This window comes from Nonomuraea pusilla (genome assembly GCF_900109355.1).
GTDB lineage: Bacteria > Actinomycetota > Actinomycetes > Streptosporangiales > Streptosporangiaceae > Nonomuraea > Nonomuraea pusilla.
In genome coordinates, this window is sequence record NZ_FOBF01000015.1 from 110,762 (window position 1) to 221,344 (window position 110,583).

Below are 110,583 nucleotides of genomic sequence, written 5' to 3' on the forward strand. Positions count from 1 at the left end.
GCCTCCCGTGGTGTCGCGCCCGGTTCCGACCGTGCCCGCGACCTTCTCCGGACGCGCGGGACGCAGGTGGGGGGACGGCCGTTCTTCCGCCACGGCCGAGACGGGGATCGAGCGGACGGTGGGCCAGACCGTGTCATGTCGCTCAGCTTCAGTCATAGGGACACGGGTACCCGGGAGCGACGCCCCTTATCATCCCTGGCCCGGCCGTCAGGCCAGCCGGACCACCGCGCGGGCCTTGGACAGCACCCGGGCGTCGCCCGACGTCGCCGTCAGCCCGACCACCACCCGGTTGTCCTCCAGCTTCTCCTCCACCACGCCGCCGACCCTGATCGTCGCACCCTGGTCGTCGTCCGGCACCACCACCATCGACGAGAACCGCACCCCGAAGTCCACCACGGCCCCCGGGTCGCCCGCCCAGTCGGTGACGAACCTGCCGGCCTGCGCCATCGTGTACATGCCGTGCGCGATCACGTCAGGCAGCCCGACCATCCTGGCGAAGCGCTCGTTCCAGTGGATCTGGTTGAAGTCGCCCGACGCGCCGGCGTACATCACCAGGTTGAGCCTGCGGACGACGTAGTCGACGGCCGGGATCTCCTGCCCGACCTCCACCTCGTCGTACTTCACCGTGGCCGCCATCTCAGGCCGCCCCTCCGCGCTCGACGATCGTGTTGTAGGTGGTGCAGACGGGCTCGCCCGCCACCGTCGTGACGTCGCTGCGCACGGTCAGCAGCTCGTTCCTGCCCGCGCTGCGGATGTCGGTGATCGTGGCCGTGGTCACCAGCTCGTCGCCGGCGTGGACGGGGCGCACGTACTCGAAGCGCTGCTCGCCGTGGACCACCATGGCGAGGTTCAGGCCCAGGCCGGGGTCCATGAGAGCCTCGCCGCCGCTCTGCAGGCTGAAGACGATCGGGAACGTCGGCGGGGCGACGACGTCGGGGTGACCGGCCGCGCGGGCGGCCTCCCTGTCGCGGTAGATCGGGTTGGCGTCGCCGATCGCGGCCGCGAACTCCCTGATCTTCACCCTGCTGACCTCGTACGGGGCGCTGGGCGGGAAGCTCCTGCCCACGAAGTCACGGTTCAAGGCCATCGCTGCTCCCTCGCATGTCACCACCGGGCGCCGGTTGAGCCAGACGGTAACAGAACAACGTTCGGCTGTCGCCGGTGATGGCCGGCTTTTTGCCCCACCCAGCCGAGAGCAAGCCCACCCACACGAACAACCGCCGCCCACAGGGGCGGACGCCGGACCGCCCCACCCCGCCAGGCGCCCGACACCGGACGCCGGACATGACGAACGGCGCCCGCGGAACGCGGACGCCGGGGGGGTCAGACACGACGAACCGGCGCCCCTAGACGTGGACGCCGGTTGTGCGGTGCGGAGTGCTGCCCGGAGACTAGCGGGTCTCGCGGTGCGCGCGGTGGCAGCGGCAGTTGGGGCAGTACTTCTTCAGCTCAAGCCGATCCGGGTCGTTGCGCCGGTTCTTCCGCGTGATGTAGTTGCGGTGCTTGCACTCCTGGCAGGCCAGCGTGATCTTCGGCCTAACGTCGGTGGCAGCCACTTGGGAGTGCCTTTCTACGTTCGGGACATGGACACGCCCATACCCAGGTCGGCCGACCTGGGATTGGGCAGTAGCGGAGGCCGGACTTGAACCGGCGACACAACGATTATGAGCCGTTTGCTCTGCCAGACTGAGCTACTCCGCCTTGGGCCGGAAACAACCGGCCCCGTAGAGGATACCCGACCTCGGGAGCACATTCGTAACTCGCCTGATCGGCCAGGTGCACACAGTATGCCTCAGAAACCCCCGGCGAACGAAATCAATTGATCCGCCCGAGGAAGCATGGGTGCTCACGGCAGGGTACCAACGGATCGCCGGCCCGTCCGCCGATCAGCTCCCGGCCGGACGCCCCGGCACCAGGACGTACGCGAGCGTGACGGCGACCTGCACCACGACGGCGGCCAGCAGCGCGACGGCGGGACCCGCGCGCAGGGTGAGCAGCGCACCTGTCGCCGCACCCGCCAGCAGGAGGACGACGGCGCCGAGCCGCCGGCCCGCGCCGCCGCCCGCCGCGACGGACAGGTTCGCGCCGAGCCAGGCGAGCGTGCTCGTGATGACCGTGGTCGTGATGTCGGACACCCCGCCCAGCCTGACGCTCGCCGTCCGCATGCCCATCGCCAGCCCGAGGACGGCCACGGCCGGGTACGGCGTCCCTCCCTCCCGGGCGGCGACGGCGGCGGCCGCGGCCAGCAGCGCCGACTCCGCCGCCAGCGTGACGCCCCTGCGCGGACGGGGCCGGCCGTGCAGCCACCCGGCGGCCACCGTGCCGAGCGTGAAGGCGGCGAGCGCGACGAGGCAGCCCGCCGTCGTGAAGTCGGCCGCGCCGCCGAGCGCGAGACCCAGGATGACGACGTTGCCCGTCATGTTCACGACGAAGACGTGCCCGAGCCCCAGGTAGGCGGTGGCGTCGACCATGCCGCTGACGACGGTGAGCCCGAGGAGGAGCAGCGTCTGCCGAGACCGCCCGCGCACCGGCGCCCACCCCCCTTCCCCGTGCGTCACGCTACAGCGGGCGACCTGTTTCCCCAGGCAGGCGACCCGCTGCAACGCCTCGGCCGCCGCCGGACACTGACCTGGGTGTCCGGCGCCGTCCGCCAAGGAGACCCTGTGACACACCGAGATCGCTTCGAAGCGGTCTATGACGCCTGCCACCCGGCGATACACCAGTACGCCGTCCGCCGCCTGCTGTGGAGCCACCCCGGCGGCGGCTTCTCCGACGAGCGCGTCCCGGCGAGGCGGATCGAGGGCGACTGGCTCGTCGGCGGAACGCGGGCCCGCAGCTCCGACACGGTCGACCTCTACGTCGTCCCCGGTCCCGGCGCGGGGCCGGCCCCCGACCCGAAGACGATCAGCGAGCCCCGCTGGTACGACGACGTCACCGGATGAGCGCCGGCGGGCGGGTCTGTCTCATGCGGGTCTCGCCGCCGGGGCGTCGGCGCGGGCGGGGGCCGAGCGGGTGAGCGCGACGGCGGCGATCACCAGGACGCCGCCCGCCGCCGTGTTCCACCCGACGGGCTCCGCCAGCAGCAGGGCGCCCAGCGCCGTGGACCACAGCGGAGTCACGTAGGTGACGGCTGAGGCCACGCCGGTGCCCGCCGTGCGGACGATCCGCAGGTTCAGGATGTACGCCACGCCCGTGCCCAGCGCGCCCAGCGCCAGCAGGGCGAGGGCCGCCTGCGCGCCGGGCCAGCGGGGCCCGCCGCTCGTCAGTGGGGCGAACAGCGCCAGCTCCGCCGCCGCGCAGGTGATCTGCAGGGCGGCCAGGGAGGTGCTGCTGTGCGGCAGCCGCGACAGGTGCCGCCTGGTGTAGGCGAACCCGGCGCCGTAGCAGGCGGTCGCCGCCAGGCACGCCAGGCTGCCGCCCAGACCGCCCCCGCCGAGGCCGCCCCACGCGCCGAGCACCGCGGGCTCCCCCACGCTGAGGCCGTTCCATACGCCGAGCACCGTCAGCGCGCCGGCGAAGCCGAGCGCGAGCCCCGCCAGCCGGCGCGGCGTGGGCCGCTCGCCCTGCGCCGACAGCAGCACGAAGACCAGCGTGAACAGCGGCGTCGTCGCGTTCCAGACCCCGGCGAGCACCGAGCTGACCTTCGTCTCGCCGTACGAGAGGAGCACGAAGGGCGCGGAGTTCAGCAGGACCGCCACGACCGCCGAGTGGCCCCAGACGCGGGCCTCGCGCGGCACCCGCTCCCGCCGCGCCGCCACGATCAGCCACAGCGCCGCCGCGCCCAGCAGGCAGCGCCACAGCGCCACCCAGGCGGGAGGGACGCCGGCGTCCACCCCGATCTTGATGAACGCGAAACTGGCTCCCCAGATCGCCGACAGCGTCACGAACTCCGGCCACCACCGCGCACGCGCCACCCAGCACCGCCCCGCACTCAGTCCGCTCCGGCCCTGAGCGGCCGGTGGACACACGGTGCCGTCCGGCCCCAGCATGAGTCCAACAAGTGACACGAATGCCGAGATGAGGATCCCTCATGGCCACCGAGGTGAACCTGGCGCAGCTCAGGGCCCTGGTCGCGGTCGCCGAGGCGGGCGGCTTCGGGGCGGCGGGCGAGGAGCTGGGCATCAGCCAGTCGGCGGTCTCGCACGCCATCGCCGCCCTGGAGCGCGCGCTCGGCGGGCCCGTCCTGCACCGCGGCGGCGACGTACGGCCGACCCCGCTGGGGCGGGAGATCCTGCCGCACGCGCGCGCCGCGGTCACGTCGGCCGACGCCGTGGCCGCCGTCGCCGCCCGCCGCCGCGGCGCGCCGGCGGGGACGGTCCGCCTGGCCGCGCCGTCCACGGTCTGCCAGGGGCTGCTGCCCGGCCTGCTGCGGGAGTGGCAGGCGGCGCACCCCCGCGTACGGGTGCGCGTCTTCGAGGGCGAGGACGGCGAGCTGGGCGCCTGGCTGGAATCGGGCACCGTGGACGCCGCCGTCCTCGTCGACCCCGACGCCGCGCCGCCGGGGGCGCTGCCGCTCGCCGAGGACTCCATGCACGCGCTCCTGCGCGACGACCATCCGCTGGCCGCCGAGCCCGTGATCGACGTACGCGACCTGGACGACGACCCGTTCCTGCTCTCCGAAGGCGGGTGCGAGCGGCAGATCCGGGAGATCTACCGCCAGGCGGGGGCGCGGTTCAGGCCGGGTCACCGCATCCGCGAGCTCGCCACGGTGATCGGCATGGTGGGGGCGGGCATCGGGGTCTCGGTGATGCCGGGGCTGGCCCGCGCCATGCTTCCCGCGGGGTGCGTCCTCGTGCCGCTCGCGCCGCGCGTGCGCCGCCGCCTGGTGCTGACGGGGCCCGCCGGCCGTCCCTGGCATCCGGCCGTCACGGCCCTGCTGGAGACGGCGGCGCTTTACGGCGGGGTGCGGAGCGATTAGTTCTTGCGGTGACAGCGGTCTACATGACGACCACCTCCCGCCTCGAAGGAGACGACGATGACCAGCGACCCGGCTCTGCAGGCCCTGGACAGGCTCGTGGGCACCTGGAAGATCACCGGAGGGCACGAAGGGACCGTGACCTACCGGTGGCTGAACGACTTCTTCCTCCAGCAGGACGTCCACCTGGGCGACACGCACGGCATCGAGATCATCGGCAGGGAACGGACGCTGATGGCCGAGCCGAGCGCCGACATCAAGTCCCGTTACTACGGCGACGACGGCAGCACCCTCGACTACACCTACGAACTCGCGGGCGACACCCTCACCATCTGGGCGGGCGACCGCGGCTCCCCCGCCTACTTCAAGGGCGTCTTCAGCTCCGACGGCCGCCACCTCACGGGGGCCTGGGTCTACCCGGACGGAGGCGGCTACGAGTCCAACGCCGAACGGCTGGAACAGGGCTGAACCGGCCGTCCTCGCGAAGCCGCCGCGGCGCCGCTCGGGGGGTGGCCGGCGGTCAGCGGCGCCGGTGCCGCGGCAGCAGCAGGCTGACCGCCGCGATGGCCAGGCCAAGCCCGGCCGCGATGAGGAAGACCCGGTCGTAGCCAGCGGCGAGGGCGGCGGCCGGGGAGCCGCCGCCGGTCTGCTCCGGGGTCGTGGCACTGGCGACGGCGGCGAGCACCGCCAGGCCTACGGAGCCGCCTGCCTGGCCGGCGGTCTGGGCGAGGCCGCCGATGGTTCCCGCGTCGCTCTCGGGGACGTCGGCGGTCGTCGCGGCCATGAGAGTGGGGAAGGTCAGCCCGATGCCGGCCGCGACGAGCAGCGTGGGCGCGAGGACGCCGGTGACGTAGGCGCTGCCGGCGTCGGCCTGGGAGAGCCGGCCGAACCCGGCCAGGAAGCAGGCGCAGCCGGCCAGTATCAGGGTCCGCACGCCGGCGCGCGGCAGCAGCATGCCGCTGCCGACGGCCGCCGCGCGGATGCGCAGCACTACCCGGCCTCCGCAGGAACCTGAACGGCAACGTCGACACCAGACGCCCCCGCCGCCCCGACAACGGCTGACCCGCCGGGACGCGTCCGACCGAGCGCCCGTCCTTTCGTACGGGCGCGAACCTCCTGGTAGGACGCCCGAAACCGGCCTGCCGGTTATGGGGCGGGAGGAAACCCGCGGGCGACATCACCTCCACGGAAAAGCGGGGTCGGAAACCTTGTCAGGCGCGGCGGGCGGGCGGACAGTCGAGGCGCCGGAAGGCGTCCACCCCCCAAGGAGAAGCCATGAGCAGACCCGACCCCAGGGACCGCATCCGCAGCGACCCCTCCGGAACCGGCCCCCGGCGCGGCCCGCGCGGGAGCCGCGCGCCGCGCCGGGTGCTGTCCGCCGTCGTGGCCGTGCTGGCGATGGCGTTCCTCGCCCCGCCGGCCGCGTCCGCCCTCGCGCTCCCCACCCCGAAGGCGTTCACCTCGTACGTCGACCTGGAGTGCTTCGCCACCGACGCGTACGCGCCGCCCGCCGTCGGGCTCACGCTCAGGCACCTGAACCCGGTGCTCGGCGACCTGCCGGCGCACGCGGTGACCCTGGGCGCCCGCGAGCAGCTGTGCGTCCCCGTGGCCAAGAACCAGGTCATCCCGCCCGACGGGGTCGCCGAGTTCGTCAAGTACGTGGACCTGTCCTGCTACCGGGTCACCGGAGCCCCCGTGAACAAGCCGCTGGTCCTCAGCCACCTGAACCCGGTGCTCCAGGACCTGCCGCGCGAGTCCGTCACGCTGGGCGCGCCGCAGCAGCTCTGCGTCCCCGTCGCCAAGAACGGCCTGGTGCCGCCCGACGAGGTGCTGGCGCTCGTCTCGCACATCGACCTCGAGTGCTACGCCGTCACCCCGAACACCCTCATGAACAGGAAGCTGGCGCTCACCCAGCTCAACCCGGTGCTGACCGGCAAGATCCCGACGGCGTCGGTGCAGGTGACCAACGCCCGCAGGCTCTGCGTGCCGGTGCACAAGGCCGGCGACACCATCCCCTCCGAGGTGGCGCAGCTCGTGCGCTGGCTCGACCTGGACATGTTCGACGTGGTCGCCCCCGCGATCACGCCCGTGCCGCTGACGCTGAAGCACCTCAACCCGGTGCTGTCCGGCCTGCCCGCCGAGAAGGCCACACTCACCGCGGCCCGGCAGCTCGGCGTGCCCGTGGCCAAGAACGGCCAGTTCCCGCCCGGCTGACCGCCCCTGATCAGCCGCCTGACCGCCCGGCCCCCGCCCTGGGGGCCGGCGCCGTCAGGCGGCCGAGCGGCCGGGCGTCCGCCGGGCGGGAAGCCGTTGGAGTCGTCCTCGCCGGGGCCGCCGGGGGCAGGTAGGCGAACCACCGTCCCTCCAGCGGCCGCCGCTCCCACGACAGCAGGAACGGCGCGGGGACCGCGCCGCCCCGGTCCACGGCGACCACGCGCTTGCCCGCGGCCCGGGCGGCGAGCAGCGCGCCCGGCACCTCGCTCTGCGACGGCCAGCTCAGCACCGTGTGCCCCTCGCAGCCCGCCCGGTAGGCGATCATCACCGCCCGCTCGCCGTACACCAGGCAGGGGCCGCGCACCCCGAGGCCCGCCAGCGCCCGCGCGACCTCCGCGTCGGCGTCCCGTTCCGCCAGGCGGGGAGCGACCACCTTGTCCAGGGTGACGCCCTGCAGGGCGAGGTGCGCGAGCAGGCACCCGACGGCGACGGCGACGCCCGCCACGCGCGCCGCCCCCACCCGGCGGGTCCCGCCCCGCGCCTTCGCGAGCAGCCCGGCCGCTGCGTGCGCGACGGGCAGGGCCAGCAGCGCGTACGCGGGAAGCAGGAACCTGGGCGCCGCGTACCCGACCAGGAAGACGTACGGCGCGGCCATCGACAGCCCCGCCACGGCCGGCACCAGGCCCTCCGCCGGCCGCCCCCGGCGCCGGGCGGCGTGCAGGCCGAGCAGGACGAGCACCGGGATCGCGCTCCACCACGCCACCCACGGCGGCAGGGCGGAACCGCAGTCGGCGGGCGGGCGGCACAGGAGCGGGCCGTTCAGCGCCCTGGCGTGCTCGTACAGCGAGAAGTGCAGCCCGGTCTCGTTGGCCGCCTCGGCGTCCCGCCAGCGGGCGGCCAGGCCCCCGAACCGTACGTACGCCTCGACGACCCACTCGGCCCACCCGGCGGCGAGACCGGCGGCCAGCGCGACGGCCGGCCGCAGTGCCGCCCGCAGTGCCGCCCGCCGCAGTGCCGCCCAGCCGAGCGCGGGCGTGAGGCCGAGCACGAGCCACAGGCTGTCCGGGGGCCGCAGCAGCGCCACCGCGGCCACGCACAGCGCCAGCCCGACCAGCGGGCCGCGTCCGGGCACGACGGCGCCGCCCGGCCGCAGGCAGCGCAGAAGGAACCCGGCGGCGGCCACCGCGCCGAACGCCACCCACAGGTTCGGCATGGCCTCGCCGCCGTAGAACAGCGACAGCCACAGCGACGCGAACAGCAGCGCCGCCACGGGCGCCACCGGCCCGGGACGCACCCGCAGCCAGACCAGGAACGCCCCGTACAGCGCCAGGGCCGACGCCAGGCTCAGATAGACGCGCAGCGCCTCCGTCGAGGCCGTCAGCAGCACCACGGGCGCGACCAGCAGGGTGATGCCCCTGGCGCGCGGCGCGATGAAGTCGGTCGCGGGCACCCGCGGATCGACCTGGCTGACGTAGACCACCTCGTCCCAGCCGAGCCCCATCCCGGGGCCGACCGCGACCAACTGGACGACCGCGTAGCAGGCCGCCACCAGCGCCAGCAGCGCCCGCCACGGGTCGGCCCGCACCCACCCGACAATCGCCATGGCCAACTTCATAGCGCCGCCCGCGCCGACGTCGCGGACACGCCGACGAGACTTGCACCAACCGATGCGCCCCCATGACGCACCACCGGCGTAGCCGCGACGGTCGCAGCGACCGGCCGTGCGACGCCGCCCGCGTGCAGTGCTCGCCGCGGGCTGGAGAGGTACGAGCAGGCGCCGGCGGACCTGGCCGGGCGGCGTGTTCGCCGTGGACATCGACGGGAACCTGATCCGGGGCGAGTTCGTCGAGGTCGACCGGCCCCGCACGGTCGTCGTCACCTGGGGCCTGGAGGGCGACGACGTCCTCCCCGCCGGATCGACCAAGGTGGCGTTCCGCCTGACGCCGACGGCCACCGCCGCCGCCTGATCGACCAGATCGGCCGGGACGGTCAGTGGCACCGCTCCGGTGCGGCCGGCGGGCCGCCGATTCCAAGAGGGCGCCCGCCGCAGGGCCGCGGCGCCCGGCCACCGTGCGAGATCATCGCATGCTCACCGCACCCAACGGCGAACGCCCGGCTCCAAGAGATCTTGGACCGGGCGTCGTGGCTGTTCAGAGTGAGAGCCCCCAAACGGAATCGAACCGTTGACCTTCTCCTTACCATGGAGACGCTCTGCCGACTGAGCTATAGGGGCCTGCCGCTCGCTGCGGACAGGTGTAACCATACACGGCACTCAGCCATGATGCGAACTCGTTCCGGCCGCCGCCGCGCCCGCCGTGGCGCGGCCTGCGGGGAACTCGACGACCTCGCAGAGATCGGCCAGGTCGACGAGGGCCGCGACCTGCGCGACCGACGTGCAGTCGGCCACGACCTCACCGAACCTGCGGACGCGGAGCACCTGACGCCCCGCCCGGACGAGGCCCAGGACCTCGTATCCCTCGACGCCCACCCAACGCCTTTCCATAGCGGCACACCTTAGCCTCCCGGTCTCTCAATTTCCGGGGGTCACACAGGTCACGCGCCGCCAAGTCGCCGCCAAGAGGCGTCCAAGCGGCGCGGCGGACCCTGGTGGCGTACCGGAACGAAGGAGGAGTCATGGCGCCGAACCTGCTCGGATTTCGCATCGCGCACCGCATGATGCGCGGCGACAGCCGCCGGCTGGCGGCGGTGACGGGCGCGCTCGCCAGGGGCGGGCAGCGGGCCGACGCGGCGCGGCTGCGGGCGATCGGCGAGTTCGCCACCAAGCACTGCGCGGGCATCCACCACCATCATCAGGCTGAGGACGACGTCCTGTGGCCGGTGATCGTGCGTTCGGCGGGCGCGGAGGTGGACCTCAGCGACCTGACGGACGACCACAAGGCGCTCGACCCGCTGCTGGAGGAGATCACCGCGGCGGCGGCCGAGCTGCCCGGCTCGCCCTCGGCGGTCAGGCGGATGGCGGCGTCGCTCGCCACGCTCGCCGACCTGCTCGACGAGCACATCGAGGAGGAGGAGCGGCTGCTCTTCCCAGTGATCGAGAAGTACGTCCCGGAGGAGGAGTGGGAGCGGGTCGAGACCGAGGTGCGCAAGGGCGGCCAGGCGAGCTTCGACCTGCCGAGGATCGGCCAGTACGCGCTGCCCGAGGAGCTGGCGGCGCTGCGCAGGATGGCCGGCCCTGTGCTGACGGTGATGCTGGCGCTCATGGGCCCGGGGCACCGCCGCCGCCAGAAGCTCATCTTCGGCGACCTGTAGACGCCCCGGACCGCCCGGCGGCCGCGAGCCTGGCGCGGGCGGTCCGCGCCCAGTGCGGCGAGCCGACCAGCTCGGCCACCCGCACCGCCTGCGCGTAGTGCGCGGAAGGGTCGCGGCCGAGCAACCGCGCGAGGTCGCCCAGCACCAGCGCGACCGGCCCGAGCGTGACCGATCCGCAGTGCATGCCGCCCATCTCGCCGTCCCAGGGCAGGAGGTTCTCGTACGTGCGCCCGGCCACGGCGCGGTCGCCCAGGAGCACCGCGGTCCCGCCGCGCATCGTCTGCCAGAGCAGCCAGTAGTAGTCGAGTGGCAGGACGGCGTCTGGACGCCAGACGCGCCTGGCCCCCTCCAGGTCGCCGGTGGCGGCGAGCGCCGCCGCGTACAGCTCGGAGGTGCCGTTGTTGCCGAGCCGCCCATGGACCCCGGCCAGCTCGGCGAGCGAGCGGTGGGCGTCGCCGCGGGCCAGGCGCACCGTGAACCTGGCCAGCGCCGCCATCCCCTGCGCGTTGACGCCGCCGTGCTCGCCCATCTCGTCCAGCAGCCTCGTGTACGTGTCCTCGGCGCCGTCGAAGTCGCCCTCGACGAGCCGGCGCAGCGCGCCGAACAGCGTCAGCACCACCAGCGCCTGCCCGAGCTGCCCACTGGTGGACATCTCGACGCCGAGGTCGGCGTGGCGCTGGGCGGCGGCCAGGTCGCCTCGGCCGAGCGCGGCCATGAGGCGGCACAGGTGGCCCAGCGTGAGGTAGCCGACCAGCCGGTGCGCCGTGCCGAGCTCCAGGAGCTCCGCGCCGATGGCGTCCAGCTCGTCCCTGCGGTGCGGCGCGAGCACCGTGAAGTAGCGGGCGTTGAGCGCCAGGCAGAGCAGGTCGGGACGGCCGAGGCGGCGCGCGACGGCCACGGCCTCGGTGCCCGCGGCGGCGACCCGCTCGTCGTCGTGGCCCTCCAGCGCGAACACGAGCGCGGCCAGCAGGCGGCAGCGGGTGGCGTCGTCGTGGCCGGCGGCGAGCTCCGCCTCCACGGCCGCCACGAACGGCGCGTCGTAGCGCGTGTCGGGCTGGATCGTCCAGGTGACGGGGGCGTCGTACGAGGTGAGCGCCCTGGCGGTGCGTGAGGTGCGCAACCCGGTCCGCGCGGCCTCCTCCCTGGCGGTGCGTGAGGTGCGCAACCCGGTCCGCACGGCCTCCTCCCTGACGGCGAGCGCGCCCGCGACGTCGCCCGCGTGGCCGAGCGCGGACACCAGGCCGCACAGCAGGTCGAGCCGGGTCTCGTCGTCGGCGGCGTGCTCCAGGGCGGCCCGCAGGAGCGCGGCCGCCTCCCTGTGGGCGTGCAGCCCGGTGGCCTGCGCCGCGGCGGCGCTCGCGTACCTGACGGCGCTCGGCGCGGCGGCCTCCAGCGCGTGGCGGGCCAGCGCGGCCACGTCGCCGGGACGCAGCCGCTCCAGCGCGGCGAGGACGCGGCCGTGCAGGCGGGTGCGGCGGATGCGCGGGGTCTCCTCGTAGAGCGCCTGCCTGACGAGGACGTGCGTGAAGCGCACGCGGCCGGGTCCCGGCTCGGTGAGCAGCCCGGTCACGACGCCCGCCTCCAGGCCGTCGAGCACGGTGTCCTCGTCGCCGTCGTGCAGGGCGACGAGGACGTCCACGCGGGCGTCCCTGCCGACGACGGCGGCGTTGCGCAGCACGGTCTGGGCGGTGGCGGGCAGCCTGGTGATCCTGCGGCGGATGGTGTCGCGCACACCGGGCGGCAGCGTGCCCGCCGCTGCCGGGCCCTCGGAGGCGAGGAGCCTCGCGATCTCGCTGACGAACAGCGGGTTGCCCAGGGTGCGATCGAGGACGGTGCGGACGGTGGCGTCGTCCACGTCGTGCCCGGCGTGGCGGCGCAGCAGCGCGGCGACGGCCTCCTCGTCGAGGCCGCCCAGCTCCAGGTGGCGGCTTGAGCCGGCGAGGGCGGCGACGGTGGCGCGCAGCTCCTCGGTGGCCTCGGCGGGGCGGTGGGTGGCGACCACGAGGAGCCGTTCGGCGCGCGGCAGGTGCCGCAGCAGGTGCAGGGTCTCGCCGTCGGCGCGGTGCACGTCCTCCAGGACGACGAGCAGCGGCCCGCCCGCAGCGCCGGTTCCGCCGCCGGGACCGCCGCCGGGTCCGGCGACGTAGCCGGTGAGGTAGTCGGCGAGGGCCCTCGCGAGCTGGAACTGGCTGGGGATCGGCGTGCCGTCGCGCAGCAGGGGCGCCAACCGGCCCAGGCCGGCGGGCGGCTCGGCGGCGGACGGCTCGGTCACGGAGCACTGGGCCCCGGGCGGCTCGGTCACGGGCGGCTCGGTCCCGGACGGCTCGGTGGTGGTCAGGTGGCGGAGGATCTCGCTCCAGGCCCAGGCGGGCGGCGCGTCGCCGTCGATCTCCGGGCAGCGTCCGAACGCGACGCGCCAGCCGCGCGCGGCCAGGTCGGCGGCGAACGCCTCCGCGAGGGCGCTCTTGCCGGCGCCCGGCTCGCCGCCCAGCCACACGGTGGTGCCGGCGGCGCGTTCCGCCTCCTCCAGCAGCAGCGCCAGCTCCCGGGCGCGTCCGAGGATCCGGGGTTCGCGCGGGGGTGCGGTCCGTACGGGGGCGGGCTCGGCGACCTCGGGCGCCTGCGGCGGCGCGGCGGCGTCGGGCGCCTGCGGGGGCTCGGTGACCTCGGGCGCCTGCAGGGAGGCGGACTGGCGCAGGATGTCCTGTTCGAGGGCGCGCAGCGCGGGCCCTGGATCGACGCCCAGCTCGCGGGCGAGGTTCTCGCGGGCCTTGCGCAGCACGCCGAGCGCCGCCGCCTGGCTGCCCGTACGGTAGAGGGCGAGGGCCAGCAGACGGACGGCGTTCTCGCGCAGCGGGTGGGCGTTGGCGTGGCGGCGCAGCTCGGGTACGGCCTCGGCGTGGCGTCCCAGCAGGAGCGCGGCCTCGGCCCGGTACTCGACGGCGATGAGCTGGAGTTCGGCCAGCCTGGCGGCCTCGTCGGCGGCCCAGGGGCCGGAGAACCCGGCGTAGGCGGGCCCGCTCCACAGGCCGAGCGCCTCGTTGAGCAGGGCGTGCGCGGCGGCGCCTTCGCGGCGCTTGAGCGCGGCGCCCGCCGTGTCGATCAGGCGGGGCAGCCGCCAGGCGTCCACGGCGTCGTCGGGCAGGCGCAGGCGGTAGCCGGGCGGGGCGCTGACGAGCACGGTGGCGGGCGCGCGGGGCGGGCGGCCGGGTTCGAGGGCGCGGCGCAGGTTGGAGACGTACACCTGGAGCGCGGCCAGGGCCTTGGGCGGCGGCTGCCCCTGCCAGAGGTCCTCGATGAACCGGTCGGTGGACACGACCTGGCCGCCGGCGGCGACCAGCCGGGCGAGGACGGACCGCTGCCGGGCCGACCCGAGGTCCACGGGCGTGCCGTCCATCACCGCGTGGAGCGGTCCAAGGATGTGGATGCCGAGCATGGACCCTCCTTTTCAGTATCGGTAGAAGCCGGCGAAGTCGGTTTTTCGCCGGATATCGTCAATGCGCACCAGGGCGCCGGTCTCGGGCGCGTTCATCATCCTGCCGCCGCCGAGATAGATGCCTACATGGTGAGTTTTGATAGCTTCTTTTGTGATTTTTCCGAAGAAAACCAGGTCGCCGGGGAGCGCCCGGTCCACCCTGCGCAGCCGCCGTACGTGGTCGTCGGTGTTGCCTGGCCCCAGGACGTCGCGGCCGTGCGCGAGGGCGTAGACCCAGCGCGTGAGGCCCGAGCAGTCGAGGCCCCGGGTGTCGGCGGCCGGGCAGGGCGTGATGCGGCCCCGGTAGCCGGCGCAGGTGCCCTTGGACGGTCCGGGGTCCTCGGCGTGGCCGCCGCCCCACGAGTAGACGACGCCGAGCCGCTCGATCTCGTACGAGATGCGGACGATCCGCGGCTGCAGATACGTGATGGGCGCGGACGCCGCGGCGGCCAGCAGGACCAGCACCGCCACCCCGACCGGCCACCGCTTCACCCTCATGGCCCCGGTTGCTCCCTCGTTCACGGGAATGCCGGAACTGATCCTGCCTTACTGCGCTTTATCACGCTTTAAGAGTCAGTTTCACCGAGCCAACCGTGAAACGCATGCCCACGGCGCCCTTGCCCTTCGGCTTCGTGGTGAACGTGAACGTGACCTTCCTGCCGCGCGGCAGCTCGCCGATCCTGCACCGGACGGCCGTGCCGCTGAACGTGCAGCCCGGAGCCCTGACCACCCGCTGGCCGCCGAACGCCCGGCCCGAGACCGTGACGTCCGTGACCGGGTGCGGCCCGGTGTTGGAGACCGTGACGCGGTAGGTCGTCCTGCTCCTGGCCGCGCCCGCGACCGTGACCTCGGCCGGAGGGTTGGCCAGCTCCTTGAGCTGCGACTCGGAGCCGTTGAAGCTGTTCCCGCCGCCCACCAGGGGGCCCTTCTCCGCCGACTGCCAGAACGTGTGGGACGTCCAGCTCTTGGGGAGCTCGCCCGGTTCGCTCCCCCAGCGGGCCAGCCACAGCGGGTGCGCGGAGAAGGCGTCGGAGTCGCCCGTGCAGGTGCGCCACCAGCTCGTGGTCGTGTAGATGATCGCGTTCCTGCCGGTGCCCTGGCGGTACTTCTTCGTGAAGCCCTTGATCCAGGCGACCGTGTCCTCCGGGGACAGGTCGTAGCAGGTGTTCTTGCCGTTCTTGTCCTTGTACGGGTTGTCCTCCAGGTCGAGGACGCCCGGCAGGGTCTGCCCGTCGCGCAGCCAGGCGCCGCCGTTGCGCAGGAAGTGCTCCGCCTGCGCCGCGCCGTCGGACTCGTGCGGCTGGGCGAGGTGGTAGGCGCCGCGCAGCAGGCCCGCCCCCACGGCCCCGTCGAACTGGGAGGAGAAGCGCGGATTGACGTAGTCGGTGCCCTCGGTGGCGTGGACGAACGCGAACTTCCCACCCCCGGAGGCCACGGCCGCCCAGTCTATGTCGCCCGTCCAGTTGCTGACGTCCACGCCGGCGAGACCGGTGTCCGCGCCGGCCGCGCCGGCCCCCGCGTACGCCGCCCCGGACAGCCCGGCGAGCAGCACCGCGATCATCCCCAGTCGTTTCACGCCGGAGATCCTCGCGGATATTCCCGCAATTCCGCAAGCCGCGGAATTACCGCTATTCATCGGCGCCGGGACCGATTTCTCTTCGCTCACGCACCCTCACGGAGAGTTCTGCGGGAACGGCCCGTCACCGGCCGCGCCGAAATTCCCCCGCCGGCGGGCCGAAGGAGCATTTCAGAGCCCGGAAAACGATTCCGCGCAGCCACGCTCCCCACGTGATGTCCTCGCAGGTCAGAGCGTTTTGTGAAACGTGCGTTCGCGTTTGCCAAGCGGGCTTTCCCCTGCTCAGACTGGACCCGATCCTCATCCCGAACCGCCCCCGACCAGGGGCCATGTCGCCATGCCCAAGAGGAGTTCCACATGATCAGCACGCGGGGCCTGACCCGGGTGTTCACCGTCAAGAAGGAGACCGTCGAGGCCGTACGCGGCATCGACCTCGACGTCGAGGCCGGACAGCTCGTGGCCTTCCTCGGCCCGAACGGCGCGGGCAAGTCCACGACCCTGCGCATGCTCACGACCCTGCTCCCGCCCACCTCGGGCACCGCGACCGTCGCCGGCCACGACGTGGCGCGCGACCCCGGCGGCGTGCGCGCCCGCATCGGCTACGTCGGGCAGAAGAACAGCGCCGGCGAGAACCACCGCGTCCGCGACGAGCTCGTCACCCAGGGCCGCTGCTACGGCCTGTCGCACCGGGAGGCGGCCGGCCGCGCCGACGAGCTGCTCGACCTGCTCGACCTCGCCCCGCTCGCCACCCGCACCCCGGCGACGCTGTCCGGCGGCCAGCGCCGCCGCCTCGACATCGCGCTCGGCCTCGTCCACCGGCCCGCCCTGCTCTTCCTGGACGAGCCCTCCACCGGGCTCGACCCGAAGAGCCGCGCCGAGATCTGGGGCCACATCCTCGCCCTCAGGCAGGTGTACGGCACGACGCTCTTCCTCACCACCCACTACCTGGAGGAGGCCGACACCATGGCCGAACGGGTGGTGATCATCGACGGCGGCCGGATCATCGCCGACGGCACCGCCGGGGAGCTCAAGAACGACCTCGCCGGCGACCACATCACCATCACCACCGCCACCGAGCAGGACGCGCGGGCCGCCGTCCGCGTCGGCGGCGGCGCCGCCGAGGGCGTGACGGTCCGCCTGCGGGTGGCCAACGCCGCCGCCGCGCTCCCCGAGTACCTGCGGACGCTGGAGTCCGCCGGCGTCAAGGCCCTCACGGCCGAGACGTCCCGCCCCACCCTCGACGACGTGTTCCTCACCCTCACCGGGAGAAGCCTCACCGATGACGACCTTCCTGCGTGACACCGTCACCGTCTTCTCGCGCGAGCTCGCGCCCGTGCTGCGGCAGCCCGTCGGCCTGCTGATCGAGATGGGCCAGCCGCTGCTGTTCCTGTTCCTGTTCGGGGTGCTGCTCGACGGCGCCGTCGGCTCGTCGTGGCAGTGGTTCGTGCCCGGCATCCTGGTCATGATGTGCCTGACCGGCCCCATGAGCGCGGGCTACACGCTGCTGGTGGAGCTGATCGGCGGCTCGATGGAACGGCTGCTCGTCACCCCGCTGAACCGGACCGCGATGCTCGTCGGCAGGACCATGAAGGCCCTCGTGACGTTCCTCGTCCAGGCCGTGCTGATCATCGTGCTGGCGCTGCCGCTCGGCTTCGAGCTGCACGCCGCTGGCGTGCTCGCGGGGCTGGCCCAGCTCATGGCGCTCGGCGTCGGGCTCGGCGCGCTGTCGTTCGCGCTGGCGGTCAAGTCGGCGCCGGACGGCACGCTGTTCTACATCGTCAGCCAGTCCGTCCTGTTCCCCCTGCTGCTCCTGTCGGGCGTGCTGCTCCCCCTCGACTCGGCCCCCGGCTGGCTGGACGTCCTCGGCCACGTCAACCCCGTCACCTATGTCGTCGAGGCCCAGCGGGCCCTGTTCTCCGGCGACCTCACCGCCCCGTCCGTGCTGTACGGCACCGTCGCCGCCTGCCTGGTGGCCGCCGCCGGCCTGTACACCGGCAACGCCGCCATGCGCAGGGGAGTCACCGCCTGACCGCCGCCGCGCCCGCTAGAGCGTGCGGGCGTGCTCCAGGTCGGGGCCGCGGTAGAACCGCTCCGGGATCGTGGCCAGCGTGGACGGGTGCACCTGCGGGCCGAGCCCGTACAGCTTCTGGAAGCTCATGATCAGGGGACGCCAGGCGTCGGGGTCGATGTGGTCGTCCGTGCCGGGCGTGCGGACGGCCTCGTGCGCCCAGACGCGCTGCACCCGCACCTCGAACGCCTGCGTCCCGCCGTCGCCGATGGGGTGCACGGCCTCCACCACGGCCTCCATGGCCACCGGGCACTCCGCCGCGCGCGGCGGCTTCACCGTCTCGGACGGCGTCGGGGTGAGCCCCGCCCGTCCGAACTTGTCCTGGACGTACCGGTAGCCCCGCTCGTGCTTGCGCTCCGGCACCGGGTTCGACCCGGTGGTGAGCGCCAGGCGGTCCACGGCGGGGGCGAGCGCGTCCGACGGCAGGTTGAGCACGCACTCGCGGGTCCTGATCAGGTTCTGCGCCGTCTTCGACCGCGCGCCGAGCCCCAGCATCGCGCGCCAGCCCAGCCAGAACGCCGACGACATGGGCGCGAGGTTGGGCGTGCCGTCCTCGTTGAGCGTGGAGAGGAGGACGACGGGAGTGCCGAAGTAGAGGATGTTCGGTTGGATCCGGGTGTGCATGCCCCAACTGTGCCGCCTGCCCGCCCCCGGCCACCGGCGCCCATCGGACCTGTCATTCCACCAGGCCGGCCCGCCGGCGCCCACGCCGGAGACCCTGGACGTTCATGGCGACGATGCCGGTCCACCCCACCACCATCGCCAGCCGTCCCACCCACCAGGCCGACCCGAGCTCCCAGCCGAACAGCAGCTCGAACCCGCCCCACGGCGTCCCGGACAATAGCCCCAGCGTGTGCGTCAGGATGACGTACGCCCCGAAGACGATGAAGACCATGTTGAACCAGCGCGGTAAACGGGTGGTTCCCACCGTTCGCCCCCTCATGCCGTGACTATGACACAGCGCGCGCTTCGCACACAGCCCCCTGAGGTCAGCGGTTCTGGCCGACCGGGCGTAGCACCACGCCCAGCAGGCGGTCCGCGCGGAGGTAGCCGGACTGGCGGGAGTCGAACGGAGGTAGCCGGACTGGCGGGAGTCGAACGAGCGGGCTGGGTTGTCGCCCAGGACGACGAGGTGGCCGGGCGGCACGCTCATGCCGGGCGCGCCGCGCAGCGCGGGCACGGTGTCGCGCGGGATCGGGTCGCCCGGCGCGGCGGCGACCCGCTTGACGATCCACCGGGGCCCGCCGGGGTCTCGTCCGCGCCCATCCCGGTGAGCACGACGACCTGCCCGGCGCGCAGCGCGCCCGGCTCCGCCCGCCTGACGAGCAGGCGCTCGCCCGGCCGGTACGTCGGCAGCATGCTCTCCCCCCTGCACGGTCACCACCACGTACCGGCGGCGCAGCAGCAGGGAGACCACGAGCACGCCGGCGAGCAGGACGGCGAGCGCGGCGGTCATCCCGGCACCCCCGTGGCGGGCACGTCTGCGCGGCCGGCCTCCTGGCCCGGTCGGGCGGCAGCGCGGCCAGGCTCGCCGCCCAGCTCCTCGGCGAGCGTCCTGCGCACCCGGGCGAAGCGCGCCAGCGCCTCGGCGGTGCGTCCCCACGCGTCCTCCCTGTGCGGGCCGGCGCGCGCCTCCGCCGTCATCGGCTCACAGCTGCTCGCCGAGGCGACGTAGTCGCCTTACGGGAAGACCTCCGTGCGGAGGAGCTGAGGCCCCCGCCCCGGAGGTCTTACCGGGATCGAGGTTCACGCCTTGGCGACCGTGTGGACCTCCACCTCCCACAGCGAGTAGCCCCACGTCAGCGCTCGTTCGACGCCCTGCACCCGCAGGTGACGGGTGGAGTTGGCCTGGTCGATCCACACCTCGTCCACGCCGCCGTCGCCGTCGGCCACCACCGCCAGCGGAGCCCAGGTGCGGCCGTCGGCCGACGACTCCAGCCGGTAGGCCTTGCCGTACGCGGCCTCCCAGCGCAGCACCACCTTGCCCACGTCCACCGCGGAGCCGAGGTCCACCGTCAGCCACTCGGCGTCGGCGTAGCCTGACGACCACCGGGTGGCCAGGTCGCCGTCCACCGCGTTGCCCGCCGCGAACGCGGTGCCGCCCTCGACGCTGGAGGCCGTGACCGGCCGCCCCTTCGCGAGGTTGGCCTCGGCCACCGCCCGGTGGGCCTTGACCGCGACCGCGGCCGTCACGCCGGCGAAGGAGATCTCCAGCGTGCCGGAACCTGTAGGCGTGAAGGCGACGGGCACGTTGAGCTCGCCGCCGCGCGGCAGCGTCGCCTCGCGGTCGGCCGGGAGCTTCCACCCGGCCGGGCCCTTGACCGACAGCGTGCCGGTGACGGCGGCGGCCCGCGTGCTCGTGGCGCTGAGCGTGAGCGTCGCCTCCTCCCCGGCCGCGGTGTCCAGCGCGGCGGGATCGACCGAGAGCACCGCCGCCGGCACGTCGCCGTACCTGGGCACGATCTCGGTGATCTTCGGCGCGGCGCTCCCGGCCGTCCAGGCCAGCCTGATCGCGTCGGCGGTCACGTCGGCGACGTCGAGTTCCGTGTACGGCCCGGTCAGTCCGCCCACCGGCTGCCACTGGCCTGCGGTCCTGACCTGGACCTCGGCCTCGCCGGTTCCGACGACGATCACCCGGTCGATCAGGCGCTGCCTGGAGAGCGTCACCTGCAGGGCGTCGCCGGCGGCCGGAGCGCCGGAGGCGGTCCAGGCGGTGCCGAGGTCGCCGTCGGCCGCCGCCCGCGGGTTCGCGCCCGCCGGGCCGCCGCTGACGGTGAGCCGGGTGACGTCGTCACCGACGGCGGTCACCTGGAACTCCCGCACCACGAGCCAGTAGTCGTTGCCGCCGGTCGCGCGGTATCGGACGTAGCGGGCGCGCGTCCCGTCCGGGGCCGTGGCCTTGACCTCGGCGGTGGTGCCCGTGGCGAGCCTCGTCCAGGCGACGCCGTCGGCCGAGTACTCCAGGACTCCGGCGTGGATGAAGTCGTCGGGGCTGCTCGGCTTGCCCATGAGCACGGCCACGTCGCCGATGGGCGTCGTCGCACCGAGGTCGACGGTCACCGCGTCACCGGCCCCTGGGGCGGCGTTGCTCCAGTAGAAGGTGCCGGGGTCGCCGTCCACCATGCGGTCGGGGGTGTTGTCGGCGTAGGTCCCCAGCGTGCTGGAGGCGGCCGCCCGGCCGGCGACCACGCCGATCCAGCGGTCCAGCTCGCCGAGGGCCTGGGTGACGAAGCGGTCGAGGACGCCGTCGCCGACGCGGGGGAACGTCGTGGAGTGCGGGGCCCGCGCGTCGCGGATGGCCTTGGCCGCCGTGACGAGGTCGAGCGCGTCCCGCCGCGCCCCGACCGCGGCGGCGCCGTCGCCCGACCTGACCGCGTCCAGCACGTCGAGGGCCTTGAGCACGGCCTTGGCCCACAGGCCGGTGGCGTCCAGCCAGGACCGGGCCTCGTCCAGGAACGCCTGGTCCTTCACCCCGGCGGCGATGACGGCGGGGGCGGCGAGCAGGCGTTCGGCACGGGCGCGCAGCGTCGTGGGCTTCCCGGCACGCCAGGCGGGCCAGAACTCCTCGACCTCGGCGGCCAGCACCGGGGCCTGCTCGTGGTGGACGGTGCCGTCGTAGCTGCTCAGGTCGGCCACGTCGCGCAGCGCGGAGACGACCTCCTCCGAGCCGGAGGCCACCTCGTCCAGGGCGCGGAGCCAGGACGCCTCGGCGTCGTAGACCCGGTCGTTCCACCCGAAGTCGGCGAAGGAGTACAGCGCGATCTCGCTGACCGCGGCCTGGTTCATGGGGTTGGAGACGATCCCCGCCAGGTGCTCGGACAGTCCGGGCTCGCGCCCCGCGTAGTCGGCCAGGTGCAGGCGGCCCGGGTTGTAGTCGTTGACCGGGTAGTTGTCCCAGACGAGGATCTCGTGGCCGAAGACCTGCCTGGCCCTGGCCGCCTGAGCCTTGGTGATCGTCGCGGGGACGACGCCCATGCCGGTCCAGTGCACGACGACCTTCTGGTCGAGGACCTCGCGCAGCGCCTTCTTGTACGGCGACTCCGAGGCGTCGTAGTACTCGGTGGGCACCATCTGCAGCGGCGCCACGTCGCCCTTGGCCGTGGCCCACGCCTGGGCGGCGTTGATCACCTCGCTCTGGGCCCGCCCGGCTCCGGCCCCGCCCGGGCTGCCGTACCTGGCCCGGTCGCCCTCGCAGTTCCAGCGGCCGGCGTCGATGTCGTCCATCGGGATGGTGAACGAGCGCCCGCCGAGCGCGTACACGGCCTCGAACTTGGCCAGCAGCGCCTGCACGTCCTGCGGGCTGGTGTAGCAGATCGACAGGCCAGGCGACAGGGCGAAGGTGAAGTCGACGTGGTTCTCGCGAGCGCGGGCGATCAGCTCTCCGAGCTGCGCGAGCTTGTCCGGCGGATACGGTTCGCGCCACCTGTCCCGGTGGTAGGGGTCGTCCTTGGGCGCGTACTCGTAGGTGTTCATCTTGTGTCCGCCGAGGTAGTTCAGGTGGTCCAGGCGGTCCTGGTGCGACCAGGGGGTGCCGTAGAAGCCCTCGATGGAGCCGCGGTAGCGCATGGCGGGCCAGTCGCGCACCTCCACGCCCGGCATCCGGTCGGCGCCCTGGCGGTGCTCGACGAGCTGCCGCAGGGAGAGGGCGGCGTAGTAGGTGCCGTCGGCGTCGGCGCCGTCGAGCACGATGACCTTGTGCCCGCCGCTGTGCCCGGCCGCGAGGACGTATCCCTCGGGCGGCAGGCCGTCGGCGTTCTTCACGCCGAGGCCGTCGAGGGCGGCGTCACCGTCGCCCAGGTAGATCGTGACGGGAGTGCGCGGGTCGTCGCCGTCGGTGGCGACGACCCGAGTCACGCCCGCGTCGGCGAGCGTCCGCCGGACGTGGGCCTCGGCGTACCGGTCGCCGTCGCCGGTACGGACCAACCCGACGACAGGCGGGACGGGGAACCCGTCGGATCGGGCTTTCGCCTGCTGAGCGGCGGGGGTCACGGCGATGGGCGCGGTCTGGGCTTCGGCGGGCTCGGCGGCGGCGACGGGAGCGGTGAGCAGGAGGGAGGCGGCGAGGACCAGGGCTGAGGGACGGCTGGGGGGCACACGATCTCCTTTGAGTGCGCAAAACCGCCCGAATGCACATGAATGCACACCGGATTGCCCACATGAGATCACCGTCTCCGCAACCGGTCAATACCAGTTCCCCGGCCGGCTTCGACTGGTCCGTACCAGTGCCCGACACCGCCGGCACCGGCCCGGCCATCAGCCGGCAGGCCGGGTGACGAGCCGGAGGATCTCGGCGATGACCAGGTCGGGCTCGTCCTGGGGGACCATGTGCCCGGACCTCTCGGCCAGGACGTGACGGCCGTGGGGCTGCGCCTCGACGAGCCGCCGGTGGCTGGCGATGAGCTCAGGGCGGAGCCGCTTCTCCACCTTGCTGGGGGTGAGCGCGCCGCTGATGGCCGTGATGGGCACCGGCGGCAGCGCGCCTGTCGAGGATCGCAGGCGGGCGAAGCCCTCGGCGAGAGCGGCGTACTCGGCCCGGGCGGCGCGGAACTCGGACGGGCGGGTCATCTCGGCCAGCGCCTCGGCACGCATGTCCGGCGGGAACAGCGCGAGGACGCGGCGGACCTCTCCCGGGACGACCTTGACGCCGAACGTGGCGAGTCCGGCCATGACGGACTGGGCGCCCATCGCCACGGCCCGCATCCCCCGCTTGTAGTAGATGTCCAGATCCTCGGCGGCCTGATCGATCAGTACGAGCCCGGCGACGCGTTCCGGGTGCGCGGACGCGTAGGAACGGATGATCGGCCCGCCCAGGCTGTGCCCCGCCAGGATGTACCGGTCCTCACCCAGGCGGTCGAGAAGGTGTCCCAGGTCCTCCACGATGCGGTCCAGGTCGCGGCGGTGCGGATCACGATCGCTGCGGCCGAGTCCGGCCCGGTCGTAGGCGACCACCCGGGTGTGCTCGGCGATCGCGGGCATGACCAGCCCCCATTCGACGCGGGACGCCCCAAGCCCCGACTCGAGGACGACGACGGGCCGCCCCTCCCCCTGGCTGACGTGGTGCAGTCGTCGCCCGTCCGGCAGACGCGCGTATCCAGAATCGCCGAAGACGCTAGACATCGAGGATCTCCTCCCGGGCGGGAATCAGGTCGGTTCGGATGGTGCGGGCGGTCGAAGCGATGATGAGCCCGGCGGCCACACCGGGAAGGGCGATGACGGCGACCGCTCCCGCCGTGCCGTACGCCTTCTCCACGGTGCTGAGGAGCCCCGCTCCCGCCAGCCCGCCGACCGCCAGGCCGATGCCGAACAGGCTGGCCGTGTAGCTCCGCCCACCCGGCTCGGCCACCGCGATCATGATCAGCGTGATCATCGGCACGATCAAGGGGGTCAGCGTCAGGCCGACGAGGAACGCGGCCAGCGACAGCGACAGGGTCGGCGCCACCGCTCCCGCGGCGAAGGCCACGGCCGAGCAGGTCACGACCCAGGCGGTGGCGGTCGGCACCTTCCCCGGATCGGACTGGAAGATCGAGTCCAGCCGTCGCCCGAGCGTGGTCAGCACGACGATGGCCACGGCCGAACAGCACGCCGAGAACAGGCCGCGCACGTCGGCGTCCAGGCCCCAGCGCCCCTTGAGGTGCACCGACAGGAACGTCGCGGCCGGGACGAAGAGCATGCCGTACGCGACGAAGGCGGCGAAGACGCGGCGCAACGTCCTCGAACGCGACAGTCCTCGACCCGTCGCCACGTCGTCGTAGCGACCGATCCCGGGGTCGCGCAGCCGCGACGCCGAAAGGCAGCCGAGCAGGGACAGGACGCCGAGCACGGCATAGACCGCCCGCCAGTCCAGATCGAGCCACCCGGCCAGCGCCGACACCGTGAGCGGACTCAAGATCGCGCCGGCGGGCATCGCGGTGCCGTACAGGGCGAGGACCCGGCCGCGCGCGGCGGGCGGATAGATGTCGGCGAGCAGCGGCGAGTGCAGCGCGATCTGGCTGCCGTTGGCCAGGCCGCTGACCAGGAGCAACGCGCCCAGCGTCCAGATGTCGTGGACGCCGTGGAGACGCCGAGCGACCTGGTGATGTCCGGCGCGAGCACGCTGAGGGCCTGGTTCACGAACGCGTCGGTGATCGCCAGCATGCCGATCGCGATGACGGGATAGAGCCTCATGAGGGATCGAAGGTGGTCGGCTTGACCTCGCCGCGGCTGTACAGCTCGGCCTGACCTGGCATCGACACGCTCCACGACCGCATGCCGTGCTCGCCCAGCGCGACGATCCGCAGGCAGGGGCCTCCGGCGACCGCCATGCCCTGCGCGTAGTACGTCGCCCGCAGGGGCACGTCGAGATCCAGCGCGCCGGCGCGGCCGGGCACACCGGGGAGGAGCTGATGCTCCTCCCCGTAGGTCCCACGGGGCACGGCCTGCGCGGCCCGTTCCACGGCGTCCAAGAGATCGTCCGAGGAGATCTGCGCGCGCCAGGAGAGCCAGGCCATCGCGTCGGCCGACTCGGGGGAGGCATGGCCGTCGAAGGCGAGCAGCCGATGCAGGAGCCGCCGGTGCCCGTCGGGCCAGCCGTGGATCCGGCCCGGCTCCCCGGACGCGGCGTTCAGGAGCTTCGCCTGCCACAGAGCGGTGTCCGGCCAGAGGTCCTCCACCGCCCAGGCGGTCACCTCCGCGACATCGACGGAGAAGGCCCGGGACAGCAGCTCGACGCCGCGCCTTCCCCGGCTGGTGGTACGGCCGGGCTCGTCATGGAACACGTCCGGATGCCACCGGTCGGCCGCCAGCGCCGGATCAGGGGTGACGGTGTCGGGGGCGGTGTTGCAGTTCTGGAGATACCCGGACGCGGGATTGGAGATCTGCACCAGGTCGGCGGCCGGGCGGATGCCGAGCCAGGCGGTGGCGGAGGTGTTCCCGTCGAGCACTCCCCCGTCGCGTGCCGGCCTCCCCGGGACCCGCCCGGCGCGCAGGTAGAAGCAGTCGCCGGAGGAGTCGCCGGCCAGCACGTTCTGCGGTGGGAACGCGCAGGCGTCGAAGGCCGCGCGCAGCTCGGCGACGTCACGGGCGCGCAGCATGGCCATGAACTGCCGCTCGGTCTCCCCCGCCAGCCCCATGTACGGCGTGCACACCACGTAGATCGCGTCGTCGTCCCTCGCCAGCACGGGGGCGATCACGCCGTTGTGGATGACGTACTCGTGGCCGTCATGCCCAAGGACCTTCCTGATCTCGCCGTCGTACAGGTAGACGTCTCCGTCCACGGCGATCCGGTAGGCGTCGGACACACGCGGCCCCCCGGTGGTCAGACCCCAGGCGCAGGTGCGGTTGTGGGCCAGCGGGGGCAGCATGGCGCCGAGGAAGCCGAATCCTGAGTAGTGCAGGTCCCCTGCCCTGACGACGGCCTCGTACATGGCGAAGGTCCCGCCGAACGGGAGGTGCGGGTCGCTGACCAGGATCGTCTCGCCGGTCGCGGTGCGCCACGGCTGGATCACCCAGGCGTTCGAGCCTGGAGGGACGAGGCCGCCTTCCAGCTCGGAGGTGACACCGGCCGGGGTGACACCGGACGCGCGCAGCGCCTCGACCGCGTCGGTGATGATCCAGTACAGCGTGACCGTGCGGTTGACGCCGATCGGCAGGGCGGGCTCCAGGGGCGGCGCCCACGCGGGGACGTCCTCGGGATGCTCGTCCATCCACGCGCCGATCCCGGCGACGAACGCCTCGTAGCAGGCGCGCAGGTCCTCCGGGAGGGAGTCGAAGCCGCGGCGGGCTTCCTCCAGCACCTGCCAGCGTCGCTGGTTGGCGTCCCGCGCCGCGTCGCCGAACTCGCCGCGCACCAGCAGGTACTGCCTGAGCAGGCCGTGCAGGTCGTCCTGCGCCTGCGCGTGTCCGAGCCCGAAATAGGCGGCGGGTTCGGAGGTCCCTTCGACCAGCGGCACGCCGTACGCGTCGCGGTGGAGCCGGACCGAGCCCCAGCAATTCCTCATGCGCCAACCCTGGGCGAAGAGGGGACGCGATTCCTTGGCCGATCGGACGAAGAATCATCGGCGCCCTTGGCCGATACTGCACGGATGAACCAGGTCGAGTACCTAGAGCCGTCGCTCGCGCAGGTGATCGAGCGGATCGGAACCGACTATGTGACGGTCGTCGCCGCACCGAACGGAGTGGACGTCCCGATCTCGGGGCCCGCGATCCACGATCCGCTGAGCGCCGCGCCGCCCAAGCCGGGCGCCATGGTGCTGCTCGTCGGCCTGGCCCCCGAGACGCCCGGCGCGGCTCGGACGATCCGCCGGCTGACCGGCGCGGCGGCGGCCGTCATGAGATCCGACGCGGCGGATGCCGCGCCGCTGGCGGAGGCGGCGGCCGAGGCGGGTGTGGCCCTGATCGCGCTGCGGGTCGCGATGTCCTGGAGCCACCTGCACACGCTGCTGGAGGACGCGGTCCTGCTGGGCGACAGCCTGGTCGCGGCGCCGAGCCGCGACCTCGGCAGCGTCCCGGCCGGCGACCTGAACGCGCTGGTGAACGCCATCGCCGAGACGCTCGACCGGCCGGCGGCGATCGTGGACACGCAGTGGCGGCTGCTCGCCTACTCCGCCGTACCCGGCCAGGCCAACGACGATCTGCAGCGGGACGTCATCCTGAGCAGGACCGTGCCCGCGAGGAACGCGCCCCAGGAGACCCGGCGGCTGCTGCTGACCAGCCACCGCGCGCTGCGCTTCCGCACCGGCCCGCCGTACGACGATGACGAGCACCGGATCTGGCGGATCGGCGCGGGCATCCGCGGCGGACCCGAGCCCCTCGGCATGCTGTGGGTCCTGGAAGGGGATGAGCAGCTCTCCGCGGACAAGCTGGTGCTCGTGGAGGAGTTCGCCCGGCTGGCGGCCGCGCATCTGCTGCGGGTTCGGAGGGCTCGCACCCTCGATCGCGAGCGCCGCGGCGAGCTGGTCGGACAGGCGCTGGACGGCAGGGATCCGCGTACGGCCTGCCATCGCCTCGGTCTCGATCCTGGCGCGGGGATCGCGGTCCTGGCCGTGGCCGAGCTGGTCGCCGGGGACGTCCCGCTCGGCGAGCACCTCCTCGACGCCGTCGCCACCTACCTCGACGCCTACCGGCGGTCGAGCGCGTGCGTGCTGCGCGGTGACACCGTCTACTGCCTGATGCCGGCCCAGGACCTCGCGGCGCTACGGGAGGTCGCATCCGACCTCACCCGGCGGCTCGGCCTGCGGCGCCGCCTGGCGGCGGGCGTCGGCGGCCGGGTGGGCGCGGACGATCTACCGCGTTCCCGCCGTCAGGCCGATCTGGCCCTGGCCGTGCTCAGGGCTTCGGGTGCGACCGTCGCCACGATCGACGAGGTCCGCGCGGCGGCGACGCTCGTCGAGCTGCGCTCGCTGCTCGACGATCATCCCGATCTGCTCCTGCACGAGGCGGATCCGGCGCTGCGGGACGCCGAGGAGTCCGTGCTGGCGTGGATCGAATGTCACGGAGACGTCCGCGCCGCCGCCCGGAGGGTCGGCGTGCACCCCAACACGCTCCGCTACCGGATCCGCAGGCTCGCCGGCAACGGGCTCGACCTCACCGACCCCGGCACCCGCCTCGTGACCTGGCTGCGGCTCCGCCTCAGGGACGGGGAACCCGGCTCATCGGCTCAGGCGTGACGAGCGGCAGGAAACAGGAGAGCCGTGATCAGTTTTGACGTGATCACGGCTCCGACCGCTGCCGCGCGGTCGGGACGACAGGATTTGAACCTGCGACCCCTTGACCCCCAGTCAAGTGCGCTACCAAGCTGCGCTACGTCCCGGTCCTGCCGCGCGACGACGCGCGGCGAAGATCGGCACAACCTTAGCGCACCCGGCCGCCCCGTCCCCACCCGCGGGCGTGGAGCGCGCTCGCGGGCAGGGACGGTTCCGGGTCAGCCGCAGTGTTCGAAGGGGCTGGTGTACGAGCTGGTGCCGACCGAGCCGCCCCAGCGGACGCACTTGCCGGGCGCGGAGCGCTTGACCGGCCCGGCGTAGTAGCCGTAGCTGCCGGAGTCGGTCGTCCTGCTCTCGCCCTGCGGTTCGAGGAAGGCCGACACGGACGTCGCGGTGCCGAGGTTCGTGGTCTTCAGCGTCACCACGCAGTTGTAGCCGTTGCCCGCGTTGTAGAGCAGGTACGTCTGGCCGCCGGTGAGGGCGGCGGAGTCGATGACGTCGTAGCCGCTGCCGCAGACCTCCTCCGGCGTGTACGGGTTGCCGCTGCAGGCGTTCGTGCTGGTGACGGCCTTCTTCTCGCCGAGGGACACGGTCACGCCGTCCACGGTCGGGCTGGTGTCCACCGCGCCGCCCGAGGTGCGCTGCTCGTAGTGCAGGTGGGGGGCGGTGGAGCCGCCGGTCGAGCCGACGGTGCCGATCGTGGTGCCCTGGCCGACGCTCAGCGAGCCGCCGGCCGCCCTGACCATGGTGGCGAGGTGGGCGTAGCGGGTGCTGGTGCCGTCGCTGTGACGGACCTCCACCCACTTGCCGTAGCTCGTGCTTCCCGCGTCGTGGAAGTACGCGGTGCCGGAGGCGGTGGCGCGGACGGTCTCGCCGTCGATGGCGTCGCTCCCGTAGTTCTGCCAGTCGATCGCGCCGGACGGGCTGTGCCCGGGGTACCAGTTGTTGGCGTAGAAGGTCTTGCCGCAGTTGAACGGGCTCTTGTGCGTCACGGCCAGCTGGGCGGCCTGCGCGGAGGCGGGTTGGGTGACGAGCGCCGCCGCGAGGGCGACGAACAGGGCGGGGATGGCGCGTGCGAGGGTCTTCGGCCAGCTCGGCCTGCCGGTTGCGGGCATGTTCACCTCTCTGAACGGGTGGGGGGTGAAAGAGGGGTACGGTTGGGCGCCCGGTTTCTTCGCATGCCGAAGAGCCCTGTGGGGACGGGACTACGCGAACGGCATGCCGATCGACCTCTTGCGGGGGCATGGCCACCGGGAGGGATCTCTCGTCGTCTCACTGCCTGCGGGGAATTGACCGATCGATCAGGAACATAACCCCGAAACTTCTTTTCATCAATCACTATTGACCTGAAATTTTGCGGCTTTCCGGGGCGACGCGTGGAGCCTGCGCCGGCCCCGTCAGGGCCACCCGCACCGGCAGGACCGCCAGGCCCCACACCAGGGCGGCGCCCCCCCAGACCGGGCCGGGGCTCGCCGGGTGACCGGGGTGGGCGACGGCGAGGACGCCGAAGGCCACCGCCGCGATCCCGCCGGTCGCCGCGGGGACGGGGTGCCCCCAGGCGGCCAGCGCCACCAGCGCGAGCCCGAGGGCCGCCTGCATCGGCCAGTGGTCGAGCCCCATCGTGACGTCCACCGGTTCGCGGCCCTCCACGGCGGCTTCGATCATGTCGGCGGCGTACCAGGTCCAGGGCAGCGCCCCCACCGACCCGAGCACGAGCGGCCGCCACCGCCGCGGGGACGGGTCGGCGGGCAGGCGGCTGAGGACGACGGCGAGCGCCGCCACGGCGCCCACGACGCCCAGCCACGCCGCCGTCGGCGCCGCGCCGAGCACGAGTGCCGCACCGGCCCCGGCGAACGGGACGCTGGCGAGCGCGAGGTGCCAGGTCCGCGACGCACCCGCCCTCGCGCGGCGCGTCCGCGGCGCCCCCGGCCCCGTACGGCCCCGGAGCATCGCGGCGAGCAGCCCCGCGCCGAGCCCCAAGGCCGCGGTGACCACCAGGAACCCCGGCCGGCCCGCGAGCACCCCCGCGACGCCGATCACCGCCCCGACGACGGCCACCTGCCCGAGCGCCACCGCCCAGGCCGCCGGGTCGAGGAAGACGACGAGGAACGGCACGGCCACCAGCAGGGAGAGCACCAGCCCCCAGCCGCCCTCCAGCATCACCCCCTGGGCGAACGCGGGCGACGGCGCGGCCACGGGCACCGCGAGGTCGATCGTCCCGAAACCCGGGAAGACGGCGGCCGCGAGGGCGAAGCAGAGGGCGAGGGCCCGGCCCGGCCACACCGGACGGGACGCGTTCACGAGGCCCGCTTCGCGGTGAGGCGGCTGACGTAGAGGTCCCGGAACGCGTCCGGGTCCACCTCGCCGGGGACGTGGGCGACGGCGGTCCCCCCGACCGCCTTGCCCGTCCTGGCGTCGGCGGAGACCGGACGGTCGCCGGCGTCGGCCACGATCCCGGGCTGGAGGAAGACGGCCACCGCGATCGTGTCCCAGACGGGGACGGTGGAGCCGGGGTCGGCGGCGAAGGCGGGGCCGTGCAGGTCACGCAGCGGCTTGGAGAGCGGCGCCGCGGCGTCCGCGACCACCCGGTCGTGGAGCTCCTTGTCGTACAGGAGCCCCTGGCAGGCGTCGAGCGGGACGACGATCTTCTCCTTGAAGGGCGCGTCGAGCGCGACCTTCGCGGCCCGCGGGTCCCACCACCAGTTGAACTCGGCGTCCCCGGTGACGTTGCCCGGCACGTCGAACGCGCCGCCCATGAACACGACGCCCTTGACGAGAGGCACGATCTCGGGATGCTCCTCGACGGCCCTGGCCAGGTTGGTGGCCGGGCCCAGCGCGAGGATCGTCACCTGGCCAGGATGCCTCTTCACCTGGTCGGCGATGAACTCCGAGGGCGTCACGGCCATGGGCTCGGAGGCGGCGTAGCCGAGGCGCGGCGCCGGGTCCAGGCGGCGGGCGTCGCGGGGGCGCGGGCGGGCCAGCGCCCCGGAGTAGGGGAGGGTGCGGGGGTCCACCCCGCGGTCGCGCGGGTCCGCGGTGGCCCCCTGGACGACCGGCACGTCGGTACGGCCCAGCAACTCCAGGAGCCGCAGCGCGTGGGCGGCTCCCTCCTCCGGCCAGGTGTTGCCGCCGACGGTGGTGATGCCGAGCACCTCGACCTGAGCCGAGCCCAGCAGCATGGCCGTGGCCAGGGCGTCGTCGTTGAGCTCGCCGGGGTCCTCGTCGATGATGACCTTCCCCGAACCCGCCGGCAGGCGCAGCGGGTTGGGGGTCGAGCACGCCGACAGCGCGACCACGAGCAGGATGATGAGCGTTCTCACGTCCGTACTGTCGGGAGACGCGGTGAAAAGGGTTCGATGAACCGCTCACCACACCGGCCGCGACAGAGGGGCATGACATCGTTGAAGAGCATGGCCCGCGCGCTGGTCACAGCGGGCCTGACCCTGTCCGTGACCCTGTCCGTCACCGCCCTGTCCGTCACCGCCCCGTCCGTCACCGCCCCGTCCCTCACGGGCGTGGCCGCGGCCGACTCCCGCCCCGACCAGGGCCACCGGCGTGGCGTCCTCGCTCGCGGGACCTTCGCTCCCCCGGCGACCGCGCGCGACGCCTTCACCTACGACCAGGCCGCCGTGCCCGCGGGGGCGCGGGCGCAGGTCTCGGCGGCCTACCCGGCCAACGGCAGGACGATCGTCACGCTGGTCGTCCACGGCCTGCTCCCGAACCACGCGTACGGCGCGCACGCCCACGTCAACGCCTGCGGCGCCACAGGGGCCGCGGCGGGCGGCCACTTCCAGCGCGTGCCGAGCACGGACCCCGCGGCGGCGAACCCGGAGAACGAGATCTGGCTCGACTTCACCACCGACGAGCACGGCGACGGGGTCGCCCGTGCCGTGCAGGACTGGCGGTTCGGCTCCAGCCGCCCAGGGTCGGTCGTCGTCCACGAGCACCACACCAGCCACGGCGACCCGCCGCCCGCGGGGAGCGCGGGCCCGCGCCTGGCCTGCCTGACGGTTCCCTTCTGACCCGCTTCCGCACGAGATACGGCAAACGCGGACAAATAAGGCATAGCCCCCTATCGTTGGGCCAGCCTGTCGTGAACCATCCACGGCCCGCGGCGCGACAGAGGAACGAACACCTACCGGACACCGACCGTCAGGCAGAGGCGATGGACGACAAGACGGCGTGGAGCGACGCGCGGTTACTGACCGCGGTCGCGGACGGGGACCGGCGCGCCCTGGAGATCGTGTACGGGCGGCACGCGCCGTGGCTCGTCCTGCGGCTGGGTCGCCGCTGCGCCGACCCGGCCGTCGTGGACGAGGCCGTGCAGGACACCTTCGTGGCGGTCTGGCGCACCGCGGGCAAGTGGACAGGCAAGGGCGACCCGGCCGCGTGGATCTGGGGCATCGGCATCCGCCGGCTGCTGGACCTGCTGCGCAGGAGACCCGTCGCCGTGGCCCCGGCCTACGAGCAGGTCATGGTGTCGGCCGAGGAGCAGGTGCTGCTCGGCGTCGAGTACGGCGACCTGGGCAGGGCGCTCGGCGCCCTGTCGCCCGAACTGCGGGCCGTCGTCCAGGCCACCGTGCTCGACGGGCTGACCACCCGGGAGGCCGGCAAGCTGCTCGGCATCCCCACAGGAACCGTCAAGACCCGGATGATGCGCGCCAAAGCCCTGCTGAGGGAGGAACTCGCATGACGTGGCACATGGACGACGGCCTGGCGACCAGGTACGCCGACGGTGATCTCGACGCGACGCTGGCCTCGTCCGTGGAGGCCCACCTGCTGGCCTGCGCGCCGTGCAGGGAACTGCTGACCCCGCGGGTGCCCAGGGCCCGGCTCGACCGGGTGTGGGAGGAGATCGCCGAGGCCGTGGACAGCCCCGTCCCCGGGCCGTTCGAGCGCGCGCTGCGGCTGGTCGGCGTGCGGGAGCACACGGCGCGGCTGCTGGGCGCCGCCTCCTCGCTCCGCCTGTCGTGGATCTCCGCCGGGGCGCTCGCCCTGCTGTTCGCCGTGCTCGCGGCGGGGGAGACGACCAGGTGGGGCCTGGTGGGGTTCCTCGCGCTCGCGCCGATGCTGCCCGTCGCCGGTGTGGGCGTGGCCTACGGGCGCGGCGCGGACCCGGCGTACGAGATCGGGCTGGCGGCGCCGTACCCGGCCGTCAAGGTGATGCTGATGCGCGCGGCCGCGGTGCTGGCCACCTCCGCGCTGCCCGCGCTCGTCATCGGCCTGGCCGTGTTCGGCCGGAGCTGGGCCGTCGCCGCGTGGCTGCTCCCCGCGCTGGCGCTCACCTCCCTGTCCCTCGTCCTGTCCCGATGGTTCGAGCCTGCGCACTGCGCGCTCGCCGTGTCGGCGCTGTGGCTCGCCTGCGTCGCCGGCACGAACCTGGGCGAGCCGAGCCTCGCGATGTTCGGCGCCGCAGGGCAGCTCGCCTCGCTCGCCGTCACCGTCGTGTCGTGCGCGCTGCTCGCGGCGCGCGGGAAGAAGGCCTCATGAGCGTCGTCGTCGAAGGGCTGACGAAGACCTACGGCCGCCGCCACGCCCTGGACGGGCTCTCGTTCACGGCGGGAACCGGCGTGACCGGACTGCTCGGCCCCAACGGCGCGGGCAAGACCACGCTGATCCGCCTGCTGGCGACCGTGCTCGCACCCGACCGCGGGACGATGCGGCTGCTCGGCAGGGACCCCGCGACCGAGCGGCAGGCGATCCGGCGCAGGCTCGGGTACGTGCCGCAGGAGCCCGGCTACCACCGCGGCTTCACCGTGTTCGAGTTCGTCGACTACGTGGCGATACTGAAGGAGATGGCGGACCGCCGCACCAGGCACGACGAGGTGCGCAGGGTGATCGACGAGGTCGGCCTCGCGGACGTCAGCGGCAGGAGGATCCGCGCGCTGTCCGGAGGCATGCGCCGGCGCATCGGCATCGCGCAGGCCCTCCTGGGCGACCCCGAGCTGGTGCTCCTCGACGAACCCACCGCCGGGCTCGACTCCGAGCAGCGCCTGCGGTTCCGCGACCTGATCGCCCGGGCCGGCGAGGGCCGCACGGTGATCCTCTCCACCCACCAGATCGAGGACGTCGCCGCGCTGTGCGCGAAAGTCGTCGTGCTCAAGGACGGCGGCAGCGTGTTCGAGGGGACCCCGAAGGAGCTGCGCGGCCTCGCCGAGGGCCGGACCTGGGTCGGCGGGCGGAAGGAGGGGCCGCTCTGCCGGCACACCGGCGAAGGGGTCTTCAGGACCCTCGGCGACCCGCCTCCCGGCGCCCGGCCGGCCGAACCCACCGTCGAGGACGGCTACCTGCTGCTGCTCCACGAGGCCGCACCGGCGGCGACCCGATGACCGGCCCGACGCCCGGCGGGGCGACCAGCGGGGCTGCCGGCGGGGCGACCGACGGGTTCACGGGGGCCTCGACGGCTGTGGAACGGCTCGCCCACGGCGGGTCCCGCTCCGGTGTCCTGACGGCGATGGTGATCAGCGAAGCGGGGCGGCTGCTGCGCCATCCGCTCCACCTGCTGGGCGCGGCCTTGTGGGCGCTGGCGGTCGCCCCGGACGCCTGGGACGGCCCCCGGCCCGCGTTCAGCGCGCTGACCGCGCCGATGACGCTGTTCTGGGGCGTGCCCGTCTTCTTCGCGGCCGCCCTGGTCACCTCCGCCGCGCGCCGCGCCGGCGCCGAGGAGCTGCTGGGCGTCCTGCCCCGCGGGCGGGCCGACCGCACCGCCGCGCTGTGCCTGGCCGCGTCCGGCCCGTTCGCCGCCGGCGCCGCCGCGCAGGCCCTCCTGTCCGCCCTGTACGTCGCCACCGGCAACGAGCTGGAACGGTTTCCGACGGTCGCGGAGCTCGCGTGCGGGCCGCTCGCCCTGCTCGGCGCCGGCCTGCTCGGGATCGCGGTGGCCCGATGGGCGCCCGTGCCGGGAGCGCCGGCGCTGGCAGCGGTCGTCCTGACCAGCTTCAACCTCGTCGTGAACGCCGCCGGGTCCGGCGACGGGGCCGGCCCCTACTACCTGCTGGGCTTCTACGCCGACTTCGCGGTCTGGGGCCCCGCCCCCTCCCTGGCCGCCGCCGGGTTCAACCTCGGCTCGACCGGCTGGCACGCGGCGTACCTGCTCGGCCTGTGCGCGGGCGCGGGCGCGCTCGCGATGCTCGCCGACTCCCCCCGGCGCCTGCCCTGGCTGGCCGTCGGAGCCGCGGCGTCGCTGGCCACGCTCCTCACGGGAACCTGGCAACTCCCCTGACGGCTCGGGGTTGACGTAACGTCGGCGGTCGAGGTGATGACATGGCGAAGGTACTGATCACCGGGATGTCCGGGACGGGCAAGTCCACCGCGCTGCGGATGCTGGGCTCACGCGGCCACCGGGTGGTGGACACCGACTACGGCCACTGGAGCCACTGGGTCACCCTGCCGGACGGGTCCCCTGACTGGGTGTGGCGCGAGGACGCCATGACCGACCTGCTCACCGGCCACCGCGAAGGCCACCTGTTCGTGGCCGGCTGCAAGAGCAACCAGGGGAGGTTCTACCGGTGGTTCGACCACGTCGTGCTGTTCAGCGCGCCGGCGGAGGTGCTGCTGTCCCGCGTCGTGGCGCGTACGGACAACCCGTACGGCAAGCGGCCGGAGGAGCAGACGGACATCCTGGAGAACCTCCGCCTCGTCGAACCCCTGCTCCGCGCCACCGCCACCCTGGAGATCGACACCCGCGCCCCCCTCGACCAGATCATCCACCACCTGGAGAGCCTCGCCTGAACGCGAACCGCGGCCTGCGGACCCTGGCCCGGCGCCCGGCGCCTCGGTATCCTCCTGGCGCAGGAGCACCGCCGCCGAAGGGCTGTGATGGGTCTGCCGAGACTGCTCAGCAGGTGGTACTGGCGCGTCGACTCGTACCTCGGCGGCGACGCGCCGCCCGGCGCGGGGCAGCGGTTCTCCGCGGCTCATCCCGTATGGCTCGGGCTCATCGTGTCCGCCGCCTCCGCCGGCCTGTTCGGCGTCGTCAGCCTGGTCAGGATCGCCGCCACCGGTTCCCCCGCGCCGTCGCCGAGCCTGGTGATCGTCTGGCTCGCCGGGAGCGCGGCCGTGGGGCTGCTCTTCACCGCAGTGGGCCACCTCGAACGCCGCCGTCAGCAGCACTACGGGCACTACCCGCCCGGCGACGGCGGCGCCCCGTGACGGCGCACCACTGCCGCACCTGGCACGGCCGGTTGGCCGGCCCTCCCCTGCGGTGAGGGGTCATCCGGCTGAGGCGTTGCTCCTGAAGGAGGAGCGGTAGGTCTGCGGCGTGACGCCGACCACGCGCTTGAACCGTTCGCGGAAGGCGGTGGGCGAGCCGAACCCGGCCTGCGCGGCGATGCGCTCGACGCCGTGGTCGGTGGTCTCCAGCAGGAACTGGGCGCGGCGTACGCGGGCGCGCAGCAGCCACTGCAGCGGCGTGGTGCCGGTCTGCTCGCGGAAGCGGCGGCTGAAGGTGCGCTCGCTCAGCCCGCAGCGCGCGGCCATGTCGGGCAGCGTCACCTCGCGGGCGAGGTTGTCCTCGATCCACGACAGCACCGGCTCCAGCAGCGAGCCGCGCGGCACCGGCGGCTGGGCGTGCACGATGAACTGCGCCTGCCCGCCCTCCCGCTCCAATGGCATCACCAGCAGCCGGGCGGAGTCGGCGGCGACCGCCGAGCCGAAGTCGCGCCTGATCATGTGCAGGCACAGGTCGAGGCCGGCCGCGGCGCCGGCCGAGGTCAGGATCTGGCCGTTGTCGACGTACAGCACGTCGGGCCGCACGTCGACCAGCGGGAACCGCTCGGCCAGCAGACCGGCGGCGATCCAGTGCGTGGTCGCGCGCAGGCCGTCGAGCAGCCCCGCCGCGGCGAGCGTGAACGCGCCGACGCAGATCGAGGCGATCCTGGTGCCGGAGGCGGCCGCCTCGCGCAGGGCGTCCAGCACCTCGCCGCCGGGCGGCGGGGCCTGCTCCGAGCAGCCCGGCACCATGATCGTGTCGGCCTCGCGCAGCGCCTCCAGGCCGTACGGCGCGATGATCCTGAACGCCTCGCCGGCCACCTGCGGCGTCGCCGCGCAGACCCGGACGCGGTACGGACGCCGCCCGTCGGCCAGCCTGACACGCCCGAACACCTCGATCGGGGTCGCCAGGTCGGCCGCCACCACATGGTCCAGAGCCAGGACCGCCACCGTGTGCACGAGCCAACGGTAGACGAGAACGCGCCAACTGGAAACAGGCAGGTGGGAGCGCTGGTGCGCGCGGATCTGGCTGGTCGGCGGCGATGGCGGGAATCCGTTGGAAATTGTCGATCCAGCCCATGGGGCTCCGGCGGACGCCCGCTCTAGCCTTGCGCTGCGCAACGAAAGGCCTGCCGGACGGGAGGCCTGCCCGACGCAAGGGCTGCCCGGCGGAAGGGCTGCCCCATCGAAGGGCTGTGCGACGAAAGGAGCGCTACCGATGCACGCGCACGTGGTCCTGTTCGACGGTTTCGACCCACTGGACGCCATCGCACCGTACGAGGTCCTGCAGGCCGCGGGCCTGGCCACCGGCGGAGCGGTGAGTGCCGAGCTGGTCACCGCGGAGGGCGCCCGCGAGGTCCCCAGCGGGACGCCGCCCCTGACGCTACGCGCCACCGGCCTGCTCGATCCCGCCCGCGCGGACGTCGTCATCGTCCCGGGCGCCGCCGGCACCCTGCCGAGCGAGGACGGGGAGGAGCGGGAGGACAGCATCCCCGCGATCCTCGCCCGCACGCTGGGGACCGGCCTGCCCGGCCTGCTCAAGGAGGCCCTGGAGCGCGAGGACACGCTGGTGGCCACGGTGTGCGGCGGCTCCGCGATCCTCGCCATGGCGGGCCTGATCGTGGGCCGGCCCGCCACCACCCACCACCAGGGCATGGAGCTCCTGTCCGCCGGCGGCGCCCGGCCGGTGGCGGCCCGGGTGGTCGACGACGGCGACCTCGTCACCGGCGCCGGCGTCACCTCCGGCCTCGACCTCGCCCTGTACCTGCTGGAACGCGAGGTCGGGCCGCGGGTCGCGCACGCCGTCGAGACCCTCTTCGCCCACGAGCGGCGCGGCGTCGTCTGGTCGGATCGGGGCCCCGCCCCCGCCTTCTGACCGAGCCCGTCCCCGCCTTCTGACCGAGCCCGGCCCTCTGACCGAGCCCGTCCACGTCCCCTTCCATGAGAGAGACCATGTCCGCTGCCGAAGCCGTCCGGAACCCGCCGCCCTCCGGAGCCCGCAGGTGACGAAGTTCCTCCTGTCCGTTCACGTCCTGGCCGCCATCGTGGCCGTCGGCCCCGTGACGGTGGCCGCCAGCATGTTCCCCGCGGCGGTGCGCCGCGCGCACGCGGCCGGGGCGGACCCCGCCTCCGTCGCCGATGTCCGGCTCCTGCACCGGGTCTGCCGGGTCTACTCCGTCGTCGGGCTGGCCGTGCCGGTCTTCGGCTTCGCCACCGCCAGCAGCCTGCGCGTCCTCGGCGACGCGTGGCTGATCGTCTCGATCGTGCTCACCGCGGCGGCGGCCGGCGTGCTGGCGCTGCTCGTCCTCCCCGCGCAGGAGCGTCTGCTCGCCGGGCTCGACGGGGCCTCCACGTCCCGGGACGCCACGGCCCGCCTGGCCATGCTGACCGGCGTCTTCAACCTGCTGTGGGCCGTCGTGACCGTCCTGATGATCGTCCGGCCCGGCTCCACCACGGGGGTGTGAACGTGAGTGCTGCCAGAAGGCCCCTGCGCATCGCCGCCGCGGCCGAACTCGCCTCGCTCGTCGTCCTGCTGGGCAACCTCGTCACCGTGCACCTGCCCGAGATCTCCTCGCTCGCGGGGCCGGTCCACGGATGCGCGTACCTGTTCACCGTCGTCGCCGCCGCCCGCGACCCGCGGCGCACCTTCGCGTCCACCGCCCTGGCCTGGCTGCCGGGCATCGGCGGGCTGCTGGCCCTGCGGAGCCTGGACCGGGCGGCGCGGCGGGACGAGCAGGTCCCCGCCGGCTGAAGTACCCCTCACTCAGAACGGAACCCCACACCCCATGTCCACCATCATGCCGATCATCATGCCGGTCATCATCGGGCTGATCGCCGTCACCCTCGTCTCCCTGATCCCCGAGCCCCACCGGCGCCGGGTCAACGCCGTGCTGGTGGCCGGCGCGGGCGCCGCCTACCTGAGCGGTGGCGGGCTCGGGTACTGGGAGTTCGTGCTGCCGGTCGCCATGACGTACGTCGCCTACCGGGGGCTGGAGAGCTGGTCCTGGATCGGGGTCGGCTGGCTGCTCCACACCGCCTGGGACGTCATCCACCACCTCAAGGGCAGCCCCATCCTCCCCTTCGCGGAGCACTCGTCCTTCGGCTGCGCCATCTGCGACCCGGTGATCGCCCTGTGGTGCTTCGCCGGCGGCCCCCCGATCATCGAGCGCGTACGTGCCCTGTTCGCCCGCCGCACCGAGGCCCCCGCTAATCCGGTCCCTTGACGGCCTGGAGGCGGTCGGGCTTGTTCGTCATGATGCCGTCCACGCCGTACGAGAGGAGGCGGCGGATGAGCGCGGGCTTGTTCGCCGTCCACGTGTAGACGCTCATGCCCTGGTCGTGGACCTCCTGGACGTACTGCGCGGTCAGGCCGGCGTGCGGCGTGGTGATGCGGCCGGCGTAGCGGGCCAGCTCGGGCAGCTGGCCGACGGCGGGCTTGCCGAGCAGCGCTACCGGGACGTCCGGCACCATCAGGTGCAGGGCCCGCATCGACGGCCAGTCGAACGCCATCATGGTGAGCCGCCCGTCCTGCCACCAGAAGCGGGTGTCCTGCAGCTCGGCGGCCACGCGCCGGTCGATGCCCTGGCCGGGCACCGAGTGCTTGACCTCCAGCAGCAGCCTGGTCGTGCCGTCTTCGAGCTGGCGCAGGCCCTCGGCGAGCGTCGGCACCCTCTCGCCGCGGAAGCGCGAGGAGAACCAGGAGCCGGCGTCCAGCCGCCGGATCTCGGCGAGCGTGAAGTCGGCCACGTTCCAGGGGGACCGTCCCGGGAAAACCTCCTCGACGTTCGTGGTGCGGGCCAGGGTGGGGTCGTGGATCAGGACGAGCTGGTTGTCCTTGGTCTGCTGGATGTCGAACTCGCACACGTCGGCTCCCTGCGCGCGGGCGAGGGCGCAGGCGGCGAGGGTGTTCTCTGGCGCGTACGCCGCGCCGCCCCGGTGCGCGATGGTGTCGACCTGCGGCGGCGCGGCGGACACGGCCTGCGTCGTCGACGTGGGGGACGGAGTCGCGGCCTGCGTCCTGAACGTGAGGGACGCGATCGTGGCCTGCGTCACGAACGTGGCGGCGGCGACGGCCGCGCCGAGGACGAGGCCGACGAGGCTGAGCCGTCGGTACATCTGCCCTCCCCGGGTCCGGCCCACCGCTGCACCCAAACCCCGACAGATATGCCCTATGTCGAGTTACATCGGAAATGCCCACTACTCCCGACAATGCGATGCTTCCTCCGGCGCGTCGCCGAAACCGGCACCCAATCTTTGCCCTGCCGGAAGCCCACCTTGGCTCCCCGCGGCAGCGACCCGAAACGGCCGGGCACGCCGCGTCGGGCGCGGACATACTGCTGACATGCGACTCCCCCGAGAGCTACGCGGGCGTCTCGCCGAGATCCGCGGAGACCTCCTGCACGGACGGCTCACCGGATCCGTCACGGACGCGGGCTGGCTGGCCTGCGACCTGATCGCAGCGGGAGTCGACACCCCCACCCTGCTGGAGCTGGCCGGACACACCCTCTCGGTCGGCACGCTGCGGGAGGTCGAGCCCCTCGTACGCCGGATGCTGTCCGAATGCGGCATGCCGCCGATCGACACCTGTCAGGAGCCGTGGGCCGTCGCGCTCGACGTCGCGCAGGCCGTGCACGACGGCACGCTGCCCGTCTCCGCGGGGGCGGACCTGCTGATCGTGCGGCTGATGCCGGAGTGCGGCCATCCGCCCGAGATCATGGAGTTCATGCTCCTGATCGACGATTGGGAGGCCCTGCGGGGCGTGCCGCCGACCGGCGAGGAGCTCCGGAGCCTGGCCGGAAGGATCGCGGATGTGGCGCGGGCGCACCTGCCGGGGCGTCCGTGACGGGGACGGCCGGTCAGGTGCGCGGGCTTTCTTCTGGTTGGTTCAGGGTGTGGACGGTGCCTGTTGACCAGCGGTCGAGGAGTTCGGTGTCGTGGCTGATGGCGAGCACGCCGGCGCCGGTGCTCGCCCGGTAGTCCTCGATGCGGGCGACGAGGTGGGCCTGGGTGGAGGCGTCCAGCATGGTGGTCATCTCGTCGCAGATGAGGTAGCGCGGTTCGAGCGCGAGCGCTCGGGCCACGCAGGCGCGCTGGAGCTGCCCGTCCGACACCTCGTGGGGACGGCGGGTGAACAGCTCGGGCGTGAGCCCGAGCTCGGCGGCCAGGCGGTGGGCGCGCTCCAGCGGGCGGCGGGTGGCGCGCAGCGGTTCGGCGATGACGTCGAACAGGGTGAAGCGGGGATCCACGGCCAGACGCGGCTGCTGGAAGACCAGGCCGATCGAGGTGCGGTGCGGGGCCCGGTGCCGCCAGCGGCTCACCGGCCGCCCGTCGAGGGTGACGGCGCCGCCGGAGGGCCGCAGCAGCAGGGCGAGCACCCGGGCCAGCGTGGACTTGCCGCATCCGCTCGGCCCGGCCAGCCCGAGGACCTCGCCGGGGCGCACGCTCACCGACACCCGGTCGAGCACGGTGCGGCGGCCGTAGGACAGCGTGACGTCGACGGCTTCAAGCATGGTGGCAGGCCACTCCGTTCAGCGGCGGGAGCTCTTCGCATCGGGACGTGGCGCGGGAGCAGCGGGGCAGGAAGGCGCAGCCGTCCGGCAGGCAGGTCAGCTCGGGCGGGTCGCCGGGGATCGGGGTGAAGGCGCGTGACGGCAGCGCGTCCAGCAGGCCCTGCGCGTACGGGTGCCGGGGCCGGGCGAAGAACGTGCGCGCCTCGGCCAGTTCCACGACGCGGCCGGCGTACATGACGGCGACGTCGTCGGCGACCTGCTCGGCGGCCCGCAGGTCGTGCGTGATGATCAGCACCGCCCGCCCCTCGTCGCAGAGCCGCCGCAGCTCCGCCATGGTGGACTCGACCAGGGGACGGTCCAGGCCGGTGGTGGGCTCGTCGGCGATGACGAGCGGCGGGTCGCCGGCGAGGGCGAGCGCGTTCGCGACCCGCTGCGCCATGCCCCCGGACAGCTGGTGCGGATAGCGGTCCAGGTCGTCGGGCCGCAGGCCGGCGCGGCGGGCGAGCGCGTCGGGACTCTGGCCGCCGCCGAGCTCGCGCAGCGTCTCGGCGAGCTGGGCGCGGGCGGTGCGTACGGGGGTCAGGTGGGCGGCGGGGCTCTGCGGGATCAGCCCGACGCGCCGCCCGCGCACCTGCCCGGCGAGCACCCGTTCAGGGGCGGCGACCAGGTCGAGCGAGCCCAGCCAGGCGTGCCCGGTGACGACGGCGTTGCCGGGCAGCAGGCCGAGCAGCGCGTGCGCCATCACGGACTTGCCGCACCCCGATTCGCCGACCAGCGCCAGGCAGCGGCCTTCGCGCAGCTCGAAAGCGGCGTCGGTGACGGCGTGCACGACCGCGCCGGGAAGGTGGAAGCGGACCGACAGGCCCTCCACGCGCAACGTCACAGGGAGCACTCCGATCCACGCGGCCTCACCGCGCACTCCTGGCCGCGCGGCTTCACAGGGCGAGCTCCGATCTCCAGCGCGGGTTGGCGCGGTCGCGGACGTGCTGGGCGAGCGCGGAGATCGCCAGCGTGGGCAGCAGGATGAGCAGCCCGGGGAAGAGGCTGGACCACCAGTCGCCCGCCAGCAGGGAGCGCTGCCCGTCGTTGATCATGTTGCCGAGCGAGGCCAGGTGGGCGGGCAGGCCGAGCCCGAGGAAGCTGAGCGCGGTCTCGTGCCAGATCGCGTGCGGGATCATCAGCACGGTCGCGAGCAGCAGCTGCGGCGCCAGGTTGGGCAGGAGGTGCCGCCGGACGATCCGCGCCCTGCTCGATCCGCCGAGGATCGCGGCGTCGACGAACGGCCGTCCGCGTAGTGTCAGCACCTCCGAGCGGACGATCCTGGCGGCGGTCGTCCAGTGGGTGACCGCGACGGACGCCACGACCGCGCCCGCGCTGGGTGAGAACAACGCCACGACGAAGACGCCGAACAGCAGGTGCGGCAGCGCGTTGAAGCCGTCCACGACGCGCATGAGCAGCCGGTCCGCGACGCCTCCCGCGATGCCGGCGACCAGTCCGACGAGGCCGCCGACCACCGCGCTCACCAGCGCCGCGACCAGGCCGACCAGCAGCGACACGCGCAGCCCGTACACGGAGCGGAGCAGGACGTCCCTGCCGACCTCGTCCGTGCCGAACGGGTGGGCGGGCGACGGGGGCAGCCCGGCGGCGCCCAGGTCCACGAGCTGCTGGTCGAGCCGGGTGACCAGCGGCACGACGACGACGGCGGCGACCAGCACGGCGAGGGTGGTTGTGGCGAGGCGCGCCCGCCGGGGCCGCGGACGTGCGGGGCCGCCCCGCCGCGTCACGGCCGCCATCAGCTCACCCCCAGGACGCGTACCCGGGGGTCGGCCACCGTGTACGCCAGGTCGGCCAGCAGGTTGCCCAGCACGACCGCGACGGTGGCGAGCAGGGTGAGGGCGGCCAGCAGCGGGAAGTCCACGGCGAGCGCCGCCTTGACCGTGGTCCCGGCCACGCCCGGCCAGGAGAACACGGCCTCCACCAGGATCGCCCCGGTCACCAGCTCGGGGACGCGGGCCCCCATGATCGTGATGAACGGCAGCAGGGCCGCGCGCAGCGCGTGGCGCACCAGCACCGTCCTCTCCCGCAGGCCGCGGGCCCGCGCGCCGGTGACGAAGTCCTCACGCAGCACTCCGATGACCGACTCCCGGACGAACAGCAGCAGCCACGACGACTGGGAGAAGGCGAGCACGGCCACCGGCAGCACCAGGTGGCGCAGCAGGTCGGGCAGGGTGACGGCGGTGGCGGCGGCGTCGGTCAGCCCGCCTGCGGGCAGCCACCCGAGCTTCACGGCGAACACCCAGATCACCAGCAGGCCGACCCAGAACACGGGGGCCGCCTCGTTGGCGAAGGCGGTGCCGCTGACCAGCCGGTCCAGCCACGAGTCGCGCCGCCAGGCGGCCAGCGTGCCGAGGACGAGGCCGGCGGCGAGCATGAGCGCCAGCGCGCACCCGACGACGAGGAGGGTCCAGCCCAGCCGCTCGCCGATCACCTGCGCCACGGGCAGGCGCAGCGACCGCGACTCGCCCAGGTCGCCGCGCAGCAGGTGGCCGAGCCAGATCGCGTACTGCTCCGACAACGGACGGTCGAGGCCCCAGTTCGCCCTGATCTCGGCCATGACCTGCGGGCTGGTGGTCGTCGCCCGGTCGCCCAGGTACTGCCGTACCGGGTCGAAGGGGGACGCCTTGGCCAGCGCGAACATCCCGAACGTCACCGCCAGCAGCAGGGGCACGGCGAAGGCCAGCCGCCAGGCGACGATCCTGACCCAGGTCACGGGGCGGGCTTCCAGTTCGCGACCGTGCCGAACAGGCCGCCCGTCGCGTGCTCGTGCGGTTCGACGCCCACGGTCAGCCCGCTCCAGTCGCCGCGCACGACGTAGGTGTGCTTGAGGTAGACGAGGTACAGCCAGACGGCGTCGTCGCTGATGCGCTGCTGGAACTCGTCGTACGCCCTCTTGCGCGCGGCCGGGTCGGACGTCTCGCGCCCGGTCTCCAGCGCCCGGTCCACCTCGGGGTCGCGGTACCGGCCCGGGTTGAGGAAGCCCTGGCCCGCGAACGAGGAGTGGAACAGCTCGTAGTTGAGGTAGTCGGGGTCGAACGGGGTGCCGTAGCCCATCATGAGGGCGTCCTCGCCCATGCGCGGCTCGATGGCGTCCCAGTCGAGGCCGGCCAGCCGGATGTCGATGCCGACCCGTTTGGCGTCGGAGGCGACCGCGAGCGCGAGCTCCTTGCGCAGCGAGTCGCCCGCCGGGTACATGAGCGTGAACCTCGCCGGGGTGCCGTCCTTGGCCCTGACGCCGTCGGCGCCCGCCTTCCACCCGGCCTCCTCCAGGAGCCGGACGGCCGCGTCCCTGTCGGGCGTGCCCGGCCCGGCCACGGCCGGGTTGTGCCAGGGGGTGCCGGGCGCGACGGGCCCGTACGCGGGGGTGCCCGCGCCGGCGAGGATCGCCGTCACCATGGCGGCGCGGTCGACGGCCAGGCTCAGCGCCCTCCGGATGGCGAGGTCGCCGGTCACGGGACGGCCGAGCGGGAACATGACGCCCCGGTAGTCGGCGGTGGGCGCCTCGTGGACCGTCGTCCCCTGCTGGTTCCTGAACCTGGCGACCGCCTTGGGCGGCAGCTCGGCCGCGGTGAACTCGCCCGCCGCCATGCGGGTGGCGCGCGCGTTGTCGTCGGCCGTGTAGGCGAGGACCACCTTCTTGACCGCGGGCGCCCCGCCCCAGTACCGGTCGTTGGCCCGCAACGTGATCTTGTCGCCCTTGGTCCAGGACACGAAGGCGTACGGGCCGGTGCCGACCGGGGCGGCGGACCCGGACGTCAGGCCGGACCCGGCGGGGACGATCCCGAGGGTGGCGCGCTGCAGGATCGGCGCGTACGGGTACTTGAGCCGGAAGACGACGGTCCTGGCGTCGGGCGCGTCCACCCGGTCGATCGCCGCGTAGTCGCCGCGGATCGGCGAGTTGTTGGCCGCCTTCAGCACCTGCGTGTACGTGTAGGCGACGTCGGCGCCGGTCAGCGGCCTGCCGTCGTGGAAGGTGACGCCCTGGCGGAGCTTGAACGTCACCTCGGTCCCCTCGACGTCGGGCAGCGCCTCGGCGAGCGCGGGCTGCAGGTCGAGGGCCGGGGTGCGGCGCACCAGGCCGTCGTACAGCAGGGAGCCGCCGTCGGCCGCGTACCCGAGCACCGGGTCGAGGGTGTCGGGCTCGGAGCCGAGCCCGAGCACCACGGTCTCCTCCGCCTTCGCGGGGGACCCGGTCCCCGAGGGGGCCGAGCAGCCGGCCAGCACCACGACCATCGCCCCTGCCAGGGCTCGTCCACGCATCACCCAGCGACCTTAAAGCAAGTAACTCGCTATTGCCAATAGCTTGCAATTAACCAGACTCTCCGGTTTCGCCCAAGCCAGTTGCAAGATCGGCCCAAGCGGGTTGCAGGTGAGGCCAGGGATGATCCCGCCAAGTGCTGCACATCGTCCCGGGGAGGACGGCGACGGCAGGAAGCGTGTGCGCCGGCCGGAGCCAGGCAACGACGACTGCCCCGGCCTCCCCGCGGCGTGCCGGGCAGCGTCGTCGCAAGCAACACGAGGTGAGAAATGGCCACGCCGACGATCAGCGCAACCACCCTCAACGGGCGCCATCACAGGACCGCGCTCGCGATCTTCATGGTCATCGTGGTCGCCCACTGGGCCGAGCACCTGGTGCAGGCCATGCAGGTCTACGTCTGGGGCTGGCCGCTGAGCGAGGCTCGGGGCGTGCTCGGCATGCCGTTCCCGTGGCTCGTGACCTCGGAGTGGATGCACTACGGATACGCGCTGCTCATGCTCGTGGGCCTCGTCCTGCTGCGCAAGGGCTTCACCGGCAGGTCGCGCACCTGGTGGAACATCTCCCTGGGCATCCAGGTGTGGCACCACCTGGAGCACCTGCTGCTGCTCCTGCAGAAGCTCAGCGGCGTGTACCTGATGGGCCGCCCGGCGCCGACGAGCATCCTGCAGCTGGTCGCGCCCAGGATGGAGCTGCACCTGTTCTACAACGCCGTCGTCTTCGCGCCGATGGTGGTGGCGATGCTGCTCCACCGCCGTCCCGCCGAGCAGACGGGGGCCACCTGCTCCTGCGCGGTCGCGCACTAGGTCATGACGCGCACGGAAGGGCGTTCGAAGGGGTTCAGCGTGGCGCTGGCCGTCGCGGGGCTGTTGCTGCTGTTCATGTCCGTCCCCGAGCTCGGCCCCACCATACGGGCCGCGCGCGCCGACGGCGTGAGCGGTGTGTTCACGGCCACGCAGCTGCGGTGCGTCCAGCACCCGGGCCACGAGTCCTGCGTCTGGGCCGGGGACTTCGCCTCCGCCGACGGCCGCGTCCTCCGGCACGGCGTCGAGCTGTACGGCAGCGACCGCGGCACCCTCGCCGTCGGGCGCACCACCCGGGCCGTGGACACGGGGCGGGAGACCCGCGTCTACGGCCCCGACGGCTCAGGAGAGTGGATCTTCACCACGGTGCTCGCGCTGGCCGGGCTGACCGTGGTGATCGCGGCGGCCAGGCGCATGCGACGGCCACGTGACCGAGGCCCGGGGCACCCGCCCCGCTGAGACCCGCCCGCTTCAGGCGCGGGCGCCGAGCGCCTCGACCGGGCGGGCCCGCAGGACGACGCGGGCGGGCAGCAGCGTCGCCGCCAGCGCCAGCGCCGCCGCCGACCCGACCACGGCCAGGTAGGCGGGCAGCGGCACGTACGGCAGGGCGGAGCCGGTCATGCCCCGGCTGAAGGCGGCCAGCGTGACCAGCGAGACCGCCGTGCCGGTGACCGCCGAGACCAGCACCGCCGCCAGCGTCTCCAGGCGGAGCATCCACAGCACCTGCCTGCGGGTGGTGCCGACGAGACGGAGCAGGGCCAGCTCGCGCGAGCGGTCGGAGGTGGCCATGGCGAGCGTGTTGACCGCGGCGATCGCGGTGAACGCGATGATCAGCCCCATCGCGACGAGGTTGACGTCGGCGTTCGGCGCGCTCGCCGCCGTCGCCTCGACCCGGTCGAGCACGGCGACGCCGGGCACGGCCCGTTCCAGCTCCGCCCGCCCGAGCGTGGGCGCCGAGACGAGGACGGTCGAGGTGGGGTCGTCCACGTGCGGACGCACCAGCTCGTACGGGAGGAGGAGGTCGCCGAGGCCGAGCCCGCGCTCGTAGACGGCGGACACGCGCAGCGCGGCGGCGGCGCCGTCGCCCAGGGCGAGCCGCAGCGGGGAGCCCACCGTCACGCCCAGCCGGGAGGCGGCCGTCCCGCTGACGGCCACCGAGCCCGCGCCGAAGCCGTCCAGCGACCCGGACACGACACCGGGGTCGAGCGTCGCGAGGAGCCCCGGCGACGTCACCGCCTGCGCGGGGAACCTCTCCAGCCCGACGCGCACGGACGTGCGCAGCACCTCGGTGACGGCCTCCACACCGGGCACCCGGCGCACGGCGTCGGCGGCGGCGCGGGAGACCTGCGAGGCGAGGACGTGGTCGGCGCGGGCGCTCGCCGCCGCCTGCTCCTGGGCGGCGTCCCCCATCGTGGTCTGCGCGAACAGGATGGTGCAGGTCATCGCGGTCATCAGGCTGAGCGGCGTGATCACGGACGCCAGGCGGCGGGAGCCGGCGCGCAGGTTCGCGGCGGCGAGGTGCCCGGCCACCCGGGAGGCGCGCAGCGCCTTCGCGAGCAGCGCGACGGCGGCGCCGGCCAGCGCCGGGGCGAGCAGGGCGACGGCGACCGTCCAGACGAGCGCGGTCAGCATGGTGACAGGTCCGGAGGCCGCCTCGCTCGTCAGCCCCGACAGCACCAGCGTGAGCGCCACACCGCCCGCCGCGCACGCCGCGCCGGCGAGCGCCCGGCCCAGCGGCAGGCGCGCGACCGGCAGCGCCGCCTCGCCCAGCGCCTCCACGGGCCTGATCCGCGCGGTACGGCGCGCGGAGATCCGGGCGGCGGCCCAGGCCGCCGCGACGGTCGCCGCCGGCGCGGCGAGCGCGGGGAACGGGCTGACGACGAGCCGGAGGTTCTCCGGCATCGCGCCCAGCGCGACGAACGCCGACCGCAGCCAGAACCCGAGCCCGACGCCCAGCGCGGAACCGAGCGCGCCCGCGACGGCGCCGACGAGGAGCGCCTCGCCGGAGAGCATCCCGCGCACCTGCGCGGGCGTGGCGGCGACGGCCCGCAGCAGGGCGATCTCCCGCTGCCGCTGCTGGGCGGAGAGCGCGAACGTGCCGACCACGACGAGGATCGCGACAAGCAGGGAGGTGCCGCCGAGCGCGCCGCCCAGGCTGACCAGCTTCAGCCGCGCCTGTTCCGCGTCGGGGAACTCGACCGCGCCGCGCTCGTCACCGGTGTACGCCACCGCGCCACCGGCCAGGGCGAGCGTGAGATCGGGAGCCGGCCCGCCGGCTCGGGGGAAGACGCCGATCGCGCTCACCAGGCCGGGCCGCCCGGCCAGCCGCCTGGCCTCGCCGGTGGCGAAGAACAACGTCCCCTGGCTCGGCAGGGCCTCGGCGGTGACGCCGACCACGCGGTAGGTCCGGCGTCCCGCGGGTGTCTCGACGTCCACCCGCGCGCCCGCGGCCAGGCCCGCGCCGGCGTCGGCCACCAGCTCGTCGCCGGCGCGCGGCGCGCGGCCGGAGCGCAGGGTGAACGGGGTCAGCCCCGCCGACTCCCAGCCGTGCCCCCGGAACGCCCGGCCCCCCGCCACCGCGGGGAACGTCACCTCCGTGACCACCCGCCCGACCCCGGGGACCGCCGCGAGCCGCCCGGCCAGCGAGGACGGCACCCACCGGCGGTCCGTCAGCGCCTTGGCCTTGACCTTGGACTCGCCGTCGCCCTTGTCCACCGTCTCGCGGACGTACCGGTCGCCCGCCACCAGGACGGGGGCGGCGGCGTACCGTTCGGGCGCGGCGCCGCCGCGCAGCCCGGTCTCCAGCAGCATGCCGCAGCCGCAGACCAGGGCCGACGCGCACAGCAGGGCGACGAAGGCCCCCGCGAACGCGGCCCTGCGGTGCCGCAGCGTCCTCAGCGCGAAGAGGACCATCACACCCACGCTCCCAGCCTGGTCATGCGCTCGGCGACGCGGTCGGCGGTGGGGGCCGTCATCGCGTCCACGACGCGGCCGTCGGCCAGGTACAGCACGGTGTCGGCGTACGACGCGGCCAGCGGGTCGTGGGTGACCATCACCACGGTCTGCCCCATGCCGTCCACGATCTCCCGCAGCAGGGTCAGCACGTCCCGCGCGGTCATCGTGTCCAGCGCGCCCGTGGGCTCGTCGCCGAAGACCACCTCCGGCCTGGTCACGAGCGCCCTGGCGATCGCCACCCGCTGCTGCTGGCCGCCCGACAGCTGCGCGGGCAGGTGCCCGGTCCGCCCGTCGAGACCCACGCGGGAGACCACCTCGCCGAGCCACGCCTGGTCCACGCGGGCGCCCGCGAGCCGCAGCGGCAGGACGACGTTCTCGACCACCGTCAGCGACGGCACCAGGTTGAACGCCTGGAACACGAAGCCGACGCGCTGCCTGCGCAGCTCCGTCAGCCGGGTCTCGTCCATGCCGGTCAGCTCCGTCCCGCCGAGCCGCACCGAGCCGGACGACGGCACGTCCAGCCCGGCCGCGCAGTGCAGGAACGTGCTCTTGCCCGAGCCCGACGGACCCATCACCGCCGTGAAGCTGCCGCGCGGGATCGCCACGCTCACCTCGCGCAGGGCCGCCACCGCGCCCTGCCCCCTGCCGTACACCTTGCTCACCGCGTCCAAGCGCACCACGTCTGTCACCCGTCCAAGCCTGCTGACCTGGGCGGTCCCCGGCCAGGGACGTGGTCATCGATGGGCCGTGACATCCTCACGATCCGGACACTGGTAGACATGTCACCGTGATCCGTCTGCTGCTGGCCGAGGACCAGCACGTCGTCAGAGGCGCGCTCGCGGCCCTGCTCTCCCTGGAGGAGGACCTCGACGTCGTCGCCGCCGTCGAGTCCGGCGACGCCGTCGTGCCCGCGGCCGTACGGCACCGGCCCGACGTCGCGGTGCTCGACATCGACATGCCGGGCACGTTGGACGGCCTCGCCGCGGCGGCCGAGCTGCGCACCCGGCTGCCCGGCTGCCGGACGCTCATGCTCACCGGCTACGGCAGGCCCGGCCACCTGCGCAGGGCGCTCGGCGCGGGCGTGGACGGGTTCCTGCTGAAGACCGCGCCGCCCGACGAGCTGGTGGCCGCGATCAGGACGGTGGCGGGCGGCGGGCGCGTCCTCGACCCCTCGCTGGCCGTGGCGGCGTGGGACCTGGCCGACAACCCGCTGACCGCCCGCGAGGCGGACGTGCTGCGGCTGGTCGCCGATGGCGTGGACGTCACCGAGATCGCGGGGCGGCTGTTCCTGAGCGCGGGCACCGTGCGCAACTACCTCACGACGATCGTCGCCAAGCTCAACGCGCGCAACCGGGTGGACGCCGTCCGCGTCGCCCGTGACGCCGGCTGGATCTGACCACCCGGCCTTCACGCGCCGAGCGCGGACGGCGGCTCGTCACGCGGGCACGGCGGCTCCTCACGTCGGCACCGCGGCTCGTCACGCGGGCACGGCGGCGGGGACGCGGGCCTCCAGCTCGAAGCGGTCGCCCGCGCGGGCGACGGCGAGGCTGCCGTCGAGCACGGCCAGCCGGGTCGTCAGGTTGCCGATCCCGGCCGACCCCCTGCGCCCCTCGCCTCCCCGTACGCCGTCGTTGCTCACCCGCAGCCGGGTCTCGCCGTCCTCCGACACCGTGGTGATCAGGCAGCGGCGGGCGGCGCTGTGCCTGAGCACGTTCGTCACGGCCTCGCGCAGCACCGCGCTCAGCACCGTCTCCGCCTCGGCGGGCACCGGGTCGTGGCCCAGTTCGACCCTGACCTCGATCCCGGCGGCGGCCAGGACGGACCGCGCGGACTCCGCCTCGGCGGTCAGCGACATCTCGTGCCGCTCCCCCGAGACGGACCGCATATCGATCTCGGCGCGCTCCACCATGGCGAGGACGTCCTCGATCTCGGCGCGGGCCCGCTCCTGCGGGAGCCGCCTGGCCAGCTCGCACTTCAGCAGGATCGCCGCCATGCTGTGGCCGAGCAGGTCGTGCAGGTCGCGGGCGGCCCGCAGGCGTTCCTCGACGACCGCCGACCTGGCCAGCTCCTGCTGCACCTCCTGGAGCTCCTTGGCGAGCTGGGCGAGCCGGAGGAGGCCGTACATGACCAGGCCCGTCACCACCGTGCTCACGGTGAGGTTGACCGCCGTGCCCGGCGGCGTGCCGAGGACGACGGCGACCACGGCGACGCTCCCCGTCACGAGCCCCGCCAGCGGCCAGGCGACCGCCTGGGGGAAGGCCAGCAGCACCGGCCCGGCGAGGAAGCCCGCGACGCCCAGCCACACGCCGCCGAAGAAGAGGATCGGCACGTACGTGAGCACCGCCATCAGCGCCAGCGACCGCATGTGCCTGCCGGACACCGACCGGAGCTGCATGAAGACGATCAGCGCGAGGCACGCGGCGGCCGGCGGCAGCAGGGGCGCGGGGAGCTGGAGCAGCGCCTTGACGCTGAATCCGACGAGGACGGCGGCCAGCAGGGCGAACGCCAGCGCGGAGGAGCGCGGGTCCTCCCGCGCGGGCGGTGCGGCGGGGCCGGGTCCCGGCAGCGTGACGGTCACGGTGTGGCGCCCCTCGGGCGACAGCCCGGTGGTGAGCGTGCCTCCCGCCTCCGCGACCCGGCGGGGCAGGTCGCCCAGGCTCTCGTCCTCCGCGGTGCGCGTGCCGTCGTGGACCATCAGGAGCCGCACCGTGCCGTCCGGCTCGCTCTCCGTCTCGACGGCGCAGCTCGTGGCGGTGGCGCGGCGGACGACCTCGGTCACCGTCGCCCTGAGCACGGCGGCGAGCAGCGCGCCGGCCGGGCCGAGCGGTTCGTCGTGCCTGGCCCGCACCCGCGCCGCCACTCCGGCCGACGACAGCATGGCGCGGGCGGTGGCGAGCTCGGGGCTCAACGACATGGCGCGGTACTCGGCGGCGGCGGCACGCGCGTCGGCCAGAGCGCGGCGCGCCGTGCCCAGGACCTCGCCGATGACCTCGGCCGTACGGTCCGGCTCGGCCAGCGCGATCCTGCCGCCCGCGCCGATGCCGGCCAGACCTCGTCCGAGCCCGTCGCCCAGCTCGGCCGCGATGCGCAGCCGCTCCTCGGTCACGGCGGCCGCGGCCAGCGCCAGACGCGCCGCGTGGAGCTGCTCCACCCGTTCCGCGAGCCGGGTCAGGCCGTAGATCACCAGGGCGATCAGCACCATCGTGATGGCGGCGTCCGCCGTGGCGGGCGGCTCGCCGTACCGGAGCCAGGCGATCGCCGTGGCCGCGACGGCGACGGCGGGAGCGAGCGGCGGGTACGGCATCGGCGACAGCAGCAGGGACCCGGCCAGGAAGCCGAGCATCCCGACGGACGCGCCGTCGCCCAGCACGCCCCACAGGCCCGCGATCGCCTGCGCGGCGAGCAGGGCGGGCCCGCGCAGCCGCCGCAGGGCGGGAAGCACGTGGACGAGCTGGAGCGCGAACACCGCCACGGCGGCCGGCGCCCCCGCCACGAGGTACACGCTCGCGAACCCGGCGAGGGCCACGACGGCGATCACCCGTGCCAGGCGCGGCGCCCGCGACTCCGGCCGCGTCCAGGCCCGAACGCCTGCCCGCACCCGTGAAAGAACCCGCGTCCGAGCCCCTGCCTGCACTACCCCTGACAGAACCCGCGTCCAAGCCCCTGACCGGACCCGCGGCCGAATCTGCGGCACCTCACCCCCCGGAAAACCCGGAGGAAGAGCCTAGATGAGCCGATGAAACGCGAGAAGTCGAGGGTGATGTCCGGTTCGTGATGAGGTCATGCCGCACTCATGACAATCTCTCTGGTTCGCGTCGCCGCAGCCCAGCAGGGTGGTGACCCGTCGATGAAGCCGATCGCAAGGAGCGCGTGACATGGTGGCCCTGCTGGAGGAACGCGGGCAGGCGCCCGCACGGACGCGGCGTGGCGGGATCACGGCGGGCTGGCACGGCCCGCTCACCCACTGCGCCGCCGTCATGGCGGTGCTCGCCCTGGCCGGAGGCGTCGGCCTCCTGGTCGACCCCCGGACCGTGCTGGGCGAGAGCGTGTGGCTGAAGCCGGTGAAGTTCGCCCTCTCCTTCTCCCTGTACGCCGGCACGCTGGCCTGGATGATGAGCCGGGTGCGCCGCCTGCGGCGGTCGCTGTGGTGGCTGGGCACCGTCACCGTGGCCGGTTTCGTCGTCCCGGAGTTCTCGGCCATCGCGTTCCAGGCGGCACGCGGCGTCCGCAGCCACTTCAACCTCTCGACCACGCTGGACGGGACGGTCTACATGGTCATGGGCGGCGCCGCCTACCTCGGCTGGCTGCTGACGCTCGCGATGGGAGTCCTGCTGACGTTCCAGCGCCGCGTGGACCGGGTGATGGCCTGGGCCGTCCCGCTCGGTGTGGCCGTCTCGCTGGCGGGCATGTCCGTCGGCTACCTCATGACCGCGCCCACCCCGGACCAGGCTCGCGCCATGGCCGGTGGCCTGCACCTGGTGACGGTCGGCGCCCACAGCGTGGGCGGGCCCGACGGCGGCGCCGGCATGCCCCTCACCGGCTGGGCGACCGGGGCGGGCGACCTGCGCGTGGCCCACTTCGTCGGGCTGCACGCCCTGCAGGCGCTCCCGCTGCTCGCGATCGGCCTGCGCCTGCTGGCGCGCCGCTTCTCCGTCCTCGCGCAGACGGCGGTACGCGTCCGCCTGGTGGTCGTCGGCGCGTGCGGCTACGCCGGGCTGACGGGCCTGCTGGTGTGGCAGGCGCGGCGCGGCCTGCCCCTCGTCGCCCCCGACGCCGCCACCTGGGGCGCGGCGGCGGCTCTCGCCGCGCTCCTGGCGATGGCCGCGGCCGCGGTCCTCGCGGCGGGACGGCGCGCGGGGCGGGACACCACGTCCTGACGGTTCAGGCGAGCCGGATGACGTTCCAGGAGACCGGGGGCAGCAGCACGGTCAGCGGGTCGTGCTCGACGTCCGGGTTGGGGCGGGGGGCGATCCGGCCGGGGTCGTCGGCGGTGTTGCGGGCGTAGACGTCGGCGTCGGTCAGCGTGGTGGCCTCGACCACGCGGGCCCCGCCGAGCGCGCGGGCGTCGATCCGCAGCGACAGCGGCCGGTCGGTCGAGCGGTTGACCGCGAACAGCGTGGTGGACGCGCCGTCGTGGGTGGCCACGGCGTGCAGCAGCGGCACCTCGCCGTACTCGGCCGTCTCGTACACGGGCGACACCGGCTCCACCCGCAGGACGTCGCCGGCGGCCAGGCGGGCGGCCTGGGCGAACGGGTGGAAGGTGGTCTGCCGCCAGGCCCGCCCGCCCGGCTCCGTCATGATCGGGGCGATCACGTTGACGAGCTGGGCCAGCGAGGCGGCGCTCACCCGGTCGCTGTGCCGCAGCAGCGTGATCAGCAGGCCGCCGAGCGCGACCGCGTCGGCCAGGTGGTAGTGGTCCTCCAGCAGCGGCGGCGCCACCGGCCAGTCGGCGGGCGTCGGCGCGTTCTGGAAGCGCGACAGGTACCAGATGTTCCACTCGTCGAAGGACAGGTCGATCCGCTTGCGGGACTTGAGCTTGGCGCCGACGTGGTCGGCGGTGGCCACGACCGAGGAGATGAAGTACTCCATGTCGGTCGAGCAGGCCAGGAAGCTGCCCAGGTCGCCGTCCTTCTCCTCGTAGTAGGCGTGGCAGGAGATGTGGTCGACCACGTCGTACGCCTCCTCCAGCACGGTGGCCTCCCACGCGCCGAAGGTCGGCATGGACGAGCTGGAGCTGCCGCAGGCGACGAGTTCGAGCGCCGGGTCGATCATGCGCATGGCGCGGGCGGTCTCGGCGGCCAGCCTGCCGTACTCGCGGGCGGTCTTGTGCCCGGTCTGCCAGGGGCCGTCCATCTCGTTGCCGAGGCACCACATGCGGATGCCGTACGGTTCCTTGGCGCCGTTGGCGATCCGCCGGTCGGACAGCGCGGTGCCGGACGGGTGGTTGCAGTACTCCAGCAGGTCGAGCGCGGCCTCGATGCCCCGGGTGCCGAGGTTGACCGCCATCATCGGCTCCACCCCGGCCTTGGCGCACCAGCGCATGAACTCGTCCACGCCGACCTCGTTGGTCTCGGTGCTGTGCCAGGCCAGGTCGAGGCGACGGGGGCGCAGCTCGCGGGGGCCGATGCCGTCCTCCCAGCGGTAGCCGGAGACGAAGTTCCCGCCCGGGTACCGCACGGTGGTCACGCCCAGCTCGCGGGTCAGGTCGAGGACGTCGCGCCGGAAGCCGTCCTCGTCGGCGGCGGGGTGGCCGGGCTCGTAGACGCCGGTGTAGACGCACCGGCCGAGGTGTTCGACGAACGTGCCGAAGGTGCGCCGCCGGACCGGGGCCACGCGGAAGGCGGGATCGATCGTGAGGTGTGCCGTGTGCACGGGTGCGCTCCAGGGACTCGGCCGGTACGGTCCAGGCAATTGTTAACGTTGCCATTAGCTACGTCTGCAAAACCCGATCAGGCAGCTCGACTACCGCCCCAACCTGATGGCGCGCGGGCTGGTCCGCCGGCAGGGCCACACGATCGGCGTGATGAGCTTCGACTCGGTGCTGTTCGGGCCGGCGTCCACGCTGCTGGGCATCGGCCGCGCCGCCCGTTCCGCGGGCTACGGCGTCACGATCGCCACCCCCAAGAGCTCCGACCGCGGCAGCGTCGTCGAGGCGCCGGCCGATCTGGTCGTCCTCCCAGAAGGAGCCGTCGGGCGGCCCCGCGCCGCTGACGAGGGCGGGCGGGAGCTTGGTGGCGATGTCCACGCCCTTGAGGTTCACCTCGACGTCGGGGTACTCGGCGTTGAAGGCCGGGACCACGGTGCGGAAGACCTTGAGCAGGTCGTCGTCGCGCATCCACAGGGTGACCTCTCCGCGTGCCCGCGCGGCCGAGGGGGCGGCCGCTTGGGCCCGGATGGATGCCGCATCTGCGAGGACGGCGGGTGCCCCGATTGTTAACGATGCCATTCTGGCGCCTCAAGGTCGGGTTTCCCCCTATTGCACCAGGTGATGTCGCGAATGTTATCGTTGCCATCCCTGGACAAGGGGATACCTGGCCTCCACCCCCGTCGTCATGCAGGCGCTGTCGGCGGGCACGGTCGCCTACGGCATGTACGCCAACCCCAAGAGCGGCAACCAGGGCTGCGTCTACCGCGACGGCGAGGTCGTGGCCTGGGACACCATCCCGGGCGGCGGCGACGTGTCGCCCGAGGACCCTGCCGAGGAGATCCTGATCGCCTACCTGTACGACGGCCACGCCGAGGCCTACTGCTTCGCCGGGGCGGGGCTGCGCCCGGCCGACGCCCGCGCGCTCACCGACCCGGACACCCACCTGCGGCTTCCCGAACGCGACTACTGGCACTGACCTCCCCTGCCGGGAGTGCAGATCACCGCTCGCGAGCCGCAGGTCGATCGGGGGGACGGTGACGCCCGGTCTCGACGAAGCCGCGCTTCAGCGCGAACCTGAGCCCGTCCTCGTCGGACGGCAGGACCCTGGTCTCGATCGTCTCGGCGCCGAGCTCCTGAGCCTGCTTCAGGGCGCGCGTAGAGGTGCTCGCCGAAACGCCGTCCGCGGTACGCCGTGCCGACCGCGCGCGGCTCCCCGTACGAGAGCCACGCGTCGTCGATCTCGCCGACGACCGGGTCGAGCGAGGTCGGCGGGATGGGAGCGCGCTCCAGCACCCATGTGACGAGCGCGTCGGCGACGCGGAACGCCGAGAGCGTGGAGGTGAGCAGGACGGTCGTCTCCACCTCGCCCAGCTCGCGGACCTGGGTGGCGCCGACGAGCCTGCCGTACCCGTTGCCGGCGAACAGGTTCGCCGGCAACGCGCCGCGTCGCTCCAGCACGTCGTGGGTGATCACGGCGTCATGCGACCCTCCGCACGGCTCTGCCGGCGTGGCCGTACTGGGCGCGGCCCTGACCGTCGTCGCCGAGGAAGGCGACCGCGGTGTGCTCGCCCGCCGTCAGCAGCGTGTCGCCGCGGAAGGCGAGCAGTTCGACCGGTTCCGGCGCTCCGAGCAGGGCGGTCGCGGCCCCGATCGGCTTGATCGTCATCCAGAGCCGCCCGGAGGCGTCCTGCTCGACCGTCGTCTCGGCGAGGTGGTTGGCGTACACGCCGGTGTAGCGCCAGGCGTCGCGCACCCGGGGGTCGGCGGCCGGCGAGGGACGCGGCGGCGGGGTGACCTCCGCCAGGCCGGCCAGGACTCCGCCGACGACCTCCTCGTAGACGCGGGCGGGGTGGCCGCCGTTGGTGAGCAGCGCGACCGCGATCCCCCGCTCGGGCACGACGCGCAGGTAGGCGTTCTGCCCGAGGGTTCCGCCGTCGTGCCCGATGACCGGGCCGCCTGGCCAGCCGTACAGCGCCCAGCCGAGCCCCCGCGTGTTCCCCGTAAAGCCGAGGTCGGGCTGCTCGACCTGGGGCGAGCGCATCAGCCGCGCCCCCGCCTGCGACAGCACGCGGGTGCCGTCGCCGGCGAGCCCGTCGCGCAGGTGCATGCGGACGAACGTCAGCAGGTCCCGCGCCCGCATGGCCAGCACCGAGCCTGCAGGGGCCTCGATCCTGCCGGGGGCGTAGTACGGCGCCGGCCGTCCTGCGACGTGCCCGACCGCCGCCCGGCGCATGACCGCCTCCCACGGGGTGGGCGCGGCGTGCTTGATCCCGAGCGGCGCGAGCAGCCGCTCCCGCAGACACTGGTCGTACGGCAGGCCGCGCAGCACCTCGACCAGCCGGCCGAGAACGACATAGCCGAGGTTGCTGTAGGAGAACATCAGGCCGGGAGGGAAGATCTGGCCGACGTCGCCGAGCGCGTCGACGAACGCCCCGAGCGCCTGGTCGCCCCATTCCGCGGGAGCGACGACGTCGCCGTCGAAACCGCCGGTGTGGGTGGCGAGCTGCCGTACGGTGACCGTCCTGGCAGCGGTGTCGTCGCGCAGGCGGAAGCCGGGGAGGTACTCCCGCACCGGAGCGTCAAGGTCGAGCCGCCCCTCATCCACGAGCTGCATGGCCAGAGTGGCGGTCCAGACCTTGGTGATGGAGCCGATCTGGAAGATCGAGTCGGTGGTGGCGGCGACGCCGGTGTCGGTGTTCAGCACGCCGGCGGCGTGTTCGATGATCTCGTCGCCTGCGAGCACGGCGAGGCCGGCTCCCGGCACGTCGTTGGCCGCGAGCAGTTCGGGCAGCCGGTCGGCGAGGCGGTCAAGGTGGTCGAGGTGGTCGAAGTGGCCGAGCGCGGACATCAGTGCTCCTCCCGGGTGACCCAGTCGACGACTCTGCGGTTGTAGTCGGCCCGGTGCGAGGGCCGGCCCACGAGGACGAAGTCGTGAGAGGCGCCCGGGTACAGGACCATGCGGGCGGGCACCCGGCGTTCGCGCAGCGCGGCGAACCACTGCTGGGACTGTCCCATGGGGCAGCGCAGGTCGGCCATGCCCTGCAGCAGCAGCGTCGGCGTGCGGACCGCGCCGACGCGGCTGAGGGGCGACATCGCGGCGTAACGCTCGGGCTCCGCCCACGGCTCCGCGGCCAGCTCGCGCACCCCGATGTGGTGTCCGAGGTCGGCGGTGCCGACCATGGCGGTGACGTCGCTGACCGGCGCGCCGGCGACGGCGGCGGCGAACCGGTCGTCGTGCGCGGTCAGGTAGCACGTCATGTAGCCGCCGTAGCTGTAGCCGGTGACGGCCAGCCGGGCGGGGTCGGCGACTCCTTCGTTCACGAGCTCGTCGAGGGGGTCGAGGAAGTCGCGGGCGTCCGCCTCGCCCCAGACGCCGTAGGTGGCGGTGTAGTGGGCCTCGCCGTACCCGTCGCTGCCGCGCGTGTTCAGCAGCAGCACCGTCCATCCGCGCGCGGCCAGGACCTGGTGGTAGAGGCGCGCCAGGTCGGCCGAGCCGCTCCAGGCGTTGTGCGGGCCGCCGTGGATGTCCAGCAGCAGGGGCTGCGGCCCGCTCGCGGCCGGGTCGCGCAGCAGCCAGCCGTGCACCGTCGTGCCGTCGGCGACGGTGAAGACGCGCTCCTGGTACGCCAGCAGCGGCCGGCCGCCGTCGTACAGCGTCCGCGCGGCGCCGTCCGGTTCGACGCGGACCACGTCGCCGAAGCTGGCCGGGCCGGACACGACGGCGACGAGCGTGCCGTCGGGCGCGAGCGCGGCTCCGGAGACGACGTGGCCGGGCCCGCCGAGCACACGCCGGGCCGGACCGCCGTCCAGCTCCACCCGGTACAGGTCGGTACGGCCCGCGTCGCGAACGCAGAACACCACCGCACTCCCGTCGCCGGTGACCTGGGGCCTCGCCCCCGGGTAGCCGGTCTCACCGGGCATGACGTTGCGGTCGAGCCCGGCCGCCAGGTCGACGACCCGGCCCGCGTCGAGCGGGACCAGCAGGAGACCGGCGTGCCCGGCCCGGGTGTCGGCGCGGCCGACCACCAGCAGCGCGCGTCCGTCGGGCGTCCACGTCACCGGGCCCGCCGAACCGTCGAGGACGACGCGGTCCTCGCCGGTCTCCAGGTCGAGGACGTAGGCGGCCAGGTTGCCGGTGAGGTCGGTGTCGTCGTCGAGCGCGGCGGGGAAGGCCAGCCGGGCGCCGTCGGGCGACCAGGCGGGGTCGCCGGTGTGCCGGTGCCGGCTGGTGACCTGGGTGACCGTTCCTGTGGCCAGGTCGAGCACGTGCACCTGCGTGGTCACCGACCGCAGCAGCCCGGCCCCGTCGGCCTGGTAGTCGAGCCTGTCGATCTCGACGGGGGCATCGAGGTCGATCGGTCCGGCGGGGACGGGTGCGGTGAAGGCGATCCTGGTGCCGTCCGGGCTCCAGCGGGCCGGGCCGGCGCCGAGCGGCAGCGCGGTTACCGGCTCCGCCGACTTCTCCGGGTCGGCCTCGCCGCACATCGGCAGCAGCCACAGCTGCGGCGGGCCGCCGGCGGCGCGGAGGAAGGCGATCGTGCGCCCGTCGGGGGACCAGGCGGGCGCCCAGTCGGCGGGCCCTGACGTCAACGGCCCCTCGGCCCGCCACAGCGCCCTCACGTCCCGGTCGGCGTCGCGGTCGGCGCGGCGCAGCACGAAGACGGCCTCCCCTGCCGGTGAGACGGCCGGCTGCTGCGGCAGCGCGATGTCGTACAGGTCGTCGATGCGGGGTGTCACGCCGTCGCCTCCTTGGTGAAACGGCCGAGCGGCCAGACGACCAGGTCGCAGCCGGCGCCGTCGGGGACGAACTCGGCCCACACGCCGGCCTGGCCCTCGACGTCGAAGACGAGGCCGCGCCGGGGCCTGAGCGCCGCGCCCGGCCGGTTCGCGACGGAGACGCGCAGCGCGCCGCCGACCAGCTCGACCAGCGCGTCCACCGGCCCCAGCCGGTAGCGTCCCGTCAGCGTGGCGAGGGTCTCAGCCGGCACCTCCGGCGCGACGCGTACGAACTCGATCGGCTCGACGTTGGGCTCGAACAGGACCGACACGGAGCGGACGTCCCCGTCGAAGCCGCTGTTCCAGTGGGCGGGGAAGGTCTGGTCCAGGGTGTCCTGGCGCAGCTCGAACGCCTCACGGTGGACGTGCCGCACCGCGAGGGGAAGGCCGTGCAGCGCGACGGCGAGGCCGTCCTGACCGGCCGTGACGTGCAGGGAGCCGTAGGCGGGATGGGCGTACTCGCCCGCGTACTCCTCCCAGGGGCGGCCGGGCGGCGCCCCGGCCGACAGCTCGCGCCGCCGCTCCGCCGCGAGCCTGCGCCCTTCGTTCGCCGCGGCGTACATCGCGCGGTGGCGCTCACCCCAAGGGATCGGGTCGAGGCCGAGCAGCTCGTCGTAGACGAGGAAGGCGACGATGTCGCGCAGCGGGGAGAAGGTGGCGTTGGTGAGCACGGCGACGCCGACGCCCTCCTCCGGCATGAAGGAGACGACGGAGCTGTAGCCGTCGATGTTGCCGCCGTGCTGGACGACCCGCCGCCCCCGGTAGGTGTCGACCTGCCAGCCGAGCGCGTAGCCGGCGGGACGCAGTTCCTCCCACGCGATGGGCGCGGGAGGCACCAGCATGGCGGGGCGGTGCAGCTCGCGCAGCGTCGCCTCCGACACGAGGCCGCCCTCCAGGTTGGCCCGCAGCCAGGCGGTCAGGTCGGCCGCGGAGGAGGTCATGCTGCCGGACGCGCCGCACAGGTCCAGGTCGCGCCGCGGCACCGGGCGGCCGTCGAGATGGCCGGGGCTGAGCCGGTCGGAGGCGAGCGCCTCGGCCGAGGTGAGGAACGTGTCGGACATGCCGAGCGGCCGCAGCACCCGGTCGCGCACGGCGTCCTCCCACGTCCCGCCGTGCAGGTGCGCGACGACCTCGCCCGCCGCCAGGTACATGAGGTTGCTGTACTGCCAGCTCTGCCGGATGGGCCGGCTCGGCTGGAGGTGGCGCAGGCCCCGCATCAGGTCGGCCCTGGTGGCCCGGTGGTTGCCGTACCAGACCAGGTCGTGGCGGGGCAGCCCGGAGCGGTGGCAGAGCAGGTCGCGCACGGTGAGCTGCTCGGTGGCGGCGGGGTCCCACATCCGGAAGCCGGGCAGGTACTCCCGCACGGGCACGTCCCAGTCCAGCAGCCCTTCGTCCACGAGCGAGCCCGCGGCGGTGGCGGTGAACGACTTGGTCACCGAGCCGATCGGGAAGTGGGTGGCCGGAGTGGTCCCGGGGCCGAAGCCGTGCTCCAGCACGCTCACGCCGTTCCTGACGACGGCCACGGCTGCGCCCGGCACCTCGCATCGCAGGCGTTCGTCCTCGATGGCCTTCAGCAGGTCGTCCATCTCAGATCACCCACTGCCCGTCGCGCAGGACCGGCACGACCCGCCCGGCCTCGGTCACCGCGTCCACCTCGACGTCGCGCTCGCCGATCACGAGGTCCATGTGGACGGCGCTGACGTTGGCGTGCGCCCGGTCGGCGTCGCCCACCGTGTACGGGTAGTGCGCGCCCATCGCGATGTGGCAGCCGGCGTTCTCGTCCAGGAGGACCGCCCCGCTGGGGGCGAGGCGTCCGCAGCGGCCGTCGCTGGCGACGAGCGCCACCTCGCCGAGCCTGGACGCTCCGGGGTCACGCTCGAACTGGCGGCGCAGCGCCTCGACGTCGCCGCTTCCCTCGACCTCGACCAGGCGGCCCGCGTCGTAGCGCAGGGTCAGCTCGTCGACCCGGCTGCCGTCGTGCAGCAGCCGGGGCCGCCGCAGTGTGGCCACGCCTGAGGTGCGGCGCGGGTCGGGCGCGGTGTAGACCTCCTCGGAGGGCAGGTTGGAGTGGTACGTGCCGCCGCCCGCCGAGGTCTCGCCGATGGCCGCCCACCGCGAGGTGGGGAACAGCCCGACCGTCAGGTCGGTGCCGGGGCCGCGGAAGCGCAGCGCGTCCCAGCGGCCGGCGTTGGCCGCGGCGGCGACGCGCCGCAGCTCGGCGGTCCGTTCTCGCCAGGCGGCCGAAGGGTCGGGCTCGTCGAGGCGGCAGGCGTAGGCCACGTCGTCCCACAGGGCGGCCAGGGCGGTGCCGGGGTCGGCCGCGGGCCTGAGCGCGCGGGCCCATTCCTCAGTCGGCCCTGGCACCATGCACCAGGCGATCGCCTGCCGCTGGGCCAGCGCCATCATCTCGGGCAGGATCCGGTCGTGGGCGAGCGTCGAGCGGAGGGGGTCCACGCCCTCGGCGAGCGCGGGGCCAGCCGCCGCGACCAGGTGAACGGCGGCGGCGCCGTGCTCGGCGAGCTCCGCCACCCGGCCGGTGAGCCATCCCGGGGTGAAGGCCAGGTCGTCGCCCGCGAGCAGCCTGGACCGCCGTACGTGCGGGTCGAAGTACTGCACGTCCACGTATCTCGCCCCGGCCTCGTAGGCGACGGCGGCGACCGCGCGGGCCAGGCGTTCCTGGCCGACCATGGCGTCCACCGCGAGGACCTGGCCCGGTCTGAGTGAGACGCCGAAGCCGACGGCCAGTTCGGCGAGCCTGTGCTCCACAGTCGTCATCGCTAACGCCCTTCGTAGTGGGGGGTGCGGCCCTCCAGGAAGGCCAGGGTTCCTTCCCGCAGGTCGCGGCTCCGCAGGCAGGCGAGCATCCCGTCGGTCTCCCGCGCCATCACCTCGGTGAGGTCCAGGCCCCAGGTGTCGCGCAGCAGGCGCTTGGCCAGGCGCAGCGACCCCGGCGCGTTGGCGGCGAGGTCGGCGGCGAGCGCCTCGACGGCGGGGGCGAGCTCGGCGTCGGGGCAGGCCCTGTGGACGAGGCCGATCCGCTCCGCCTCGGCCGCCTCGATCAGGCGTCCGGTCAGGACGAGGTGGCCGGCGCGGGCCAGGCCCACGATCCGGGGGAGCAGCCACATGACGCCGTTGGTCTGGAACATGGCTCTGCGCGCCTCGGGGAAGCCGATCGTGGCGCTGTGCGCGGCGATGCGCAGGTCACAGGCGAGCGCGAGCTCGGCGCCCAGGCCGACGGCGACGCCGTTCAGCGCGGCGACGGTCACCTGGGGAAGCGAGAGCAGGGCGCGGGTGAGTTCCTGCAGTTCCTCGATGCCCTCCCTGAGCCGGTCGTCCGAGGCGTCCTCCTCCCTCAGCAGCCCGCCCAGCTCGCGGAGGTCCTGGCCGGCGGAGAAGGCCCGGCCCTCCCCTGTCAGGACGACGACCCTGGCCTGCTCGTCGGCGCGCAGGGCGCGGAGGACGGAGGCGAACTCGGCCCTGGTCCGCGCCCTGAAGGCGTTGAGCACGTCGGGCCGCGCCAACCGGACCGTGACGACCGGCCCGTGTCTGTGCACGCTGAGATCCGCGAGCGGGATGTCGGTGAGAACCATGCCGTCGAAAGTAATCGATCGATCGATTACCTGACAAGAACTCATCTACCAGGCACCTTCTTGACTAATCAAACGATCGACTGACACCATGGCGCAATGGTGACCACGGGTGAGCGCATCGAGCGGGCAGCGCTGGAACTGTTCGCGGAAAAGGGCTTCGCTGCCACAGGAATCCGCGAGATCGCCGAACGCGCCGGGATCTCCAGCGGCGCCCTGTACCACTACATGGGCACCAAGGAAGACCTGCTGGCACAGGTGATGAACCGCGGCAACGCCCGGATGCTCTACCTCGCCCAGGCCGCCCTCGACGGGGCGGACGGGGCGGCGGAACGGCTGGCCAGGCTGGTGACGGTCCACGTCTACGTCCACGCCCACGCCCAGCTGGACGCCCTGGTGATAGACAACGAGCTGCGGTCACTCACCGGAGAGGCCAGAAGCCGGGTCATGGGGCTGCGCGACCGCTACGAGGTGCTGTGGCGCGACGCGCTGTCCGACGGCCGAGCCGAGGGCACGTTCCGCTTCAACGAGCTGGGCATCGCCAGGCTGGCCCTGCTGGAGATGTGTACCGGCGTGGCCCGCTGGTACTCACCCCGCGGGCCCGTCGACGACCGCACGCTCGGCACGACCTTCGTCGACATGGCGTTCGGCCTGCTCAACGCGTGCGGCCCTGACGACCGCCGGCTCACCCACGCCGACGTCGCCATCCCCGACCCGCACGTTCTGGCCACCGCCATCGCGCCGGAGCTGGCCGAGGTCGGCGAGACCACAGGAGGGTGGAGTGCAACCTAGCCACCAGAAGACCCCGCACCCCCGCACGACGCCTGGTCGCGGGTCGGCGGCCGAGATCGCCGCGCGGGTGCGCCGCGGGCACGTCCGCGCGATCGACGTCGTCGACGCCGCGCTCGCGGCCATCGCGGCCGACGAGCACAACGCCTTCGTGCACGTCGATCCCGGCGGCGCCCGGCGCGCGGCGGCCGAGATCGACGCCGTGGTCGCGGCGGGCGGCGACCCGGGCCCGCTCGCCGGGGTGCCGTTCGGCGTGAAGGACCTGGAGGACTGCGCGGGCATGCCGACCAGGGCCGGATCGCTGCTGCTGAGCGGCGCGCCGCCCGCCGGCGCCGACAGCCCGCTCGTGCGGCGGCTGCGCCGGGCGGGCGCGATCCCGGTCGGCAAGACCGCCACCGCCGAGTTCGGTTTCGACTCGGCGACCTCGACCCGCCTGCACGGCCCGACCCGCAACCCCTGGTCACCGTCGCTCACGCCCGGCGGCAGCTCGGGCGGCTCCGCCGCCGCCGTCGCGGCCGGTCTGGTGCCGCTCGCCACCGCCGGCGACGGCGGAGGCTCGATCCGCGAGCCGGCCGCCTTCTGCGGCCTGGTCGGGCTCAAACCGACCCACGGCCGGGTGCCGCGCCGCTCCTCCCACCCGTTCTCCACGCCCGGGGTGCTCGCCGCGACCGTGGCCGACACCGCCCTCGCCCTGGACGTCGCCGCCGGCGAGAGCCCGGGCGACCGCTGGTCGCTGCCGTACCAGCCGGGCGCCTTCGCCGTACGGCTGCCGCCGCCGGGACTGCGGGCCAGGTTCTCCGCCGACCTGGGCTACGCGCCCGTCGATCCGGAGGTGGCCGCGATCGCCGCGGAGGGCGCCCGCCGGCTCGCCGCCCTGGCCGGGTTCCACCTGGACGAGCGGCCGCTCACGCTGCCGGACGCCCGCCCGCCGTGGCTGGTGCTCGCCTGCGCCGAACTCCGTCGCGAGCTCGGCCTGCTCGGGCCGTGGCCGGACGTCCTCGACCTGCTGTGCCCCACGACCGTCCAGGGCGCGTTGCGCGGCGAGGAGGTCGGCGCCGCCGAGCACGGCGCGGCGCTGGCGGCCTGCGCCGACCTCGAAGCCGCCGTGGCGGCCTTGCTGTCCGAGACCGACCTGCTCATCACCCCCGCCACCGCCTGCCCCCCGTTCGCCGCGGAAGGCCCCATCCCCACCGTGATCGACGGCCGCGACGCCGGAGTGTCCGGCGCGGAGCCCTTCGGTCCGATCGCCAACCTCACGGGCGTGCCCGCCGTCTCGATCCCCGCCGGGCTGACCGGCGACGGGCTCCCCGTGGGCCTGCAGGTGATCGCCGCCCGCTTCCACGACGACCTGCTGCTCGGCCTGGCCGCCCTCGCCGAGCGCGCCTCCTTCTCTCCGGCCCGCTAGCCGGCCGCCACACCCCCCTCAGCGCCACGTCCCTGGCGCGAGCCTTGCCTGCCGACGGGCGCCAGCACGCCCATCAACGATCGGAGAAGTGAGATGCCGCCAACGATCGGTGACGTCATCCGCGCGGGCGCCGCCCGGCACCCCACCCGCGAGGCGCTCGTCCACGACGCCCGCCGCTGGACATGGCAGGACCTCGACGCCGAGGTCGACCGCTGGGCCGGGACGCTCGTCGAAGCCGGGGTACGCGCCGGGGACAGGGTCGCCGTCGCCGCCCACCCCGAGCCGCGTTTCCTGTTCGCCTTCCTGGCCGCCGCCCGGCTGGGCGCCGTCTTCCAGGGACTCAACCCCAAGAGCCGCCCCCACGAGCTGCGGTACCTGCTCGACGACAGCGAGCCACGGGTGGTGCTCGACCCCGCGGGCCTGCTCGAAGGCGCCGGGCTGGAGCAGGCCACGCTCGCCGGGGACGAGCTGTCCCGCGCGCTGCGCGCCGCCACACCGCTCGCCGCCGACCCCGCCGTGGACCCCGGCGCCGCCGCGCTGATCGTCTACACCTCCGGCTCCACCGGCAGGCCCAAGGGCGCGCTGCTCTCGCACACGTCCCTGATCGCCACCGCGCGGATCCAGGGCGGCCGGATCTTCACCGGCGAGGCGCCGTCCATGCTGTGCAACCTGCCGATCAACCATGTCGGCTCGGTGGGCAACATCTGCATGACGGTCCTGGTCGCCGGCGGCCGCCTGGTCTTCCAGGACGCGTACGACCCGCGCGGGGCGCTGGAGCTGCTGGAGCGCGAGCGCGTGGAGTACTGGGGCGCGGTGCCGACCATGCTGCAGCTCAGCGTCGCCACCGACCTGTGGCCGCGGGCCGATCTGTCGCAGCTGAGGGCGATCCTGTGGAGCGGCGGCGCCGCCCCGCAGGCCCTGGTGAGCGAGCTGCGGCGGCGCTGCGGGCGGCTGCTGATGAGCTACGGCAGCACCGAGACCGTCGGCGAGGTCTGCTTCGCCGATCCCGACGCCGACGACGACGTGCTGACCCGCACGATCGGCCGTCCCGCCGCCGAGTACGAGGTCAGGCTCCTCGGCCAGGACGGCGCCGAGACGCCCGCCGGCGAGCCCGGCGAGATCGTCGTCCGCGGGGCCTGCCGCGCGCTGGGCTACTGGCGCGACCCCGCCGCCACCTCCCGCCTCATCGACGCCGACGGCTGGCTGCACACCGGCGACCTCGCGGTGCGGCGCCCCGACGGCAACCTCGAACTCGTCGGACGCACCCACGAGGTGTTCAAGTCCGGCGGCTACAACGTCTACCCCCGCGAGATCGAGCTCGCGCTCGAAGCCCACCCCGCGGTCCAGGTGGCCGCCGTGCTCCCCGTGCCCGACGAGCTGTACGGGCAGGTCGGACACGCCTGGGTCCAGTCGCCCGGCGGCGCCGGTCCCGACGAGCTGCTCGCCCACCTGCGCCACCGGCTGGCCGCGTACAAGGTGCCCAAGCGCCTCACCGTCGTCTCCGAGCTGCCGCTGCTCGACATCGGCAAGGTCGACAAGCGGGCGCTCGCCGGCCGGTAGCCCACCTCCACCCCCTCTCATGCCCCTGGAGGAGCGATGAGATCCTTCCGCATGCCCGCGGCCCTCGCGATCGCGACGGCACTCGGGCTCGCCGCCTGCGGCACCGGCGGCGAGCACCGCGCGACGGGCGGCACCTTCACCATGGCCGTCGGCACCGACCTCGGCAGCCTCGACCCCTACGCGACCGTCATGTCACTGACCAGGATGGTCGGAAGATTCCTGTACGACAGCCTCGTCGCCGTCGACGCCGACGGCGAGGCGCACCCCCACCTGGCCACCACCTGGCAGGCCGACGCCGAACGCGCCACCTTCACCCTGCGCAAGGGCGTCACCTGCGCCGACGGCACCCCGCTGACCGCCTCCGACGTGGCCGCGGCCCTGACCTACGTCGGCGACCCCGCCAACGGCTCCAGCCTGCTCGGCCAGTGGGTCCAGCCGGGGACCAAGGCGAGCGCGGACGACGCCGCCGGCACCGTGACCGTCACCAGCGGCAGGCCCGACCCCTTCCTGCTGAACAACCTCGGATCGGTGCCGCTCGTGTGCAGGTCCGCGCTCGCCGACCCGGCGCAGCGCGCGGCGGGCAAGGGCGGGACCGGGCTCTACACGGTCGCCGAGACCGTCGGCGGCGACCACTACACGCTCACCCGCCGCAAGGACTACGCGTGGGACCCGGGCGCCGCGACCGTCAACCGCGCGAGCCGGCCCGACACCGTCGTCGTCCGCGTGGTGATCAGCGAGACCACGGCCGCCAACATGCTGCTGTCCGGCCAGCTCAACTTCGCCGCCGTCTTCGGCGCCGACCGCGAACGCCTGGAGGCGCGCAAGCTGTTCAAGGTCGAGTCCACCACGCCCGCCGCCGAGCTGTTCTTCAACCAGGCGAAGGGCCGCCCCGGCGCCGACCCCCTCGTACGCAGGGCCGTCGTGCAGGCGCTCGACCTGCCCAAGGTCGGCAAGGTCGCCACCGGGGGCCTCGGCTCCCCGATGACCCAGCTCCTCTCCTCCTCAGGCGGCCGCCCCGTCTGCCCCGCCGACACCGTCACCGGCAACGTGCCCGCCTTCGACCTCGCCGCCGCCGGGCGCACCCTCGACCAGGCAGGCTGGAAGCCGGGCCCCGACGGCGTGCGGGTGAAGGACGGCGTCCGCCTGTCGTTCACGATGCCGTTCGTCACCGCGCCAGGCAACGGCACCGCGGCGACCGAGCTCATGCAGCAGCAGCTCAAGGCCACCGGCGTCGAACTGGTGCCCAAGGGCGGCAACCAGCTCGCCATCAACGAGGCGATGTCCAACGGCACCTGGGACCTGATGGCGATGCCGTTCGTGTGGCACCTGCCCTCGCAGATGGTCCCGTGGTTCTCCGGCAAGACCTTCCCCGAGGGCGGCACCAACCTCGCGGGAACCCGCAACAAGGCGTACGAGGACCTGGTGGCCAAGGCGTCCACCAGGCCGGGGAAGGAGGGGTGCGCGCTGTGGAGCCAGGCCGAGACCGCGCTCATCCGCAACCTCGACGTCGTGCCGTTCCAGCAGGTGCCCCAGAGCGTGTACGGCAGGGGCGCCAGGTTCCGGCTCGACCTGCTGCCGTTCACCATCGAGATGGGCGCGGCCTGACATGCGGGTGCTCATCTCCGCCGACATGGAGGGCGTGACCGGCGTGTCGGGCGTCGCGGACGTCCGACCCGGCGAGCCCGAGTACCTGCTCCACAGGAAGCAGCTCACCGCCGAGGTCAACGCGGCGGTCAGGGGCGTCCTCGCCCGCCACCCCGGCGCCGGCGTCACCGTCGCCGAGGCGCACGCCGCCTTCCGCAACCTCCTGCTCCCCGAACTCGACCAGCGGGCGCGGGTGCTGCGCGGCGGCCCCAGGAGACACGGCATGCTCGCCGGCCTCGACGGCGGCGCCGACGCCGTGATCTTCCTCGGCTACCACGCCAAGGCGGGCACCGCCGGGGCCGTCCTGGCGCACACCGTCAGCGGCGCGGTGATCGCCGACGTGCGCTGCCAGGGCGTCTCGCTCGGCGAGATCGGGCTCAACGCCGCGCTGGCCGCGCACCTGGGAACCGCACCCGTCCTCGTCACCGGCGACGACCTGGCCGCGGAGGAGGCCAGGCGGACCGTGCCCGGCGTGCACACCGTGGAGGTGAAGCGGGCGCTGGGCGCGTCCGCCGCCGACAGCCTGCATCCCGCCCTGGCGTGCGAGCTGATCGAAGCCGCCGTGCCCGCCGCGCTGGACGCCCGCGACCGGGTGCTCCCGCCCCGCTTCGACGGGCCGGTGGAGCTGGAGGTCGACGTGCACCGCCCCGCGATGGCGGAGCGCGTCCTGCTCGTCCCAGGAACGGAACGGGCCGGCGGCACCACCGTGCGCTACCCGGCCCCCGACTACCCGACCGCCTACCGCCTGGTCGAGCTCGTCGCCGTGCTCGGCCTGGCCGCCTCATGAACAGGTGCCGCACGTGTTCCTGCTCCGCCGCCTGGCCAGGCTCGCGGCCTCACTGGCCGTCCTCCTCGCCGCGTCCTTCTCCATGATCCATCTCATCCCCGGCGACCCGGTCAGGGCCGCCCTCGGCGCCACGGCCCCAGCCGAGCTCGTCGCCGCCCGCCGTGCCGAACTCGGCCTGGACCAGCCGATCCACCAGCAACTGCTCGCGTACGTCAAAGGCGTGCTGACCGGCGACCTCGGCACCTCGTTCCAGACGAGGGAAGCGGTCGCCGGCGTCATCGCCGACCGGCTGCCCAGCACCGTGGAGCTGGCCGTCCTGGCCTCCCTCATCGCCCTGCTGGTGGCGGTCCCGCTCGGCGTGTGGCTGGCCATCCGTACCCACAACGGCCGCAACCCCGGCTCCGAGCTGGCCTTCACGACCGTCACCGGCACCGTCGCGGCGATCCCCGAGTTCCTCCTCGCGGTCGGGCTCGTCGTCGTCTTCGCGACGACGCTCGGCTGGCTGCCGCCCGCGGGCAAGGACGGCCCCGCCTCCTACGTCCTTCCCGTGCTCGCCCTCACCGTGGGCCCGATCGCGATCCTGTCCCGGCTGATCAGGGTGGAGGCGCTACGCGAACTGGATATGGACTACATGCGGATGGCCAGAGCCAAACACCTGACGGGAAGGCGCCTGTACCTGCGGCACCTGCTGCCCAACACCCTCACCGCCACGCTCACCGTCGCCGGGCTGCTGCTCGCCTCACTCATCCCGGGCACCGTGCTGGTCGAGAACGTGTTCGCCTGGCCCGGCCTCGGCCAGCGCATGACCGAGTCGATCCTGCAGAAGGACTACCCGGTCGCCCAGGCCGTCGTCCTCGTCTACGGCGCCGTCGTCCTGCTGGTGAACTTCCTCGTCGACGTCGCCCTGGGCGTGCTCGACCCGCGCTCGGCCATCAGGGGCACGTGATGCGCGCCCTCCGCTCCCCCGCGCCGCTCGCCGGCCTGCTCCTCGTGACGGGGTTCGTCGCGCTGGCCCTGCTCGGGCCCGTCCTGTGGGGGCAGAGCGCCGCCCGGATCGACGACGCCGCCATCCTGCAGGGGCACTCGCCCTCGCACCCGTTCGGCACCGACAACCTCGGCCGCGACCTGCTCGCCAGGGTGCTCGTCGCGACCAGGCTCTCCCTGCTGCTCGCCGCCCTGTCCACGGCGATCAGCCTGATCGTCGGCGTCCCCCTCGGCGTGCTGCCCTCGCTGCTGCCACCGCGCGGCGCGCGGGCCGCCGCAGGAGTGATCAACGCGCTGGTGGCCTTCCCCGGGCTCCTGCTGGCCATGTTCACCGCCATCGTCGCCGGGCTCGGCGCTCGCGGAGCCGTCCTCGGCATGGGCCTCGCCGGCGCCCCCATGCTGGCCAGGCTCACGCAGACGCTGGCGGCCTCGGTCGCGAACTCCGACTACGTCTCGGCGGCCCGCGTGCTCGGCGTGTCCCGCCGGCGCATCGCGCTCCGCCACGTGCTGCCCAACATCGCCGAGCCGCTGCTGCTCAACGTCACGCTGATCCTCGGCGGATCGCTGCTGGGCCTCGCCGGGCTGTCGTTCCTCGGGCTCGGCGTGCAGCCGCCCGACTACGACTGGGGACGGCTGCTGCTGGAAGGGCTCAACCGGGTCTACGTCGACCCGGAGGCGGCGCTCGGGCCCGCCGTGGCCATCGGCCTCGCCGCGGCCGGGTTCAATCTGCTCGGCGAAGGGCTCGCCAAGGCCGCCTCCCGCACCGCGTCCGTCGTCCGCGACGCCGCGGCCGGCGAGGCGCTGGAACAGGTCGCCTCCCAGGGCGTCCTGTCCGTCAGGGGGCTCAGCGTCGCCTTCCCCGGCGGCGCCGTCCCCGTGCGCGAGGTCTGCCTCGACGTCGCCCCCGGTGAGATCGTCGGCATCGTCGGCGAGTCCGGCAGCGGCAAGAGCCTGACCGCTCTGGCGATCGCCGGGCTCGTCCCCCACCCGGGCAGGGTCACCGGCGGCGTCAGCCTGTGCGGGCAGGACCTGTCCGCGCTCTCGCCGCGCGAGCTGCGCCGGCTCAGGGGCACCTCGCTCGCCATGATGTTCCAGGACCCGATGACCACGCTCAACCCTGCCATGCGCGTGGGCGCCCAGCTGGCCGAGGTGTCCACGACCCACCACGGCCTGTCCAGGAAGGACGCGCTCACCCGGGCCGTCGACCGGCTGCGGCGCGTCAGCATCGCCCGGCCCCGGGAGCGGGCGCGTCAGCACCCGCACGCCTTCTCCGGCGGGATGCGGCAGCGCGCGGTGATCGCGATGGGCCTGATGGGCACACCGCGGCTGGTCATCGCGGACGAGCCCACCACCGCCCTCGACGTGACCGTGCAGCGGCAGATCCTGTGCCTGCTGCGCGAGGTGACCGACGAGACCGGCGCCGCCACCCTGTTCATCTCCCACGACATCGCCGTGGTCGGCGAGCTGTGCCACCGGGTCGTGGTGATGTACGCGGGCCGGGTGGTCGAGGAGCTCCCGGTCGAGGACCTGGTCTCCGGCGCGGCGCACCCCTACACCCGGGCCCTCGTCGCCTCACTGCCCGACATGGACACCGACAGGTCCCTGCCGCTGGCCACCATCCCCGGCCGCCAGCCCTCACCCACCGAGGACGGCCCCGGGTGCGCGTTCGCGGCCCGCTGCGACCTCGCCACCGAACGCTGCGCCGCCGGACGCCCGCCCCTGGTGCGGTACGGCCCTGAGCGCCGGGTCGCCTGCTGGGAGGCACCGTGATCATCAAGAATCTGAGCGTGCGGTTCGGCGGGTTCACCGCCGTCGACGACGTCACGCTGGAGATCCCCGCCGGGGGGATCGTCGGCCTGGTCGGGGAGTCGGGGTCGGGGAAGTCCACCCTGGCCAGAGCCGTGACCGGGCTGGTGCCGTACACCGGCGAGATCGTCGGCGCCGATCCGCGGCGGATCCAGATGGTGTTCCAGGACCCCTACGCCTCGCTCGACCCCCGGATGACGGTGGGCGCGTCCGTGGCCGAAGGACTCCGGGTGCCCCGCGCCGCCCGGCGGGCCGAGGTGGAGCGGCTGCTGTCGCTGGTGTCACTGCCCGCCTCGCTGGCCGGACGCTACCCGCGCGAGCTCTCCGGCGGGCAGCGCCAGCGGGTGGCGGTCGCGCGGGCGCTCGGCGCCCGCCCCGACCTGCTGATCGCCGACGAGATCACCTCCGCGCTGGACGTCTCCGTCCAGGGGGCGGTGCTCAACCTGATCCGCTCACTCCGTGAGGAGCTGAGGCTGTCGATGCTCTTCATCTCGCACAACCTCGCCGTCGTCCGGTACGTCTCCGACACCGTCGCCGTGATGCACCGCGGCGCGCTGGTCGAGACCGGCCCGACGGAGCAGCTCGTCGCCTCCCCCACGGCCGACTACACCCGCTCCCTCCTCGCGGCGGTCCCGCGCCTCAGACCCACCGCCCCGTAGGCGGGGTCGCGGCGGCGCGCAGCGTCAGCGTCCGGCACCGGAATGGGGCTGCCGGACGAGAAGGCCGGACACCGGAGCATGAGACCCCGCCGACCGGCATCACTCCGCGGGGCGCTCGGCCTGCGCTACGACGACTGCGGCTGGTTCGGCAGCGACGACTCCCTCTCGTTCGAGTGAGCCGCGAGGGAGGCCGGGGCAGGTCGAACCCCCCGGCCTCCCACGGGGCTGTCAGGCGCCGGGGGCCCGGTAGGTCACGTCCATCCGCGTGGCCTCGTCGACCTCCTCCGGCGTCAGCAGGACGGCCGTCTTCGCCCGTACCGCCCCGGACGCCGAGATCGCGAGGCCCACAGCGGTCGAGGCCACGTTGTCCGGCAGATCGACGATCACGTACGTGTCCGTCTCGCCGAACGCGAAGTACATCTGCTCGACCCGGCCGCCGACGCTCTCCGCCATGCGGTCCACCGCCTGCCGCCGTCCGGTGCCGCCGTCCCGGAGCACTCCCTTGAGGCCGTCCGCGGTGTAGGTCGCCTGGATCAGGTACTTGGGCATGGTCGAGTCCCTCTTCTCGTACCGCCGCTCCGCGCGGGAGCGGCCCTGGTGGTCACGCGGTCGAAGTTCTCGGCACGAGCTGACGCTAATCCCACCCGCCGTCCTGATTTCCCCCGCCACACCCCCACGCCGCGTACGCCGCCGCGGCCCTCGGCCGCCCGCTGGTCGGAGGCGCTACTCGCGCCGGCGCAGCATCGTCACGGCGAGCCACACGGCGGTGGGAAGGAGGATCAGCACCACCACCAGGCCGGCCGCGAGGGCGAGCTCGGCGTCGTTCCACAGCCGGATCGCGGAATGGTCGTCGTCCACCCCGTAACGCTACTGTGCCGGGTACGGCCGCTCGCGGAGCCGTACCCGGCGGCTCGGGGTCAGGCGTCCCAGGTGACGGGGAGGCTCTTGACCCCGTGGATGTCCGCCGTCTCCGGGCGCAGGCCGATCTCTTCGGCCGGTACGGCGAGGCGCAGCGTGGGGAAGCGGTTGATCAGCGCGGGGAAGGCGACGCGCATCTCGACGCGGGCCAGCTGCTGACCCAGGCACTGGTGGATGCCGTGGCCGAAGGCGAGGTGCCCGCCGTCCTGCCTGCGCAGGTCGAGTACGTGGGGGTCGGAGAAGCGCTCGGGGTCGCGGTTGGCCGTGTTGTACGACAGGATGACCGCCGTACCGGCCTTGATGGTCTGGCCGCCCAGCTCGACGTCCTCCAGCGCCGTCCGCATGAAGGTCTTGGCGACGCTCAGGTACCGCAGCAGCTCCTCCACAGCCTGCTCGGTGAGCGTGGGGTCGGCGCGCAGCGCGGCCAGTTGCGCCGGGTGGCGCAGCAGCGCGAAGGTGCCCAGCGCCAGCATGTTGGCGGTGGTGTCGAGCCCGGCCGCGAGCAGGATGAGGCTCATGCCCCTCAGCTCCTCGTCGGTGAGGTCGCTGTCGGTGAGGTCGCTGAGCACGTCGTCGGTGGGGTCGGCGCGCTTGGCGGCCACCAGTTCCGCGAGGTACTGCTGGGTCGCGGTGTAGGCGGCGATCAGGTCCTCGTCGCTGGTCTCGCCGCCGAGGAACTTGTCGATCTGCTCCTGGAAGGAGCCGCGGTCCTCGTACGGCACCCCCAGCAGCTCACAGATCATGATCGCGGGGATGGGCTTGGCGAACGCCGTGACCAGGTCCGCGGGCGGCCCGGCCTTCTCCATGGCGTCCAGGTGGTCGGCGGTGATCTGCTCGACGCGCTCGGTGAGCTGCCGCATCCGCCGTACGGTGAACCTGCCCACGAGCGGCTTGCGGTAGCGGCTGTGCTGGGGCTCGTCCATGAGGAGGAACTCGCCGGGCGGCGCCGGGGGGACCTGCACGCCGGAGTAGTCGATGGTCGGGTGGTGGAGCATGAGCTCCTTGCGGGAGCTGAACCGCGGGTCGGCCAGGACCGACCTGACCAGGTCGTATCCGGTGACGAGCCAGCCCTCGTGCCCGTCGGGGAAGGGGTAGCGGCTGATGGGGCCGTGCCGGCGGGCGTCGATCAGCTCGGCCGGCGGGTCGAAGGGGCAGCCGGGCTGACGCGCGGCGGGCATCGTGGTGACGGTGTGGACGGTTTCGCTCATGGCCGGTCCTCATTTCGCGATAGTACGTGTTAGGCGCTGCTCGCCCGCCATCGCGTGGCGACGAACGGCGGGGAAGGCACTGCCGGCCGCATGCCGGCAGCGCGGTCCGCGGGGCGTCCCGTCAGGCGGCGTCGAGGGCCGCGGTGATCTTGCGGATCATGTCGGCCAGGGTGGGGCTGGGCCGGCCCTCGTGGATGCGGGCCGCCGCCTCGATGGCGACGACGACGGTGCCGCGGAAGTTGTCGGCCTCTGCCGGGTCCTGCTGCTTGAGCAGGGTCATGGCCGCCGTCAGGGCCGGCAGCACCCGGTCGGCGATCCCGGCGACGGACTTGCTGTCCAGCTTCATCTCCTTCGGATACCTGGCGAGCACGTGACCGACCGGGCCGGTCGCGGAGGCCAGGGCGAGGGAGCCGTCGGTGGCGACCCTGTGGGACGAGCCCGCCGCGCCGGCGGCGGCCATCAGGGAGACGGCGCCCCACGCGGCCGTCTGCAGGGTGAGCTTGTCCTGGTCGGTGAGGGTGATGGACATGGTGACGTGCTCCTTCTGAGATCCGGAAGAACCGACGATCGGCGGCGGAACCGCTGATGACATCCACCTTCGCCGCCCGCGCTGACACGGGGCCGTCGCCGTGCTGACGCGTCCGCTGACACGTCCGCTGACACGGCCCCGCGTGCTCGGCCCGGCCGCCGTGTCAGCGACGGCGTCAGCACGGCGACGGCCAGGCGTCAGCGCGGGCGTCGATCGTGAACGCCATGAACGGTTCAGCGATCGCGGCCTCGGGGCTGCGGAAGGCTTACAAGGACAAGGTCGTGCTCGACGGCATCGACCTGGACGTCCGGTCCGGCACGATCTTCGCCCTGCTCGGGCCCAACGGCGCCGGCAAGACCACGACGGTGAACGTGCTGACCACGCTGCTGTCCCCCGACGCCGGGAAGGTCGTCGTCGCCGGGCACGACGTGGCGACGGAGGCCAGGGCGGTGCGCGCGGCGATCGGGGTCACCGGGCAGTTCGCCTCGGTGGACGACCTGCTCACAGGCGAGGAGAACCTGCTGCTGATGGCGGACCTCCTGCACCTGCCCAAGGCAGAGGGCAAGCGCGCCGCCGGCCGGTTGCTCGACCGGTTCGAGCTGGCCGAGGCGGCGGGCAGACCGGCGGCGTCCTACTCGGGCGGCATGCGCCGCAAGCTGGACCTCGCCATGACGCTGATGGGCGAGCCGCGGATCATCTTCCTGGACGAGCCCACGACGGGACTCGACCCGCGCAGCCGCCGCACCATGTGGGGGATCATCAGGGAGCTGGTCGCCGACGGCATCACCATCTTCCTCACCACGCAGTATCTGGAGGAGGCCGACGAACTCGCCGACCGCATCGCCGTCCTCGACCAGGGCCGGCTGGTCGCCGAGGGCACCGCCGACGAGCTGAAGCGCCGGGTTCCCGGCAGCCACGTCCGGCTGCGGTTCACCGACCGGCACGACCTCGACGCCGCCGCGCGGCTCCTGCCCGGCTCCACCGAGGACGAAGAGGAGCTGACCCTGCGCGTTCCCGGCGACGGCGGGGTGCGGTCGTTGCGCGCGCTGCTCGACCGGCTCGACGCCCACTCCTTGGACGTCGAGGAGCTGTCGGTGCGCACACCGGACCTGGACGACGTCTTCCTCTCCCTCACCGGCCACGAGAACAAGAAGGTCGCACGATGAACGCCGTCTCAGCCTCCCTCGCGGACTCCGCCACCATGCTGCGGCGCAACGTCCGGCACACGATGCGCAATCCACTGACACTGCTCAACGCCGTCATCATGCCGATCTTCCTGATGTTCCTCATGGTCCACGTCCTCGGCGGCGCGTTCAGCGTCGGCACCGACTACGTCGACTACGCGACGCCAGGGATGATCATCATGACCGTCGGCTACGGCATCGGCCCCACCGCGACCGGGGTGAACTCCGACATGACGACCGGATTCATCAACCGCCTCCGCGTCATGGACGTGTCACGGGCCGCCGTGCTGAACGCGCACGTGATCGCGACCGTGCTCCGCACCCTGGTCGCCATCGCGTTCGTCATCGGGGTCGCGTTCCTCATGGGGTTCGACCCGAAGGCGGGTCTCCTGGACTGGCTCGGCGCGATCGGCATCGTCGTGCTGACCGTACTGGCGATCAGCTGGCTCACCATCGCGGCCGGTCTGTCGGCGAAGTCGCCGGAAGGCGCGGGCATCCTCGGCGTCCCGCTGATGCTCCTTCCCTTCCTGAGCAGCGCGTTCGTTCCGGCCGACAAGATGGGGCCGGGCGCGCGGCAGTTCGCCGAGTACCAGCCGTTCACCCCGATCATCGAGTCCCTGCGCGGCTTCCTGGCCGGCGCGCCGTCGGCGGGCACGGCCGTCACGGCGATCGCCTGGTGCGCCGGGCTCGCCCTGGCCGGCTACCTGTGGGCGCGCGCGTCGTTCACGAAGCGAGCGTGATCTCGGCCAGCTCCTGCCAGTCCCGTCGCCGCCCGTCGCGGACCGCCTCGGCGAACACCGTTTCGCCGAGGCGATCGCGCGTCTCCGCGGTGATCCTCACGGCGTCCGGGTGCGAACGGTCCGGCGTGCCTCGCACCGCATCGCCGGCCGCGAGCAACCGCACCGCCTGCTCGTCGTGCCCCTGACGCAGCGCGAGCTCCGCGATCCCGATCAGCACGCCGGCGATCACCGGCGGGAACATGTACTCCATCGCCACGCGCAACGCCTCGCGCCGGTAGGCGCGGGCCTGGCCGAGATCCTCGGCGAGGTAGCCGGACAGGTCCAGGATGTGGGGGCGGAGGGAGTCGCTGAGCTCCGCGTCGCCCAGGATCGCCTGCACCGTGGCCAGGTGCCGGTGCGCCTGGTCAGGCTCGCCGCGCCAGCGCGCCAGCTGCGCCTTGGCGAGCGCCAGCTCGGCCAGCGTGTTCGGCCAGGCGATGCCGCCCGCGTACCGCTGCGCCTCCGCCATGGCGGCCACGCTGGACGGCTCGTCGCCGAGCAGCCAGTACAGCTGGGCCTGCCGCACCCGCATGCTGACGACGTCCTCGGTCGCGCCCACCTCGTCCAGCGCCACGACCGCCTCGTCGAAGAGCTCGCAGGCGCGTGCGAGCTCGCCCCGCGTGGCGATCCGGTCGGCCAGGAAGGTCAGCGCCAACGAGATCCCCCACCGGTCGCCCAGGCTGCGGAACTCGGCAAGGGCGATCTCGCCGTCGCTGTCCACGTCGGTCTCGTCGCCGCCGTGCGTCAGCCGCAGCCGGGCACGAGCGAGCCTCGCCTGCGCGCGCACCCACGGGTCGTCGTCGGCGATCAGCGGCTCGAAGGCGGACAGGAAGTCCGTCCGCTGATGCAGCAGCGCCTCCAGCGGAGCGACGAACCCCAGCACCGGGTTGTGGTACTCGCGGCCCCGGGTGAGCCGGTGCGCCTGCTGGATCCACTCCCGGGCCTGATACTGGTCGCCGCCCATCCCGGAGGACATGAACACGGCCACGATGCCGTACGCCGTCGCCCGCACCTCGTCGGACACCTCACCGGGCAGCGAGGCCGCCGCGATGCTCAGCTCGGTGCCCTCGCCCCTGTGCCCGCTGAGGAACCAGTACCAGCCCACGGCCCCGACCAGCCGCATCGCCTCCTGGGCCCACCCCTCGGCGATCGCCCCGCGCACGGCCGCGCCGATGTTGTCGTGCTCCGCCTCCAGCCTGGCCAGCCACTCCAGCTGTTCGGCCCGGCGCAGGTGCGGATCGGCCGTCTCGGCCAGCTCGACGAAGTAGGCCAGGTGCGCCCGGCGCGCCGCCTCGCCCTCCCCGGCTTCCGCGAGCCGGTGCGCCGCGTACTCCCTGATGGTGTTGAGCATCCGGTAGCGCGGCGCGCCCTCGCCGTCGGCGAGCAGCAGCGACTTCTCGATCAACGCGGACAGCACGTCGAACACCTGCTCCCCCGCGAACGCCGCACCCCCGCACACCCGTTCGGCCGCTTCCAGGCTCACCCCGCCGGAGAACACCGAGAGCCGCCGAAGCACGCCGCGTTCGGCCTCGGTCAGCAGATCCCAGCTCCAGTCCACGACGGCGCGCAGCGTCTTGTGCCGGGGAAGCACCGTACGGCTGCCGCTGGTCAACAGGCGGAACCGGTCGTCGAGCCGGCGGGCCAGCTGGTCGACGGACATGGTGCGCAGCCGTGCCGCGGCCAGTTCGATCGCCAGCGGCACCCCGTCGAGCGCCCGGCAGATCCGGGCCATGTCCGCCAGGGTGCGCGGGTCGGAGCCGATGTCCTTGCGCACCAGATCCGCGCGGTCGCGCAGCAGCCGCACCGCCGGCGAGGACCCGGCCTCGGAGGGGCCGGCTCCCTTCGCGGGCAGCGCGAGCGGCTCGACCTGCCACAGCACCTCCCCGGTGATGCCGAGCGGCTCCCTGCTCGTGGCCAGGATCCGCAGGCTCCGGCACTCCCCCAGCAGCCGATCCGCGAAAGCGGCGGCCTCCTCGATCACGTGCTCGCAGTTGTCCAGGATCAGCAGCGTCGCGCGATCCCGGAGCGCGGCGATGAGCCGATCCATCGGCTCCCCGGCCCGCGCGCCGCCGAGCACCGCCTGGTCGCGCAGGCCGATCGCGGTGAGGGCGGCCTGCGCCGGCTCACCGCCCGGCGGCACCGAGGCCAGCTCGACCAGCCACGCGCCGTCGGGCAGCTCGGCGAGCATCGTCCGCGCGGTCTCCGTGGCCAGCCGGGTCTTGCCGGAGCCGCCCGCCCCCGTCAACGTGACCAGCCGGTGTCTGACGGCCAGGCCGGCGACCGCGGAGACGTCACCGTCCTTGCCGACGAAACTCGTCAGCTCGGCGCGCAGGTTCGTCCTGCGGTTCTCCGCCCGCTCGCCCAGCTCGCCGCGCAGCAACGCGGTGTGCAGCGCGGAGAGCTCCGCCGAAGGGTCCGTGCCCAGCTCGTCGGCGAGCCGCTCGCGCGTCCGCTGGTACAGGGTCAGCGCCTCGGCCGCGCGTCCCGCCTCGGCGAGCGCCCGCATCAGGGCCGCGACGAACCCCTCCCGCAGCGGGTACGCGGCGACCAGCCCGGTCAGCTCGGAGACCAGCTCCGAGCCGCGGCCCAGGCGGATGTCGGCGTCCACCCGGTCCCCGAGTGCGGCGACGTGGAGCTCGTCCAGCCGCGCGACCACGGCGTCGAACGCGTCGCTGTCCTGCAGCGCGATGTCCGCCATGGCCGTACCACGCCACAACGCCAGGGCCGAGCGCAGCAGGTCCGCCCGCGCCGCCGGCTCGGCGGCACGGGCCTGGCCGACCAGCCGCTCGAACCGGCACACGTCCACGTCGTCAGGGGCCACGGCCAGCCGGTAGCCGCCGGAATCCGCCTCGACCACGCCGTCCGGCAGCACCCTGCGCAGCCTCGACACCAGCGCCTGCAGGGCGTTCACCTCGTCCGCGGGCGGCCGTTCCCCCCAGATCCAGTCCACCAGCCTCGCCCGCGTGACGACGCGGCCGGGTTCGAGGGCGAGCGCGGCCAGCAGCGCGCGCAGCCGAACCCCTGGAACCTCCACCACGACCCCATCGAGGTTCCGGACCTCGAACGGCCCTAGCAATCCGACTCGCACACCGGCAATTGTGCCGAACCATGGCAACTGACGTCGATGTCCCGTCCCGTGCTCATGCCCGGACGGTAGCCCGATGCGCGCGGGAGCGAATCCCGCACTCGGAGGATCGGCCGCCTACCGCACGCGCGGTACCTCCGCGGCTCCTGCGGCGTCCGCGGCAGCGGGCTACGGCGCCGGCGGCAGCGCCGACGGCCCGCCTCAGCAGGACGACCAGCGGCGGGAGCGGCGGACATCATCAGGCGACCCCCAAGGCGTAGGAGAAGAAGGAGCACTCATGTCCGTCCGTCACCTGCCTGCCGCACCAGCCGTCCAGCGATGAGAGAGGAGAACGGGCCGAAGGAGAAGCTGATGACGATCGACACTCCGCGTACGGACGGAGCTCTGGCGAGGCTGGCCCGCTTCTGTTACCAGCGGCGCCGCCTGGTCCTCCTGGCCTGGATCGCCGGCGTGATCGCCGTGGCGTTCGCCGGCTTCGGCTACGGCGCCGCCCCCGACAACGACTTCTCCGGCGGGGACTCCGGCTCCGCCAGGGCACAGGCGCTGATCGAGAAGCACTTCCCGGAGCGGCAGGGGGACACCCTGACCCTCGCGATCAAGGCGGACAGGGGGATCGACGACCCCGCCGCCCGGCAGAAGGTCGAGAAGGTCCTCGCCGATCTCGCCGCCTCACCGGTGGTGGGACCGGTGACGTCGCCGTACCAGGACAAGAGCCTGGTGACGCCGGATCGCCGTATCGCCCGTACGACCATCCCGCTGACCAGTAAGGATGCGGACAAGGCGGCGGTCAAGCCCCTGGTGGAGCTGGTCAAGGACGCCTCCGGCGACGGCGTGACGCTGGCGCTGGGCGGGACCCAGGCGGAGAAGGCCGAGACGCCCGCGCAGGGTTCGTCCGAGATCGTGGGCCTCGTGGCGGCGGCGGTGATCCTGTTCATCGCCTTCGGGTCGCTGGTGGCGATGGGCCTGCCGATCGTGACCGCGCTGCTGGCGATCGCCGCCGGCATCGCCCTGACGAAGCTGGTGGGGCACCTGGTCCCCTCACCGGACTTCACCATGATCCTCGCGGCGATGATCGGGCTGGGTGTCGGCATCGACTACGCGCTCTTCATCGTGACCCGCTACAAGGACTGCCTGCAGGCGGGCGACGAGCCCGAGACCGCCACGGTCAAGGCCATCACCACGGCCGGCCACGCCGTTCTGTTCGCCGGCACGACCGTCGTGATCGCGCTGATGGGCCTGGTCGTCATGGGACAGCGGCTGATGACCGGGGTGGCCGTCGCCACGTCGGTGATCGTGCTCGTCACGATGGTCGCCGCGGTGACCCTGCTGCCGGCGTTCCTGGGCTTCACCGGTCACAGGATCAACTCGCTGCGCCTGCCGCGCCGCGCGTCCCGCAGCCGGCAGGCCACCGGAGCCGCGGCCCGGGAGCGCCGCACCATCGCCGAGCGCTGGGCCGGCATGGTGCAGCGCAGGCCGCTGGTGTCCGCGGTGCTGGCCGGCGGGGTCCTGCTGGTGCTGGCCGCCCCCACGCTGTCGATGCGGCTGAGCAACCCGGACGCCAGCGTCCAGCCCCGCGACAGGAGCAGCTACACCTCGTACGAGATCCTCTCCGAGGGCTTCGGCCCCGGCTACGGCGCACCCCTGATCTTCGCCGCCGAGGTCGGCTCAGGACAGACCGATCTGCGTCCCGTCGTCGAAGCGGTCAGCAGGACCGACGGCATCGCGTACGCCACGCCGCCCCAGGTCAGCAAGGACGGGAAGGCCGCGATCTTCATGGCCTTCCCCAAGACCGGGTACCAGGACGAGGCCACCGCCGACCTGGTGCACCGCCTGCGTGACGACGTGCTGCCCGGGGCGCCCGGCGGCGAAGGGGTCCAGGTCGGCGGCCCGAACGCCGGCACGATCGACATGGCCGACGACATCAGCTCGCGCCTGCCCCTGATGATCGCGGTCGTCATCGCGGTGTCCCTGGTGCTGCTGACCGCGCTGGTCCGGTCGGTGACGATCGCGCTGCAGGCCGCCGTCATGAACCTGCTGTCGATCGGCGCCGCCTACGGCGTGCTGGTCGCGGTCGTCCAGTGGGGCTGGCTGGGCTCGGCCCTCGGCTTCCCCACCGCCATGCCGATCTCGACCTGGGTGCCGATGATGATCTTCCCGGTGCTGTTCGGCCTGTCCATGGACTACGAGGTCTTCCTGATCTCGCGGGTCCGTGAGGAGTACGAGCGCACCGGCGACACCCGGGCGGCCGTCACCCGCGGGATGGCGCGGACCGCCAAGGTCATCACGGCCGCGGCCGCCATCATGGTCGCCGTCTTCACCACCTCGCTGCTCGGCCCCGACGTCGCGGTCAAGCAGGGCGGCCTGGGCATGGCCGTCGCCGTGCTCATCGACGCCACCATCATCCGGATGATCCTCGTCCCCGCGGTGATGGAACTGTGCGGCAAGGCCAACTGGTGGATGCCCGGACGCCGGTCACCGAAGGTCACCCCGGCTCCCCGGGCCGAGATCCCGGAGGAGGCCGGAGTCTGACCCCTTGCGGAGAACGCGGGCGGCCTGCCGTGGCGGGGTGGCCGGCGCTCCAGGCGGCCGGGCGTGCAGCCGTTGATATCCTGCGGTTATGGCTGAGCGGTTGAACCTGGAGGCGTTGCGGTACGCGCGGTCGGTGGCGCACGCCCGCTCGTTCTCGGCGGCCGCCCGCGCTCACGGCATCACGCAGCCCGCGCTGTCCAACGCGGTCGCCCGGCTGGAGGAGCGCCTCGGGGTGCGGCTGTTCGAGCGGTCCACCCGGGGCGTGACCTTGACCGCCGAGGCCGTCCGCCTGATTCCGCTGGTCGACACCGCCCTGTCGGCGCTCGACGCGATCACCGCCGAGGCGCGGCGGATGGCCGACCCGCAGACGCCCCGCATCCGCCTGGGCGTGTCCCCGCTGATCAGCCCCGACCTGGTCGCCCGCGCCTTCGGCGCCGTCCGCCGGCTGCCGATTCCCGGCGATCTGGTGCTGCGGGAGGCGAACATGGCCGACCTGCACGACGCGCTCACCGAGGGCGAACTCGACATCATCCTGATCCCGTCGGTGAACCCGCTGCCCCGCTTCGAGCACCGCGTCATCCACTCCGAGCAGGTCGTCGTGATCGACGCCCACGCGCAGGCGTCGTCGGCGCTGGAGCTGAGCGAAACCGCCGACGCGCAGTTCATCCTGGTTCCTGACGCCTGCGGCCTGACCCGCTTCACCACCCAGCTGTTCCGCGAGCACGACCTGCCGCTGCGCACCTACCCGGGCGAGGCCGGCGGCTACCAGGTCCTGGAGCAGTGGGTCGGCCTCGGCCTGGGGGCGGCGATCCTGCCCGAGTCCAAGCTGTCCGACCCCGGCCTCACCGCCCGCCCGCTGGTCGACGGCGGCCTGCCGGTCGAGCTGTTCTACGAGGCCGTCTGGGACCCCACCTCACGCCACGCGGCCGACCTCAGCCGACTCGCCGCCTCCCTCAGCGATAACCGGCGGCTATAGCCGCATTCGCGGCGCCGGTCTACCGGTCCCTCGGTCACGGACATAGCGTCGGTGCACGGTCGCGGCCCCCGCCGCGGCCGCCGCATCCCGACCCGGAACGAGGAGACCCATGGCCTACCTGCAGATCACCCTCGACGTCAGCGCCGACGACCGTGCCGCCGCCGCCGGCGTCTACCAGCGGTACAAGCAGCCGTTCCTGGACACGGTCCCGGGCGCCGAGAGCAAGGAGCTGCTGGTTCGCGACGAGGACGTGCAGGTCCTGCACGGGTTCGCCACCGCCGCCGACGCGCAGGCGTACCTGTCCAGCGAGCTGTTCACCCAGGACGTCGTCACCGCCCTGCAGCCCTACCTGAACGCGGCTCCGGACGTGCGCGTCTACGAGACCGCCTGACGCCGCCGCGTCGCGCGGACAAGGACTCCCCGTGCCCGAGCCCGAACACCTCGCCACCGCCGTCGCCCCGGCCCCGGCCGCGGACACCGTCCAGCGGCGCACGATGACCGTGCTGGTCCTCGCACAGATCATCGGCACCGTGGGGGTCGGCGTCGCACCCTCGATCGGCGTGCTGCTGGCCGGAGCGGTCACCGAGAACGAAGCGTGGGCGGGCCTGGCCCGCACCGCGAGCACGCTCGGCGCGGCGCTGCTCGGCCTGCCGCTGGGCACACTCGCCGCCCGCCGGGGCCGCCGCGTCGCCCTCGCCGGCGGCTGGTGGACGGCGGCCGCCGGCGGCGCGGTGCTGGTCGCCGCGGCCCAGTGGAGCCTGGTCGTCCCGCTCTTCGCCGGCCTGCTGCTGATCGGTGTCGGCCTGGCGGTGAGCCTGCAGTCGCGGTTCGCGGCCACCGACCTCGCGCAGCCGCACCACAAGGCCCGATCGCTGGCCCTGGTCGTCTGGGTGGGCACCCTCGGCTCCGTGCTCGGCCCGAACCTGGGCGCGCCCGGCGAGGTCATCGGCGCCGCCACCGGCCTCACCGTGTACGCCGCCGCCTTCCTCATCGCCGCGGTCTGCCTGGCCGTCGCCGGTCTGATCGTGTTCGTGTGGCTGCGTCCCGACCCGCTGCTGTTCCTCAGGCAGGCCGCGCCGGCGTCGCCCACGGGGCCTGGCGGCAAGCGGCCGGGCCGCGTCCGGCAGGTGCTCGCCGAACTGCGCGTCAACCAGCGGGCCCAGGTGGCGGTGCTCGCGATCCTCACCGCCCAGGTGGTCATGGTCGCGATCATGACCATGACGCCGGTCCACCTCACCCACCAGGGCGGCTCGATCACCGTCGTCGGCATCACGATCAGCCTGCACGTCGCCGGCATGTACGCCCCCTCCCCGCTCGTCGGCCTGATCGCCGACCGGTACGGTCACCGGGTCGCGATCAGCGCCGGGCTCGGCGTCCTCGCCGCCTCGCTCCTGATCGGCGCGCTGCAGCCCGACGACACCGGCTGGATCATCGCGTCGCTGGTCCTGCTGGGTGTCGGCTGGTCCTTCGTCAACGTCGCCGGGTCAGCGCTGTTCAGCACCGCCGTCTCCGCCGAGACCCGGGCCTCGTCCCAGGGCGGCGTCGACGCGCTGTCGAACCTCTTCGGCGCGGCCGCCGCGTTCGCGGCCGGGCCGCTGCTGGCCGTCAGCGGGTTCTCCCTGCTGTGCGTCCTGGCCCTCGTCGCGCTCGTCCCGCTGACCGTCCTCATGGCAGGGCTGATGGCCGGCCGTGCCCTCACCCGCCAGAGCGCGTGAACCCGCGCGCCCGGCGGTCACCGTCCTGACCACGCGTGACATCCCTCGGCCCAGAAGGGAGGCGGACATGCCGCCTCACACCTCGCACGACGTCGTCGTGGTCGGCGCCGGCCCGGCCGGCCTCACCGCGGCGGCCGCCCTGCACGCGGCCGGGCTCGACACGGTGTGCGTGGAGGCGCGCGACCGCAGCGGAGGCCGGCTCGCCACCACCGACGACGGACTCGACCTCGGCGCCACCTGGTTCTGGGACGGCGAACCGCTCGTCGCCGCGCTCGCCCGCCGGCTCGGTGTGGACGTCTTCGAGCAGCACCGCGCGGGTGACGCGCTCGCGCAGCACCCCACCGGCACGCGGCGGGTCACCGGCAACCCGATCGACGTACCGGCCTACCGGTACCGGCCGGGCGCCGCGGCACTGACCTCCGGCCTCGCGGCCCGGCTTCCGGCCGCCGCGCTGCGGCTCTCGACCCCGGTCACGGGCATCCGCAGGAACGGCGACACGGTCGAGGTGCGTACGGTCGCCGGGCGTCTGGACGCCGGCCAGATCGTGCTGGCGATCCCACCGGCGCTCGCCATGGCGAGCATCGACTTCCACGGCGGGCTGGAGCCGGAGGCGGCGCGTCTGGCCGAGGCCACCCCGGTCTGGATGGGCGGCGTCGTCAAGGTCGTCGCCGCCTACCGTGCCCCGTTCTGGCGGGCCGCGGGCCTGGCGGGAGCGGCCGTCAGCTGGACCGGCCCGCTGCGGGAGATCCACGACATGTCGGGGCCGGACGGCACGCCGGCCGCCCTGTTCGGGTTCGCCCCCGCCGCTGCCGCCGGTCCAGGATTCGCGGCGGCCGTGACCGCCCAGCTGGCCCGGCTGTTCGGCGAGGAGGCGGCACAGCCGCAAGCGCTGCACGTCCGGGACTGGAGCGCCGAACGGTGGACCTCGCCGCCCGGCGGGCACCGCCTGACGGACCACGGCCTGTTCGGGCATCCGCTCTACCAGCGGCCCGCCCTGGCCGGCCGGTTGCACTGGGCGTCGACCGAGACCGCCCCCCGCCACGCCGGCCACGTCGAAGGCGCCCTCCTGGCCGGCGAACGGGCCGCACGCGCCGTCCTCGCCGCCCCTGCCCGGAGGCCGGCGAGGCGGTGAACTCCGGCACCGGCGACCGCGCCCGGCCTGACGGGAACCGGCGAGCGGCCGTCACGCTCGGGCGCCGCGCGGCGGGATCCCGTCGAGGAGATCGGCCAGGAGCCGGTCGGCGAACTCGGTGCTCAGCGGCTGCTCCGGCGTCAACAGCCTGCGCGGTGAGGTCGGCCCGGACGTCGCCGGTGTCGGGGGCTTGATCAATGGGCGGAGCCCAGCTCCACCTGGGCCCTGGTCAGCGCGGCCTCCCGGATCTGCTTGTACTGACCGATCTGCGGCTCCCACTCTTCGGGCACCTGCTGCTGGTAATGAGCGAACCGGGCACGTTCGACCCGCGACTTACCGGTCTGGACACTGCATTCGGCGTCCGCCGTGGCGATGCGGATCTCCTCGGGATGCGCTTTCTGACGCGACGCGTTCTTGTCCTCGTAGAGTTTCACGGCCGCTCCCACCGCGTCTCTCCACACCTTGAACGGAAAGCCCTTGGAGTTCATGCATCGACGCCAGGGCTCGGCGGCCGCGACCACCTGGGGATCTTTTTCCCACCGGTCCTTCAGCGGAATACCCAGCCCGTTCATCACTCCGCTGACCCGGATGTACGTCTGAAGGTCTCCGTAAAGCTCGTTGTACGCCTCCCCGATGCAGCCCTCCGAGGGGATCGCCACCCTCGCGATGCCGGGCAGGTTCGCCTCCGCGCGGCCGCCGCCTCCTTGCATGGCCCGGTTCCAGGCCTGCTGCCGGGCGGGCGGGAGGGAGCTCACGAAACTGTTCGGGTCCTTGGGCGCGGCCTGCCTGCCCGGCTCACGGTTGAACCCGTATCCCTCTCGCCGGCTCTTCGTGACGTCGTCGTTCGTGAGGTCCATCCGGAACTGGCCACCCCACTGCTTTCTCGCCATCTCCGAGGAACTCGTGCCGGCGCTGGAAAGGTGGTAGGTGAAACCGTTCATGGCCATGCAGCGCGCGATCTTCACCTGCAGTGCCCTGTCGAGGATTCTCTGTTCGTCATAACTGCCGTAAGCGGCCATGAACGTCACTTCCGCGCCCGTCGCCTGGCCGGCCGGAGCAGACGGTGACGGACGCGCGGCCCCGGGCGACGCGCCGGCATGAGAGCATGCGGCCAGCAGGAGAACGCACGCCGTGCCGATGATGCCCGAGGCGGACATCGAAAGTCTCTTCATCGATCCCTGTCGTCCGACGGCTTCTCGCCTCATGCCTGTTCGCGCATCCTCGCCGCCGGGGTTCAGATAATTCCCCGCATAATACGAGATCTCTCTGCCGAGCGGCGGCGGCCGATCCTGACATTCGTCATCTCCAGCGCGTCGTGGAAGTCATCCGGATGTGGTGTTTCCATCCACTACCTCGGCCTATCCCGGGTTCAGGATGCTTGTCGGCATGAAGAAGGCCATAGGGACAGTCCTCTTGAGCACGGTGCTACTCGTCGGATGCGGCACGGCCGACCAGGCCGCGCAACCGTCGGGCGCGATCGCGTGGAGCACGTGCACCGACCTCATGGGCCCGGACGGCAAGCCGGCACCACCCGCCCCCGGCATCGAGTGCGGCAAGCTCCAGGTCCCCCTCGACCACGCCGAGCCGGACGGCGAGAAGATCGGCCTTGCGCTCATCCGCGTCAAGGCGACCGGCGAACGCCTCGGCTCGCTGGTCTTCAACTTCGGCGGCCCCGGCGCGTCCGGCGTGGACACGCTGGCCCAGGCCTCCAGGGCGTTCGGGAACCTGGGCACCCGCTACGACCTGGTCAGCTTCGACCCGCGCGGCGTCGAACGCAGCTCCGGCGTCAAGTGCGGCGGCCAGATCGCCAAGCTGCTCGCCGCGACGACCGAGCCCGACGGCGACCGGCTGGCCGGAGAGTTCGCGGCGGCGTGCCGGCAGGACTCGGGCAAGCTGCTGCCGTACGTCGGCACCGTGAACGCCGCCAAGGACCTCGACCTGCTCAGGGCCGCGCTCGGCGACAAGAAGCTCAACTACTTCGGCTTCTCGTACGGCACCCACCTCGGCGCCGTGTACGCCACCCGGTTCCCCAGGAACGTCGGCCGCTTCGTCCTGGACAGCGCCTTCGACCCCACGGTCACCTGGGAGCAGCGGGCGGTGACGCAGGCGAAGGGCTTCGACCACGCGTTCCGGGCGTTCGCCGAGGACTGCGTGGCGCAGGGCTGCGAGCTGGGCGCCGACCCCGCCGCCGTCGAGAAGGCGGTCGTGGGCCTGCTCGGCGGGCTCAAGGACAAACCGCTCAAGGTGGGAGACCGGGAGCTCACGTACGGGCTGGGGCAGCTCGGCGTCCTCACCCCGCTCTACACCAAGGCGACCTGGCAGGTGCTGGAGCAGGCCGCCGCGGCGGCGATCAAGGGCAACGGCGAGGCGCTGCTCATGCTTGCGGACGCGTACACCGGGCGCAGGGCGGACGGGACGTACGGGACGATGATGACGAGCCTGCAGGCGATCAGCTGCGCCGACACCTCCGAGCGGCCCACCGCCGCCCAGGCCGCCAAGGTCAACGACCGGGTGGAGAAGATCTTCCCGGTCCTGTCAGCCGAAGGGTCGGGCGCTCCCTGCGCCCACTGGCCGGTGCCGGGCGACGACGCGGCCAAGCACATCGACGCGACCGGCTCCGCACCCATCGTGGTCGTCGGCGGCAAGGGCGACCCGGCCACGCCCTACCAGTGGGCGACCCGGCTCACGGCCCAGCTCAGGACGGGCGTCCTGGTGACGTACGAGGGCGAGGGCCACGGGGCCTACCTGACGGGTGACGCGTGCGTCATGCGGACGGTCGACGCGTACGTGCTGGAGGGCAAGGTGCCCACCACGTCCACCACCTGCGCGGCCTGACCGTCCTCGGAGTTCGGCGGCGTTGGACCGAATGTAGTGGATCGGTTACTGTACGCAAGCGATCCATGTCCTCCGGAGAAGGAGCTCACATGCGGGCCTTCCGCCGAACCCTCACCAGTTCCATAGCGGCGGTTTCAGCGAGCACGCTGTTCACGGCCGCCCCACCCGCCGACGCCACGGCGGCCAGTTCCCCGTGCGGCAACGGGCCCTGGCCCGGGTGGCACAACCCCCTCATCAACGGGTTGACGGACATCACGGAAGTGGCCAATCAAACATCGCACGAGGTACAGGTCAAGGACGGAGAGAACCCAGACATCCATTTCACCGTCCCAGCCGGCGGCAAATGGACCGGTTCGATGTGGGTCCCCTGGGTCGGCCGCCAGAACGAGATGCGGAAGAGCATCACCATCACGTGGGGGAACCGGACTCGCTACTGGATGTTCCAGACATTCGGCGGGTCCGACCAGGGGGACATCAAGTGCAGCGCGACGGGCGGCTTCGAGATCAGCGGCCGCGTGTCCTCCGACGCCGTCGAAGGCGGCAAGAAGAGGCTCGTCATCCGCGACAACGACACACTCTTCCTGGAGTGGATCAGCGGCGCCCCCTGAACCAGGTCCGACCGCTGACCCCCGTCATGGGCTGGGCGGCACCACGTCGAGGCCCAGCGCGCCGAAGTAGCCCCGGGCCGCGAAACGGACGACCGCCTCGGCCATCTGGCGCGCGGGCAGGCAGCGGTCGTGCTCCAGCCACCAGGTGATCGCTCCGAGCGTCAGGTCGGCGGCGAGCACCAGCTCCAGCTCTCCCGACGGCATGCCGCGTCCGGCGTCGCCCGGTCCGGCCCGGCCGTCTCCCGCCCGGCGATGCGGGGCGGTGCCGGCGTGGACGTCGCGGAGCCGGTCGCGGGCCAGTTCCACGCAGCGCTCCCGCAACCGCGCCACGAACCACGGGTCTCCGCGCCGCCCCAGCAGCGCCGCGTACAGCCGGTGATGCCGATCCACATGGTCGAACAACTGCTCCCAGCCGACGATCCGGTCCTGCACCGATATGCGGCCGGCGGGCCCCAGTTCGGCGGGCAGCTCGGAGATGACCTCCTGGAAGATCTCCTCGACCAGCGCGTACTTGTCCTGGTAGTAGCGGTAGAACGTCGCGCGGTTGATGAGCGCGCGCTCGGCGATGTCGCGCACGGTGACATCGCCGAAGCCCTTCTCCTCCACCAGCTCGATGAGCGCGTGACGGATGAGCCTGCGGGTGCGCGCCCGCTGGAGCCCGCCCTCCCCATGCGACATTCGCCCTCCCGTGTCGCCTTCCGCGACATCCACGCTCGCCTGCTGATGGTGGGTCGGCGCCCAACGGCCCGAAGCTAGGGCTCCAGCGACGACCGATCGACTCAGGAGAGGACACCATGGCTTCCGACACCATTATGGCGATCAACCGGCTCGGATTCGCCGACAGCGAGATGCAGGACTTCGCCTACCTGCGCACCCTCGCCTACGCCGACTTCGGGGCCGCCTCCGTCGGCGAGGTGGTGCACGTCGCGCGGAAGATCGCCCGAGACGGAGGCGGACGCGACGCCTTCATCGAAGCCTGGAGCGAGCAGGGCCGGCTCGCGGCCCGGACAGCCGATGACGCGCTCGCCGCCGGCCGTCCCCGCACGGCGCGTACGTTCCTGCACCGCGCCTACAACTACCTGCGTACCGCGGAGTTCTACTTCAACCGCCGGCAGAACGAGGAGTTCACCGCCCTCTACGACCAGAGCGTCTCCCACTTCGACCGGGCGCTGCCGCTGCTCGACACACCCGCCGAACGCATCGCCATCCCCTACCAGGACGGCATCGACCTGCCCGGCTACTTCTTCGCCTCCGACGACTCCGGCACCCCGCGCCCCACCGTCGTCATCTCCGGCGGCGGCGACGGCCACGGCGAAGAGCTGTACTTCTTGGCCGGCGTCCCGCACGCCCTGGCTCGCGGGCTCAACGTCGTGCTGTTCCACGGGCCAGGGCAGCGTGGCCTGCTTCATCACCACCCCGACCAGGTCTTCCGCGCCGACTCCGAGGTGCCGTTCGCAGCCGTGCTGGACCATGTGACCGCCCGTCCCGACGTCCGAGCCGACGCGGTGGCGCTCTACGGACTGAGCTTCGGCGGCTACCTCGCGCCCCGGGCCGCCGCCCACGACAGGCGCGTCGCGGCCCTGGTGGCGAACGCCCCGATCATCGACTTCCACTCCCTGATCTTCGACGCCCTCACCTCGGCGCTGCCCGCCCCTCCGCCCGCCACCGCCCCGGCCGAGTACTGGAACGGCCTCTACCAGCAGGTCGGCGGCACCGACTGGGCCCTGCAGGCCACCATGGACAACTACATGCTCTGGACCACGGGGGCGCGGACCTTCGCCGACTTCCACCGGCTCGCCCGATCCTTCACCCTGGACGGGCTCGTCTCCCAGATCACCTGCCCCACGCTGACCCTGTCCTCCGACGGCGAGAACGCCGTCGCCCGCGACCAGGCTCGCCGATTCCACGAGCAACTCGTCGTCCCGGTCAAGGCATTCCACCGCCTGGCCGCCGAACACGGCGCCGACAGCCACTGCGGCCTCAGCAACATCGCCCTGACGTCCTCGCTGGTCTACGACTGGCTCACCGACGTGCTGGCCGCCCCGGCGTAGACGCATCCGATCGAATGCGAGGTCGTCGATGGGTCGGCGCCGAGCAGGCGAGCTGCCCTCCTCGCCCGTGCGCCCGTCCCGCCGGGGCTCGATGTCAGTCGTCGATGGCCTGGTAGAGGGTGGTCCAGAAGTCATGGATGGCCCGCGCCGAATCCGGGGTGGACATCCCGGTCTGGGTGAGCAGGATGCCGACGAGTCGGTTGCCCGGGTCGGCGTACGCGGTGGTGCCGGCTCCGCCGTCCCAGCCGAACTGGCCGATGGGGGCGTAGTCGCCGCGGTAGGCGCGCACCGTCATCCCGAACCCCCAGCCGCCGTGCTGCCCCTGGCCGTGTGACAGATGGACGACGCTGCGGGCCCAGGTCTGCAGGGCGGCTGTCTGCTCGGGCGTGAGGCGGTTGGTGGTCATCAGCTCGACGGCAGGCCGGGACAGGATCCGCCGGGTCCCGTGCATCCCGTGGTTGAGCAACATCCGGAAGTAGGCGTGATAGTCGTCGACGGTCGAGTCGAGTCCGCCGCCGCCGGACTGGAACGCCGGAGGCCCGCTGTGGTGCCCGCCTTCGGCCTCGTCCTCCACGAGGAACTCCCCGGTCTGCGGATCGGGGGCGTACAGGGGCGGAAGCCGGTCGATCTTGCCGGCGGGCACGTGGAAACCGGTGTCCTTCATCCCCAGCGGATCGAAGACGCGCTCACGCAGGAACTCCTCGAACGACCGGCCGGTGACCCTGGCCACCAGCACGCCGAGCACGTCGTCGCTGACGTTGTACAGCCACCGCTCGCCGGGCTGGTACATCAGCGGGAGCGTGCCCAGGCGGCGCATCCACTCGTCCGGCCCCGGCGCCGGCAGCATCCATCCGTCCTCCTGGCCGTAAACCCCCTGCTCGAAGATCGCGCTCATCATCGGAGCGGTCCGCGCCGTCATGTCCAGCCCGAGCCCGCACGTGGAGGTGAGCAGGTCCCGCACGGTGATCGGCCGCCGCGCCGGCACGGTGTCGTCCAGCGGGCCGTCGGCCCGCTTGAGCACCCGCCGGTCGGCGAGCTCGGGCAGCCACCGATCGACCGGGTCGTCCAGCCGCAACCGGCACTCGTCCAGCAGAACCATCGTCGCCGCCACCGCGACCGGCTTGGTCGTCGAGGCCATCCGGAAGATGGTGTCCCTGCGCATCGGCGCGCCACCGTCGTGACGCATCGTCCCGATCGCTTCGACATGCGTCTCATCACCCCGGCTGACCAGGGCCACCAGCCCGGGAATCCGTCCGGACTCGACATGCCGTGCCAGCACCTCGCGCACTCTGCGCAGCCCTGCCGCGGAGAAGCCGCTGTTGCGTTGTCCCATCATGAATCCTTTGCAGGCAAGTGTTCGATACATGCGATGTCTGGTCTTGCGAGACCCGTCCCAGGAGGGTGGTGGGAGGAGACCGGGGTGGCAGGGTTCGCGGCCGAAGGCGCGATCGCTGAACCGTTCATGGCATCCACCGGGGCGACCGGGCTGGTACCGGCTGTCGCCGTCGCGACGCCGCCGCTGAAAGGCGGGAGAAGCAGCCGGCCGGGCATGGCCGCGTGGCTGCGGAAAGTCGATGAAAGGGGTGCCCGGCGCCGGGCGTGAGGTGTGCGGTGCCTGTTATCAGGCGGTCTTGTCGTCGTTCCCGGTGTCCTCGCCGGCGGCGCGCGCGATCGCGTCGGTCAGCTGCCTGCGCGCACGGGCGGGAACGTAGCCACCCTCCGTGTAGTTCTTGACGAACGCCTCGGCGAACTCGACCGGGTCCTCCCCGACGATCTCGCGGATCGGCGTTCCGTCCGCCGCCGCCTGTTCGAACAGGTCGGCCAGGTCCTCGAACCTCGACGCGTCACTGTCGCCGTCGGCCGGCACGAAGTACATCATGTACCGCTCGATCGCCCCGACCGCCAGCCGGTAGTTCGGCGGGAGGTGTCTCACGCGCGCCTGGTACTCCCGCCACCGCCGCTTGGGGCCGATCACCTTGGCGATGAAGCCACCCTTTTCAGCGTCGGACATGGTTATCTGCCTCCCTTACGGAGCTGTTCGATCCGTTCCGAGAGGAAGCTCCAGGTCCTCCAGAACTCTTCGAGGTATTCCCGTCCCTGCGGGTTGAGGGAGTACACCTTGCGCGGCGGCCCCTTCTCCGACGGGACCTTCTCCACGTCGACGAGGCGGCGTTGCTCGATCCTGACCAGCAGCGCGTAGATGGTGCCCTCGGCGATGTCGGAGAAGCCCTGATCCCGCAGCCAAGCCGTGATCTCGTAGCCGTACGCGGGCCGCTCGGCCAGGACCGCGAGGACGACGCCCTCCAGCGTTCCCTTGAGCATCTCCGTCATCTGCTTGCCCATGGAACACCCCCTTTCCAGCTACTCAGTGCTGCTGACTACTGGTACAAAGTAACACTGACTACCGGTACATAGCAACACTGAATACCACCAAGGCGTACATCAGGTCGACGCCGAGTACGTGCGCCAAAGACCGGCCACCGGGTCCCCCATCGCCCAGGCAATCTCTGGGGGCGGCATGGCCGCCGGAGCTGATCGTCCGCTTGGTCCGCGCCCGTCCATGCAGTCCTCGTCGCAGAGCTGGAGCGCCCACAGTTCAGCCAGAAGACGGCCCGGTCGGGAGATCTCAGAGGGTGAAGGGCGACCCGTATTCGAGGCCGTCGGCCCATTCTGGTCTGGGCTCCTCAGCCAGTGCGTCCAGCAGGATGTCGATGTCCGAGAGGATGTCAGGGGCTGGATGCGGTCCGTCGAGGCACACGGTCAGGTTCTCGTCGCCCGGCGAGGCAAGGGGCGTCTCCAGGGCTGGCAGCCGGGCGAGGATGCCGTCCCAGTCGAGGGAGAGGCGGGCTCCCTCGTCCGGAGGCGGCGGGTCGGCCCGCTTCCCGCTGGAGAAGTCCCATTGATGCCGGTTGAGCTTGAACACGGTGGTGGTGACGCCGCTCGGCAGCCAGACCCTGACACATTCGGTGACATCAAGACCTGCGGCCAGCCGCCCCTGTTGCACCGTCCACACGTTGACGCTCTGGCCGAGAAGAAGCTCATGGTGAAGTCTGCCCGAGCTGTCGCGGTGGAGCTTGGGCTCCAGCCGGGCGCGCAGTTCGTCCGTGGTGGCGAACGGCCGGACGCTCCCGATCTCACCGATGACGGGCCATGACTCTTCCAGCAGATAGAAACTCCGTGCTGTTTCCACACCTGGATCAATGGGCGTGGCCGGGGATATATCGTGGGCCGGCTGCATTTCAGCGCTTCACGGCGCTCGACTGATCCTGCACGAGGCAACCCTACGGTTGCAGGCTGACACCCTGATGAGGAATTACTCCAGCCTCCGGGTGTCGGGGAACGCCCTGGCGTATCCGCGCGCCCGCTGCATACGATCACCGCATGGCTGCCTCAGCGGATTCCACCAGCGCGCGCAATGCCGAGATCGTCCGACGTTACCTGCGAGTCTTCGAAAGCAAGCAGGTCGCCGAGCTCAAGGAACTCGTCGCCGAGGATGTGCTGGTCCACGGTGCCGGCCAGCACAAACAGGGGCGACACTACCCCGAGGCGTCCGTGCTGACTCCGGGATTGTCCAACTGCCGCGTCCAGATCGACGACCTGTTCACCGCGGACGATCGGGTCACCGTGGCCTTCACCCTCACCTACACCCACGACCGCAGCGGCCGCGATCTCACGATGACCGGCATCAAGTCCTACCGTTTGCACGACGGGCGGATCGTGGAGTTCTGGGGTGAGACCGACCTGTACGGCCTTCTGCGCCAGGCGGGCCTGGTACCCGAGCAAATCCCGCCCTTCTGACCTCATCGATGTGCTCGACATCTGACTGTTCCTTGGAATGGTCCTGGCAACGAGCGCTTTTCACCCGCTGAGGGCGACTCTGCTGTCACAGCGTGACGCGTTCCGAGTCGGGAGCGGGATTCGGCATCTTGGCTGCCACGGCTTGGCGGTACGTACAGCAGGAAGTCACTCTCCTGCGTTACCCAAGCCCACCCGGGACGGGCCGCATTACCTGGTGCTGTAAAGCATCCTGGTGCTGGACGGCATGCTGGTGCGCACCGACCGGGTCAAAGCCGACCTCCTCGACCTTCCGACCTGCTGGCGAGCCCTCTTTGCACTCCGGCAACCGCATAACCGGACAATGGCTGGATACTGACGACCATGGTCATCGTCGACGTCGTCATGGAGACGTACGACGCGGAGGACTTCACGGCCTGGCCGATCGCGGAGCCGTCGAGCGACCGCTTTCTCGCCCTCTCCGGCCGGATGTCTCCCGCCGACGTCGGGACGGCCATGGCCGTCATCTTCAGCTACAACAACATCTCCGTCACCCACGTCGCCGACCTGACCGAGGCGCATCTGGAACAGCATCTCACCGAAGCGGAAGCCCTGATCGCTCCGGGTGGGCTGCGCTTCCGCGACATCAACACGGGCGTCAGCATCGCGCCCGGTTGCTGTTTCGGTTTGGAGAACTGGAGGGACTGGTGGGATGTGGTTCGGGGGCAAGAACCCTGGCTCGGCCACGACCCCACGCCACAGATCACGCATGTGGGTCACGTCATCAAGCTCCAGCAGCACGATGGCGACTCTCCGTCCATCGGCATGACTCGCGGCGAGCTCTCCAGCCTGCTCACTACCGCCCAACAGCACCTCAGGGGTTTCCTCAACCTCGCAGGACAATGGGCGACGGTCACCACCCCAGGGCTGGCCGACCGGCTCATCTCAGCTCTCGACGACCACTTGGTGATCACTATTACGGATTAGGCGAACACTTGCCTGAGTCGATGGTGCACGAGGTGATCAGCCCTCACCCACCTCATCAACGTCCAGGGCCATGTGGCGATGTTGTGGCGGCGGGGTGGCCTGGCCGGAGGGGCCGTAGCCCGCCTGGACCGCCCGGCCGCCCTCCGCCCATCGGGCGGCGGCTTGAGAAGAACATCGGCTCGGTGTCCACGCTGGCCGACGAGCCGCTGGTTCTGAAGACGCTGAAAGGCGTCTCGAAGACGCTCGGCGGCTCGACCGCCGCAGCCACCACGATCGCCCGCAAGCGCGCCCTGTTCTACAACGCACTCGCCGTCAGCCCGGGAAAGCTCCTGACACCAACCCGCTGGTCGGGGTGAAGTGGGGCCGTGGGCTCCGACTGGACGGGGAACGGGGAAACACCGGGAATCCCGCGAACTGAAGCATCGCGCCCGCCACGCAATCAGGCAAATGCCGATCCCGCCTCCACCGGTCACCCTGCTTTGGATCCACCTCGCGCGTGAGCCCAGATGGTCACCTGTTCGTCGGAATGCGCGGCGGCCACTGTTGGAAAGCGTCTAGGGCCGTCTCCGGCAGAAAGCCCGCGCATCGGCGCTCAGCACGGCCGAGACCGCCTCACCACTCGCGGAGCGGCGTACGACCTCCGACACGCCTGCGTGTCCACCTGACTGTCTGGCAAAGTGTCCACGTGAACCTGGGCGAATTCTGGAGCATCGTCGAGTCCGCCCGAACGGATGCCCAGCCTACCCATGAGGCACTCGTTGATCGACTTGCTGCTCTCTCGATGGACGAGATCCTTGATTTCCAGGAACGGTTCGAAGTGGTAGAAGGCGCGGTGTACCAGTGGGACGTCTGGGCCGCCGCTTCTCTGATCGGCGGCGGGTGCTCGGATGACAGCTTCAGCGACTTCCGGGCAGGGTTGATCGCGTTGGGCCGCGGCTGGTTCGAGAGGGTGGCTCAGTCCCCCGACAGCCTGGCCGATCACCCGGCCGTCATCGAAGCCGCAGCCCGGGGTGACGACCGTGACGTCTTGTTCGAAGACATCGGGTCTGCGGCCGGCGCCGCTTACGACCGGCACACCGATGGCGATGTCGACGCCTTTTACGAGGCCTTGGAGAGCCGCAAGGAAGCAGTAGCAGACCGGGCCCCAGGAGGCGACATGGGCGAAGACTTCGACTTCGACTTCGACGAGGCCCGGATGCGTGAGCGCCTGCCCCGACTGGCGGCGCTTTTCCTACCGGCCAGTGGAGGACAAGCGTGCTGACTGTGTGACACGCCTCGGGGGCCATCGTGCAGGACGGCCACACCTCGGCCGCGTCCGTGATCGCCTAACCTTCCGGGATGGCGAACATGTCCGAAGATCTCACCTTGCCCATTGCCCTGGCTGAGGTGGCCGAGGTCGGCTTCGAGTGGGAATGGGACGAGGACACCGACGAGGCCCGCGGCTGCGACTTCGAGCCGTACGACCGGTTCGAGGAGCCCGGCCGGACGGCGTGGTGGTTCCGCCTGTGGACCGGCAACCAGGAGGCCGACGGCAGCGAGTTCCGCTTCTTCGGCACGACCGGGGCGGGTGACTACACCGGCTTCTGGCTGGTACGGCCCGATGCGGCGATCACCGACCAGCCCGTCGTCCACATCGGCTCCGAGGGGGAGCACGGTGTGATCGCCCGTGATCTCGGCGACCTCCTCTGGCTGTTCGCCGCCGGCCTGGGCCCCGCCGAGGCCTTCGCGGACCCCGGCTCCACGGCAGAGCCGAACGAGGCGTTCCGCGCCATCGCCGAGCGACACGCACCCGGCGGCCGCCGTTCCCCCACCCAGATCGTGGCTGCCGCACGAGCAGAGTTCCCGCACTTCTCGGATCTCATCGACGCGATGTGCCGCTGAACGCGACTCCGCCTGGGCTTGGGGAGGCACGGGCCGTGGCCCGGCTGACCGTGCTGGTCGAAGCGGAACGGTGCTCCGTGGCGCCGCCCGGCGAGGCCCTGGGCCGGTGCTCGCGAGGTCCGTTCAGGAGCTTTCCTGCCGGCGGCGGTCGGCTGCCCACCACGGGGTCGCCGAGCGGGTGTCACGGAGGGCGTTCGTCGCGCAGTGGACCTCGCCTCCGATCACGTGAGCCCAGGAGTAGTCCTCCACCCACCGCACGCGCACGTCCTGCGCGGCGAGCGCCGTCTCGGTCGCCTGCCGGAAGATGTCACGGCCCCTGATGACCGGGCCGTGCGGATCGGGGGGCGGCGAACTCGTGGGCGTTCATGGACAGCCCGTTGGGGACGCCGGACGTGTAGGCCCTCATGAGCTGCCCGTCCGGGTCGGCCCTGTGGAACAGGACGGGAACCCGTACCAGTTCGGAGGCGCGCAGCTTGGTCTCGGCGAGCATGACCGCGATCTGCTCGTCGATGTGGCCGGCGGCCTTCTCGTTGTCGGCCATGAGCTCGCTGTTCGCCAGGACGGCGTCGACCGTGGGCTGTTCGGCGGAGGCGGTTCCGGTGAACAGCTGGGCCTTTCCGTCGCCTGCCGCCTTGGCCTTGCGCAGCAGGTTCACGGCCAGGCGGGGGTCGGCGACCATGAGGGTCCAGCCGCGCTGGTTGCGCGCCCGTACGACGTGCATCGTCTCGTCGACGTGACCGACCAGGAGCCAGTCGGTGTCGAGCACCACGGGCTGCTGGAGGCCTTGGCCCATCCCCGTGAGCAGGCGGACGAACGCAGGGTCGGGCTGCCGTACCTGGCCCGTGCCGTACACGAGCCGTCCCTGCGGGTGGGAGTCGTACGGCGGGAGCGACTCCACGTTCCCCGTGGCGTTGCGCATGTCGGTGATGACGTCGCGCCGGCTCACCGTGAACTGCTGCACCACGCCCACACCGGGTCCGCGCAGATCACGGAAGATCAGCCGGGCGAGGGGGCGGGGTGTGGCCTGGAGCTGTCCGTCCTGGCCGGGCGCGGTGAACACGTTCCCGGACCTGACCAGGATGCGCATGGTCCTGGTGCCGCCAGGGGCGGGCATGCTCGCGGTGGTGGGCTCGAAGATGTCCTGCCACCAGATGTCTCTCCACCACCTGGACGTTCCGGAGATGAAGCGGGGATCGGCCAGCCCGGCCTGGCGGGTCGCCTTCCTCAGCGTCTTGGAGAAACTCCCCCAGTCCCGTGGCTCCGGGACCTCGACCGAGGGCGGTGTGCCGGAACCACGCCCGGGTTTGCCGGCCACGACCTCGACGGCCGGTTGCAGGTCGTTCTGCAGCAGCAGCGGGGCCTCCCTCATCCGGACCTCGGCCACGGAACGGCTGGCGCCGTCCTTCACCGTCAGCGTGATCGTCACCCGGCCGTCCCAGCCATTGGCGTCGCGGACGACGTCGCGTCCCTCCACGCCCAGCTCAAGCCCCTGCCGAAGCTCGGCGGCGGAGATCCGGCCGCCACCCTCGGGCAGCAGGGGGCGGAAGCCGCCCCCGTCACGCCTGGCGAAGACGCGGATCTTGTCGGCCCCCGCCGCGTCGACGCTCAGCTCGCCGGTCGCGCCTTCGCTGACTCCCGGCATGGCACGCAGTCGCAGCCGGGCCAGGTCGGCGTCGTCGTCCTCCCCGTTCACCACGGCGTCAGCGGCATCGTTGCAGGCGGCCAGCCGGGCGTCGGCCTCGGCGCCGAGGGCGTCGAGGTCGGCCGGGTCGACTCTGCAGCGGCGCCGGCTGTCGTCCAGGTTGGGCAGGAAGATCGCCTCTTCCCCCGTGGCCTGGGCGTCGGCGGGAGTGACGTGCCCGTCGTGGTTCAGGTCGGCGAGCAGAGCCGGCTCGGGAGCGCCCGTCGTCGCCCCTGCCGGCACCGCCGCCGGCAGCGACACCGCTCCGGTGAACACGACCAGCGCGAGCGCTCGTCCCGTGGTCCTGCTGACTCTCATGACCGCACCTCCATGGGATTTATCACAGGTGAGATAAATCGAAAATATCACAGCTGTGATACAACGGAGGAGTGCCGAAAGTAGTGGATCCCGCCGAGCGCCGCCGCGAAGTGGTCGACGCCCTGTTCAGGGTCGTCATACGCGACGGACTGGAACGGGCGTCCCTGCGCACCGTAGCGGCCGAGGCCAGGCTCAACGTCGGTTCAGTGCGGCACTACTTCGCCACACACGAGGAGCTCAAGCGGTTCGCCATGCGGTCCATGATCGACCGGGTGGGCTCGCGGCTGCACGCCCGCGCCGAGGCGGTCGGCGACGCAGGCACGCTCACCCGCGAGGAACGGAAAGAGGTCGCGGCAAGCCTGTTCGCCGAACTGCTTCCCCTCGACGAAGCCCGTCGCGCCGAGGTCACGGTGTTCCTCGACTTCATCACCGCCGCCCGCACCGACCCCTCTCTGCAGGACCTCGCCAGGGAGGCCGCCACGGGAGCGAGAGCCCTGGCCAGGCGCGTACTGACCTGGCTGGAGCTGCCGGCGGGGGTGGACGTGGAGCTGGAATGCGAGAGGCTCACGGCACTGCTCGACGGACTCGGCATGAACGCGGTGCTGTACCCGGAACTGATCGGCGGCGAGAGCTGCCTGGAGATCCTGCGCACCCACCTCGACACCCTCATCCCCCCGCCGCCCACCTGACCAAGCCCTGGCAAGGACACACAGGTGGTCCTGCCACGCCTGCGGAGCCGCCCTCGGAATCTTCGCGCTCCCCACGCGTTTCCGCTGGTGAAGGGCCTCTTCCCGCTGGTGGCGTACCCACCTGACCGGGCCTGACGGTCCCTGCTCCGGGCCAACGCCGGCGTTCCGGCGAGGACAAGCAGCACACTCATGGCCGCGGCCAGGCTGCCGAGTAATCGGCTCATTGTGGTCTCCCTGTTGTGCCTGTGTCGCTCATGGCCATTCCGGGCTCCGCTCGCCCAGCGGACGGTGATGCGCTCCTGCCGCACGGGAGGTGTGCCGTGCGGCTTACCTGTGGTGCATGCGGAGCCGGTTTCCCAGCCAGCGGGTGACAGGGGGCAGGATGCTCAGGCGCAAGGGGAGATCCCGTTTCAGCAGGTCGAGGCGGCTCGCCGGGGCGTGGGATCCGCTGTTGCGGCGGCCCATGGCCTGACGTTCCTCCGCCTCAGGCCGCAGCCCGGCCTCCCATTCGCGCAGGGCAGCCGGCAGGTCGCCGGGGTGCCGCTGGAGGACCGTGCCGAGTTCGTACGCCCCCGCGACGGCCAGTGAGGTGCCGTAGCCGGCGAAGAGGGTGACGCACCAGGCGGCGTCGCCGACCAGCACCACCCGGCCCTCGCTCCAGCGGTCGGCGACGATCTGACTGACGCTGTCGAAGTAGACGCCGTCGGCGGGCAGGCTTCTGATCACCTCGGGAGCGGCCCAGGGGATGTCACGGTAGATGGGCTCCAGCGCCTGGCGCGGTCCCTTGGCCAGTTCGGCGGCCGGGTCAGGGGTGCCGTAGGTGAAGAAGGCGGCCGTACGGCCGGGGCCGAGGTTGGCGATCGTGAACAGGTGACCGATACGGGTGACCGTGGTGAAGGCGCGTTCGGGCGCGCCGTCGGGAAGATGGTCCAGGGTGGTGGCGGCGATGACGTGGCCGAGGTCGCGGCGGAATCCGGCCTCGGGGCCGAAGACGAGGTCGCGTACTTTGGAGTGCAACCCGTCGGCCCCCACCAGCAGGTCGGCTTCGATCGCGGTGCCGTCGTCGAGTTCGACGCGCACGCCGTTCGCGTGCTGCTCCACGGCGGTCAGCGTGGTGCCGAAGGTGATCGGCACCTCGCCGTCCACCTGCTCGAACAGTGCGGCTTCGATGTCGCCGCGCATCAGCGTCAGCCCGCGCTCCCCGAGCAGCGTTCCCACCGTACGGCGCGGGACGGTGAAGCGGTGCCGGCCGTCGGGCTTGAGGTAGGCCATCTCGACGCCGCCGAAGTGGCGGGCGCGCAGCGCGGGCAGGATGTCCATGCGTTCGGCGGCGTCGTAGCCACGTCCGAAGAACGCCACGACGTATCCGCCGGTTCTGCGCGCGCGGGCCTGCTCGATCAGCATCGGTTCCCAGCCGATCTGGCGTAACCGTAGCGCGGTGGCCAGGCCGGCGATCCCCGCGCCGATGATGACGGCTTTACGTGCCATGATCTCGTCCTCCCGTAAGCAATGAGCATGTGCTCATACAGTATGAGCACATGCTCATCCGCGGGTAAAGGTGGCTCGGATAGATTGGCTGGTCATGTCACCGCGTGGTGTTCCGATCCCCGACGTACGGCAGCAGCTCTTCAACGCCGCAGAACGCGTGCTGCTGCGCGATGGCCCGGCCGGGCTGACCGGGCGCGCCATCACCAAGGAGGCCAAATGCGCCACCGGCCTGCTCTACAACCACTTCGCCGACCTGGACGACTTCCTGGCCGCGCTCCTCCTCGACCGCGCCGCCAGGACGGGAACGGCCATGGCCGGCCTGCCCGCGCGGGCGGGCACCGGGAGGGTGGTCGGCAACCTCGTCGACGCCGTCGAGGCGCTGTTCGCGGGGAACCTGCTCGCCCTCGCCGGGCTCGTCATGACCAGGCCGTCCCTCATCCCCCGCATGGGCGAAGCGCTCGCCGGCGGCACCCTGCACGTGGACGCCGGCGAACGCGCCTTCGCCGCCTACCTCCGCGCCGAACAGGAACACGGCCGGATCCGGGCCGAGGCCGATGCCGACTCGCTCGCCCTGGCCCTGGTAGGCGCCGCGCACCAGCTCGTGCTCACCCATGCCCCTGACCCCCGCGAGCGCATGCACAAGGTGATCACGGCCCTGATCTGGGGCGTCGAGCGGCGGCACGATCCGCCTCGATGAGCGCGGGTGAGCTGGCCACGCGCATCGTGCTCTTACACGCCGGGATCATCGGCAGGTCGGACACCGCATCCTTTTCATGAGCCCACCCGGGCGCCACGCGCGCGATCGGCTCGCGAGACTCGGCGAGGCGGATCGACGGCCTCCGAGCGCTTTAGCGCTTTGGGGCCACAGCTTGCCGTGCCGGCGTCGGGGCTGGTCGAGGTCGCCGGCCATTCCAGCGAGAAGCGTTCTTTGACAAGATCTGGATGCAGGGCCGACCCTGCCATCCCTTGCAGCGCGAAGGGCGGCCGATGAAGCTCTCCGATGACCGCATGGCCTGGTTCGTGAGCTGGTTCGTGAGCTGGTTCCTGGTCGCCGCTCCTGTCCTCATCGGCTTGAACATATTGACCCACGAGTGGCGTGACTCCCTGCCGACCGCCCAGCAATCAGTCGTCCTGATTCTTATCGCCGCCGCATCCTGGCTTGCGGGATATGGCGTCAACGTGCTTCTACGCTCCACCCGTCGCCGTGACCGATCACAGTGATGTGCCCGGCAGCAAGACACGCCGATCGCCGTCGTCGCCGTCATCCTGACACCCGTGGCCGTTCCGTGCGGAATGGCCACGGGCGGGGCGCGTCGTCAGCGGGCAGCATACGCCTGCTGATTCGGCAGGGACGGGTGGATGAGCTGCGTCTCCGCGCTGGCGCTGGTAATGGGCCCGCGGCACGGCGACTGGCCGGCCTGTTGACCGAGCAAGCGCGTGAAGATGAGGCCATCACCGTCCTGCGCGTCCCGCCGATGCCGGCGATCGGCCTGCAGCCGAACAGTTGGCGGATCTGCTGACCAAGCAGGAGCGGGTGGATGAGCTGCGCATTCGTGTTGAGGCGGGTGACCGAACGCCGCAGACCGGCCGGCTGATGCTCTAGCACGGGTGGGGCGGGTGGAGGAGGCGGAGCAGGTGCGCCGCTTTGGCCTGATGCTCGACGACGACCCCGGCGTGTGGGGCGCTGACCGGCCCGGTGCACGGCTACGCCAGCGGGCGCTGACCGATGTCTCGGTCGACGGGCGGCGGGTATCGGTACAGGTACGGCGCCTGGCCTGCTGGCATGGGGATGCCCCCGCAGACGTTTCGTGAGCAGGTGCGCGGGCTGCTCGATCGCTACCTGCGTCGAACAAGAAGGCTCACCGGCCAACCCCTTCTGGCCGTCCTCGCCGTCGACGCCCGCACCGCACCATCCCTGCCAGTCATCCTCGTCTCGGCCTTCGCCTACGGTGCCACCTTCATGTGGTGCCACCGGTACGCGGCGGAAACGGGCCGTGTCCTGTGCGCCGCCGCAACCCTCATCGCTGCCCGCCCCGCCCAACAGCCAGGACCACTCGCCTCTGACGTGCCCAACCGCCAATGGGGCCGAATATACGGCGCGTATACCGCCATGTCCCATGCTGAACCCTGAAGCCGATGAGAATCGCGAAGGAGGTAATCAGCATGCGCAAGGACTTCGTCTGGTACTGACCTCTGCCGAGCGGCCGGGTGGCACCCTCTACGGCGTGCCACCCGGCCGTCCCCTGAGGACGGGCTCATGACCACGTTGATCAGGATCCGCGTGAAAAGGCTCTGCGCCGGGTCAACCTCGCTCCCTCGCGCATCGGGAAGATCACCCAGGCAGCGCTCGTCCTGCTTCGTCACGAGCATGACCGGACTGGAGGTCGGGTACTCAGCGCCTGGTCTCGTACCTGGTCAGGAGTACGCCGCCGGGGAACGTCCGGGTCTCCGTCAGGGTCAGGTTCACCCAGTTGTCCAGGGCCGTGAAGAACGGCGTGCCGCTGCCCAGCAAGACCGGTGCGGTGACCAGCACGTACTCGTCGATCAGCCCGGCCCGCGCGGCCGCTGCGGCAAGCGTGGCGCCGCCGATGTCCATGGGGCCACCGTCCTCGGCCTTGAGCCGGGTGATCTCGGTGACCGCGTCGCCGGTGACCAGGCGGGTGTTCCAGTCGACCGCGCTGGTCGTCGAGGAGAACACCACCTTCGGCATGTCCCGCCAGCGGCGGGCGAACTCGACCTCCGCCGGTGTGGCGCCAGGCCGCTGGTCGGCGGTCGGCCAGTGGGAGCTCATCGTCTCCCACAGTCTGCGCCCGTACAGCGCCAGGCCCGTCGCACCCACCCGGTCGGACCACCACTGGAACAGCTCGTCGCTCGGCACGCTCCAACCGAGGTCGTCGCCGGGCGCGGCGATGTAGCCGTCCAGGCTCAGGTTCATGCCGAAGGTCAGTTTCCGCATAGCGTCAGCCTCCTGTGAGTCGGTGCCCGGCGTACAGACCAGCACGGCGCGCAAAATCACCGATCTATGCCGAAGTACCGGAGCAGGTGGGACGGGGCGCGCGAACGAGCGTACGCGCGGGCATGGAGTCCCCGAGGTGGATAACCGACCCTCAGCCCAGACAAGTGGGACAGCCGGGCAGGTCGCGCGCACCAATCTGCCAAATCGGCACCCGACCAGCGGACACGCCGTCAAGATCATTGCACGTGTACTGGCGAGCCACCGACATACGGTCGCTCTCGATGGCATCTGGCTGCGTACCTCAGAAACGCGGTAGAGGCCCCGAAGGGCCTCTGAGCTGCTGTTACTGCTGGTGGCAGGTGCAAGGTTCGAACTTGCGTAGGCTAAGCCGACGGTTTTACAGTCGGTCCCGTCGCAAGCACGCGCTGACGTGGGCACAGGCTTGCGGGAAGCCCCATGTGGCCGCGCATTCGCCGTGATCAAGCTCCAGACGGACCTGAGTAAGAGCTCCTTCCAAATCAAATCCTTGCCTTCACCCGGCGCCACGTAATAGCTGGAGATGCAGGCTGGCCGAGGCGTCGCCCCGGCCTACGAACTCCGCTCGGCCGGGGTCGCGGTCACGCTCGTGGTGCACGAGCACAAGCGGCTCGGGTGCGACCTCGACCCGGCCGCTCTGGCCGAGCAGTTGCGCCGCCAGCATCCACGGAATTCCTCACCGGAGTGCTGCAGGGCTCCCACGACGCGTCCGGCGTGGTGTTCACCGTGCTCACTGCACTGTCGGGGATAGAACGCGAGCACATCCGCGACCGCACACTGGAAAGCCACGAGTCGGCCCGCGTCCGGGACGGCCATCGGCGACGCCGCTGTGACCGACGAGGCCATGCTGTCTATGGCCCTGCACCTGCGTGGCCAGAACCTCAGCCTGCGCGACCTCGTCCCTCGCCTTGTCATCACCAAAGGCAAGAAGAAGGGCCGGCCCCCTTCCCCGGCCACCGTCTTGCGCATGCTTCGCGACCACGAGGAGGCGAACGCCAGCGCCCTCAGCGTAGGCCGCGGGACGCGGTCGCCGGCATCACCGTGCTCCTCCACGCACAACCCCTCACCCGGGTCGTCCAGCTCACGGTCGATGACCTGTTCCGCGATGGAGAAGACGTGTTCCTGCGCCTCGCGGCACCACCCTCGCCCGTCCCCGGGCCGGTCGCCGCCCTGCTACTGGACTACATTGCGGCACGCAACAACATGAACACCGCTACCAACCGCGCCTCCCGCTCGCTGTTCCCTGGCCGCCGAGCAGGCCAGCCCTGCCGTCCCGACCATCTATCCGCCATCCTCAACGAGATCGGCATTCCGGCGACCGCCGCCCGCGGGGCAGCCATCCGGCAACAACTCCTGGAAATGCCTGCCCCGTCGTCACCGACGCCCTCAGCTACCACGACAAGACCACCGTCCGCCTCCTACGAGAAGGCGGCGGAGGCTGGAGCCGCCATGCCGGCGGGGAACACGGAACATCATCAAGAGGCCCTATGGGAACGACAATTCGCGACAGTTGAATAGGCGAGCTCACCAGTACCGAAACGGCTAGACTTGGCGCCTCGAAGAATTGGCCATCGGGGGTGTGTACGTGGCGGGCGACGACAGCGGAAACAGCCATGAACCCAGCGAACATCTGGATTCGATCTGGGGCTTCCTAGGATTGGCCGCCGGGCTGGCGACATGCATGAAACTCGTGCACGCCTTCGGATTTGACGGCGATGATGAAGTGCCGTCCGGCTCCCTCATCCCCGTAACAGTCCTGGGATTAGCCCTGACCTTGGGCCCTATGATCATTGCGCAGTCCATCTCCGAGCGGCTACGCAGTGAGGTAAAGCGGGGAAAGATTTCTTATGCGACGTACTGGACAACCTTGATCGGTGTCGCCGGAGCTGTATTTTCACTCCTGGGCATCGCGAACATCGATGAGTATGTTCAAGTGTGGAAGAATTTTCTGTAGCCAACAGGGGTGGTCAACCGTCGGCCGATGCCGGTTTGGGGGTCGGGGGCAACGGACCGAGAACCAGCGCCAACGGCCTTGCCACAGATGACGGGGCCGCTCCAAGCAAGCCAGACCGGGCGTAGTCGCAGCTCAGTGTGAGCAGTACGCAGATGACTCTCTATTACCTGTGGCACCGCTGATCACGACCTGCGGCGACCTACCGCCAGCCGTACGCGAAGCGGCCCTGTTATCTGCGGCAGGGAGATGCCGTGCCCGTCGTGACGCTGCTGCCGAGTGGGCAAGGGCTGACGGTCCGCGCCGCGGCCGATGCCTTATCGACCCCGGAGAAGGCGGCGGAGGCTGGAGCCGCTACGCCGGCGGGGAACACGGAACGTCATCAAGAGGCCCTATGGGAACGACGACTCGCGACAGTTGAATAGGCGAGCTCACCAGTATCGTGCCCCGTCACCGTCCGAGGTTGACCAGCCTTGGGTTAGGTTGGTCGGGATGAGGACGTATGAGGATCTGCCGGCGGAGCTGGTGACCGAGCGGCTGCGGTTGCGACGGTGGGTGCCGTCGGATGCAGAGGAGTTCCGCGGGTTGTGGCTTGAGCGGGACCCGCGAGTGCCGGCGGCCCGGCGGATCGACGCCGAGGGACGCCCGACGGTCGAGGACGTCCGCGGCTGGCTCCTTGACAATCCGCTGACGGCGGCTCCTGGGCTCGGGTTGCTAGCCATAGAGCTGCGCGACACCGGTGAGTTCATCGGGTATTGCGGATTGACCGTCGGCCAGGGATCGTTCGACGAACCTGAGATCGCGTACGAGCTGGCACAACGAGCTCACGGCCATGGTTATGCGACAGAAGCCGCCCGTGCGGTCTTGGAAGCCGCGATTCAAACAGGGCGTCGCCGCCTGTGGGCCACTGTGCGGGAGTGGAAC

General features: G+C 72.6%; 112 protein-coding genes, 3 tRNA genes and 1 pseudogene (1 of these 116 running past the window's edge). 58 read left to right on the plus strand and 58 right to left on the minus strand.

Annotated features, from left to right (window positions below):
• Positions 1 to 207: 207 nt before the first annotated feature.
• From BMX74_RS27895 to BMX74_RS27915, 5 genes are all read right to left on the minus strand, one after another.
• Complete coding sequence (locus BMX74_RS27895; protein ID WP_055504840.1) at positions 208 to 636, minus strand: MaoC family dehydratase; 429 nt, start codon at positions 634 to 636, stop codon at positions 208 to 210.
• Position 637: 1 nt separating this feature from the next.
• Positions 638 to 1,087, minus strand: coding sequence for a MaoC family dehydratase N-terminal domain-containing protein (locus BMX74_RS27900; RefSeq protein WP_055504839.1), 450 nt, complete (start codon positions 1,085 to 1,087; stop codon positions 638 to 640).
• Between the two features lie 304 nt (positions 1,088 to 1,391).
• On the minus strand, positions 1,392 to 1,556 hold the full coding sequence (gene rpmG / locus BMX74_RS27905) for a 50S ribosomal protein L33 (RefSeq protein ID WP_019632658.1): 165 nt from the start codon (positions 1,554 to 1,556) through the stop codon (positions 1,392 to 1,394).
• A 71-nt stretch (positions 1,557 to 1,627) separates the two neighbouring features.
• Positions 1,628 to 1,701, minus strand: a tRNA-Met gene (locus tag BMX74_RS27910).
• A gap of 185 nt (positions 1,702 to 1,886) precedes the next feature.
• Positions 1,887 to 2,528, minus strand: coding sequence for a YoaK family protein (locus BMX74_RS27915; protein WP_063792161.1), 642 nt, complete (start codon positions 2,526 to 2,528; stop codon positions 1,887 to 1,889).
• Between the two features lie 135 nt (positions 2,529 to 2,663).
• Between BMX74_RS27915 and BMX74_RS27920 the strand changes: the two genes are divergently transcribed.
• Complete coding sequence (locus BMX74_RS27920; RefSeq protein WP_091103672.1) at positions 2,664 to 2,942, plus strand: hypothetical protein; 279 nt, start codon at positions 2,664 to 2,666, stop codon at positions 2,940 to 2,942.
• A 21-nt stretch (positions 2,943 to 2,963) separates the two neighbouring features.
• Here the strand turns inward: BMX74_RS27920 and BMX74_RS27925 are convergent, their stop codons facing one another.
• Positions 2,964 to 3,914 carry a DMT family transporter gene (locus tag BMX74_RS27925; RefSeq protein WP_256257297.1) on the minus strand — a complete coding sequence of 317 codons (951 nt, stop codon included), beginning with the start codon at positions 3,912 to 3,914 and terminating at the stop codon, positions 2,964 to 2,966.
• Between the two features lie 116 nt (positions 3,915 to 4,030).
• On the opposite strand from BMX74_RS27925, the gene BMX74_RS27930 reads away from it, so the two are divergent.
• Both BMX74_RS27930 and BMX74_RS27935 read left to right on the plus strand, forming a co-directional pair.
• Positions 4,031 to 4,918, plus strand: a complete 888-nt coding sequence (locus tag BMX74_RS27930; protein ID WP_091103675.1) for a LysR family transcriptional regulator — start codon at positions 4,031 to 4,033, stop codon at positions 4,916 to 4,918.
• Between the two features lie 57 nt (positions 4,919 to 4,975).
• A complete protein-coding gene (locus tag BMX74_RS27935) occupies positions 4,976 to 5,383 on the plus strand; it encodes a hypothetical protein (protein WP_091103677.1) in 408 nt (135 codons plus the stop codon).
• A gap of 52 nt (positions 5,384 to 5,435) precedes the next feature.
• On the opposite strand, the gene BMX74_RS27940 is transcribed toward BMX74_RS27935, so the two are convergent.
• Positions 5,436 to 5,906 (minus strand): MFS transporter, encoded by a 471-nt coding sequence (locus BMX74_RS27940; RefSeq protein WP_177227539.1) that lies wholly within the window; start codon positions 5,904 to 5,906, stop codon positions 5,436 to 5,438.
• 284 nt (positions 5,907 to 6,190) lie between these two features.
• Here BMX74_RS27940 and BMX74_RS27945 point away from each other — a divergent pair, with 284 nt between their 5' ends.
• Positions 6,191 to 7,129 carry a hypothetical protein gene (locus tag BMX74_RS27945; protein WP_256257298.1) on the plus strand — a complete coding sequence of 313 codons (939 nt, stop codon included), beginning with the start codon at positions 6,191 to 6,193 and terminating at the stop codon, positions 7,127 to 7,129.
• A 10-nt stretch (positions 7,130 to 7,139) separates the two neighbouring features.
• On the opposite strand, the gene BMX74_RS27950 is transcribed toward BMX74_RS27945, so the two are convergent.
• Positions 7,140 to 8,732, minus strand: coding sequence for a hypothetical protein (locus tag BMX74_RS27950; protein ID WP_091103678.1), 1,593 nt, complete (start codon positions 8,730 to 8,732; stop codon positions 7,140 to 7,142).
• Between the two features lie 139 nt (positions 8,733 to 8,871).
• On the opposite strand from BMX74_RS27950, the gene BMX74_RS43310 reads away from it, so the two are divergent.
• Positions 8,872 to 9,096 carry an SRPBCC domain-containing protein gene (locus tag BMX74_RS43310; protein ID WP_256257308.1) on the plus strand — a complete coding sequence of 75 codons (225 nt, stop codon included), beginning with the start codon at positions 8,872 to 8,874 and terminating at the stop codon, positions 9,094 to 9,096.
• A 193-nt stretch (positions 9,097 to 9,289) separates the two neighbouring features.
• Here the strand turns inward: BMX74_RS43310 and BMX74_RS27955 are convergent.
• Positions 9,290 to 9,362: transfer RNA gene (locus BMX74_RS27955), tRNA-Thr, on the minus strand.
• Between the two features lie 39 nt (positions 9,363 to 9,401).
• Complete coding sequence (locus tag BMX74_RS27960) at positions 9,402 to 9,632, minus strand: hypothetical protein (protein ID WP_055504832.1); 231 nt, start codon at positions 9,630 to 9,632, stop codon at positions 9,402 to 9,404.
• Positions 9,633 to 9,763: 131 nt separating this feature from the next.
• On the opposite strand from BMX74_RS27960, the gene BMX74_RS27965 reads away from it, so the two are divergent.
• Positions 9,764 to 10,399 carry a hemerythrin domain-containing protein gene (locus BMX74_RS27965; protein WP_091103680.1) on the plus strand — a complete coding sequence of 212 codons (636 nt, stop codon included), beginning with the start codon at positions 9,764 to 9,766 and terminating at the stop codon, positions 10,397 to 10,399.
• On the opposite strand, the gene BMX74_RS27970 is transcribed toward BMX74_RS27965, so the two are convergent.
• The 3 genes from BMX74_RS27970 to BMX74_RS27980 form a co-directional block, all read right to left on the minus strand.
• Positions 10,380 to 13,835 carry an ATP-binding protein gene (locus tag BMX74_RS27970; protein WP_091103682.1) on the minus strand — a complete coding sequence of 1,152 codons (3,456 nt, stop codon included), beginning with the start codon at positions 13,833 to 13,835 and terminating at the stop codon, positions 10,380 to 10,382. The genes BMX74_RS27965 and BMX74_RS27970 overlap by 20 nt on opposite strands.
• 12 nt (positions 13,836 to 13,847) lie before the next feature.
• Positions 13,848 to 14,372: a C40 family peptidase gene (locus BMX74_RS27975; protein ID WP_091103683.1), complete on the minus strand. Its 525-nt coding sequence runs from the start codon at positions 14,370 to 14,372 to the stop codon at positions 13,848 to 13,850.
• A gap of 61 nt (positions 14,373 to 14,433) precedes the next feature.
• Complete coding sequence (locus BMX74_RS27980) at positions 14,434 to 15,450, minus strand: GH25 family lysozyme (RefSeq protein ID WP_218154082.1); 1,017 nt, start codon at positions 15,448 to 15,450, stop codon at positions 14,434 to 14,436.
• 357 nt (positions 15,451 to 15,807) lie between these two features.
• On the opposite strand from BMX74_RS27980, the gene BMX74_RS27985 reads away from it, so the two are divergent.
• Both BMX74_RS27985 and BMX74_RS27990 read left to right on the plus strand, forming a co-directional pair.
• Positions 15,808 to 16,749, plus strand: coding sequence for an ATP-binding cassette domain-containing protein (locus tag BMX74_RS27985; RefSeq protein WP_091103686.1), 942 nt, complete (start codon positions 15,808 to 15,810; stop codon positions 16,747 to 16,749).
• Positions 16,730 to 17,479: an ABC transporter permease gene (locus BMX74_RS27990; protein ID WP_091103688.1), complete on the plus strand. Its 750-nt coding sequence runs from the start codon at positions 16,730 to 16,732 to the stop codon at positions 17,477 to 17,479. Before BMX74_RS27985 ends, BMX74_RS27990 begins: the two co-directional genes overlap by 20 nt.
• Before the next feature lie 15 nt (positions 17,480 to 17,494).
• On the opposite strand, the gene BMX74_RS27995 is transcribed toward BMX74_RS27990, so the two are convergent.
• The 7 genes from BMX74_RS27995 to BMX74_RS28030 form a co-directional block, all read right to left on the minus strand.
• Positions 17,495 to 18,142: a flavin reductase family protein gene (locus tag BMX74_RS27995; RefSeq protein ID WP_055504825.1), complete on the minus strand. Its 648-nt coding sequence runs from the start codon at positions 18,140 to 18,142 to the stop codon at positions 17,495 to 17,497.
• 52 nt (positions 18,143 to 18,194) lie between these two features.
• Entirely contained in the window at positions 18,195 to 18,974 is a 780-nt protein-coding gene (locus BMX74_RS45880) for a S26 family signal peptidase (RefSeq protein WP_256257299.1), read from the minus strand.
• Positions 18,971 to 19,162: a BTAD domain-containing putative transcriptional regulator gene (locus tag BMX74_RS28010; protein WP_091103692.1), complete on the minus strand. Its 192-nt coding sequence runs from the start codon at positions 19,160 to 19,162 to the stop codon at positions 18,971 to 18,973. Before BMX74_RS28010 ends, BMX74_RS45880 begins: the two co-directional genes overlap by 4 nt.
• Positions 19,163 to 19,264: 102 nt before the next feature.
• Entirely contained in the window at positions 19,265 to 22,612 is a 3,348-nt protein-coding gene (locus tag BMX74_RS28015) for a beta-N-acetylglucosaminidase domain-containing protein (RefSeq protein ID WP_091103694.1), read from the minus strand.
• 159 nt (positions 22,613 to 22,771) lie between these two features.
• Positions 22,772 to 23,635 (minus strand): alpha/beta fold hydrolase, encoded by an 864-nt coding sequence (locus BMX74_RS28020; protein ID WP_091103695.1) that lies wholly within the window; start codon positions 23,633 to 23,635, stop codon positions 22,772 to 22,774.
• Positions 23,628 to 24,557 (minus strand): MFS transporter, encoded by a 930-nt coding sequence (locus tag BMX74_RS44380; RefSeq protein ID WP_256257309.1) that lies wholly within the window; start codon positions 24,555 to 24,557, stop codon positions 23,628 to 23,630. Before BMX74_RS44380 ends, BMX74_RS28020 begins: the two co-directional genes overlap by 8 nt.
• 121 nt (positions 24,558 to 24,678) lie before the next feature.
• A complete protein-coding gene (locus BMX74_RS28030) occupies positions 24,679 to 26,493 on the minus strand; it encodes a penicillin acylase family protein (protein WP_091103699.1) in 1,815 nt (604 codons plus the stop codon).
• A gap of 84 nt (positions 26,494 to 26,577) precedes the next feature.
• On the opposite strand from BMX74_RS28030, the gene BMX74_RS28035 reads away from it, so the two are divergent.
• Positions 26,578 to 28,161, plus strand: a complete 1,584-nt coding sequence (locus BMX74_RS28035) for a PucR family transcriptional regulator (protein WP_091103700.1) — start codon at positions 26,578 to 26,580, stop codon at positions 28,159 to 28,161.
• 69 nt (positions 28,162 to 28,230) lie between these two features.
• On the opposite strand, the gene BMX74_RS28040 is transcribed toward BMX74_RS28035, so the two are convergent.
• The 4 genes from BMX74_RS28040 to BMX74_RS28055 all read right to left on the minus strand — a co-directional run bounded on the left by BMX74_RS28040 (position 28,231) and on the right by BMX74_RS28055 (position 31,517).
• A tRNA-Pro gene (locus BMX74_RS28040) sits at positions 28,231 to 28,304 on the minus strand.
• A gap of 111 nt (positions 28,305 to 28,415) precedes the next feature.
• A complete protein-coding gene (locus BMX74_RS28045; protein WP_055504818.1) occupies positions 28,416 to 29,312 on the minus strand; it encodes a M23 family metallopeptidase in 897 nt (298 codons plus the stop codon).
• Between the two features lie 223 nt (positions 29,313 to 29,535).
• Positions 29,536 to 30,498 (minus strand): hypothetical protein, encoded by a 963-nt coding sequence (locus BMX74_RS28050; protein ID WP_091103702.1) that lies wholly within the window; start codon positions 30,496 to 30,498, stop codon positions 29,536 to 29,538.
• Positions 30,495 to 31,517, minus strand: coding sequence for a nucleoside hydrolase (locus BMX74_RS28055; protein ID WP_091103703.1), 1,023 nt, complete (start codon positions 31,515 to 31,517; stop codon positions 30,495 to 30,497). Before BMX74_RS28055 ends, BMX74_RS28050 begins: the two co-directional genes overlap by 4 nt.
• 72 nt (positions 31,518 to 31,589) lie before the next feature.
• Here BMX74_RS28055 and BMX74_RS28060 point away from each other — a divergent pair, with 72 nt between their 5' ends.
• The 7 genes from BMX74_RS28060 to BMX74_RS28090 all read left to right on the plus strand — a co-directional run bounded on the left by BMX74_RS28060 (position 31,590) and on the right by BMX74_RS28090 (position 36,348).
• A complete protein-coding gene (locus tag BMX74_RS28060) occupies positions 31,590 to 32,219 on the plus strand; it encodes a superoxide dismutase family protein (protein WP_218154083.1) in 630 nt (209 codons plus the stop codon).
• Positions 32,220 to 32,362: 143 nt separating this feature from the next.
• Positions 32,363 to 32,890: an RNA polymerase sigma factor gene (locus BMX74_RS28065; protein ID WP_055504814.1), complete on the plus strand. Its 528-nt coding sequence runs from the start codon at positions 32,363 to 32,365 to the stop codon at positions 32,888 to 32,890.
• Positions 32,887 to 33,687 (plus strand): anti-sigma factor family protein, encoded by an 801-nt coding sequence (locus BMX74_RS28070; RefSeq protein WP_091103706.1) that lies wholly within the window; start codon positions 32,887 to 32,889, stop codon positions 33,685 to 33,687. Before BMX74_RS28065 ends, BMX74_RS28070 begins: the two co-directional genes overlap by 4 nt.
• A complete protein-coding gene (locus BMX74_RS28075) occupies positions 33,684 to 34,526 on the plus strand; it encodes an ABC transporter ATP-binding protein (RefSeq protein WP_055504812.1) in 843 nt (280 codons plus the stop codon). The genes BMX74_RS28070 and BMX74_RS28075 overlap by 4 nt, the downstream gene beginning before the upstream one ends.
• 125 nt (positions 34,527 to 34,651) lie before the next feature.
• The gene (locus tag BMX74_RS28080; protein ID WP_143078784.1) at positions 34,652 to 35,419 is read left to right on the plus strand and encodes a hypothetical protein; all 768 of its coding nucleotides are present in this window, start codon (positions 34,652 to 34,654) and stop codon (positions 35,417 to 35,419) included.
• A 41-nt stretch (positions 35,420 to 35,460) separates the two neighbouring features.
• Entirely contained in the window at positions 35,461 to 35,928 is a 468-nt protein-coding gene (locus tag BMX74_RS28085; protein ID WP_055504810.1) for an AAA family ATPase, read from the plus strand.
• 87 nt (positions 35,929 to 36,015) lie between these two features.
• Positions 36,016 to 36,348 carry a hypothetical protein gene (locus BMX74_RS28090; RefSeq protein ID WP_091103708.1) on the plus strand — a complete coding sequence of 111 codons (333 nt, stop codon included), beginning with the start codon at positions 36,016 to 36,018 and terminating at the stop codon, positions 36,346 to 36,348.
• A 60-nt stretch (positions 36,349 to 36,408) separates the two neighbouring features.
• On the opposite strand, the gene BMX74_RS28095 is transcribed toward BMX74_RS28090, so the two are convergent.
• Positions 36,409 to 37,365, minus strand: coding sequence for a GlxA family transcriptional regulator (locus tag BMX74_RS28095; RefSeq protein ID WP_091103709.1), 957 nt, complete (start codon positions 37,363 to 37,365; stop codon positions 36,409 to 36,411).
• Between the two features lie 259 nt (positions 37,366 to 37,624).
• Here BMX74_RS28095 and BMX74_RS28100 point away from each other — a divergent pair, with 259 nt between their 5' ends.
• The 4 genes from BMX74_RS28100 to BMX74_RS28115 all read left to right on the plus strand — a co-directional run bounded on the left by BMX74_RS28100 (position 37,625) and on the right by BMX74_RS28115 (position 39,629).
• Positions 37,625 to 38,281, plus strand: a complete 657-nt coding sequence (locus tag BMX74_RS28100) for a DJ-1/PfpI family protein (RefSeq protein ID WP_055504807.1) — start codon at positions 37,625 to 37,627, stop codon at positions 38,279 to 38,281.
• A gap of 127 nt (positions 38,282 to 38,408) precedes the next feature.
• On the plus strand, positions 38,409 to 38,870 hold the full coding sequence (locus tag BMX74_RS28105) for a hypothetical protein (RefSeq protein ID WP_091103711.1): 462 nt from the start codon (positions 38,409 to 38,411) through the stop codon (positions 38,868 to 38,870).
• Between the two features lie 2 nt (positions 38,871 to 38,872).
• On the plus strand, positions 38,873 to 39,157 hold the full coding sequence (locus BMX74_RS28110; RefSeq protein ID WP_091103797.1) for a DUF3817 domain-containing protein: 285 nt from the start codon (positions 38,873 to 38,875) through the stop codon (positions 39,155 to 39,157).
• Positions 39,158 to 39,191: 34 nt separating this feature from the next.
• A complete protein-coding gene (locus tag BMX74_RS28115) occupies positions 39,192 to 39,629 on the plus strand; it encodes a DUF6010 family protein (protein ID WP_218154084.1) in 438 nt (145 codons plus the stop codon).
• On the opposite strand, the gene BMX74_RS28120 is transcribed toward BMX74_RS28115, so the two are convergent.
• A complete protein-coding gene (locus BMX74_RS28120; protein ID WP_082535148.1) occupies positions 39,613 to 40,521 on the minus strand; it encodes a glycerophosphodiester phosphodiesterase in 909 nt (302 codons plus the stop codon). The two genes, BMX74_RS28115 and BMX74_RS28120, sit on opposite strands and share 17 nt — an antisense overlap.
• Positions 40,522 to 40,747: 226 nt before the next feature.
• Here BMX74_RS28120 and BMX74_RS28125 point away from each other — a divergent pair, with 226 nt between their 5' ends.
• Positions 40,748 to 41,248: a hypothetical protein gene (locus BMX74_RS28125; protein WP_091103713.1), complete on the plus strand. Its 501-nt coding sequence runs from the start codon at positions 40,748 to 40,750 to the stop codon at positions 41,246 to 41,248.
• A 13-nt stretch (positions 41,249 to 41,261) separates the two neighbouring features.
• On the opposite strand, the gene BMX74_RS28130 is transcribed toward BMX74_RS28125, so the two are convergent.
• From BMX74_RS28130 to BMX74_RS28150, 5 genes are read right to left on the minus strand one after another with little or no spacing between them, the layout of a single operon-like run.
• Positions 41,262 to 41,915, minus strand: coding sequence for an ABC transporter ATP-binding protein (locus tag BMX74_RS28130; RefSeq protein ID WP_055504804.1), 654 nt, complete (start codon positions 41,913 to 41,915; stop codon positions 41,262 to 41,264).
• Positions 41,908 to 42,798 carry an ABC transporter ATP-binding protein gene (locus BMX74_RS28135; RefSeq protein WP_256257300.1) on the minus strand — a complete coding sequence of 297 codons (891 nt, stop codon included), beginning with the start codon at positions 42,796 to 42,798 and terminating at the stop codon, positions 41,908 to 41,910. The genes BMX74_RS28130 and BMX74_RS28135 overlap by 8 nt, the downstream gene beginning before the upstream one ends.
• A gap of 52 nt (positions 42,799 to 42,850) precedes the next feature.
• A complete protein-coding gene (locus BMX74_RS28140; protein ID WP_091103716.1) occupies positions 42,851 to 43,708 on the minus strand; it encodes an ABC transporter permease in 858 nt (285 codons plus the stop codon).
• A complete protein-coding gene (locus BMX74_RS28145; RefSeq protein WP_256257301.1) occupies positions 43,708 to 44,685 on the minus strand; it encodes an ABC transporter permease in 978 nt (325 codons plus the stop codon). The genes BMX74_RS28140 and BMX74_RS28145 overlap by 1 nt, the downstream gene beginning before the upstream one ends.
• On the minus strand, positions 44,682 to 46,232 hold the full coding sequence (locus tag BMX74_RS28150; protein ID WP_055504801.1) for an ABC transporter substrate-binding protein: 1,551 nt from the start codon (positions 46,230 to 46,232) through the stop codon (positions 44,682 to 44,684). The genes BMX74_RS28145 and BMX74_RS28150 overlap by 4 nt, the downstream gene beginning before the upstream one ends.
• A gap of 267 nt (positions 46,233 to 46,499) precedes the next feature.
• Here BMX74_RS28150 and BMX74_RS28155 point away from each other — a divergent pair, with 267 nt between their 5' ends.
• Together BMX74_RS28155 and BMX74_RS28160 are read left to right on the plus strand one after the other, a co-directional pair.
• Entirely contained in the window at positions 46,500 to 47,033 is a 534-nt protein-coding gene (locus BMX74_RS28155; RefSeq protein ID WP_055504800.1) for a hypothetical protein, read from the plus strand.
• A gap of 3 nt (positions 47,034 to 47,036) precedes the next feature.
• Positions 47,037 to 47,489 carry a hypothetical protein gene (locus BMX74_RS28160; RefSeq protein ID WP_055504799.1) on the plus strand — a complete coding sequence of 151 codons (453 nt, stop codon included), beginning with the start codon at positions 47,037 to 47,039 and terminating at the stop codon, positions 47,487 to 47,489.
• A 12-nt stretch (positions 47,490 to 47,501) separates the two neighbouring features.
• Here the strand turns inward: BMX74_RS28160 and BMX74_RS28165 are convergent, their stop codons facing one another.
• Together BMX74_RS28165 and BMX74_RS28170 are read right to left on the minus strand one after the other, a co-directional pair.
• Positions 47,502 to 49,943 carry an ABC transporter permease gene (locus BMX74_RS28165; protein WP_091103718.1) on the minus strand — a complete coding sequence of 814 codons (2,442 nt, stop codon included), beginning with the start codon at positions 49,941 to 49,943 and terminating at the stop codon, positions 47,502 to 47,504.
• The gene (locus BMX74_RS28170; protein WP_201784621.1) at positions 49,943 to 50,674 is read right to left on the minus strand and encodes an ABC transporter ATP-binding protein; all 732 of its coding nucleotides are present in this window, start codon (positions 50,672 to 50,674) and stop codon (positions 49,943 to 49,945) included. The genes BMX74_RS28165 and BMX74_RS28170 overlap by 1 nt, the downstream gene beginning before the upstream one ends.
• Before the next feature lie 98 nt (positions 50,675 to 50,772).
• Between BMX74_RS28170 and BMX74_RS28175 the strand changes: the two genes are divergently transcribed.
• On the plus strand, positions 50,773 to 51,381 hold the full coding sequence (locus BMX74_RS28175; RefSeq protein WP_055504797.1) for a response regulator transcription factor: 609 nt from the start codon (positions 50,773 to 50,775) through the stop codon (positions 51,379 to 51,381).
• Positions 51,382 to 51,462: 81 nt separating this feature from the next.
• On the opposite strand, the gene BMX74_RS28180 is transcribed toward BMX74_RS28175, so the two are convergent.
• A complete protein-coding gene (locus BMX74_RS28180; protein WP_218154085.1) occupies positions 51,463 to 53,523 on the minus strand; it encodes a sensor histidine kinase in 2,061 nt (686 codons plus the stop codon).
• Between the two features lie 337 nt (positions 53,524 to 53,860).
• On the opposite strand from BMX74_RS28180, the gene BMX74_RS28185 reads away from it, so the two are divergent.
• Complete coding sequence (locus BMX74_RS28185; protein ID WP_091103719.1) at positions 53,861 to 54,862, plus strand: hypothetical protein; 1,002 nt, start codon at positions 53,861 to 53,863, stop codon at positions 54,860 to 54,862.
• Between the two features lie 4 nt (positions 54,863 to 54,866).
• Here BMX74_RS28185 and arfA read toward each other — a convergent pair whose 3' ends face one another.
• Entirely contained in the window at positions 54,867 to 56,357 is a 1,491-nt protein-coding gene (gene arfA, locus BMX74_RS28190; protein ID WP_091103721.1) for an arabinosylfuranosidase ArfA, read from the minus strand.
• A gap of 58 nt (positions 56,358 to 56,415) precedes the next feature.
• Positions 56,416 to 56,820: an extracellular solute-binding protein gene (locus BMX74_RS28195; RefSeq protein ID WP_091103722.1), complete on the minus strand. Its 405-nt coding sequence runs from the start codon at positions 56,818 to 56,820 to the stop codon at positions 56,416 to 56,418.
• 217 nt (positions 56,821 to 57,037) lie between these two features.
• On the opposite strand from BMX74_RS28195, the gene BMX74_RS28200 reads away from it, so the two are divergent.
• Entirely contained in the window at positions 57,038 to 57,328 is a 291-nt protein-coding gene (locus BMX74_RS28200; protein WP_177227542.1) for a hypothetical protein, read from the plus strand.
• Here BMX74_RS28200 and BMX74_RS45075 read toward each other — a convergent pair.
• Genes BMX74_RS45075 through BMX74_RS28235 form a run of 6 tightly spaced genes read right to left on the minus strand, consistent with a single transcriptional unit; the run spans position 57,316 to position 64,718 of the window.
• Positions 57,316 to 57,825: a P1 family peptidase gene (locus BMX74_RS45075; RefSeq protein ID WP_218154086.1), complete on the minus strand. Its 510-nt coding sequence runs from the start codon at positions 57,823 to 57,825 to the stop codon at positions 57,316 to 57,318. The genes BMX74_RS28200 and BMX74_RS45075 overlap by 13 nt on opposite strands.
• 4 nt (positions 57,826 to 57,829) lie before the next feature.
• Positions 57,830 to 59,200 (minus strand): serine hydrolase domain-containing protein, encoded by a 1,371-nt coding sequence (locus tag BMX74_RS28215; protein ID WP_091103724.1) that lies wholly within the window; start codon positions 59,198 to 59,200, stop codon positions 57,830 to 57,832.
• Positions 59,200 to 61,089 (minus strand): S9 family peptidase, encoded by a 1,890-nt coding sequence (locus BMX74_RS28220; protein ID WP_177227544.1) that lies wholly within the window; start codon positions 61,087 to 61,089, stop codon positions 59,200 to 59,202. The genes BMX74_RS28215 and BMX74_RS28220 overlap by 1 nt, the downstream gene beginning before the upstream one ends.
• Complete coding sequence (locus tag BMX74_RS28225; protein WP_055504790.1) at positions 61,086 to 62,714, minus strand: serine hydrolase; 1,629 nt, start codon at positions 62,712 to 62,714, stop codon at positions 61,086 to 61,088. Before BMX74_RS28225 ends, BMX74_RS28220 begins: the two co-directional genes overlap by 4 nt.
• Position 62,715: 1 nt before the next feature.
• Positions 62,716 to 63,903 (minus strand): aminopeptidase, encoded by a 1,188-nt coding sequence (locus BMX74_RS28230; RefSeq protein ID WP_091103727.1) that lies wholly within the window; start codon positions 63,901 to 63,903, stop codon positions 62,716 to 62,718.
• Positions 63,904 to 63,905: 2 nt separating this feature from the next.
• Complete coding sequence (locus BMX74_RS28235) at positions 63,906 to 64,718, minus strand: enoyl-CoA hydratase/isomerase family protein (RefSeq protein ID WP_177227545.1); 813 nt, start codon at positions 64,716 to 64,718, stop codon at positions 63,906 to 63,908.
• Between the two features lie 96 nt (positions 64,719 to 64,814).
• Here BMX74_RS28235 and BMX74_RS28240 point away from each other — a divergent pair, with 96 nt between their 5' ends.
• The 8 genes from BMX74_RS28240 to BMX74_RS28275 all read left to right on the plus strand — a co-directional run bounded on the left by BMX74_RS28240 (position 64,815) and on the right by BMX74_RS28275 (position 74,349).
• Positions 64,815 to 65,507 carry a TetR/AcrR family transcriptional regulator gene (locus tag BMX74_RS28240; RefSeq protein WP_055504787.1) on the plus strand — a complete coding sequence of 231 codons (693 nt, stop codon included), beginning with the start codon at positions 64,815 to 64,817 and terminating at the stop codon, positions 65,505 to 65,507.
• Complete coding sequence (locus BMX74_RS28245; RefSeq protein WP_177227547.1) at positions 65,497 to 66,909, plus strand: amidase; 1,413 nt, start codon at positions 65,497 to 65,499, stop codon at positions 66,907 to 66,909. The genes BMX74_RS28240 and BMX74_RS28245 overlap by 11 nt, the downstream gene beginning before the upstream one ends.
• Positions 66,910 to 67,002: 93 nt before the next feature.
• The gene (locus BMX74_RS28250) at positions 67,003 to 68,469 is read left to right on the plus strand and encodes a class I adenylate-forming enzyme family protein (protein ID WP_055504785.1); all 1,467 of its coding nucleotides are present in this window, start codon (positions 67,003 to 67,005) and stop codon (positions 68,467 to 68,469) included.
• A 36-nt stretch (positions 68,470 to 68,505) separates the two neighbouring features.
• Positions 68,506 to 70,074 (plus strand): ABC transporter substrate-binding protein, encoded by a 1,569-nt coding sequence (locus BMX74_RS28255; protein WP_063792156.1) that lies wholly within the window; start codon positions 68,506 to 68,508, stop codon positions 70,072 to 70,074.
• Between the two features lies 1 nt (position 70,075).
• Positions 70,076 to 70,900 (plus strand): M55 family metallopeptidase, encoded by an 825-nt coding sequence (locus BMX74_RS28260; protein ID WP_055504783.1) that lies wholly within the window; start codon positions 70,076 to 70,078, stop codon positions 70,898 to 70,900.
• A gap of 13 nt (positions 70,901 to 70,913) precedes the next feature.
• Complete coding sequence (locus tag BMX74_RS28265; RefSeq protein ID WP_236714846.1) at positions 70,914 to 71,846, plus strand: ABC transporter permease; 933 nt, start codon at positions 70,914 to 70,916, stop codon at positions 71,844 to 71,846.
• Complete coding sequence (locus BMX74_RS28270; RefSeq protein ID WP_256257302.1) at positions 71,846 to 73,654, plus strand: dipeptide/oligopeptide/nickel ABC transporter permease/ATP-binding protein; 1,809 nt, start codon at positions 71,846 to 71,848, stop codon at positions 73,652 to 73,654. The genes BMX74_RS28265 and BMX74_RS28270 overlap by 1 nt, the downstream gene beginning before the upstream one ends.
• Positions 73,651 to 74,349, plus strand: a complete 699-nt coding sequence (locus tag BMX74_RS28275) for an ABC transporter ATP-binding protein (RefSeq protein WP_091103733.1) — start codon at positions 73,651 to 73,653, stop codon at positions 74,347 to 74,349. The genes BMX74_RS28270 and BMX74_RS28275 overlap by 4 nt, the downstream gene beginning before the upstream one ends.
• A gap of 228 nt (positions 74,350 to 74,577) precedes the next feature.
• Here the strand turns inward: BMX74_RS28275 and BMX74_RS28280 are convergent, their stop codons facing one another.
• From BMX74_RS28280 to BMX74_RS28290, 4 genes are all read right to left on the minus strand, one after another.
• Positions 74,578 to 74,898 (minus strand): GYD domain-containing protein, encoded by a 321-nt coding sequence (locus tag BMX74_RS28280; RefSeq protein WP_055504779.1) that lies wholly within the window; start codon positions 74,896 to 74,898, stop codon positions 74,578 to 74,580.
• Positions 74,899 to 75,072: 174 nt separating this feature from the next.
• Complete coding sequence (locus tag BMX74_RS45080; RefSeq protein WP_218154087.1) at positions 75,073 to 75,207, minus strand: DUF4436 domain-containing protein; 135 nt, start codon at positions 75,205 to 75,207, stop codon at positions 75,073 to 75,075.
• A 59-nt stretch (positions 75,208 to 75,266) separates the two neighbouring features.
• The gene (locus BMX74_RS28285) at positions 75,267 to 76,475 is read right to left on the minus strand and encodes a cytochrome P450 (RefSeq protein WP_091103735.1); all 1,209 of its coding nucleotides are present in this window, start codon (positions 76,473 to 76,475) and stop codon (positions 75,267 to 75,269) included.
• A gap of 121 nt (positions 76,476 to 76,596) precedes the next feature.
• Positions 76,597 to 77,004: a hypothetical protein gene (locus tag BMX74_RS28290; protein ID WP_055504777.1), complete on the minus strand. Its 408-nt coding sequence runs from the start codon at positions 77,002 to 77,004 to the stop codon at positions 76,597 to 76,599.
• Positions 77,005 to 77,228: 224 nt separating this feature from the next.
• On the opposite strand from BMX74_RS28290, the gene BMX74_RS28295 reads away from it, so the two are divergent.
• Positions 77,229 to 78,170, plus strand: coding sequence for an ATP-binding cassette domain-containing protein (locus BMX74_RS28295; protein WP_091103737.1), 942 nt, complete (start codon positions 77,229 to 77,231; stop codon positions 78,168 to 78,170).
• Positions 78,167 to 78,928, plus strand: a complete 762-nt coding sequence (locus tag BMX74_RS28300; protein ID WP_055504775.1) for an ABC transporter permease — start codon at positions 78,167 to 78,169, stop codon at positions 78,926 to 78,928. The genes BMX74_RS28295 and BMX74_RS28300 overlap by 4 nt, the downstream gene beginning before the upstream one ends.
• Here the strand turns inward: BMX74_RS28300 and BMX74_RS28305 are convergent.
• Positions 78,912 to 82,001 (minus strand): AfsR/SARP family transcriptional regulator, encoded by a 3,090-nt coding sequence (locus BMX74_RS28305; RefSeq protein WP_256257303.1) that lies wholly within the window; start codon positions 81,999 to 82,001, stop codon positions 78,912 to 78,914. The genes BMX74_RS28300 and BMX74_RS28305 overlap by 17 nt on opposite strands.
• Positions 82,002 to 82,403: 402 nt before the next feature.
• On the opposite strand from BMX74_RS28305, the gene BMX74_RS28310 reads away from it, so the two are divergent.
• The 5 genes from BMX74_RS28310 to BMX74_RS28330 all read left to right on the plus strand — a co-directional run bounded on the left by BMX74_RS28310 (position 82,404) and on the right by BMX74_RS28330 (position 88,404).
• Positions 82,404 to 84,581 carry an MMPL family transporter gene (locus BMX74_RS28310; RefSeq protein WP_177227549.1) on the plus strand — a complete coding sequence of 726 codons (2,178 nt, stop codon included), beginning with the start codon at positions 82,404 to 82,406 and terminating at the stop codon, positions 84,579 to 84,581.
• Between the two features lie 88 nt (positions 84,582 to 84,669).
• Entirely contained in the window at positions 84,670 to 85,557 is an 888-nt protein-coding gene (locus tag BMX74_RS28315) for a LysR family transcriptional regulator (RefSeq protein WP_091103742.1), read from the plus strand.
• A gap of 109 nt (positions 85,558 to 85,666) precedes the next feature.
• Entirely contained in the window at positions 85,667 to 85,948 is a 282-nt protein-coding gene (locus BMX74_RS28320) for a hypothetical protein (protein WP_055504771.1), read from the plus strand.
• A 31-nt stretch (positions 85,949 to 85,979) separates the two neighbouring features.
• A complete protein-coding gene (locus BMX74_RS28325; protein ID WP_256257304.1) occupies positions 85,980 to 87,272 on the plus strand; it encodes an MFS transporter in 1,293 nt (430 codons plus the stop codon).
• 67 nt (positions 87,273 to 87,339) lie between these two features.
• Complete coding sequence (locus BMX74_RS28330; RefSeq protein WP_055504770.1) at positions 87,340 to 88,404, plus strand: flavin monoamine oxidase family protein; 1,065 nt, start codon at positions 87,340 to 87,342, stop codon at positions 88,402 to 88,404.
• A gap of 51 nt (positions 88,405 to 88,455) precedes the next feature.
• Here the strand turns inward: BMX74_RS28330 and BMX74_RS44385 are convergent, their stop codons facing one another.
• Together BMX74_RS44385 and BMX74_RS28335 are read right to left on the minus strand one after the other, a co-directional pair.
• Positions 88,456 to 88,602, minus strand: coding sequence for a hypothetical protein (locus BMX74_RS44385; RefSeq protein ID WP_177227551.1), 147 nt, complete (start codon positions 88,600 to 88,602; stop codon positions 88,456 to 88,458).
• On the minus strand, positions 88,599 to 89,576 hold the full coding sequence (locus BMX74_RS28335; RefSeq protein ID WP_143078786.1) for a hypothetical protein: 978 nt from the start codon (positions 89,574 to 89,576) through the stop codon (positions 88,599 to 88,601). Before BMX74_RS28335 ends, BMX74_RS44385 begins: the two co-directional genes overlap by 4 nt.
• Before the next feature lie 250 nt (positions 89,577 to 89,826).
• On the opposite strand from BMX74_RS28335, the gene BMX74_RS28340 reads away from it, so the two are divergent.
• On the plus strand, positions 89,827 to 91,239 hold the full coding sequence (locus BMX74_RS28340; protein ID WP_256257310.1) for an alpha/beta hydrolase: 1,413 nt from the start codon (positions 89,827 to 89,829) through the stop codon (positions 91,237 to 91,239).
• 89 nt (positions 91,240 to 91,328) lie between these two features.
• Positions 91,329 to 91,847 (plus strand): hypothetical protein, encoded by a 519-nt coding sequence (locus BMX74_RS43315; RefSeq protein WP_143078787.1) that lies wholly within the window; start codon positions 91,329 to 91,331, stop codon positions 91,845 to 91,847.
• Between the two features lie 24 nt (positions 91,848 to 91,871).
• On the opposite strand, the gene BMX74_RS28350 is transcribed toward BMX74_RS43315, so the two are convergent.
• The gene (locus tag BMX74_RS28350) at positions 91,872 to 92,525 is read right to left on the minus strand and encodes a TetR/AcrR family transcriptional regulator (protein WP_091103747.1); all 654 of its coding nucleotides are present in this window, start codon (positions 92,523 to 92,525) and stop codon (positions 91,872 to 91,874) included.
• A 116-nt stretch (positions 92,526 to 92,641) separates the two neighbouring features.
• Here BMX74_RS28350 and BMX74_RS28355 point away from each other — a divergent pair, with 116 nt between their 5' ends.
• Positions 92,642 to 93,898: an alpha/beta hydrolase family protein gene (locus BMX74_RS28355; RefSeq protein WP_143078788.1), complete on the plus strand. Its 1,257-nt coding sequence runs from the start codon at positions 92,642 to 92,644 to the stop codon at positions 93,896 to 93,898.
• A 94-nt stretch (positions 93,899 to 93,992) separates the two neighbouring features.
• On the opposite strand, the gene BMX74_RS28360 is transcribed toward BMX74_RS28355, so the two are convergent.
• The gene (locus BMX74_RS28360) at positions 93,993 to 95,231 is read right to left on the minus strand and encodes a serine hydrolase domain-containing protein (RefSeq protein WP_218154089.1); all 1,239 of its coding nucleotides are present in this window, start codon (positions 95,229 to 95,231) and stop codon (positions 93,993 to 93,995) included.
• A gap of 87 nt (positions 95,232 to 95,318) precedes the next feature.
• Here BMX74_RS28360 and BMX74_RS43320 point away from each other — a divergent pair, with 87 nt between their 5' ends.
• Positions 95,319 to 95,501 (plus strand): hypothetical protein, encoded by a 183-nt coding sequence (locus BMX74_RS43320; RefSeq protein WP_143078789.1) that lies wholly within the window; start codon positions 95,319 to 95,321, stop codon positions 95,499 to 95,501.
• Positions 95,502 to 95,519: 18 nt separating this feature from the next.
• Here BMX74_RS43320 and BMX74_RS28365 read toward each other — a convergent pair whose 3' ends face one another.
• From BMX74_RS28365 to BMX74_RS28375, 3 genes are all read right to left on the minus strand, one after another.
• Positions 95,520 to 95,909, minus strand: coding sequence for a DUF1048 domain-containing protein (locus BMX74_RS28365; RefSeq protein WP_055504763.1), 390 nt, complete (start codon positions 95,907 to 95,909; stop codon positions 95,520 to 95,522).
• Between the two features lie 2 nt (positions 95,910 to 95,911).
• Positions 95,912 to 96,241: a PadR family transcriptional regulator gene (locus BMX74_RS28370; RefSeq protein WP_055504762.1), complete on the minus strand. Its 330-nt coding sequence runs from the start codon at positions 96,239 to 96,241 to the stop codon at positions 95,912 to 95,914.
• Between the two features lie 283 nt (positions 96,242 to 96,524).
• Positions 96,525 to 97,088: a hypothetical protein gene (locus BMX74_RS28375; protein ID WP_091103752.1), complete on the minus strand. Its 564-nt coding sequence runs from the start codon at positions 97,086 to 97,088 to the stop codon at positions 96,525 to 96,527.
• Between the two features lie 191 nt (positions 97,089 to 97,279).
• Between BMX74_RS28375 and BMX74_RS28380 the strand changes: the two genes are divergently transcribed.
• The 5 genes from BMX74_RS28380 to BMX74_RS28395 all read left to right on the plus strand — a co-directional run bounded on the left by BMX74_RS28380 (position 97,280) and on the right by BMX74_RS28395 (position 100,540).
• Positions 97,280 to 97,696 (plus strand): ester cyclase, encoded by a 417-nt coding sequence (locus BMX74_RS28380; protein WP_091103754.1) that lies wholly within the window; start codon positions 97,280 to 97,282, stop codon positions 97,694 to 97,696.
• A 360-nt stretch (positions 97,697 to 98,056) separates the two neighbouring features.
• Positions 98,057 to 98,659: a hypothetical protein gene (locus BMX74_RS28385; RefSeq protein ID WP_091103756.1), complete on the plus strand. Its 603-nt coding sequence runs from the start codon at positions 98,057 to 98,059 to the stop codon at positions 98,657 to 98,659.
• 182 nt (positions 98,660 to 98,841) lie between these two features.
• Entirely contained in the window at positions 98,842 to 99,015 is a 174-nt protein-coding gene (locus BMX74_RS44390; RefSeq protein ID WP_177227552.1) for a hypothetical protein, read from the plus strand.
• A 329-nt stretch (positions 99,016 to 99,344) separates the two neighbouring features.
• Entirely contained in the window at positions 99,345 to 99,920 is a 576-nt protein-coding gene (locus tag BMX74_RS28390) for a DUF4240 domain-containing protein (RefSeq protein WP_091103757.1), read from the plus strand.
• 104 nt (positions 99,921 to 100,024) lie between these two features.
• Positions 100,025 to 100,540 carry an SMI1/KNR4 family protein gene (locus BMX74_RS28395; protein WP_256257305.1) on the plus strand — a complete coding sequence of 172 codons (516 nt, stop codon included), beginning with the start codon at positions 100,025 to 100,027 and terminating at the stop codon, positions 100,538 to 100,540.
• Positions 100,541 to 100,663: 123 nt separating this feature from the next.
• Here the strand turns inward: BMX74_RS28395 and BMX74_RS46735 are convergent, their stop codons facing one another.
• Together BMX74_RS46735 and BMX74_RS28405 are read right to left on the minus strand one after the other, a co-directional pair.
• Positions 100,664 to 100,861, minus strand: a complete 198-nt coding sequence (locus BMX74_RS46735; protein ID WP_091103759.1) for a protein-arginine deiminase family protein — start codon at positions 100,859 to 100,861, stop codon at positions 100,664 to 100,666.
• On the minus strand, positions 100,848 to 102,539 hold the full coding sequence (locus tag BMX74_RS28405; protein WP_091103760.1) for a protein-arginine deiminase family protein: 1,692 nt from the start codon (positions 102,537 to 102,539) through the stop codon (positions 100,848 to 100,850). The genes BMX74_RS46735 and BMX74_RS28405 overlap by 14 nt, the downstream gene beginning before the upstream one ends.
• A gap of 71 nt (positions 102,540 to 102,610) precedes the next feature.
• Between BMX74_RS28405 and BMX74_RS28410 the strand changes: the two genes are divergently transcribed.
• Entirely contained in the window at positions 102,611 to 103,228 is a 618-nt protein-coding gene (locus BMX74_RS28410; RefSeq protein ID WP_091103762.1) for a TetR/AcrR family transcriptional regulator, read from the plus strand.
• Between the two features lie 327 nt (positions 103,229 to 103,555).
• Here the strand turns inward: BMX74_RS28410 and BMX74_RS28415 are convergent, their stop codons facing one another.
• Positions 103,556 to 104,716 (minus strand): FAD-dependent monooxygenase, encoded by a 1,161-nt coding sequence (locus BMX74_RS28415; RefSeq protein ID WP_091103763.1) that lies wholly within the window; start codon positions 104,714 to 104,716, stop codon positions 103,556 to 103,558.
• A 94-nt stretch (positions 104,717 to 104,810) separates the two neighbouring features.
• On the opposite strand from BMX74_RS28415, the gene BMX74_RS28420 reads away from it, so the two are divergent.
• From BMX74_RS28420 to BMX74_RS43325, 4 genes and pseudogenes are all read left to right on the plus strand, one after another.
• The gene (locus BMX74_RS28420; RefSeq protein WP_091103765.1) at positions 104,811 to 105,413 is read left to right on the plus strand and encodes a TetR family transcriptional regulator; all 603 of its coding nucleotides are present in this window, start codon (positions 104,811 to 104,813) and stop codon (positions 105,411 to 105,413) included.
• Positions 105,414 to 105,703: 290 nt separating this feature from the next.
• The gene (locus BMX74_RS28425; protein ID WP_091103766.1) at positions 105,704 to 105,937 is read left to right on the plus strand and encodes a hypothetical protein; all 234 of its coding nucleotides are present in this window, start codon (positions 105,704 to 105,706) and stop codon (positions 105,935 to 105,937) included.
• Between the two features lie 396 nt (positions 105,938 to 106,333).
• Positions 106,334 to 106,528, plus strand: coding sequence for a hypothetical protein (locus tag BMX74_RS28430; protein WP_143078790.1), 195 nt, complete (start codon positions 106,334 to 106,336; stop codon positions 106,526 to 106,528).
• Positions 106,529 to 107,002: 474 nt separating this feature from the next.
• Positions 107,003 to 107,095, plus strand: a pseudogene (locus BMX74_RS43325) (IS5/IS1182 family transposase); the annotation flags it as partial.
• Between the two features lie 13 nt (positions 107,096 to 107,108).
• Here the strand turns inward: BMX74_RS43325 and BMX74_RS28435 are convergent.
• Positions 107,109 to 107,672, minus strand: a complete 564-nt coding sequence (locus BMX74_RS28435) for a dihydrofolate reductase family protein (protein WP_091103770.1) — start codon at positions 107,670 to 107,672, stop codon at positions 107,109 to 107,111.
• A gap of 1,152 nt (positions 107,673 to 108,824) precedes the next feature.
• Here BMX74_RS28435 and BMX74_RS28440 point away from each other — a divergent pair.
• The 3 genes from BMX74_RS28440 to BMX74_RS28450 all read left to right on the plus strand — a co-directional run.
• Complete coding sequence (locus BMX74_RS28440; protein ID WP_218154090.1) at positions 108,825 to 109,226, plus strand: hypothetical protein; 402 nt, start codon at positions 108,825 to 108,827, stop codon at positions 109,224 to 109,226.
• 67 nt (positions 109,227 to 109,293) lie between these two features.
• Positions 109,294 to 109,662 carry a hypothetical protein gene (locus tag BMX74_RS28445; RefSeq protein ID WP_143078791.1) on the plus strand — a complete coding sequence of 123 codons (369 nt, stop codon included), beginning with the start codon at positions 109,294 to 109,296 and terminating at the stop codon, positions 109,660 to 109,662.
• A gap of 489 nt (positions 109,663 to 110,151) precedes the next feature.
• A protein-coding gene (locus tag BMX74_RS28450; protein ID WP_055504750.1) for a GNAT family N-acetyltransferase crosses the window boundary here: on the plus strand, positions 110,152 to 110,583 show its 5' portion. 114 nt of this gene lie beyond the right edge of the window; 432 of the gene's 546 nt are visible here — the first part of the coding sequence; the start codon lies at positions 110,152 to 110,154; the stop codon falls past the right edge of the window.

Bases quoted from the DNA above. Each gene is read 5' to 3' on its own strand.
- BMX74_RS27895 (WP_055504840.1), bottom strand. From the start codon at position 636: ATGGCGGCCACGGTGAAGTACGACGAGGTGGAGGTCGGGCAGGAGATC.
- BMX74_RS27900 (WP_055504839.1), bottom strand. From the start codon at position 1,087: ATGGCCTTGAACCGTGACTTCGTGGGCAGGAGCTTCCCGCCCAGCGCC.
- BMX74_RS27930 (WP_091103675.1), top strand. From the start codon at position 4,031: ATGGCCACCGAGGTGAACCTGGCGCAGCTCAGGGCCCTGGTCGCGGTC.
- BMX74_RS27935 (WP_091103677.1), top strand. From the start codon at position 4,976: ATGACCAGCGACCCGGCTCTGCAGGCCCTGGACAGGCTCGTGGGCACC.
- BMX74_RS27945 (WP_256257298.1), top strand. From the start codon at position 6,191: ATGAGCAGACCCGACCCCAGGGACCGCATCCGCAGCGACCCCTCCGGA.
- BMX74_RS27950 (WP_091103678.1), bottom strand. From the start codon at position 8,732: ATGGCGATTGTCGGGTGGGTGCGGGCCGACCCGTGGCGGGCGCTGCTG.
- BMX74_RS27960 (WP_055504832.1), bottom strand. From the start codon at position 9,632: ATGGAAAGGCGTTGGGTGGGCGTCGAGGGATACGAGGTCCTGGGCCTC.
- BMX74_RS27965 (WP_091103680.1), top strand. From the start codon at position 9,764: ATGGCGCCGAACCTGCTCGGATTTCGCATCGCGCACCGCATGATGCGC.
- BMX74_RS27970 (WP_091103682.1), bottom strand. From the start codon at position 13,835: ATGCTCGGCATCCACATCCTTGGACCGCTCCACGCGGTGATGGACGGC.
- BMX74_RS27975 (WP_091103683.1), bottom strand. From the start codon at position 14,372: ATGAGGGTGAAGCGGTGGCCGGTCGGGGTGGCGGTGCTGGTCCTGCTG.
- BMX74_RS27985 (WP_091103686.1), top strand. From the start codon at position 15,808: ATGATCAGCACGCGGGGCCTGACCCGGGTGTTCACCGTCAAGAAGGAG.
- BMX74_RS27990 (WP_091103688.1), top strand. From the start codon at position 16,730: ATGACGACCTTCCTGCGTGACACCGTCACCGTCTTCTCGCGCGAGCTC.
- BMX74_RS27995 (WP_055504825.1), bottom strand. From the start codon at position 18,142: ATGCACACCCGGATCCAACCGAACATCCTCTACTTCGGCACTCCCGTC.
- BMX74_RS45880 (WP_256257299.1), bottom strand. From the start codon at position 18,974: ATGACCGCCGCGCTCGCCGTCCTGCTCGCCGGCGTGCTCGTGGTCTCC.
- BMX74_RS28010 (WP_091103692.1), bottom strand. From the start codon at position 19,162: ATGACGGCGGAGGCGCGCGCCGGCCCGCACAGGGAGGACGCGTGGGGA.
- BMX74_RS28020 (WP_091103695.1), bottom strand. From the start codon at position 23,635: ATGTCTAGCGTCTTCGGCGATTCTGGATACGCGCGTCTGCCGGACGGG.
- BMX74_RS28030 (WP_091103699.1), bottom strand. From the start codon at position 26,493: ATGAGGAATTGCTGGGGCTCGGTCCGGCTCCACCGCGACGCGTACGGC.
- BMX74_RS28035 (WP_091103700.1), top strand. From the start codon at position 26,578: ATGAACCAGGTCGAGTACCTAGAGCCGTCGCTCGCGCAGGTGATCGAG.
- BMX74_RS28045 (WP_055504818.1), bottom strand. From the start codon at position 29,312: ATGCCCGCAACCGGCAGGCCGAGCTGGCCGAAGACCCTCGCACGCGCC.
- BMX74_RS28060 (WP_218154083.1), top strand. From the start codon at position 31,590: ATGACATCGTTGAAGAGCATGGCCCGCGCGCTGGTCACAGCGGGCCTG.
- BMX74_RS28065 (WP_055504814.1), top strand. From the start codon at position 32,363: ATGGACGACAAGACGGCGTGGAGCGACGCGCGGTTACTGACCGCGGTC.
- BMX74_RS28070 (WP_091103706.1), top strand. From the start codon at position 32,887: ATGACGTGGCACATGGACGACGGCCTGGCGACCAGGTACGCCGACGGT.
- BMX74_RS28075 (WP_055504812.1), top strand. From the start codon at position 33,684: ATGAGCGTCGTCGTCGAAGGGCTGACGAAGACCTACGGCCGCCGCCAC.
- BMX74_RS28080 (WP_143078784.1), top strand. From the start codon at position 34,652: ATGGTGATCAGCGAAGCGGGGCGGCTGCTGCGCCATCCGCTCCACCTG.
- BMX74_RS28085 (WP_055504810.1), top strand. From the start codon at position 35,461: ATGGCGAAGGTACTGATCACCGGGATGTCCGGGACGGGCAAGTCCACC.
- BMX74_RS28090 (WP_091103708.1), top strand. From the start codon at position 36,016: ATGGGTCTGCCGAGACTGCTCAGCAGGTGGTACTGGCGCGTCGACTCG.
- BMX74_RS28100 (WP_055504807.1), top strand. From the start codon at position 37,625: ATGCACGCGCACGTGGTCCTGTTCGACGGTTTCGACCCACTGGACGCC.
- BMX74_RS28115 (WP_218154084.1), top strand. From the start codon at position 39,192: ATGTCCACCATCATGCCGATCATCATGCCGGTCATCATCGGGCTGATC.
- BMX74_RS28120 (WP_082535148.1), bottom strand. From the start codon at position 40,521: ATGTACCGACGGCTCAGCCTCGTCGGCCTCGTCCTCGGCGCGGCCGTC.
- BMX74_RS28125 (WP_091103713.1), top strand. From the start codon at position 40,748: ATGCGACTCCCCCGAGAGCTACGCGGGCGTCTCGCCGAGATCCGCGGA.
- BMX74_RS28130 (WP_055504804.1), bottom strand. From the start codon at position 41,915: ATGCTTGAAGCCGTCGACGTCACGCTGTCCTACGGCCGCCGCACCGTG.
- BMX74_RS28140 (WP_091103716.1), bottom strand. From the start codon at position 43,708: ATGGCGGCCGTGACGCGGCGGGGCGGCCCCGCACGTCCGCGGCCCCGG.
- BMX74_RS28150 (WP_055504801.1), bottom strand. From the start codon at position 46,232: ATGCGTGGACGAGCCCTGGCAGGGGCGATGGTCGTGGTGCTGGCCGGC.
- BMX74_RS28155 (WP_055504800.1), top strand. From the start codon at position 46,500: ATGGCCACGCCGACGATCAGCGCAACCACCCTCAACGGGCGCCATCAC.
- BMX74_RS28160 (WP_055504799.1), top strand. From the start codon at position 47,037: ATGACGCGCACGGAAGGGCGTTCGAAGGGGTTCAGCGTGGCGCTGGCC.
- BMX74_RS28165 (WP_091103718.1), bottom strand. From the start codon at position 49,943: ATGGTCCTCTTCGCGCTGAGGACGCTGCGGCACCGCAGGGCCGCGTTC.
- BMX74_RS28185 (WP_091103719.1), top strand. From the start codon at position 53,861: ATGGTGGCCCTGCTGGAGGAACGCGGGCAGGCGCCCGCACGGACGCGG.
- BMX74_RS28195 (WP_091103722.1), bottom strand. From the start codon at position 56,820: ATGCGCGACGACGACCTGCTCAAGGTCTTCCGCACCGTGGTCCCGGCC.
- BMX74_RS28200 (WP_177227542.1), top strand. From the start codon at position 57,038: ATGCAGGCGCTGTCGGCGGGCACGGTCGCCTACGGCATGTACGCCAAC.
- BMX74_RS28215 (WP_091103724.1), bottom strand. From the start codon at position 59,200: ATGTCCGCGCTCGGCCACTTCGACCACCTCGACCACCTTGACCGCCTC.
- BMX74_RS28225 (WP_055504790.1), bottom strand. From the start codon at position 62,714: ATGGACGACCTGCTGAAGGCCATCGAGGACGAACGCCTGCGATGCGAG.
- BMX74_RS28230 (WP_091103727.1), bottom strand. From the start codon at position 63,903: ATGACGACTGTGGAGCACAGGCTCGCCGAACTGGCCGTCGGCTTCGGC.
- BMX74_RS28235 (WP_177227545.1), bottom strand. From the start codon at position 64,718: ATGGTTCTCACCGACATCCCGCTCGCGGATCTCAGCGTGCACAGACAC.
- BMX74_RS28240 (WP_055504787.1), top strand. From the start codon at position 64,815: ATGGTGACCACGGGTGAGCGCATCGAGCGGGCAGCGCTGGAACTGTTC.
- BMX74_RS28250 (WP_055504785.1), top strand. From the start codon at position 67,003: ATGCCGCCAACGATCGGTGACGTCATCCGCGCGGGCGCCGCCCGGCAC.
- BMX74_RS28255 (WP_063792156.1), top strand. From the start codon at position 68,506: ATGAGATCCTTCCGCATGCCCGCGGCCCTCGCGATCGCGACGGCACTC.
- BMX74_RS28260 (WP_055504783.1), top strand. From the start codon at position 70,076: ATGCGGGTGCTCATCTCCGCCGACATGGAGGGCGTGACCGGCGTGTCG.
- BMX74_RS28270 (WP_256257302.1), top strand. From the start codon at position 71,846: ATGCGCGCCCTCCGCTCCCCCGCGCCGCTCGCCGGCCTGCTCCTCGTG.
- BMX74_RS28280 (WP_055504779.1), bottom strand. From the start codon at position 74,898: ATGCCCAAGTACCTGATCCAGGCGACCTACACCGCGGACGGCCTCAAG.
- BMX74_RS28285 (WP_091103735.1), bottom strand. From the start codon at position 76,475: ATGAGCGAAACCGTCCACACCGTCACCACGATGCCCGCCGCGCGTCAG.
- BMX74_RS28290 (WP_055504777.1), bottom strand. From the start codon at position 77,004: ATGTCCATCACCCTCACCGACCAGGACAAGCTCACCCTGCAGACGGCC.
- BMX74_RS28295 (WP_091103737.1), top strand. From the start codon at position 77,229: ATGAACGGTTCAGCGATCGCGGCCTCGGGGCTGCGGAAGGCTTACAAG.
- BMX74_RS28300 (WP_055504775.1), top strand. From the start codon at position 78,167: ATGAACGCCGTCTCAGCCTCCCTCGCGGACTCCGCCACCATGCTGCGG.
- BMX74_RS28310 (WP_177227549.1), top strand. From the start codon at position 82,404: ATGACGATCGACACTCCGCGTACGGACGGAGCTCTGGCGAGGCTGGCC.
- BMX74_RS28315 (WP_091103742.1), top strand. From the start codon at position 84,670: ATGGCTGAGCGGTTGAACCTGGAGGCGTTGCGGTACGCGCGGTCGGTG.
- BMX74_RS28320 (WP_055504771.1), top strand. From the start codon at position 85,667: ATGGCCTACCTGCAGATCACCCTCGACGTCAGCGCCGACGACCGTGCC.
- BMX74_RS28330 (WP_055504770.1), top strand. From the start codon at position 87,340: ATGCCGCCTCACACCTCGCACGACGTCGTCGTGGTCGGCGCCGGCCCG.
- BMX74_RS28335 (WP_143078786.1), bottom strand. From the start codon at position 89,576: ATGAAGAGACTTTCGATGTCCGCCTCGGGCATCATCGGCACGGCGTGC.
- BMX74_RS43315 (WP_143078787.1), top strand. From the start codon at position 91,329: ATGCGGGCCTTCCGCCGAACCCTCACCAGTTCCATAGCGGCGGTTTCA.
- BMX74_RS28350 (WP_091103747.1), bottom strand. From the start codon at position 92,525: ATGTCGCATGGGGAGGGCGGGCTCCAGCGGGCGCGCACCCGCAGGCTC.
- BMX74_RS28355 (WP_143078788.1), top strand. From the start codon at position 92,642: ATGGCTTCCGACACCATTATGGCGATCAACCGGCTCGGATTCGCCGAC.
- BMX74_RS28360 (WP_218154089.1), bottom strand. From the start codon at position 95,231: ATGGGACAACGCAACAGCGGCTTCTCCGCGGCAGGGCTGCGCAGAGTG.
- BMX74_RS28365 (WP_055504763.1), bottom strand. From the start codon at position 95,909: ATGTCCGACGCTGAAAAGGGTGGCTTCATCGCCAAGGTGATCGGCCCC.
- BMX74_RS28370 (WP_055504762.1), bottom strand. From the start codon at position 96,241: ATGGGCAAGCAGATGACGGAGATGCTCAAGGGAACGCTGGAGGGCGTC.
- BMX74_RS28380 (WP_091103754.1), top strand. From the start codon at position 97,280: ATGGCTGCCTCAGCGGATTCCACCAGCGCGCGCAATGCCGAGATCGTC.
- BMX74_RS28385 (WP_091103756.1), top strand. From the start codon at position 98,057: ATGGTCATCGTCGACGTCGTCATGGAGACGTACGACGCGGAGGACTTC.
- BMX74_RS28405 (WP_091103760.1), bottom strand. From the start codon at position 102,539: ATGAGAGTCAGCAGGACCACGGGACGAGCGCTCGCGCTGGTCGTGTTC.
- BMX74_RS28415 (WP_091103763.1), bottom strand. From the start codon at position 104,716: ATGGCACGTAAAGCCGTCATCATCGGCGCGGGGATCGCCGGCCTGGCC.
- BMX74_RS28420 (WP_091103765.1), top strand. From the start codon at position 104,811: ATGTCACCGCGTGGTGTTCCGATCCCCGACGTACGGCAGCAGCTCTTC.
- BMX74_RS28425 (WP_091103766.1), top strand. From the start codon at position 105,704: ATGAAGCTCTCCGATGACCGCATGGCCTGGTTCGTGAGCTGGTTCGTG.
- BMX74_RS28435 (WP_091103770.1), bottom strand. From the start codon at position 107,672: ATGCGGAAACTGACCTTCGGCATGAACCTGAGCCTGGACGGCTACATC.